At 72.0% G+C, this 112,349-nt stretch carries 98 protein-coding genes and 2 pseudogenes (2 of these 100 running past the window's edge); 50 read left to right on the top strand and 50 right to left on the bottom strand.

What is annotated here, in order from left to right; translation table 11 throughout:
* On the top strand, positions 1 to 128 hold the 3' end of the coding sequence (locus ACIP89_RS24180; RefSeq protein ID WP_401924418.1) for a response regulator. 571 nt of this gene lie to the left of the window's left edge; the window shows 128 of its 699 coding nt (coding positions 572–699); its start codon lies off the left edge, out of view; its stop codon occupies positions 126 to 128.
* Positions 129 to 259: 131 nt separating this feature from the next.
* Positions 260 to 622, top strand: a complete 363-nt coding sequence (locus ACIP89_RS24175; protein ID WP_401924420.1) for a DUF779 domain-containing protein — start codon at positions 260 to 262, stop codon at positions 620 to 622.
* Positions 623 to 647: 25 nt separating this feature from the next.
* On the opposite strand, the gene ACIP89_RS24170 is transcribed toward ACIP89_RS24175, so the two are convergent.
* Both ACIP89_RS24170 and ACIP89_RS24165 read right to left on the bottom strand, forming a co-directional pair.
* Positions 648 to 2,246, bottom strand: a complete 1,599-nt coding sequence (locus ACIP89_RS24170; protein ID WP_401924422.1) for a hypothetical protein — start codon at positions 2,244 to 2,246, stop codon at positions 648 to 650.
* Positions 2,247 to 2,342: 96 nt separating this feature from the next.
* Positions 2,343 to 3,125, bottom strand: a complete 783-nt coding sequence (locus ACIP89_RS24165; RefSeq protein WP_402116651.1) for a hypothetical protein — start codon at positions 3,123 to 3,125, stop codon at positions 2,343 to 2,345.
* A 319-nt stretch (positions 3,126 to 3,444) separates the two neighbouring features.
* Here ACIP89_RS24165 and ACIP89_RS24160 point away from each other — a divergent pair, with 319 nt between their 5' ends.
* Both ACIP89_RS24160 and ACIP89_RS24155 read left to right on the top strand, forming a co-directional pair.
* Complete coding sequence (locus ACIP89_RS24160) at positions 3,445 to 4,143, top strand: SDR family NAD(P)-dependent oxidoreductase (protein ID WP_402116833.1); 699 nt, start codon at positions 3,445 to 3,447, stop codon at positions 4,141 to 4,143.
* 26 nt (positions 4,144 to 4,169) lie between these two features.
* A pseudogene (locus tag ACIP89_RS24155) lies at positions 4,170 to 4,517 on the top strand (MerR family transcriptional regulator); the annotation flags it as partial.
* A 36-nt stretch (positions 4,518 to 4,553) separates the two neighbouring features.
* Here the strand turns inward: ACIP89_RS24155 and ACIP89_RS24150 are convergent.
* The 5 genes from ACIP89_RS24150 to ACIP89_RS24130 form a co-directional block, all read right to left on the bottom strand.
* Positions 4,554 to 4,748, bottom strand: a complete 195-nt coding sequence (locus ACIP89_RS24150; RefSeq protein ID WP_024489726.1) for a hypothetical protein — start codon at positions 4,746 to 4,748, stop codon at positions 4,554 to 4,556.
* Between the two features lie 171 nt (positions 4,749 to 4,919).
* Complete coding sequence (locus ACIP89_RS24145) at positions 4,920 to 6,083, bottom strand: acyl-CoA dehydrogenase family protein (protein WP_402116649.1); 1,164 nt, start codon at positions 6,081 to 6,083, stop codon at positions 4,920 to 4,922.
* Positions 6,080 to 7,267: an acyl-CoA dehydrogenase family protein gene (locus ACIP89_RS24140; protein ID WP_401924433.1), complete on the bottom strand. Its 1,188-nt coding sequence runs from the start codon at positions 7,265 to 7,267 to the stop codon at positions 6,080 to 6,082. The genes ACIP89_RS24145 and ACIP89_RS24140 overlap by 4 nt, the downstream gene beginning before the upstream one ends.
* Positions 7,264 to 8,232 (bottom strand): NADPH:quinone oxidoreductase family protein, encoded by a 969-nt coding sequence (locus tag ACIP89_RS24135; RefSeq protein WP_402116648.1) that lies wholly within the window; start codon positions 8,230 to 8,232, stop codon positions 7,264 to 7,266. Before ACIP89_RS24135 ends, ACIP89_RS24140 begins: the two co-directional genes overlap by 4 nt.
* A gap of 199 nt (positions 8,233 to 8,431) precedes the next feature.
* Positions 8,432 to 11,110 carry a beta-N-acetylglucosaminidase domain-containing protein gene (locus tag ACIP89_RS24130; protein WP_402116645.1) on the bottom strand — a complete coding sequence of 893 codons (2,679 nt, stop codon included), beginning with the start codon at positions 11,108 to 11,110 and terminating at the stop codon, positions 8,432 to 8,434.
* 145 nt (positions 11,111 to 11,255) lie between these two features.
* Between ACIP89_RS24130 and ACIP89_RS24125 the strand changes: the two genes are divergently transcribed.
* Complete coding sequence (locus ACIP89_RS24125) at positions 11,256 to 12,260, top strand: SDR family oxidoreductase (RefSeq protein ID WP_401926346.1); 1,005 nt, start codon at positions 11,256 to 11,258, stop codon at positions 12,258 to 12,260.
* Between the two features lies 1 nt (position 12,261).
* Here ACIP89_RS24125 and ACIP89_RS24120 read toward each other — a convergent pair whose 3' ends face one another.
* Both ACIP89_RS24120 and ACIP89_RS24115 read right to left on the bottom strand, forming a co-directional pair.
* Positions 12,262 to 13,122, bottom strand: a complete 861-nt coding sequence (locus ACIP89_RS24120; protein ID WP_401926348.1) for an enoyl-CoA hydratase/isomerase family protein — start codon at positions 13,120 to 13,122, stop codon at positions 12,262 to 12,264.
* 65 nt (positions 13,123 to 13,187) lie between these two features.
* Positions 13,188 to 13,919, bottom strand: a complete 732-nt coding sequence (locus ACIP89_RS24115; RefSeq protein WP_402116643.1) for a PIG-L deacetylase family protein — start codon at positions 13,917 to 13,919, stop codon at positions 13,188 to 13,190.
* A gap of 117 nt (positions 13,920 to 14,036) precedes the next feature.
* On the opposite strand from ACIP89_RS24115, the gene argG reads away from it, so the two are divergent.
* Both argG and ACIP89_RS24105 read left to right on the top strand, forming a co-directional pair.
* Positions 14,037 to 15,488 carry an argininosuccinate synthase gene (gene argG / locus ACIP89_RS24110; RefSeq protein WP_401924448.1) on the top strand — a complete coding sequence of 484 codons (1,452 nt, stop codon included), beginning with the start codon at positions 14,037 to 14,039 and terminating at the stop codon, positions 15,486 to 15,488.
* A gap of 180 nt (positions 15,489 to 15,668) precedes the next feature.
* Positions 15,669 to 16,241: a rhodanese-like domain-containing protein gene (locus tag ACIP89_RS24105; protein WP_402116642.1), complete on the top strand. Its 573-nt coding sequence runs from the start codon at positions 15,669 to 15,671 to the stop codon at positions 16,239 to 16,241.
* A gap of 74 nt (positions 16,242 to 16,315) precedes the next feature.
* Here the strand turns inward: ACIP89_RS24105 and ACIP89_RS24100 are convergent, their stop codons facing one another.
* Positions 16,316 to 17,611, bottom strand: coding sequence for an alpha/beta fold hydrolase (locus tag ACIP89_RS24100; protein WP_402116640.1), 1,296 nt, complete (start codon positions 17,609 to 17,611; stop codon positions 16,316 to 16,318).
* Positions 17,612 to 17,716: 105 nt separating this feature from the next.
* On the opposite strand from ACIP89_RS24100, the gene ACIP89_RS24095 reads away from it, so the two are divergent.
* Positions 17,717 to 18,880 carry an ABC transporter ATP-binding protein gene (locus tag ACIP89_RS24095; protein WP_402116638.1) on the top strand — a complete coding sequence of 388 codons (1,164 nt, stop codon included), beginning with the start codon at positions 17,717 to 17,719 and terminating at the stop codon, positions 18,878 to 18,880.
* 28 nt (positions 18,881 to 18,908) lie between these two features.
* Here ACIP89_RS24095 and ACIP89_RS24090 read toward each other — a convergent pair whose 3' ends face one another.
* From ACIP89_RS24090 to ACIP89_RS24055, 8 genes are all read right to left on the bottom strand, one after another.
* Entirely contained in the window at positions 18,909 to 19,469 is a 561-nt protein-coding gene (locus tag ACIP89_RS24090; RefSeq protein ID WP_402116637.1) for an SMI1/KNR4 family protein, read from the bottom strand.
* Between the two features lie 63 nt (positions 19,470 to 19,532).
* Positions 19,533 to 20,192, bottom strand: a complete 660-nt coding sequence (locus ACIP89_RS24085) for a class I SAM-dependent methyltransferase (protein ID WP_402116635.1) — start codon at positions 20,190 to 20,192, stop codon at positions 19,533 to 19,535.
* Between the two features lie 10 nt (positions 20,193 to 20,202).
* Positions 20,203 to 21,354 carry a serine hydrolase domain-containing protein gene (locus ACIP89_RS24080; RefSeq protein ID WP_402116633.1) on the bottom strand — a complete coding sequence of 384 codons (1,152 nt, stop codon included), beginning with the start codon at positions 21,352 to 21,354 and terminating at the stop codon, positions 20,203 to 20,205.
* A gap of 117 nt (positions 21,355 to 21,471) precedes the next feature.
* The gene (locus ACIP89_RS24075; RefSeq protein WP_402116631.1) at positions 21,472 to 22,425 is read right to left on the bottom strand and encodes an ABC transporter substrate-binding protein; all 954 of its coding nucleotides are present in this window, start codon (positions 22,423 to 22,425) and stop codon (positions 21,472 to 21,474) included.
* Positions 22,422 to 23,099 carry an ABC transporter permease gene (locus ACIP89_RS24070; RefSeq protein WP_402116630.1) on the bottom strand — a complete coding sequence of 226 codons (678 nt, stop codon included), beginning with the start codon at positions 23,097 to 23,099 and terminating at the stop codon, positions 22,422 to 22,424. The genes ACIP89_RS24075 and ACIP89_RS24070 overlap by 4 nt, the downstream gene beginning before the upstream one ends.
* Positions 23,096 to 23,773, bottom strand: a complete 678-nt coding sequence (locus ACIP89_RS24065) for an ABC transporter permease (protein ID WP_401924471.1) — start codon at positions 23,771 to 23,773, stop codon at positions 23,096 to 23,098. Before ACIP89_RS24065 ends, ACIP89_RS24070 begins: the two co-directional genes overlap by 4 nt.
* Before the next feature lie 104 nt (positions 23,774 to 23,877).
* On the bottom strand, positions 23,878 to 24,582 hold the full coding sequence (locus tag ACIP89_RS24060; protein WP_402116628.1) for an alpha/beta fold hydrolase: 705 nt from the start codon (positions 24,580 to 24,582) through the stop codon (positions 23,878 to 23,880).
* Positions 24,575 to 25,171, bottom strand: a complete 597-nt coding sequence (locus ACIP89_RS24055; protein WP_402116626.1) for a PadR family transcriptional regulator — start codon at positions 25,169 to 25,171, stop codon at positions 24,575 to 24,577. The genes ACIP89_RS24060 and ACIP89_RS24055 overlap by 8 nt, the downstream gene beginning before the upstream one ends.
* Positions 25,172 to 25,241: 70 nt before the next feature.
* Here ACIP89_RS24055 and ACIP89_RS24050 point away from each other — a divergent pair, with 70 nt between their 5' ends.
* The 5 genes from ACIP89_RS24050 (at position 25,242) to ACIP89_RS24030 (ending at position 30,146) form a co-directional block, all read left to right on the top strand.
* Positions 25,242 to 25,634 (top strand): nuclear transport factor 2 family protein, encoded by a 393-nt coding sequence (locus ACIP89_RS24050; RefSeq protein ID WP_402116625.1) that lies wholly within the window; start codon positions 25,242 to 25,244, stop codon positions 25,632 to 25,634.
* 55 nt (positions 25,635 to 25,689) lie between these two features.
* Positions 25,690 to 26,379 carry a formylglycine-generating enzyme family protein gene (locus ACIP89_RS24045; RefSeq protein ID WP_402116623.1) on the top strand — a complete coding sequence of 230 codons (690 nt, stop codon included), beginning with the start codon at positions 25,690 to 25,692 and terminating at the stop codon, positions 26,377 to 26,379.
* A 137-nt stretch (positions 26,380 to 26,516) separates the two neighbouring features.
* Positions 26,517 to 27,809 (top strand): phosphoribosyltransferase family protein, encoded by a 1,293-nt coding sequence (locus tag ACIP89_RS24040; protein ID WP_402116621.1) that lies wholly within the window; start codon positions 26,517 to 26,519, stop codon positions 27,807 to 27,809.
* Positions 27,810 to 28,035: 226 nt separating this feature from the next.
* Positions 28,036 to 29,100 (top strand): tetratricopeptide repeat protein, encoded by a 1,065-nt coding sequence (locus ACIP89_RS24035; protein WP_402116620.1) that lies wholly within the window; start codon positions 28,036 to 28,038, stop codon positions 29,098 to 29,100.
* Positions 29,097 to 30,146 carry a polyprenyl synthetase family protein gene (locus ACIP89_RS24030; RefSeq protein WP_401924487.1) on the top strand — a complete coding sequence of 350 codons (1,050 nt, stop codon included), beginning with the start codon at positions 29,097 to 29,099 and terminating at the stop codon, positions 30,144 to 30,146. The genes ACIP89_RS24035 and ACIP89_RS24030 overlap by 4 nt, the downstream gene beginning before the upstream one ends.
* Positions 30,147 to 30,200: 54 nt before the next feature.
* Here ACIP89_RS24030 and ACIP89_RS24025 read toward each other — a convergent pair whose 3' ends face one another.
* On the bottom strand, positions 30,201 to 30,632 hold the full coding sequence (locus tag ACIP89_RS24025; RefSeq protein ID WP_402116618.1) for a DUF2000 family protein: 432 nt from the start codon (positions 30,630 to 30,632) through the stop codon (positions 30,201 to 30,203).
* 101 nt (positions 30,633 to 30,733) lie between these two features.
* Here ACIP89_RS24025 and ACIP89_RS24020 point away from each other — a divergent pair, with 101 nt between their 5' ends.
* The gene (locus tag ACIP89_RS24020; protein WP_402116617.1) at positions 30,734 to 31,552 is read left to right on the top strand and encodes an AraC family transcriptional regulator; all 819 of its coding nucleotides are present in this window, start codon (positions 30,734 to 30,736) and stop codon (positions 31,550 to 31,552) included.
* A 7-nt stretch (positions 31,553 to 31,559) separates the two neighbouring features.
* Here ACIP89_RS24020 and ACIP89_RS24015 read toward each other — a convergent pair whose 3' ends face one another.
* From ACIP89_RS24015 to ACIP89_RS24000, 4 genes are all read right to left on the bottom strand, one after another.
* On the bottom strand, positions 31,560 to 32,069 hold the full coding sequence (locus ACIP89_RS24015) for a DUF664 domain-containing protein (RefSeq protein ID WP_402116616.1): 510 nt from the start codon (positions 32,067 to 32,069) through the stop codon (positions 31,560 to 31,562).
* A 102-nt stretch (positions 32,070 to 32,171) separates the two neighbouring features.
* On the bottom strand, positions 32,172 to 34,343 hold the full coding sequence (locus tag ACIP89_RS24010; protein ID WP_402116614.1) for a discoidin domain-containing protein: 2,172 nt from the start codon (positions 34,341 to 34,343) through the stop codon (positions 32,172 to 32,174).
* A 145-nt stretch (positions 34,344 to 34,488) separates the two neighbouring features.
* Positions 34,489 to 34,806: a YkvA family protein gene (locus ACIP89_RS24005; RefSeq protein WP_401924500.1), complete on the bottom strand. Its 318-nt coding sequence runs from the start codon at positions 34,804 to 34,806 to the stop codon at positions 34,489 to 34,491.
* 70 nt (positions 34,807 to 34,876) lie between these two features.
* Complete coding sequence (locus tag ACIP89_RS24000; protein WP_401924502.1) at positions 34,877 to 35,131, bottom strand: WhiB family transcriptional regulator; 255 nt, start codon at positions 35,129 to 35,131, stop codon at positions 34,877 to 34,879.
* A gap of 210 nt (positions 35,132 to 35,341) precedes the next feature.
* On the opposite strand from ACIP89_RS24000, the gene ACIP89_RS23995 reads away from it, so the two are divergent.
* Positions 35,342 to 37,399 (top strand): SpoIIE family protein phosphatase, encoded by a 2,058-nt coding sequence (locus ACIP89_RS23995; RefSeq protein ID WP_402116831.1) that lies wholly within the window; start codon positions 35,342 to 35,344, stop codon positions 37,397 to 37,399.
* Positions 37,400 to 37,449: 50 nt separating this feature from the next.
* On the opposite strand, the gene ACIP89_RS23990 is transcribed toward ACIP89_RS23995, so the two are convergent.
* Positions 37,450 to 37,914 carry a hypothetical protein gene (locus tag ACIP89_RS23990; protein WP_401924504.1) on the bottom strand — a complete coding sequence of 155 codons (465 nt, stop codon included), beginning with the start codon at positions 37,912 to 37,914 and terminating at the stop codon, positions 37,450 to 37,452.
* A gap of 169 nt (positions 37,915 to 38,083) precedes the next feature.
* Here ACIP89_RS23990 and ACIP89_RS23985 point away from each other — a divergent pair, with 169 nt between their 5' ends.
* The gene (locus ACIP89_RS23985) at positions 38,084 to 38,980 is read left to right on the top strand and encodes a carbohydrate kinase family protein (protein WP_401925562.1); all 897 of its coding nucleotides are present in this window, start codon (positions 38,084 to 38,086) and stop codon (positions 38,978 to 38,980) included.
* 38 nt (positions 38,981 to 39,018) lie between these two features.
* Here the strand turns inward: ACIP89_RS23985 and ACIP89_RS23980 are convergent, their stop codons facing one another.
* The gene (locus ACIP89_RS23980; protein ID WP_401924506.1) at positions 39,019 to 39,618 is read right to left on the bottom strand and encodes a TetR/AcrR family transcriptional regulator; all 600 of its coding nucleotides are present in this window, start codon (positions 39,616 to 39,618) and stop codon (positions 39,019 to 39,021) included.
* A 178-nt stretch (positions 39,619 to 39,796) separates the two neighbouring features.
* On the opposite strand from ACIP89_RS23980, the gene ACIP89_RS23975 reads away from it, so the two are divergent.
* Positions 39,797 to 42,088: a glycoside hydrolase family 3 N-terminal domain-containing protein gene (locus ACIP89_RS23975; protein ID WP_402116613.1), complete on the top strand. Its 2,292-nt coding sequence runs from the start codon at positions 39,797 to 39,799 to the stop codon at positions 42,086 to 42,088.
* A 130-nt stretch (positions 42,089 to 42,218) separates the two neighbouring features.
* Here ACIP89_RS23975 and ACIP89_RS23970 read toward each other — a convergent pair whose 3' ends face one another.
* Positions 42,219 to 43,874: an MFS transporter gene (locus ACIP89_RS23970; RefSeq protein ID WP_402116612.1), complete on the bottom strand. Its 1,656-nt coding sequence runs from the start codon at positions 43,872 to 43,874 to the stop codon at positions 42,219 to 42,221.
* Positions 43,875 to 44,460: 586 nt separating this feature from the next.
* Between ACIP89_RS23970 and ACIP89_RS23965 the strand changes: the two genes are divergently transcribed.
* On the top strand, positions 44,461 to 45,414 hold the full coding sequence (locus tag ACIP89_RS23965) for a TauD/TfdA dioxygenase family protein (RefSeq protein WP_402116611.1): 954 nt from the start codon (positions 44,461 to 44,463) through the stop codon (positions 45,412 to 45,414).
* A gap of 81 nt (positions 45,415 to 45,495) precedes the next feature.
* Positions 45,496 to 45,726 (top strand): hypothetical protein, encoded by a 231-nt coding sequence (locus ACIP89_RS23960; RefSeq protein WP_073734695.1) that lies wholly within the window; start codon positions 45,496 to 45,498, stop codon positions 45,724 to 45,726.
* Positions 45,727 to 45,777: 51 nt separating this feature from the next.
* Here the strand turns inward: ACIP89_RS23960 and ACIP89_RS23955 are convergent, their stop codons facing one another.
* Positions 45,778 to 47,979 (bottom strand): alpha-galactosidase, encoded by a 2,202-nt coding sequence (locus ACIP89_RS23955; RefSeq protein ID WP_402116610.1) that lies wholly within the window; start codon positions 47,977 to 47,979, stop codon positions 45,778 to 45,780.
* Between the two features lie 232 nt (positions 47,980 to 48,211).
* Here ACIP89_RS23955 and ACIP89_RS23950 point away from each other — a divergent pair, with 232 nt between their 5' ends.
* The gene (locus ACIP89_RS23950; protein WP_402116609.1) at positions 48,212 to 49,396 is read left to right on the top strand and encodes an ROK family protein; all 1,185 of its coding nucleotides are present in this window, start codon (positions 48,212 to 48,214) and stop codon (positions 49,394 to 49,396) included.
* A gap of 24 nt (positions 49,397 to 49,420) precedes the next feature.
* Here the strand turns inward: ACIP89_RS23950 and ACIP89_RS23945 are convergent, their stop codons facing one another.
* Positions 49,421 to 50,161: an NPP1 family protein gene (locus tag ACIP89_RS23945; protein ID WP_402116830.1), complete on the bottom strand. Its 741-nt coding sequence runs from the start codon at positions 50,159 to 50,161 to the stop codon at positions 49,421 to 49,423.
* A gap of 457 nt (positions 50,162 to 50,618) precedes the next feature.
* Between ACIP89_RS23945 and ACIP89_RS23940 the strand changes: the two genes are divergently transcribed.
* The 6 genes from ACIP89_RS23940 (at position 50,619) to ACIP89_RS23915 (ending at position 59,410) form a co-directional block, all read left to right on the top strand.
* Positions 50,619 to 51,806, top strand: coding sequence for an ROK family protein (locus tag ACIP89_RS23940; protein ID WP_402116607.1), 1,188 nt, complete (start codon positions 50,619 to 50,621; stop codon positions 51,804 to 51,806).
* Positions 51,803 to 53,113, top strand: a complete 1,311-nt coding sequence (locus tag ACIP89_RS23935) for an ABC transporter substrate-binding protein (RefSeq protein WP_402116606.1) — start codon at positions 51,803 to 51,805, stop codon at positions 53,111 to 53,113. Before ACIP89_RS23940 ends, ACIP89_RS23935 begins: the two co-directional genes overlap by 4 nt.
* Positions 53,114 to 53,134: 21 nt before the next feature.
* Positions 53,135 to 54,085 carry a carbohydrate ABC transporter permease gene (locus tag ACIP89_RS23930; RefSeq protein ID WP_402116604.1) on the top strand — a complete coding sequence of 317 codons (951 nt, stop codon included), beginning with the start codon at positions 53,135 to 53,137 and terminating at the stop codon, positions 54,083 to 54,085.
* On the top strand, positions 54,082 to 55,005 hold the full coding sequence (locus ACIP89_RS23925) for a carbohydrate ABC transporter permease (RefSeq protein ID WP_402116603.1): 924 nt from the start codon (positions 54,082 to 54,084) through the stop codon (positions 55,003 to 55,005). The genes ACIP89_RS23930 and ACIP89_RS23925 overlap by 4 nt, the downstream gene beginning before the upstream one ends.
* Positions 55,006 to 55,086: 81 nt before the next feature.
* A complete protein-coding gene (locus tag ACIP89_RS23920) occupies positions 55,087 to 56,928 on the top strand; it encodes an alpha-galactosidase D (protein ID WP_402116601.1) in 1,842 nt (613 codons plus the stop codon).
* Positions 56,929 to 56,989: 61 nt separating this feature from the next.
* On the top strand, positions 56,990 to 59,410 hold the full coding sequence (locus tag ACIP89_RS23915) for a glycosyl hydrolase family 95 catalytic domain-containing protein (protein WP_402116600.1): 2,421 nt from the start codon (positions 56,990 to 56,992) through the stop codon (positions 59,408 to 59,410).
* Between the two features lie 75 nt (positions 59,411 to 59,485).
* Here ACIP89_RS23915 and ACIP89_RS23910 read toward each other — a convergent pair whose 3' ends face one another.
* The 3 genes from ACIP89_RS23910 to ACIP89_RS23900 are packed head-to-tail and all read right to left on the bottom strand — an operon-like array spanning position 59,486 to position 63,176.
* A complete protein-coding gene (locus ACIP89_RS23910) occupies positions 59,486 to 61,624 on the bottom strand; it encodes a xanthine dehydrogenase family protein molybdopterin-binding subunit (protein WP_402116599.1) in 2,139 nt (712 codons plus the stop codon).
* On the bottom strand, positions 61,621 to 62,613 hold the full coding sequence (locus tag ACIP89_RS23905) for an FAD binding domain-containing protein (RefSeq protein WP_402116597.1): 993 nt from the start codon (positions 62,611 to 62,613) through the stop codon (positions 61,621 to 61,623). The genes ACIP89_RS23910 and ACIP89_RS23905 overlap by 4 nt, the downstream gene beginning before the upstream one ends.
* Complete coding sequence (locus ACIP89_RS23900) at positions 62,610 to 63,176, bottom strand: (2Fe-2S)-binding protein (protein WP_401924540.1); 567 nt, start codon at positions 63,174 to 63,176, stop codon at positions 62,610 to 62,612. Before ACIP89_RS23900 ends, ACIP89_RS23905 begins: the two co-directional genes overlap by 4 nt.
* Before the next feature lie 199 nt (positions 63,177 to 63,375).
* Between ACIP89_RS23900 and ACIP89_RS23895 the strand changes: the two genes are divergently transcribed.
* Both ACIP89_RS23895 and ACIP89_RS23890 read left to right on the top strand, forming a co-directional pair.
* Complete coding sequence (locus ACIP89_RS23895) at positions 63,376 to 63,987, top strand: TetR/AcrR family transcriptional regulator (protein ID WP_401924542.1); 612 nt, start codon at positions 63,376 to 63,378, stop codon at positions 63,985 to 63,987.
* Between the two features lie 28 nt (positions 63,988 to 64,015).
* Complete coding sequence (locus ACIP89_RS23890) at positions 64,016 to 64,423, top strand: molybdopterin-binding protein (RefSeq protein ID WP_401924544.1); 408 nt, start codon at positions 64,016 to 64,018, stop codon at positions 64,421 to 64,423.
* A gap of 24 nt (positions 64,424 to 64,447) precedes the next feature.
* Here ACIP89_RS23890 and ACIP89_RS23885 read toward each other — a convergent pair whose 3' ends face one another.
* A complete protein-coding gene (locus ACIP89_RS23885) occupies positions 64,448 to 65,968 on the bottom strand; it encodes a PucR family transcriptional regulator (protein WP_402116596.1) in 1,521 nt (506 codons plus the stop codon).
* Between the two features lie 243 nt (positions 65,969 to 66,211).
* Here ACIP89_RS23885 and ACIP89_RS23880 point away from each other — a divergent pair, with 243 nt between their 5' ends.
* The 3 genes from ACIP89_RS23880 (at position 66,212) to ACIP89_RS23870 (ending at position 70,425) form a co-directional block, all read left to right on the top strand.
* A complete protein-coding gene (locus tag ACIP89_RS23880; RefSeq protein WP_402116828.1) occupies positions 66,212 to 67,036 on the top strand; it encodes an FAD binding domain-containing protein in 825 nt (274 codons plus the stop codon).
* The gene (locus ACIP89_RS23875; protein WP_402116594.1) at positions 67,033 to 69,789 is read left to right on the top strand and encodes a molybdopterin-dependent oxidoreductase; all 2,757 of its coding nucleotides are present in this window, start codon (positions 67,033 to 67,035) and stop codon (positions 69,787 to 69,789) included. Before ACIP89_RS23880 ends, ACIP89_RS23875 begins: the two co-directional genes overlap by 4 nt.
* Before the next feature lie 153 nt (positions 69,790 to 69,942).
* A complete protein-coding gene (locus ACIP89_RS23870) occupies positions 69,943 to 70,425 on the top strand; it encodes a molybdopterin-dependent oxidoreductase (protein ID WP_402116593.1) in 483 nt (160 codons plus the stop codon).
* Between the two features lie 96 nt (positions 70,426 to 70,521).
* Here ACIP89_RS23870 and ACIP89_RS23865 read toward each other — a convergent pair whose 3' ends face one another.
* A complete protein-coding gene (locus ACIP89_RS23865; protein ID WP_402116591.1) occupies positions 70,522 to 70,941 on the bottom strand; it encodes a molybdopterin-binding protein in 420 nt (139 codons plus the stop codon).
* Between the two features lie 489 nt (positions 70,942 to 71,430).
* Here ACIP89_RS23865 and modA point away from each other — a divergent pair, with 489 nt between their 5' ends.
* Both modA and ACIP89_RS23855 read left to right on the top strand, forming a co-directional pair.
* Positions 71,431 to 72,237, top strand: a complete 807-nt coding sequence (gene modA / locus ACIP89_RS23860; RefSeq protein WP_401924555.1) for a molybdate ABC transporter substrate-binding protein — start codon at positions 71,431 to 71,433, stop codon at positions 72,235 to 72,237.
* A gap of 90 nt (positions 72,238 to 72,327) precedes the next feature.
* Complete coding sequence (locus tag ACIP89_RS23855; RefSeq protein ID WP_402116589.1) at positions 72,328 to 74,283, top strand: ABC transporter permease; 1,956 nt, start codon at positions 72,328 to 72,330, stop codon at positions 74,281 to 74,283.
* A gap of 551 nt (positions 74,284 to 74,834) precedes the next feature.
* Here ACIP89_RS23855 and ACIP89_RS23850 read toward each other — a convergent pair.
* Together ACIP89_RS23850 and ACIP89_RS23845 are read right to left on the bottom strand one after the other, a co-directional pair.
* Complete coding sequence (locus ACIP89_RS23850) at positions 74,835 to 75,287, bottom strand: flavodoxin family protein (RefSeq protein WP_402116587.1); 453 nt, start codon at positions 75,285 to 75,287, stop codon at positions 74,835 to 74,837.
* Between the two features lie 85 nt (positions 75,288 to 75,372).
* Positions 75,373 to 76,219, bottom strand: a pseudogene (locus ACIP89_RS23845) (class I SAM-dependent methyltransferase).
* Positions 76,220 to 76,421: 202 nt separating this feature from the next.
* Between ACIP89_RS23845 and ACIP89_RS23840 the strand changes: the two are divergent.
* Positions 76,422 to 77,048, top strand: coding sequence for a TetR family transcriptional regulator (locus tag ACIP89_RS23840; protein WP_401924566.1), 627 nt, complete (start codon positions 76,422 to 76,424; stop codon positions 77,046 to 77,048).
* Positions 77,049 to 77,054: 6 nt separating this feature from the next.
* Here the strand turns inward: ACIP89_RS23840 and ACIP89_RS23835 are convergent, their stop codons facing one another.
* Positions 77,055 to 78,416, bottom strand: coding sequence for a histidine-type phosphatase (locus ACIP89_RS23835; protein ID WP_401924568.1), 1,362 nt, complete (start codon positions 78,414 to 78,416; stop codon positions 77,055 to 77,057).
* Positions 78,417 to 78,552: 136 nt separating this feature from the next.
* Positions 78,553 to 78,981, bottom strand: a complete 429-nt coding sequence (locus tag ACIP89_RS23830) for a helix-turn-helix transcriptional regulator (RefSeq protein WP_401924570.1) — start codon at positions 78,979 to 78,981, stop codon at positions 78,553 to 78,555.
* A 377-nt stretch (positions 78,982 to 79,358) separates the two neighbouring features.
* Here ACIP89_RS23830 and ACIP89_RS23825 point away from each other — a divergent pair, with 377 nt between their 5' ends.
* Together ACIP89_RS23825 and ACIP89_RS23820 are read left to right on the top strand one after the other, a co-directional pair.
* Entirely contained in the window at positions 79,359 to 80,318 is a 960-nt protein-coding gene (locus ACIP89_RS23825; RefSeq protein ID WP_402116585.1) for a zinc-binding alcohol dehydrogenase family protein, read from the top strand.
* A gap of 88 nt (positions 80,319 to 80,406) precedes the next feature.
* Positions 80,407 to 80,835, top strand: a complete 429-nt coding sequence (locus ACIP89_RS23820; RefSeq protein ID WP_401924579.1) for a pyridoxamine 5'-phosphate oxidase family protein — start codon at positions 80,407 to 80,409, stop codon at positions 80,833 to 80,835.
* A gap of 36 nt (positions 80,836 to 80,871) precedes the next feature.
* Here the strand turns inward: ACIP89_RS23820 and ACIP89_RS23815 are convergent, their stop codons facing one another.
* A complete protein-coding gene (locus tag ACIP89_RS23815) occupies positions 80,872 to 81,120 on the bottom strand; it encodes a hypothetical protein (protein WP_401924581.1) in 249 nt (82 codons plus the stop codon).
* A gap of 439 nt (positions 81,121 to 81,559) precedes the next feature.
* Here ACIP89_RS23815 and ACIP89_RS23810 point away from each other — a divergent pair, with 439 nt between their 5' ends.
* Entirely contained in the window at positions 81,560 to 82,654 is a 1,095-nt protein-coding gene (locus tag ACIP89_RS23810; RefSeq protein ID WP_401924583.1) for a Rieske 2Fe-2S domain-containing protein, read from the top strand.
* 85 nt (positions 82,655 to 82,739) lie between these two features.
* Here ACIP89_RS23810 and ACIP89_RS23805 read toward each other — a convergent pair whose 3' ends face one another.
* Positions 82,740 to 83,498 carry a TioE family transcriptional regulator gene (locus tag ACIP89_RS23805; RefSeq protein ID WP_402116584.1) on the bottom strand — a complete coding sequence of 253 codons (759 nt, stop codon included), beginning with the start codon at positions 83,496 to 83,498 and terminating at the stop codon, positions 82,740 to 82,742.
* Positions 83,499 to 83,578: 80 nt separating this feature from the next.
* Here ACIP89_RS23805 and ACIP89_RS23800 point away from each other — a divergent pair, with 80 nt between their 5' ends.
* The 4 genes from ACIP89_RS23800 to ACIP89_RS23785 all read left to right on the top strand — a co-directional run bounded on the left by ACIP89_RS23800 (position 83,579) and on the right by ACIP89_RS23785 (position 93,973).
* Positions 83,579 to 84,838 carry an erythromycin esterase family protein gene (locus tag ACIP89_RS23800; protein WP_402116582.1) on the top strand — a complete coding sequence of 420 codons (1,260 nt, stop codon included), beginning with the start codon at positions 83,579 to 83,581 and terminating at the stop codon, positions 84,836 to 84,838.
* Positions 84,839 to 84,969: 131 nt separating this feature from the next.
* Entirely contained in the window at positions 84,970 to 87,531 is a 2,562-nt protein-coding gene (locus ACIP89_RS23795) for a S8 family serine peptidase (RefSeq protein ID WP_402116580.1), read from the top strand.
* Positions 87,531 to 90,476: an FG-GAP repeat domain-containing protein gene (locus tag ACIP89_RS23790; RefSeq protein ID WP_402116579.1), complete on the top strand. Its 2,946-nt coding sequence runs from the start codon at positions 87,531 to 87,533 to the stop codon at positions 90,474 to 90,476. The genes ACIP89_RS23795 and ACIP89_RS23790 overlap by 1 nt, the downstream gene beginning before the upstream one ends.
* A 113-nt stretch (positions 90,477 to 90,589) precedes the next feature.
* Positions 90,590 to 93,973: an ATP-binding protein gene (locus ACIP89_RS23785; RefSeq protein WP_402116577.1), complete on the top strand. Its 3,384-nt coding sequence runs from the start codon at positions 90,590 to 90,592 to the stop codon at positions 93,971 to 93,973.
* Positions 93,974 to 94,086: 113 nt separating this feature from the next.
* Here the strand turns inward: ACIP89_RS23785 and ACIP89_RS23780 are convergent, their stop codons facing one another.
* Together ACIP89_RS23780 and ACIP89_RS23775 are read right to left on the bottom strand one after the other, a co-directional pair.
* On the bottom strand, positions 94,087 to 95,745 hold the full coding sequence (locus ACIP89_RS23780; RefSeq protein WP_402116576.1) for an acyl-CoA dehydrogenase family protein: 1,659 nt from the start codon (positions 95,743 to 95,745) through the stop codon (positions 94,087 to 94,089).
* 63 nt (positions 95,746 to 95,808) lie between these two features.
* The gene (locus ACIP89_RS23775; protein ID WP_401926460.1) at positions 95,809 to 96,429 is read right to left on the bottom strand and encodes a TetR/AcrR family transcriptional regulator; all 621 of its coding nucleotides are present in this window, start codon (positions 96,427 to 96,429) and stop codon (positions 95,809 to 95,811) included.
* A gap of 354 nt (positions 96,430 to 96,783) precedes the next feature.
* Between ACIP89_RS23775 and ACIP89_RS23770 the strand changes: the two genes are divergently transcribed.
* Complete coding sequence (locus tag ACIP89_RS23770; protein ID WP_402116575.1) at positions 96,784 to 97,371, top strand: phosphotransferase; 588 nt, start codon at positions 96,784 to 96,786, stop codon at positions 97,369 to 97,371.
* Here the strand turns inward: ACIP89_RS23770 and ACIP89_RS23765 are convergent.
* Positions 97,358 to 99,229 carry a transketolase gene (locus ACIP89_RS23765; RefSeq protein WP_402116574.1) on the bottom strand — a complete coding sequence of 624 codons (1,872 nt, stop codon included), beginning with the start codon at positions 99,227 to 99,229 and terminating at the stop codon, positions 97,358 to 97,360. The genes ACIP89_RS23770 and ACIP89_RS23765 overlap by 14 nt on opposite strands.
* Before the next feature lie 355 nt (positions 99,230 to 99,584).
* Here ACIP89_RS23765 and ACIP89_RS23760 point away from each other — a divergent pair, with 355 nt between their 5' ends.
* The gene (locus ACIP89_RS23760; RefSeq protein ID WP_401924609.1) at positions 99,585 to 99,830 is read left to right on the top strand and encodes a DUF6343 family protein; all 246 of its coding nucleotides are present in this window, start codon (positions 99,585 to 99,587) and stop codon (positions 99,828 to 99,830) included.
* Positions 99,831 to 100,020: 190 nt separating this feature from the next.
* Here the strand turns inward: ACIP89_RS23760 and ACIP89_RS23755 are convergent, their stop codons facing one another.
* Positions 100,021 to 100,701 (bottom strand): TetR/AcrR family transcriptional regulator, encoded by a 681-nt coding sequence (locus ACIP89_RS23755; protein ID WP_402116572.1) that lies wholly within the window; start codon positions 100,699 to 100,701, stop codon positions 100,021 to 100,023.
* Between the two features lie 113 nt (positions 100,702 to 100,814).
* Between ACIP89_RS23755 and ACIP89_RS23750 the strand changes: the two genes are divergently transcribed.
* The 6 genes from ACIP89_RS23750 to ACIP89_RS23725 all read left to right on the top strand — a co-directional run bounded on the left by ACIP89_RS23750 (position 100,815) and on the right by ACIP89_RS23725 (position 106,462).
* Complete coding sequence (locus ACIP89_RS23750) at positions 100,815 to 101,507, top strand: hypothetical protein (RefSeq protein ID WP_402116570.1); 693 nt, start codon at positions 100,815 to 100,817, stop codon at positions 101,505 to 101,507.
* Between the two features lie 219 nt (positions 101,508 to 101,726).
* Entirely contained in the window at positions 101,727 to 102,443 is a 717-nt protein-coding gene (locus ACIP89_RS23745) for a GntR family transcriptional regulator (protein WP_401926472.1), read from the top strand.
* A gap of 90 nt (positions 102,444 to 102,533) precedes the next feature.
* A complete protein-coding gene (locus ACIP89_RS23740) occupies positions 102,534 to 103,847 on the top strand; it encodes an MFS transporter (protein WP_402116568.1) in 1,314 nt (437 codons plus the stop codon).
* 38 nt (positions 103,848 to 103,885) lie between these two features.
* Entirely contained in the window at positions 103,886 to 105,247 is a 1,362-nt protein-coding gene (locus ACIP89_RS23735) for an acyclic terpene utilization AtuA family protein (protein WP_402116567.1), read from the top strand.
* Positions 105,248 to 105,252: 5 nt separating this feature from the next.
* On the top strand, positions 105,253 to 105,570 hold the full coding sequence (locus ACIP89_RS23730; protein ID WP_402116566.1) for a DUF4387 domain-containing protein: 318 nt from the start codon (positions 105,253 to 105,255) through the stop codon (positions 105,568 to 105,570).
* Between the two features lie 43 nt (positions 105,571 to 105,613).
* Positions 105,614 to 106,462 (top strand): poly(aspartic acid) hydrolase, encoded by an 849-nt coding sequence (locus ACIP89_RS23725; protein ID WP_402116564.1) that lies wholly within the window; start codon positions 105,614 to 105,616, stop codon positions 106,460 to 106,462.
* Positions 106,463 to 106,483: 21 nt separating this feature from the next.
* On the opposite strand, the gene ACIP89_RS23720 is transcribed toward ACIP89_RS23725, so the two are convergent.
* The 3 genes from ACIP89_RS23720 to ACIP89_RS23710 form a co-directional block, all read right to left on the bottom strand.
* Complete coding sequence (locus tag ACIP89_RS23720) at positions 106,484 to 106,960, bottom strand: amidohydrolase family protein (protein WP_402116562.1); 477 nt, start codon at positions 106,958 to 106,960, stop codon at positions 106,484 to 106,486.
* Positions 106,961 to 107,025: 65 nt separating this feature from the next.
* Positions 107,026 to 107,928, bottom strand: coding sequence for a hypothetical protein (locus tag ACIP89_RS23715; protein WP_402116560.1), 903 nt, complete (start codon positions 107,926 to 107,928; stop codon positions 107,026 to 107,028).
* A gap of 49 nt (positions 107,929 to 107,977) precedes the next feature.
* On the bottom strand, positions 107,978 to 108,928 hold the full coding sequence (locus ACIP89_RS23710; protein WP_402116558.1) for an amidohydrolase family protein: 951 nt from the start codon (positions 108,926 to 108,928) through the stop codon (positions 107,978 to 107,980).
* A gap of 77 nt (positions 108,929 to 109,005) precedes the next feature.
* On the opposite strand from ACIP89_RS23710, the gene ACIP89_RS23705 reads away from it, so the two are divergent.
* On the top strand, positions 109,006 to 109,842 hold the full coding sequence (locus ACIP89_RS23705; protein WP_402116556.1) for an IclR family transcriptional regulator: 837 nt from the start codon (positions 109,006 to 109,008) through the stop codon (positions 109,840 to 109,842).
* A gap of 208 nt (positions 109,843 to 110,050) precedes the next feature.
* Here ACIP89_RS23705 and ACIP89_RS23700 read toward each other — a convergent pair whose 3' ends face one another.
* From ACIP89_RS23700 to ACIP89_RS23685, 4 genes are all read right to left on the bottom strand, one after another.
* On the bottom strand, positions 110,051 to 110,275 hold the full coding sequence (locus ACIP89_RS23700; protein ID WP_401924635.1) for a hypothetical protein: 225 nt from the start codon (positions 110,273 to 110,275) through the stop codon (positions 110,051 to 110,053).
* A gap of 380 nt (positions 110,276 to 110,655) precedes the next feature.
* Positions 110,656 to 111,612: a S1 family peptidase gene (locus ACIP89_RS23695; RefSeq protein WP_401924637.1), complete on the bottom strand. Its 957-nt coding sequence runs from the start codon at positions 111,610 to 111,612 to the stop codon at positions 110,656 to 110,658.
* A gap of 164 nt (positions 111,613 to 111,776) precedes the next feature.
* Positions 111,777 to 112,052: a hypothetical protein gene (locus tag ACIP89_RS23690; protein ID WP_401924639.1), complete on the bottom strand. Its 276-nt coding sequence runs from the start codon at positions 112,050 to 112,052 to the stop codon at positions 111,777 to 111,779.
* A 25-nt stretch (positions 112,053 to 112,077) separates the two neighbouring features.
* A protein-coding gene (locus ACIP89_RS23685) for a hypothetical protein (protein WP_402116554.1) crosses the window boundary here: on the bottom strand, positions 112,078 to 112,349 show its 3' portion. Its footprint extends 64 nt past the window's final position; 272 of the gene's 336 nt are visible here — the last part of the coding sequence; the start codon falls outside the window, past its right edge — the gene reads right to left on this strand; the stop codon is at positions 112,078 to 112,080.

Raw genomic sequence — 112,349 nt, 5'->3', positions numbered from 1 at the left:
GTCTGAGCCGCTCGACCGCCCAGCGCTACCTCAAGTACCTGGAGGGCGCGGGCCGGATCAGCCTCACGCTCAAGTACGGGGACACCGGCCGCCCGGAACACCGCTACGCCTGGGCGACGGCGGGCTGAGGGGCCGCGCCCCGGTCCGCGCAACCCCTCTGCAACGTCCGGCCGGGTTGCATGGAGGCCATGCGCGTACCGCGGACGGCGCGGTGCCTGGAGGGAGGCCGATCCGTGAACCGATGCGAGGTGGTGCGGCCATGAGCACGGAGGACGCGCCGCCGGTGGAGCTCACGCCCGCGGCCGCCGACCTGCTGCGGCGGCTGCGCGGGCTGCACGGTCCGTTGATGTTCCACCAGTCGGGCGGCTGCTGCGACGGCAGCGCGCCGATGTGCTACCAGGACGGTGAGTTCCGTACCGGCGGCTCCGACGTACTGCTCGCCTCTCTGGAGGTCGACGGGGTGGCGGAGAGCATTCCGTTCTGGATGTCGAGGAGCCAGTCGGAGGTGTGGGCGCACACCCGGCTGATCGTGGACGTGGTGGAGGGCCGGGGCAGCGGCTTCTCGCTGGAGGCCCCGGAGGGGGTGCGGTTCCTGATCCGGTCGCGGCTGGCGGGCGGCTGACCAGGAACCGGCACCCCCGCGGGGATCAGCCGCTGTCCCGCACCGCCACGATGCCGTTGAACACCCCGACGTAGGCGGTGCCGTCCGGTCCGATCGTGACGGGCGCCCAGTTGTTGTCGTACGAGGGGCCCGTGCCGGTGAGCTTCGTCCAACGGCGCTGTCCGGTGCGGAAGTCGACCGCGGTGAGGTACCAGGCGTCGATGCCGAGGCTGTTGGGCTGCTTCTCGTAGAAGTAGAGCAGGCCGTTCGCGGTGGACAGTTTGGGCACGGTGGAGGGCGAGCGGACGGCGCTCTCCCACACCGTGTCGCAGCCGCTGCCGTCGGGCCGCACGTCGATGCGGGCGGCTCCGCCGACGACGCTGCGGCCGAGCAGGAGCGAGGTGAGGTTCTCGTAGCCGTAGTTGTTCTCGACGACGAGGCTGTTGCCCCAGCTGATCATGGAGTTGTCGGTGGTGGAGGCTCCGGAGCCGAAGACCGGGACCTTGCAGACGAGGCGCCGGCCGTCGGGCACGCCGGGGCCGCGCCGGTAGACGAGGACGTTCATCCGGTCGTCGGCGTTGTCGGTGATGGCCACGTAGTCGTCGCCGTCACCGAACAGGTCCGGGGTGGTGCCCGAGCCCTGGTTCACCGAACCGGGTTTGGTGCCGGTCCCCCGGTCGTACGTCTGCCGCCACTGAACCGCGGGCGTGCCGTCGGCCGAGGCGGCGAAGCTGTAGAGGGCGTGGTCCGTGACGATCGAGACACCGTCCGGTGCTACGGAGAACGAGTTCTGGATCTCCTCCCCCGCGAGCCGCACAGAGCGGATCGCGGAGGTCTGCGGGTCGACCGTGCCGACCCGGCCGAGCCGGGTCACCCACCAGATGCGGCCCTGCCAGTCGGGCATGACGGAGGTGACGGGGTCACACGTTCCGCTGGGGTAGAGGTTGGTCCAGCTGACGCAGTCGTGCGGCACCTGCCCGGTCAGGTCCCAGTCGTCGACGGTCACGAAGCGCCAGCTGCCGTCGGCCGCCTGCTCGTGCGCGATCCGCTGGATGTGCTGGCGCGAGTCGGCGAGGACCACCCGGTCCTGGTTGTCGAGGTAGAAGTAGGCCCCGCCCGAGGTGTCCTTGAAGATCTTCGAGAAGTCGAGCCGGGTGATGGCCTCGACGGTCGAGGACCGCTGCGGCAGCGCGTACTCGGCGAGGGTGTCGAGCGTGCGCGGGTCGAGCAGTTTGAGCAGGAACCCGGTGAACGTGCCGCACACCGTGATCAGCCGGCCCGCCGAGTCGAAGGTGGCGGTGGCGCACTCGCCGCCGAGCGGTGCGATCTGTTCGCTGCTGACCTGGGGGTCGCGGCCGAGCGGGCCGGAGTACGGGTGGGTGCCGCTGCCCGCCGCGTCGGCGTGCATGCCGCTGCGGCCGTTCGGGGCGAGGAAGGGGTGCTGCGGCGGAGCCTGCCCGGGGACGGGCGAAGCCGTGGCGGGCGTGCCCGTGTAGTCGCTCACCAGGCGGTGTCCGGGTGCGCGGGGGATCTCACCCGCCGCGGCCGGTGAGCCCGAGACCATGAGCGCGGTGGCGCAGAGGGCAAGTGTCAGGGCCAGCGCACGGGCGGGCCCACTTCTGGACAACGGGAACAGCGGGGACATCGGACTCCTCGGTCGGGACGGGGGGCGCGCCGCCGCCCGACGCTAGGCCGAGGGTCTTGAGGTGTCCATGGAAATGCACCGGGTTTCATCGACGCTTCACGGCCGTGCAATGTTGCCGGATCCCCCGCCGCCCCGGCGCGCTCCGGCCGATCCGCGCCGCGCGCCGGTCCGGCGGTCGAGCAGCTCGCGCCGGATCTCGGCGGCCGTGCTCCTGGCCCGCTCCGAGGTCGCCCTGCGGTCCGCCTGGGCGGGCACGAACCGGTGCGGCGGCACGCCGCACCGGGGGCACGCGGTGTCGGTGTGGATCAGCCGGCCGTCCTCGCACTGCGGGTCCTCGCAGAACGCCGCACCGAGCAGGTGTCCGGCGATCTCCAGGGGCGGCCAGCGGCGCCCGCCGTCCTCGTCCTTCTCCTGGAGGGTGTGGGCCCAGCGCGCGTTCCACCGGCGCTCCACCCGGTCCAGGAGCTGGTCCGGGCTCCGCCGGCCGAGCTCCCGGTGGATCATCTCGACGAGCTCGGCCGGGTACTGGCCGCCGAACTCCCTCATCAGCGGCTGCGGCAGCGCGTGCAGGAGGTAGCCGACCGGGTCCGCACCCGGCCGCTGCCACTTCCGGCACTGGCAGTCCCCGTCCGGGGTCAGCGGGGTGCGGCAGCGGCTGCACAGGCCCCGGCAGTCGCCGCACAGTCCGTGGTCGAGCCCGTCCAGATGCCGGGCGGGTGCCCGGCCGCACTCCCGGCAGCAGGAGGCGCACAGTCCGCAGAGCCGTTCGAAACCGACGACCGTCGCCCAGGGCCGCTGCTGGCAACGGCAGCAGCGGCTGCTGCGGCAGTGCTCGTGGTGCACGGCGCCCGGTTCACGTCCGAGTGGGGGCAATGACATGGCTGCGCTCTCCGGGTCCCGGCTCGGTGCGGCGCCCGGCAGCTGTTGCCGTGCCGGACGGGGATACGGTACGCGCTGCGGCGCACCTCACCGGACCGTTTCATACCCGAATGCCCGCGGCTCCCGAACGGCCGCACAAGGCGACCAACCGACCGAAAATCATACGTTCCTGTATGTACCGGGACCGTTCGTGCGCGTTTCCGTGACCCTGCTTGACCTTGCCGTTGGCGGCAGGGTTGAACGATTGCCGCATGAACAGCAGCTCAGCACCTTCCGGCTCGTCCGGCTCTTCCGGCGGCCGCGTCGTCGCCATCACCGCATCGGCCGCGCCACCGCCCACGCCTTCGCCGCCGAGGGGGCCACCGTGCTCGTCATCGGGCGGCGGCCCGGCCCGCTCGAAGAGACCGCAGCCGGACACGACCGGATCGTGCCACTGGTGGCCGACATCACCGGCCCCGGTGAGCCCGAGCGGATCGTCCGCACCGCCCGGGAGACGTACGGGCGGCTCGATGTACTGGTCAACAACGCCGCCGTGGTCCGCAGCGCCGCACTCGACGCCGTGACCACCGAGATCATCGAGCCGCAGATCGCCACCAACCTGATCGCGCCCCTCCTGCTCTCCCGGGCCGCGCTGCCCCTGCTGGAGGCCTCCGGCGGCGTCATCGTGAACATCAGCACGTCGATCGGACAGCGGGGGTGGCCGGGCGGATCCGTCTACGCGGCGACCAAGGTGGCCATGGAGCTGTTCACCCGCACCTGGGCGGTCGAGCTCGCGCCGCGCGGCATCCGGGTCGTGGCGGTCGCCCCCGGTGCGATCGGGACCCCGATCGGCAAGCACCAGGGGCTGACGCCCGAGCAGTTGGCGGCGCTGCGGGAATGGCAGCTGGCGCACACGCCGATGCGCCGGCGCGGCACTCCGGAGGAAGTGGCGCGCTCGATCACGTATCTCGCCTCGTCCGACGCCTCGTTCATCACCGGTGCGGTTCTCCCGGTGGACGGCGGTGCGGTGGTCGCGTGATAGGAGTGAACGGGGAGGTGGCGCGCGTGCTGATCGGCGAACTGGCCACGGCCACCGGCGCGACCCCGCGTGCGCTGCGCCACTACGAGCAGGCCGGGCTGATCACTTCGCGGCGGGCCGCCAACGGATACCGCGTGTACGAGGCGCGCACGGCCGTCCGGGTCCGCAACATCCGCCACCTGCTGGCCGCCGGGCTCACGCTGGACGACGTGCGGGCGTTCCTGCCCTGCCTGGACGGCGATGTCGCCGCCTCCCCGCCCTCCCCGCAGGGGCTGCGGATCGCCCGCGAGCGGCTCGCGGTCCTCGAAGCCCGGATCGCCGCCCAGACCGCGGCACGGGACCGGCTGGCCGCGGCGCTCGGGGCACTGTCCGGCGGCCCGGCCGGGCGGAGCCACCGGACCGGCGAGGGGTCAGGGCCTGATGCTGCTCACGACATCGGCGGTGGCCGTCAGGCCCTCCTGGATGGTGGGCGCCATGCTCGTCCCCGCGAGGAAGAACCCCAGCAGGCCGCAGACCAGCGCGTGTGAGATCTTCAGTCCGCCGTTGCGGAGGAAGATCACCGCCAGGATCAGCAGAAGCAGCACCAGTGAGATCGAAATGGCCATGGCCAACCTCCTCCGCCGCGCCTGAATTGCGGCATTCGGCGGCCAGTTTGGCGTAGCGGAGGAGCCATCCGGCGCGCTGGCGTGTCCGCCAAACGGGTACGGCTGGACGGTCACGGACGAGGTCGGGGCGGCCCCCGGTCAGCCGGTCCTGCCGGGGGCCGCCCGACGGTGTCAGGGCGCGGGCAGCTCCATCAGTTCAGCGACGGTCTCGCGGTGGCTGCCCGCCGTGCCGTACGCGATCGAGTCGGCCTTGGCGCGCTTCAGATACAGGTGCGCCGGGTGCTCCCAGGTCATCCCGATGCCGCCGTGCAACTGGACGCATTCCTCCGCCGCGTGGACGGCGGCCCCGGAGCAGTACGCCTGCGCGACGGCCACTGCCAGCGGCGCCTCGGGGCTGCCGGTGGCCAGCGCGTCCGCGGCGTTGCGCGCCGCCGCCCGCGCCGAGACGACCTCCAGCCAGAGCTGCGCCATCCGGTGCTTGAGCGACTGGAACGAGCCGACGGGGCGGTTGAACTGGTGGCGCTCACGGGTGTATCCGACCGTCTCGGTCAGGCACCACTCGGCGATCCCGAGCTGCTCGGAGGCGAGGAGCCCGGCTCCGGACAGCAGTCCCGCGCGCACCGCCTCCCGGGCGGTCCCGGCGTCCGCGAGCCGGGTTCCGGTGGCGCCGGTCAGGGTGACGGTCGCGAGCGGGCGGGTCAGGTCGAGTGCGACGAGCGGCTCGACGGCGACGCCCGGGGCGTCCGCGTCGACCGCGTACAGGCCGTCCGCGGTGGGCACCAGCAGCACGTCGGCGGCGGCCGCGTCCGCGACCGGGCCGAGCCTGCCGTCGAGGGCGGCGAGCGGGGCGCCGGTGTCCGGCGCGGCGTCCTCCGTGGCGGCCGAGAACGCCGCGGTGGTCTCCGGCGCGGCGGCGGAGAACGGCGCCACGAGCACGGCGGTCCTGCGGCCCGTGGCCAGTTCGGTCAGCAGCGCGGCCACCGGCCCGTCCTGGCCGCCGAGCGCCAGCAGTGTCCGGGTGGCGACGACGGAGCTGGTCAGGTACGGCACCGGGGCGACGCGGCGACCGAGTTCCTCCAGGACCACGGCTGCCTCGCGGTGGCCGGCCCCCTGCCCGCCGAGCTTCTCGGGCACCAGGAGTCCGGCGACGCCGATGCCGGTGGCGAGCGCCTTCCACAGCTCCGGGTCGTACGGCGTGGCGGACTCGGTACGGGCGATCACCGCCGGCGCGTCGCACCGGGCATCCAGGAGCGAGCGGACGGCGGCGCGCAGGTCCTCCTCGGTCTCCGAGTACAGCAGATCGGGCGCCTGGCTCTCTTCGGTACTCGCGGTCATCGGGACAGGTCCTTCCAGGCGACGTCCTTGTCGTTGCGTGGTTCGGCGGGCAGGCCGAGCACGCGTTCGGCGACGATGTTCAGCAGTACCTCGCTCGTGCCGCCCTCGATGGAGTTGCCCTTCGAGCGGAGGTAGCGGTAGCCGGCGTCGCGGCCGGTGAAGTCGACGAGTTCGGGCCTGCGCATCGTCCAGTCGCCGTACAGCAGCCCCTCGCCGCCCAGGAGTTCGACTTCGAGTCCGCTGATCTCCTGGTTGAGCCGGGCGAAGGCGAGCTTCATCCCGGAACCCTCGGGGCCCGGTTGTCCGGCGACGAGCTGCTGGCGCAGGCGCGCCCCGGTGAGCCGGGCGACCTCGGCCTCCACCCAGAGGGTGAGCAGCCGCTGGTGCAGATCGTGGGTGCGCAGCTCGGGGCGTTCGCGCCAGGTCGCGGCGACCGGTCCGATCATGCCGCCCTCGCGCGGGATGCGCGCTCCGCCGATGGAGACGCGCTCGTTCATGAGCGTCGTCTGCGCGACCTTCCATCCCTCACCGACCGGGCCGAGCCGGTGGCTGTCGGGGATGCGGACCCCGGTGAGGAAGACCTCGTTGAACTCGGCCTCGCCGGTGATCTGCCGCAGCGGCCGGACCTCGACACCGGGGTCGGTCATATCGCAGATGAAGTAGCTGATGCCGCGGTGCTTGGGCACGTCGGGATCGGTGCGGGCGATGAGGATCGCCCAGCGCGCCAGGTGTGCGCTGGATGTCCAGACCTTCTGCCCGTCGACCACCCAGTCCTCCCCGTCGCGGACGGCTCGGGTGGAGAGGGCGGCCAGGTCGGAGCCGGCGCCCGGCTCGCTGAAGAGCTGGCACCACACCTCCTCGCCGACCCACAGCGGGCGCAGGAAGCGCCGCTTCTGCTCGTCGGTCCCGTAGCCGAGGACGGTGGGGGCGGCCATGCCGAGGCCGATGCCGATGCGGCGCGGATCGTTGTCCGGCGCGTCCGCCGCGGCGAGTTCGGCGTCGACGACGGCCTGGAGGGAGCGCGGCGCGTCCAGGCCGCCGAGTCCGGCCGGGTAGTGCACCCAGGCCAGTCCGGCGTCGAAGCGTGCCTTGAGGAAGTCGGTGCGGCCGGTGGTGGCCGGCGGGTGGGCGGCGAGCAGCTCCCGGGTGAGGCGGCGCAGTCCGGCCGCGTCGGGCGCGGTCATCGGGCGGCTCCCGAGGGGAGGACGACGATGCGGCCGGTGCTGGTGCCGTCGGCGACGCGCTGGACGGCGGCCGCCGCCCCGTCCATCGGGACGCGGTCGCTGATGAGTGGCTTGATGACGCCCTCGGAGGCGAGCCGGGTCAGCTCCCGGTGACAGTCGCGGACCGCCTGCGGGTCCTTCGTGTTGTACAGGCCCCAGTGGAGCCCGAGGACCGAGTAGTTCTTCACGAGCGCGTGGTTGAGCCCCGGGGTGGGGATCACGCCGCTGGCGAAGCCGACGACGACGATCCGTCCCTCGAAGGCGACGCACTTCACGGACTTGGCGTACGCGTCGCCGCCGACCGGGTCGTAGACGACGTCGGCACCGCGTCCGCCGGTCGCGTCCTTGACGGCCGCGATGATGTCATCGGTGCGCCGGTCGATGACCAGGTCGCAGCCGAGCGCGGTGGCGGCCTCGGCCTTCTCCGCGCCGCCGACCACGCCGATGACGGTCGCGCCGGCGGCCTTGCCGAGCTGGACCGCCGCGCTGCCGACGCCGCCGGCCGCCGCGTGGACGAGCAGCGTCTCACCGGCTCGCAGGTGTGCCCGCCGGTGCAGTCCGAACCAGCCGGTCTGGTAGCCGATGTGCAGCGCGGCGGCCTCGGCGTCGTCCAGGGCTTCCGGGGCGGGCAGCAGGGCTGCCTCGTCCGCGACGACGTACTGGGCGAATCCGCCGTACGGCAGTGCGGGGGTGGCCAGCACCCGGCGCCCGTCCCCGGTCCTGCCGCAGATCTCCACGCCGGGCGTGAACGGCAGCGGGGGCCTGACCTGGTACTGGCCGCGGCAGAGCAGCGCGTCGGGGAAGTTGATGTTCGCCGCGAGCACCTCGACGAGCACCTGCCCGTCACCGGGCGTGGGCCGGTCCGTCTCCTCCAGCCGCATCACCTCGCTCGGCTCGCCGTTCCGGTGCACTCGCCATGCCTGCATGAGGGGCCTCCACAACACTGTCGGCATTACCACTGCTCCGGCGCATACTAAGCGGTCGCTTGCCCCTCTGGGAACAACCTGCGGGCGACCGTTTCGACCGGTCCGGGTGGCTGGCCGTGACGGGTGAACCGAGACACGGCTGTGCGCCCGGCCCCGCCCGCGGAGGTGCGGGAGCGCCGGGCGCACTGCGGGCGGGCCGCTACCTGCCCGCCACCACCTCCGCGATCTGCGGCGCCTGGGCACCCTTGCGCCAGGTCAGCCGCACCGCGTCGGCGGTCCGGCCGTGCGTGTCGATGCCGGTGTACGCGCCGCCGAGCCGGCCGACGGTCTGCCAGTCGCCGTCCGCGTTCCGCAGCTGGATGTCCGCCGAGCCCTTGGCACCGTCGGGCCGCAGGACCGTGACCGAGCCGACCGCCCGCGCGCCGCCGAGCCCCACCTCAAGGGACTCACCGCTCTGCGGGGCCCGTGCGGCGCGGTAGACCGTGCCCGGGTCTCCGTCGGCCGCCGAGTCCATGGCGGAGCCGGTGGCGGCGGGCGGGTTGCCGGTGACCGCGCCGTCCGTGGTCGCGACGTGGAACTCGCGGACGACGACCCAGCTGGTCTGGGCCGCGGCCGCCCGCGCCCGTACATAGCGGGCCTTCGTGCCGGCGGGCGCGGTCGCGGCGACGTCCGGCTTGCCGGAGAAGGCGGTGAGCGACTGCCAGCTCTTGCCGTCGGCCGAGTACTCCAGCACTCCGTCGTGCAGGTAGTCGTCGGTGCTGCCGGACTTGCCCATGGCGAGCGTGATGTCGCCGATCTCCCTGGACTCGCCCAGGTCCACGGTGAGCTGATCGTCCACCGCGGGCGCTCCGTCGCTCCAGAAGTACGTGGAGTCGTCGCCGTCGAGCATCCGGGCGGCGGTGTTGCCCTGGTACGTGCCGAGGCTCGTCGACGCGCTGGGCCGGCCGCTCACACCGAGGATCCGGTCGTACTCGGCGGTGGCCCGCTCGACGAACCCGTCCAGCACCCCGTCACCGACGTGGACCGGCACCTTGTCGCCGCCGAGGCCGGTGTACACGAAGGACTTGGCGTGCTCGGCCTGCGCGGGCAGTTGCTGCCGGAGGTCCCAGGCCTGTGCGCCGTTACCGGCACGGGCCGCTTCGACCATGCGCAGGGCGGTACGGGACGCGGTCCCCCAGGCCTCGGTGGCGTCCAGCCAGGGGCCGGAGTCCTCGATGAATCCCCGGTCCGGGAGTGAAGCGCGCAGCCGGGCGGGGGCCGCGCGGAGGTTTCCGAGCACGGTGGTGAGCCGCTTCGAGTCGCCGGACTTCCAGAAGCGCGCGACCTCCGCCGCGAGCTCCGGCGCCTTGTCGGTGTTGAGCGCGGAGCTGTAGTTGACGTCGGCGAAGGCGCGCAGCGCCTGCTCGGTGCGGGCGTCGCCTCCCGCGTACTCCTTGAGCCCCTTGCCCCACGAGGTGCGCGGGTCGTACGCGGCGTCGTTCCAGGAGTAGTCCGCGACGGTGTACAGGGAGAGCTTCGAGGCGTACGGCTGGATCATCGGGTTGGCGGTGATGCCCGCGAGCCTGCCCGGCAGTCCCTTCTCGCGCCCGTTGAACGGGCCGAGGAGCAGCCGGTCGGTCGCGTAGTCGTTCACCGGGTAGTTGTCCCAGGTCAGGATCGGGTGTCCGAACACCTCGCGGGCGGTGTCGGCCTGAGCCACCGTCATGGTCGGCGCGACGACTCCGACGCCGGTCCACTCGACGAGCACGTCCGGATCGAGCTGTTCGGCGAGGGCCGTCTTGTAGGCCGATTCGCTGATGTTGTAGTACTCGGTGGGGACCATCTGGAGCGGCTGCGCACCGGGGTGGGTGGCGATGAACTCCTTGTTGACCCGGTTCAGCAGGTACGCCTGCGCGGCTCCCGCCGCACCGCCGCCGGTCCCCCACTTCTCCTTGTCCGCGTCGCAGTTCCAGTCGGTGTAGCTGATGTCGTCGAGCGGCACCGCGAACGTCCGTACGCCGATGTCCCAGATCGTCTGGAACTTGTCGACGAGGGCCTTGGTGTCCGCGTCCGAGCTGTAGCAGACCGACAGCCCGGGAGAGAGCGCGTAGGTGAACTCGACGTGCCGCTGGGCCGCCCGGCCGGCCAGCTCCTTGATCTGCGCCAGCTGGTCGGCGGGGTAGGCGTCGCGCCACTTCTCGCGGAGGTAGGCGTCGTCCTTGGGCGAGTACACGTAGATGTTCATCTTGTGCTCGCCGTAGTAGTCCAGCTGGTCCAGCCGGGCCTTCTGCGACCAGGGAGTGCCGTAGAACCCCTCGATGACGCCGCGCAGCGCCGTGCCCGGCCAGTCGCGCACCGCGAGTCCGCCGACCCGGGCGCCCGGCCGCCGCTGGTGCGGCAGGATCTGGCGCAGGCTCTGTGCGGCGTAGTACGTGCCGGTGGCGTCCTTGCCCGCGAGGACGATCCGGTCCGCCCCGATGCCGAGGACGTAGCCGTCGGCGGGCAGTCCGCCGGTGCCTTCGAGCTTCTGGGCGGCGAGCGCGCCCGCGTCTCCGACGTGGACGGTGAGCCCGCTCGCGGATGCCCGTGTGCTCCGGACGACGCGCTGCGCACCGGCCCGCTTCAGGGCGGTCTCGACCACGGCGAGCGAGGACTCGTCGGCCGTCTCTCCGGCCACCACGGTGACGGTGGGAGTGATGGTGATCCGGTCGGACCGGTTCTTGACCGACTGCGGGGTCGGCGTGATGACGGGGGTCCCCGGGCTGTCCTGGGCCTTCGTCGGGGTGTCGGTCGCGGTGGGGCCGGCCGCCTGCGCGGACGGCCCGGCGGCCAGCAGGCCACCGACGAGCAGGGCCGCTGCCGCGGCCATGGCGGTGAGACGGGGTGGGCGAGGCGTCACAGATCCTCCATTGATCACTCAAGTCATCAGAGTCGCGCAACACAACTGCACCGAATTCAACATCCTGGCGCTTACATGTCAATGGTCTGGACAACATCACTGCGTGGACCTGGAGTTTTGCCTTCGGACGCGGTACTTATGCGCCATGACAGAGCCCCTGCACACCCCCGGATTCGCCGCTCCTCCCCCGCTGGGCGCCAGCGCGTTACCACCCGGCACCTACGACGGCGTCGTGGTGCTGGTGACCGGCGGCGGCTCGGGGCTCGGCAAGGCGATAGCCGCCGAGTTCGCCCGGCTGGGCGCGGATCTGGTACTGGTCGGCCGCGACGCCGAACGGCTGGCCGCCGCCCGGGACGAGCTGGCCCCGCTGACCGGCGGCCGGGTCATGACCGCACCGGCCGACATCCGCGACCCCGACCGGATCGCGGCGGTGTTCGACGCGGCCGAGGCCCAACTGGGGCCGCCGGACGTACTGATCAACAACGCGGCCGCCAACTTCCCCTCCCCCGCAGAGGACTTGTCGCCGAACGCCTGGCGGGCGGTGCTCGACATCACGCTGACCGGCACCTGGTTCATGACCCGGGAGTTCGGGCGGCGCCACCTCGCGGCCGGCACGGCGGGCTCGATCGTCAGCGTCGGGGCGTCGTACGCCTGGACCGGCGGCCCCGGCTACGCCCACTCGGCCGCCGCCAAGGCCGGGGTCAAGAACCTGGTCGAGACGCTCGCCGTGGAGTGGGGTCCGTACGGGATCCGGATCAACGGACTGGTGCCGGGGCTGATGCCGCACGAGGACATGACCACCGACATCCGCGGCCACCTGGACCGGGCCGGCGAAGCGGGTCCCGGGGACAGGCAGCACAACCGGCCCGCCGAGCCCACCGGGCACAACGAGCCCGGCCGGCCCGCGGAGAACAGCCCGCGTGACGAGCACGACGCGCGGCAGCCCGCGCTCCGGGTCGGCCTGCCGCGCGAACTGGGCTGGGCAGCGACGTTCCTGGCCTCCCCGTACGCCGGTTTCGTATCCGGCCACTCGCTCGTGGTCGACGGCGCGAACTGGCAGCGGCGCTCACTGGTGGCCCCGCCCGTGGTACCGGTGCGTGAGCAGCTGGGCCGTGGCCCGTTCGCCCCGCCCGGCGCCGGCGGGCACTGAGTCAGCCGCCCTCGAAGTGCGGCGGCCGGCGGGCGGCCTTGGCCGCATAGCCCTCGGCACAGTCCTGCGAGGTGAGGGTGAGCGCGGCCGCCAGCGCCGTCCGGTCGAGCGCGGCGGCCATCCCGGCGTCCGCGAAGGCGTCGACCGAGCGCTTGATGTGCCGGACGGCCAAGGGGGCGTTGGCCGCCACCGCGTCGGCGACGGACCGCGCGGCGTCCTCCAGCTCCCCGAGCGGCGTGACCCTCTGGAGCAGCCCGATCCGCTCGGCCGTCGGCGCGTCGATCCGGTTTCCGGTGAGCGCGAGGTACTTCGCCCAGCCCGCACCGGCCTCGCGGGCGATCCGCATGTCGCCTCCCGCGTCCACGGCGACCCCGATACCGGCCTCCGGGAGCGCGAACACGGCGTCGTCGGCGGCGATCCGGATGTCGGCCATGAGCGCCAGCTCGAAACCGAAGCCGAGGCAGTAGCCCTGGACGGCGGCGATCACCGGCTGCGGGAGCCCGGCGAACGCGGCGAAGCGTTCGTGCACCCAGCGGATGCCCTCGTAGTAGTTCTGGGTGCGCTCGGCGGGGGAACGCCCGGTGATGGCGCCACCGGGCGCGGTGACGTCGATCCCGGCGCAGAAGGCCCGGCCCTCGCCGCGCAGCAGAACGGCCCGGACCGAGCCGTCGAACCGGATCCGGTCCGCCATGATGCCGAGCTGCCTGCTGGACTCCCAGCTCCAGCCGTTGAGCCGGTCGGGGCGGCAGAGGGTCAGCACACCGACGCCGTCCTCGATCCGGAGCGTGATCCGCTCCTCGCCCTGCGGAATACCGTGATCGAGGATGTCGAGCACCGCCGCCCCCTCCGTCAACTGACGCATCGTCAGAAAAGGTTGTGCGGCACAGGGTACGGCGGCGCGTCCGGGGCGGCCAGGGTCCGGCCGGCTCAGCGCGGGAACAGCTCGAAGGTGACGGCGGGCCGGCCGCCGAACCGCTCGCCCGAAGCCTCCGCGTTGCCGGCCAGGAAGGCGCGGCAGTACTCCTCCGGGTCCCGGTCGGTGAGCACCTCGATGTACGTGCGGTGGGCGAGCAGCGAGTGCACGGAGCGTTCGAGTCCGGCCGTCACGTCGACGGCGTGCGTCGGCGTGGCCGATCCGGCGACGGCCACCCAGCGCACCCCGTCCCACGGTTCGAGCCCCTGTCCGGCCAGCTCCGGGAAGATCCAGCGGTTGCCCGCGTCGCCCGCCGCGTCCAGGGCCGCCCGGCCGACCGCGCGGTGGTCGGGGGTGTTCCAGGCGACGCCGCCCCAGGTGTCCCGGTGGTTGAGCGTGACGATCAGCTCGGGCCGGTGGCGGCGAACGGCCGCCGCGATGTCGCGGCGCAGCCGCACGCCGTACTCGATCACCCCGTCGCGATGGTCCAGGAACTCCACCCGGGAGACCCCGACGACCGCCGCGCTCGCGCGCTGCTCCCGCTCGCGCAGCGGTGCGCACCTCTCCGGTTCGAGGGTGTCGATGCCGGCCTCGCCCCGGGTGGCCAGCAGATAGCCGACCTCGCGCCCTTCGTCCGTCCACACGGCGACGGCCGCCGCGCAGCCGTACTCCAGGTCGTCGGGGTGTGCCACGACGGCGAGCGCGCGCCGCCAGTCCACGGGCATGGATTCCAGCTGCTCGGTCATACCGGCAGGCTAAGGGCCGCCTCGCGCTCCCTGATGGATCAGCGCGCGGACCCGCCCCCGCGGCGCGTACACAGACCCCACTTTGCATGATCATGCGTAATAGCGCATACTCTTCCTATGTCTAAGGTTCTTACCTCCCTGCCGGCCGGCGAGCGCGTCGGCATCGCCTTCTCCGGTGGTCTCGACACCTCCGTCGCGGTCGCCTGGATGCGCGACAAGGGTGCCGTCCCGTGCACCTACACCGCCGATATCGGCCAGTACGACGAGCCCGACATCGCGTCGGTCCCGGGCCGCGCGTCGGCCTACGGCGCCGAGATCGCGCGTCTGGTCGACTGCCGTGCGGCGCTGGTCGAGGAGGGCCTGGCCGCGCTCACGTGCGGCGCGTTCCACATCCGCTCGGGCGGGCGTGCCTACTTCAACACCACGCCGCTCGGCCGCGCCGTCACCGGCACCCTGCTGGTCCGGGCGATGCTGGAGGACAACGTACAGATCTGGGGCGACGGCTCCACGTTCAAGGGCAACGACATCGAGCGGTTCTACCGCTACGGTCTGCTCGCCAACCCGCACCTGCGGATCTACAAGCCCTGGCTCGACGCGGACTTCGTCCATGAGCTGGGCGGCCGCAAGGAGATGTCGGAGTGGCTGCTCGCCCACGACCTCCCCTACCGCGACAGCACCGAGAAGGCGTACTCCACCGACGCCAACATCTGGGGCGCCACCCACGAGGCCAAGACCCTGGAGCACCTCGACACGGGCGTCGAGACCGTCGACCCGATCATGGGTGTGCGGTTCTGGGACCCGGAGGTCGAGATCGCCACCGAGGACGTCACGATCGGCTTCGACCAGGGCCGTCCGGTGACGATCAACGGCAAGGAGTTCGCCTCCGCCGTCGATCTGGTGATGGAGGCGAACGCCATCGGCGGCCGCCACGGTATGGGCATGTCCGACCAGATCGAGAACCGGGTCATCGAGGCCAAGAGCCGCGGCATCTACGAGGCCCCGGCCCTGGCCCTGCTGCACGCCGCCTACGAGCGGCTGGTCAACGCGATCCACAACGAGGACACCGTCGCGCAGTACCACAACGAGGGCCGGCGACTGGGCCGTCTCATGTACGAGGGCCGCTGGCTCGACCCGCAGGCGCTGATGATCCGCGAGTCCCTCCAGCGCTGGGTCGGCGCGGCGGTCACCGGCGAGGTGACCCTGCGGCTGCGGCGCGGCGAGGACTACTCGATCATGAACACCTCCGGTCCGGCGTTCAGTTACCACCCGGACAAGCTGTCCATGGAGCGCACCGACAACTCCGCGTTCGGTCCGGTGGACCGGATCGGCCAGCTCACCATGCGCAACCTCGACATCGCCGACTCCCGCGCCAAGCTGGAGCAGTACGCCGATCTCGGCATCGTCGGCAACACCCACGAGACGCTCATCGGCGCCGCCCAGGCGGCCTCGACCGGGCTGATCGGCGCGATGCCGCAGGGCGGCGCCGAGGTCATCGCCTCCCGCGACCGCGCGGAGGGCGACGACGACCAGATGCTCGACCGCGCCGCCATGGAGTTCGGCACCGACTGACCGGGGCCCGTACGAACCCGCCCGGCGGGGACGCCGCACCGGCGCCCCCGCCGGGCGGAGCGCGGCCCGCCCGGACTCCGTTCACCACGGCTTCGGATACCCCGACGGGTACCCTGGCCCGTCCGGGGCAGGAGAGGACGAGAACCCGCCCCGCCCGGTGAACGAAAGGAAACACCGCTCGTGACCAGCCCCGTATCGCTCTCCCCCGCCCAGGCCGCGGCCCGCCTCACGGAGTTCACCGTCATCGATGTGCGGGGTCCCGGCGAGTACGCCTCGGGGCACGTTCCCGGCGCCCTGAACATCCCGCTCGACCGCCTCTCCGAGGCCGTCCCCGCGCTCAAGTCCGCCTCCGCACGCGGCGCACTGCTCGTCGTCTGCGCCTCCGGGGTCCGCTCCACCCGGGCCTGCGACATCCTCTCGGCGGCCGACATCGACGCCGCCACTCTGACCGGCGGCACCTCCGCCTGGGAGGGCGAGGGACGCGACCTGGACCGCCCCGCCGGCTCCCGGACCGGCTGGCCGCTGGAGCGGCAGGTGCGGCTCGCCGCCGGTTCGCTGGTGGTGGCCGGACTGCTGGCAGGGGTCAGGTATCCGGCCGCGCGCTGGCTGTCCGCCGGTATCGGCTCCGGTCTCGTGTACTCCGCGGTGACCGACAGGTGCGGCATCACGGCGGTCCTGTCCAGGCTCCCCTACAACCGCGACCCGCGGGCGGTGGCGAGCCTGGACGCGACGCTCGACGCCCTCCAGGGCTGACCCGCCCGGCCCCGTTACCGTCCGGGCTCCGTCGCGGGCCGCACCCCTTCGCGGGCTCAGACCTCGTCGCGGTCTCAGACCTCGTCGCGCACCAGGGCGAGCAGCCGGTCCAGGACCTTCGGGCCGCCCGCGCGCAGCCCGTCGTGCTCGTACTCGTCGGTCACCCAGGTACGCAGCCCCCGGATCGAGGCGGCGGTACGCAGCGCGTGGGCCGTGTCCACGTACATGTCGTCGTGGTAGACGGCGGCGGCCACCGGAACCTCGTTGGCTGCCAGCCGCTCCACGTCGTACAGCGGCTCCCAGCCGCCGCGGGTGGCGAGCAGTTCGGCCGTCTCGCGCAGCGGGCGCAGGGCCGGGTCCACGTCGAAGTGCCAGGGGTGGATGCTCTCGCCGGTGAACAGGACCGGGCCGTCGCCCCGGAGCGCGGCCGCCGCGTCGAACTGCGGGAACTCTGCGCGCACCCGCTCGGCCGCCCAGTCGGTGGGGCGTTCGTCCCGGCCGTAGATCGCCTCGTGCAGGAGCGCGTACAGCGGGTGCCCGGCGAACGAACAGGCCGTGCGCATGGCCTCCTGGAAGGCGTCGGACAGCTCGGTGCCGTGCGCGGTGCGGACGAAGGCGTTCTCCAGCAGGTAGTGGAGCTGGTGGCTGCCGCTGCCACCGCCGAGCATGATGCCGAGGGACTGGAACCCCTCTGGCGTCAGCCGGTGTCCGGCGCTCTCGGGCTGGTGCTCCGCGAGGTGAGCGGTGATCTCGCGGGCGCGCTCGACGTCCTGCGGGTAGCGGGCGTAGTGCGCGGCGTTCTTCCGCTCGATCCTCGGGTACGCCGCCCGGTAGACGTCGTCCGCGTGGCCGTCGAGCGAGGGCAGGCCGCCGGTGATCAGGACGGTGCTGAGCCCCTCGGGCGCGGCGGAGAGATAGCGCACGGCACAGAAGCCGCCGAAGGACTGGCCCAGCACCGTCCAGGGCGCGCCGCCGGTCAGCTGCGGGCGGATCAGCTCGCAGTCCCGCACGATGCTGTCGGACCGGAAGTGCGTCAGGTAGTCGGCCTGCTCCCGCGGGCCGCCGCGCAGCGGCAGTGTCTGCCGGTTGGCCGGGGTGGACAGGCCGGTACCGCGCTGGTCCAGGAGCAGCACCCGGAACTCCCGCACCGCGCGGCCCAGCCAGGCCTCCGTACCGGTGAAGCGGCGGGCGCCGAAGCCGGGCCCGCCCTCCAGGTACAGCAGCCACGGCAGCTCCTCCGCGGCCCTGGAACCGGCCACCACCTCCCGGCCGAAGATCTCGATCCGCTCACCGCCGGGGTCGGTGTGGTCGAGCGGCACGGTGAAGTGGTGGTCGGTGAGGACGACGCCGGGCTGGCGGTAGCTGTTCAAGGGTGCTCCTGAATCCGATGTTTCCCGGACAGTTCAGCACACCCGGGTGACCCGGACAGTCCCGGCCCGTGTGCGGCGGGCCCGGCTGCCTCCTAACGTGCAGTCATGATCCGGTTCGAGCAGGTCGGCAAGGTCTATCCGGACGGCACGACGGCGGTGCGCGAACTGTCCTTCGAAGTCCGCGAGGGTGAACTCGTGACCCTGGTCGGCCCCTCCGGCTGCGGAAAGACCACCACGATGATGATGGTCAACCGGCTGATCGAGCCGACGTCCGGGCGGATCCTGGTGAACGGCGAGGACGTCTCGACGGTCGATCCGGTGAAGCTGCGCCGCGGGATCGGCTACGTCATCCAGCAGGTCGGGCTCTTCCCGCACCGGACGGTCCTCGACAACACCGCCACGGTCCCGGCACTGGTCGGCTGGAAGCGGTCCAGGGCGCGGGAGCGGGCGGCCGAACTGCTGGATCTGGTCGGCCTCGATCCGGCGACGTACGGCTCCCGGTACCCCGCCCAGCTCTCCGGCGGCCAGCGCCAGCGGGTCGGCGTGGCACGCGCGCTGGCCGCCGATCCGCCGGTGCTGCTGATGGACGAACCGTTCGGCGCGGTGGACCCGGTGGTGCGGGAGCGACTGCAGAACGAGTTCCTGAGCCTCCAGGCAACGGTCAGGAAGACGGTCCTGATGGTCACCCATGACATCGAGGAGGCCGTGCGGATGGGTGACCGGATCGCGGTGTACGGGGAGGGCCGCATCGAGCAGTTCGACAGCCCGGGGGCGGTGCTCGGGTCCCCCGCGACCCCGTACGTGGCCCGGTTCGTCGGCGCCGACCGGGGCCTCAAGCGGCTCTCGGTCACCACGATCGAACCGGAGGACCTGGAGGAACCCCCGGTCGCCCGCCTCGACGAGCCGGCCGCGGTGGCGGCGGCCCGGCTCGGCGGCGCGGGCTCACGGTGGGCCGTGGTCCTCAACGGTGAGGGCGAACTGCACGGCTGGGTGGCGGCGGACGCGCTGCGCATCGCCGGGGAGCACGGCACGGTGGGCGAGCTCGCCCGCCGGATGGACGCGTGGGTGCCGGTCGGCGCCCCGTTGAAGCAGGCGTTCAGCGAGATGCTCCAGCACGACGCCGGCTGGGTGGCGGTGCTGGACGGGGCGCGGTTCCTCGGCGTGCTGACTCCGGCGAAGCTGCACGAGGCGCTTCGCCGCTCCGTGGACGCGGACGCGCAGGGCGTGGGGCGCGACGAGGTCGACTTCGACTCGGTGTCGGACGCCTGACGGATACGCGCCCCCGCTCCCGCTGGGTCTACACGCCGGCGGACAGCCGGCTTCCGGCCTGTTCCCACGGCTCGGGTTCGGCCACGTCGTCCCTTTCGCAGGCCTCCTCCTCGAACCAGCCCGTCCCCGCGAGCCAGGTCTCCAGCCACTCCGCCAGGCCGGCTGAGTCGAGGAACCAGCACTGCTCCCAGGATCCGCCGCCGTACGGGTTCGGCTCGAAGAGCAGGACCTGGCCGTCCTCACTGAAACAGTCGACGCCCGCGTACATGCCACAGCCCCAGGTCAGGACGGGCACGACGCCTTCGGGCCACTCCGGGTGCTCCACGCCGACGGATGCCGCACGCCGCTTCAGGTATTCGCCGACGACACCGGCGTCCGGACCGGACAGCAGCGGCAGCAGTCGGTACTCGGGGCCGAAGCCGCCGTCGGCGACCTCTCGGTACAGGCGCGCGAGCAGGGGGTGCAGCGCGAAGCCCAGCCGGGCCCCGGCCTGCGCTATTCGAGCATCGTCGACAGGCGCGGGAAGATCCTCGTTGTCCGACGCGGCCCGGACGGCGACGCGTTGCACGAGGTCATCGATGTCGGTCATGACCGGGATGCTGCCAGAGCCCTCCGACATTCCGGCGATCAGGGCCGCCGGACGGTTGCGGCCTCAGGGCCGCTTCGGCCTGCGGGCGAGGAAGGTCGCGAAGGTCCGTTCGGCCCCTTCGCCGGGTTCCTCCACCAGTCGCGCGGTCAGGACGAGCCCGGCCTGCTTCAGGAGCTCCGCGATCCGCTCGGGCGGCAGCAGGTACGACTCGTAGGAGACGGGGTGACCGCCGTACGCCCGGGTGGGACGCAGGTGCTGGCCGGCCCCCACGTGGCCCGCCAGCATCAGGGAGCCGCCCGGCGCGAGAGTCCGCCGGAACTCACCGAACACCATGGGCAGCAGCGCCGGTGGAGTGTGGTGGGTGGAGTAGTAGGCCAGGATGCCGCCGAGCCCGCCGTCCCGGACCGGGAGCGAGGTCATCGAGCCGACACCGAAACGCAGATCCGGGTGGGCGTCGCGGGCCAGCTCGACCATGGCGGGCGACAGGTCCAGCCCGAATACGTCCACCTGCCGCCCGGCGAGGTAGGCCGCGACTCTGCCGGGCCCGCAGCCCAGATCGGCGACAGGCCCGAGCGCGGCCGTTCGCACCGTCTCCGCGAAGACGTTCAGCATGCCCCGCGACAGCGGATCGAGCTCCTCCGGAGGCTTGACCCGTTCGAAGTAGTCGGAGGCGACGGTGTCGTACGACTCCCGGACGGCGGCGAGGTAGGCGTGCTCAGGCATGCGGGCGACTCTAGTGAGGAGCCGCCGCGTGCTGCCAGAAGTCCCGCATCATGACCGGCGGGGTGGGGCCCGCCATCGCGACCTGGCTGAGCATGACGGCGACCGTGCCGGTGGACGGGATGACGTGCGCCGTCGTGCCGGTACCACCGACCCAGCCGTAGCGCCCCCGCACGTTCCAGGGATCGAGGGTCTCGACGTCGATCGCACCGCCGAACCCCCAGCCCTGCCCCTCGGTGAACAGCCCGCTGGCCGCACGCTGGGCAGGGGTCAGATGGTCGGTCGTCATCTGCCGCACCGATTCGGGCGTCAGCAGGCCGCGGCTGCCGACGGTCCCCTCGTCGAGCAGCATCCGGCCGAACGCGTACCAGTCGTCGACGGTCGAGACGAGTCCGCCTGCCCCGGACGGGAAGTCCGGCATGCTGCTCCACTGCCCGTCAGGGGCGTCCACCAGTTCCGGTGCGCCGTCCGCGCCCGCCCGGTAGTAGCCGGTGAACCGGTCGAGCCGGTCCGCCGGGACGGTGAAGCCGGTGTCGGCCATCCCGAGCGGTTCGAACAGCCGCTCCGCCATGAACTCCGGCAGCGACTGGCCGGAGACCCTGGCGATCAGGACGCCCAGGATGTCCGAGCAGGTGTTGTACAGCCACGCCTCCCCCGGCTGGTGGAGCATCGGAATGCGGGCCAGCGCGGCCATCCACTCGTCCGGGGCGGCGACGCCCGCCGGCTCCGGCGAGCCCTGGTGCAGCTCGCCGAGCAGCGGCGCGAGAGCGGGCAGCGAGAAGTCGGACGGGAATCCGTACCCGGCACGGAAGGTGAGCAGGTCGAACACGGTGATCGGCCGGGCGGCCGGCACCACGTCGTCGACCGGGCTTTCCGGGGTGCGTACGACCTTCGGTGAGGCCAGTTCGGGCAGCCAGGGCCCGACCGGGTCCGAGAGCGCGATCCGGCCGTCCTCGATCAGCATCATGGCCGCCGCCGCGGTGACCGGCTTGGTGATCGAGGCGATCCGGAAGATCGAGTCCCGGGCCATCGGCGCGCTGCCGTCGGTGAGGGCGGAACCGGCGGCCGCCACCTCGACGCGTTCACCGCGGGCCACCAGCCCCACCGCGCCCGGCACAGAGCCGTGACGGACATGCGTTTCGAGTACTTCGCGCAGGGTGCTCATCGCTCCGCCTTCTCAGGTGTGGGGTCCACCAGGATGACTCCACCGGAGGCGCGAACTCATCGGACCGCGCCGACCGGACGCGACCGGACCAGGTGTCCTGACCGGTTCCGGTAGCGCTCAGCCGGCCGGAATGAGGTGCTCGGACCGCAGATAGTTGCGGGCCACGTCCTCCGGGAGCCGTCGCCAGCTGTCCACCTGGGTGTTCATCCGGGCCAGGTCCGCGGTGGTCAGTACGGTGTTGAGCCTACCCAGCGCCTTGCGCACGCCCTCGCTGCCCGCCCGGGACCGGTTGACGACGGGAACGAGGTAGTCGGCGTTCTGCAGGTGCTTGTCGTCCGCGAGCAGGACGAGTCCGAACTCGTCCAGGGTGGCGTCGGTGGTGGTGGTCAGCACCATCTGGTCCCGGCCGCTCTGGACCGCCTGCTTGGCCTGGGTGGTACCGACGCCCTTGGGGTCGACGGCTGTGATGTCGATGCCGTACGTCTTCTTCAGGCCCGGTGCGCAGTACGGGCGCTGCACGCATTCGTCACCTGCCGCCAGCCGGACCGGCAGCCCTGATTCACCCAGGTCGCTCAGCGATTTCAGGTGGTGCTTCTTCTCGTACGCGGAGGTGACCGCGAAGGCGTTCTGGTCAACGGCGCGTCCGGGGTCCAGCACGGTGAGGCCGCGCGGGGCGGCCAGGGCGCGCAGGGCCTTCATGGTGGCGGCGAGGTCCGGGGAGCCGGCGGGGGCGGCGCCGGCGCCGTTCTTCTTGGCGTTCAGCCAGTCGGCGAAGGTGGCGGCGTACTCCGGTACGACGTCGATCTGGCCGCTCTCCAGCGCCGGTTCGTAGATCTCCCGGTTCGTGACGGAGATGATCTTCGTGGAGTATCCGGCCCGGTCGAGCAGCAGGGCGTACATCTGGGCGAGCAGATCGCTCTCGGTGAAGCCCGCGGAGCCGATGGTGAGGTGTCTGCTGTCGCCGGGCGGCGCGGTGACGGCACCCTGGTTCTCCAGCGCCGGTCCGGTGGTGCAGGCGGTCACCGGCAGCGCGAGGAGCAGGATCGCGGGGAGCGTGCGGCGGGCCCTCATCCGGCGTTCCCCTCGCGGACCCAGTCGGGCGCGAACCGCTGCGCCAGCTCGAAGAGCCCTTCGACGATCAGGGCGAACACGGCCACCAGGACCGCTCCCGCGACCACCTGGGCGGTGGAGGCGAGGTTGAAGCCTGCCGTGATGATCCGGCCCAGGCCGCCGCCGCCCGCCAGGGCGGCGATGGTGGCGGTGGCGACGAGCTGCACGGCCGCGATCCGGACACCGGTCAGGATGAGCGGCAGGGCGAGCGGCACCTCGACCTGGAACAGCAGCTGTCTGCCGGTCATCCCCATGCCCCGGGCCGCCCGCACCACGTCCTGGTCGACCCCCCGCATGCCGACGTAGGCGTTGGTGAGCAGCGGCGGTACGGCGAACAGGACGAGGGCGACGATGGTCGGCCCCTCTCCGAACCGGCCGACCGGGGTGAGCAGGAGCAGTACCAGGACGGCGAAGGTGGGGACGGCCCGGCCGACGTTGGAGATGTTGACGGCGAGGGCCCCGCCCCTGCCGAGGTGGCCGAGGACCAGAGCCACCGGCAGCGCGATGAGGCAGCTGATCAGCAGGCAGACGACGGTGAGGTAGAGGTGCTGGCCGAGCCGGGTCCAGATGCCGTCGTCGCCGTACCAGTGCGCGGAGGTCGTGAGCCAGGACCAGGCCTTGGAGAGGGTGTTCACGACTGCCTCCGGGTCCAGGGGGTCAGCAGGCGCTGCACGAGGAGGAGCAGCAGGTCGGCGGCGACGGCGATGACGACGCAGAGGACGGACGCGGTGAGCACCTGGGCCTTGAAGTAGGTGTTCATCCCGGAGTAGATGAGGTTGCCGAGTCCGCCGTAGCCGACGATCGCGCCGATGGTGACCAGGGAGACCGCGGAGACGGTGGCGATGCGCAGGCCCGCCATGGCGGCGGGCAGGGCGAGGGGCAGTTCCACGGCGACGAGCAGCCGTACGGGTCCGTATCCCATGCCGCGGGCCGCCTGCCGGGTCTCCTCCGGTACGGCTCTGAGTCCGGCCAGGATGTTCCGTACGAGGAGGGTGAGGGAGTACAGGACGAGTCCCGCGACGACGAGCGCCGCGGAGAGTCCGTACACCGGCAGCAGCAGCGAGAACATCGCGAGGGACGGCACGGTGTAGAGGATGGTGGTGACCCCGAGCACCGGACCCGCCGCCCAGCGCCAGCGGCGGGCGGCGAGGGCGAGCGGCAGGGCGATCACCAGGCCGATGAGCACAGCGATCACGGTCAGCTGGAGATGCTGGAGCACCGCCTCCCACAGGATGTGCCGACGGCTGCTCAGGTAGGCGCCGCAGATCCATTCGTTGCGCGCGAGGCAGTCGTCCGGGGGCGCGGTCACCCGTCCATTGCAGCCCGGAACAGCGCGGGAGCGCGCGTACTGATCGACTGTTCGTGGCGGGAGCGGCGGGCGTTACCGGGCCACCGGGGCGGCCCGGCGCCCGCTCAGGCCCGCCGCTCGGCCGCCCCGGTGAGGATGCGGACGAGCTCCGCCGGCCGGGAGTACATCGGCCAGTGCCCGGTGTCCAGGGTGACCAGCTCCCAGCTGTCGCCGGTCAGCAGCGCGGCCACGTCGTCGCTCGGCTCCGGCCCGTCGAGCAGGCACTTGAGGTAGGTGGCCGGGAGATCGTCGAGCGGGCGCGCGAGGACGGCGGGATCGCTCAGTGAGGCGCCCGGGTGCGGTGTCGCGTCGGCCACGATCCGCGCGATCTGCTCCTCGGTGAGCCCCTGGCCCTCGAAGTCGGCCGGGGGCGGCGGCGCCCAGAGGCCTCCGTTGCCCGCGAGCTCGGCCTCCAGCGCGGCCGGGCCCTGCCACCAGGCCGAGACGAACGACTCGCCGTCGGCCGGAACGACGGCGTCCACGAAGACGACGCGGGCCAGCCGGTCACCGATGCGGCCGGCGGCCTGGCCGACCGGGATGCCCGAGTAGCTGTGGCCGACCAGGACGACGTCGCGCAGGCCGAGGCGCTCCACCTCGTCGACGATGTCGGCCACATGCGTACCCGGGCCGGCCGGCAGCCCTCTCTTCTCCCCGACGCCGGTCAGGGTCACCGGGTGGGCGCCGTGTCCGGCCGCGCGCAGTCCGGGCACCACCTCGTCCCATGCCGACGCTCCCAGCCAGGCACCCGCCACCAGTACGAATTCAGTCATGGGAAGAACCTAACCGAGGGGTCTGACAACGCCGTTGAGTCGCCCGCTGTTCCAGGATCCGCAGCACACGCTCACCCCAGCGCAGGTTCTCCGCCTCGAAGGACCGTCCGCGCATCAGCGTCAGATAGGGGCCGACGCGGTCGGTCTCCGCCAGGTAGGTCTCCTCGTCGCGGCCGTCCAGCAGGCGGTCCCTGAGCCGTTCGTAGCGGGCGAGCTTGGCGCGCGCCCACTCCATACGCTCCGCGACCGAGGCGCGTACCGCGTCCTGGTCGCCGGCGTCCACCGCCTGGGTCATGACCAGGAGCTCGTCCCGGATGGCGATGGGGCGGGGCGGTTCGGCGGTGAACGCGGCCAGCGAGGCGCGGCCCGCCTCCGTGAGGGTGAACATCCTCTTGTTCGGCCTGCGCTGCTGCTCGACCACCCGTGCCTCGATCAGGCCGCTCCCCGCCAGCCGGTCCAGCTCCCGGTAGAGCTGCTGCGGGGTGGTGGACCAGAAGTCCGCCACCGAGACGTCGAAGACCTTGGCCAGGTCGTAGCCGGAGGCCTCGCCTTCCAGCAGGGCCGCCAGGACGGCGTACTTCAGAGACATCTGGACACGTTAACACCGGTGTGATTAATCTCTTTCACGCCTATTCAACAAATTGACTACGGAGCGCCGCATGCACCCCTTCCGCGAAGCCGTCGAGGCGCGCGATCCCGAGGCGATCGAGGCGATGCTGGCCGAGGACGTCGTCTTCACCAGCCCGGTGGCGTTCAAGCCGTACGCCGGCAGGCCCCTCACCGCCGCGATCCTGCGCGCGGTCACCGAGGTGTTCTCGGACTTCCGGTACGTCCGGGAGATGGCGAGTACAGACGGACGCGACCACGCGCTCGTCTTCGTCGCGAAGGTGGGTGACCGGGAGATCAGCGGCTGCGATTTCCTGCACTTGAACGAGGCCGGCCAGATCGACGACATGACGGTGATGGTCCGGCCGCTGTCCGGGGCGCAGGCGCTGGCGGCGGCCATGGGCGCGCGGTTCGACACGATCACCCGCGAGGCGTCGGCGGGCTGACCCGGCCGCTCCGAACGGGCTCCGCCCTCGGCGGCGTTGATACGATCAGTGCTCCATGGACACAGTCACGGACATCCAGCTGATCACCGTCCCGGCGGGCCGGGTCACCCTCTCCGACCGGCGTACTCAACGCAGTTGGACGGTCGCTCTCGCCCCGTACCGGATCGCCGCGTCCGTGGTCACCCAGGACCTGTACGCCCAGGTCACCGGCGAGCGCCCGGCCGCCGCACAGGGCGGCCGGCTGCCGGTCGAGGGCGTCTCCTGGCTGGACGCGGTCCGGTTCTGCGACGCCCTGTCGGTACGAGCCGGGCTGACCCCCGCCTACCGCGTCCGCCCCGGGGCCGAGGGCGTGGAGTCCGCCGGAGACGTGACCTGGGACAGCGGCGCCGACGGGTACCGGCTGCCCACGGAGGCCGAGTGGGAACACGCCTGCCGCGCCGGCACGACGGGCGCGCGTTACGGGGAGCTCGACGAGATCGCCTGGTACCGCGGCAACTCGCGGGAGCGGATGCACGAGGTGGGCGGCAGAAAGCCCAACGGCTGGGGGCTGTACGACACCTTGGGCAATGTCTGGGAATGGTGCTGGGACGTCTACGACGCCGAGGTGTACGGCAGCTACCGGGTGCTGCGCGGCGGCGGCTGGTTCGACGAGCACTGGAGCTGCCGGGCATCGGTGCGGCGGCGCAGCCACCCGACGTTCCGGATCGACGACACCGGGTTCCGGGTGGCACGCTCCGTCCTGTAACGGGCCACGGCCTCCCAGGAGGCCGTTCCCGGCGGAACGGGCCCCGCCGCCGGCTTGCGGTCCCGTGGTGCACGGTGTCGACTCGAAGCAGGTCTGCGGACGGCTGTCCCTCCTCTCCCGGTCTGGGGTGAGTCCCCGTGCTGTTCTCCGATCGCGCCGACGCGGGAAAGCGGCTCGCGGCGGCTCTGCGCCCGCTGGCGGGAAGCGATCCCGTCGTGCTGGGCCTGCCCCGCGGCGGGGTGCCGGTGGCCTTCCGGGTCGCCCAGGAGCTCGGCGCACCGCTCGATGTGATCGTGGTCCGCAAGCTCGGCGTCCCGCGCCACCCGGAACTGGGCTTCGGCGCCATCGGCGAGGGCGGCGTGCGGGTCATCAGCGAGGACATCCTGCGGCGCAGCGGAGCCTCTTCCGCGGACCTCGCCTCGGTGGAGCGCGCGGAGAGCGCGGAGCTGCGGCGGCGGGCCCGCGCCTTCCGGGGCGACCGGCCGCGCATCCCCTTCGAGGGACGCGTCGCCATCATCGTGGACGACGGCATCGCGACCGGCTCCACCGCCCTGGCCGCGTGCGAGGTGGCCCGTGCGCAGGGTGCGGCGCGCGTCGTGCTGGCCGTGCCGGTGGCGGCGCCGGACGCCGCGGAGCGGGTACGCGGCCGGGTGGACGAGCTGGTGTGCCTGTCCACGCCGCTCCGGTTCGCCGCGGTGGGTGAGTGGTACCGGGACTTCGGCCAGACCCCCGACGAGGAGGTCGTCGCACTGCTGGCGCGGGCCGCGGACCGGGCGTCCGCGCCGACGCCCGTCGGGGTGGACGTGGAGGCGGGCGGCCTCGGGCTGCCGGGTGAGCTGACCGCGGCCGGATCCGCCCGCGCTTTCGTGGTGTTCGCCCACGGCTCGGGCAGCAGCCGGCACAGTCCGCGCAACCGCTCGGTGGCGGCGGCCCTGCACCGGGCGGGGTTCGGCACCCTGCTCTTCGACCTGCTCACACCGGGCGAGGCGGCCGACCGCGCCAACGTCTTCGACATCGGGACCCTGGCGGAACGGCTGGTGAACGCCACCGGCTGGCTGCTGTGTCGCGAGTCCCTGCCGGTGGGTGTCTTCGGGGCGAGCACCGGGGCCGCCGCCGCGCTGCGGGCGGCCGCGGCCGTGGGGGCGGCGCGCGGCACGGGAATCGGGGCGGTCGTCTCCCGAGGCGGCCGGCCCGATCTGGCGGGACCCCGCCTCGGTGACGTCCGGTCTCCGACACTGCTCGTCGTGGGTGGCCGCGACACCCGGGTACTGGAGCTGAACCAGCGGGCGAAGTCGGCGCTGCGCTGCGAGAACCGGCTGGAGGTCGTCGCAGGGGCGACGCACCTGTTCGAGGAGCCGGGCGCCCTGGACAAGGTCGCGGAACTGGCCCGGGAGTGGTTCACCGAGCACCTGGCCGACCGCTCCGGCTGACCCACCGGACGCCGCCGAGCAAAATGCCCGTGCGGATTGACCGAACTCGAAGCAACCGTGAGCGGGCCAGAGCCGTCTTGATCCACAACAACGCGGTACGCCGCACACGACACACCCCTTCCGACCCCCCATGAGCGCACAGGTCGGACCACCGGGTAACTATGCACTGCATGTATACATTAAGCGTATAGTTGACGCGGCCGGCCCGTTCGCGCGAAAGGCTCCCATGCACAGCAAAGCGCTGGCGCCCGAGTACCAGGGCGCCCTCACGAAGATGTCCGTGAACGCCTCCCTCACCGACGTACTGGCCGAGGGGGAACGCCACTTGAGGGCGGCCGAACTCGCCGGCTCCCAGCAGGAGGTGGCCCGCACCGGTCTCGCGGTGGCCGAGGCGCACCGCAGGCTGGGCCATGTGCAGGACGCCGACCGCGCCTGGAAGGCCAGCTACCGCGCGGCCCGGTCGGCCGGGGACACCGGGGCGATGGCCTGGGCGCTGTGGAGCGGCGGCACCCTCGCCCGCCAGCGGGGCGCGCTGCGACTCGCCTTCCGGCTGCTGGGCCTGGCGGCGGACCTCGGCAAGAAGGGCGGCGATGTGGTCGCCCGGGGCTACTCGCTCGCCGGGCTCGCGGAGACCGGGCGGATACAGGGCGACTACCGGACCGTCGCGGCGCTGCACGAGCAGCTCCTCGCGGAGGCGCGGGCCCGGGGCGAGGCGCGGCACACCGTCTGGGCCCTGGAAGGCATCGCGCAGATACACCGCAACACCGGCTCGTTCGACACCGCCCTGGAGATGTTCGAGGAGGCGGCGCAGCTGGCCGGGCACGCCGACGACCGGCGGGGCAGGGCCTGGGCCCTGCGCGGCATGGCCGACATCATCTCGGTACGGGACAACGATCCCGAGCGGGCGCTCGCCCTGCTGTCCGAGGCCGAACTGACCTGTCGCGAAATGAACTTGTCCAGCGCCCTCGCCTACAACCACAAGATGCGCGCCAACGTGCTCTACCGCGCCGGGCGGTACGAGGAGGCCCGGCAGGTCTACGAGGAGGCGCTGGGGGAATTCCGGGCGATGACCGAGCCGCGGGGCGAAGCGCTGGCCCGCCTCGGTCTGGTCAAGTCGCGCGCCCGGCTGGGCCGGGACCGCGCGCAGACCGCCGCGGAGCTGGACGGTCTGCGGGTCACGCTCGACCGCATCGGACTGCTCAACGCCCGTGACATGGTCGACAAGGCCTACACGGAACTCGGCGTGACACCGGCCGGTGACACGGTGGCCGGGGAAGCCGGCCGCCGATGACACCGCCGGTGACCCAGCAGGCCACGGTGCCGGAGATACTCGCCCGCTGCCGCACTCTCGTCCGGCCCGGTCTGGAGCGGGCCGTGCGGCAGCTGCATCCCTGGCACGCCGAGATCACCGCGTTCTCGCTCGGCTGGGACGGACCCGGTGGCCGGACCGTCCCCGGTGCGCAGGGCAAGGGCATCCGGCAGGCCCTCGCCGTGCTCGGCGCGGAGGCCGTCGGCGCGCACGCGCGGAGCGCGGTACGGGGCGCCGTCGCGGTCGAGCTGATCCACACCTTCTCCCTGCTCCACGACGACATCATGGACGGCGACGAGACCCGCAGGCAGCGCGCGACCGCCTGGAAGGCCTACGGGACCGGGCCCGCCGTCCTGGCGGGCGACGCGCAATTCGCACTGGCCGTGCAGACCCTGGCGGACGCCCCCGGCGCGCACTGCGTGCAGGCGGTGCGGCTGCTGTCCGGGACGCTGAACGACCTGGTCCGAGGCCAGGCCGACGACCTGCTCTTCGAGTCCCGGCCCTGGACCGGGCCCGATGCCGTGCGGCCGCACGAGTACCGGCTGATGGCCGAGTACAAGACAGGCTCGCTGCTCGGCTGCGCCGCCGGTCTGGGCGCCGTGCTCGGCGGGGCCGGACGGACGGCTGTCGACGCCCTCACCTCGGCGGGCCGCCATCTCGGGGTCGCCTTCCAGGCCATGGACGACGTGCTCGGCATCTGGGGCGACCCGGAGGTCACGGGCAAGCCGGTGCACGGCGATCTGCGCCGGCAGAAGAAGACGTACCCCGTCCTCACCGCCCTCGCGGCGGGCGGCCGGGCGGCAGAGGAACTGGGCGCGCTGCTGCGTACCGGCGAGCCGCTCGACGACGCGGCGGCCCGGCGCGCGGCCGGTCTGGTCGAAGAGGCCGGCGGGCGGGCTGCCGCCGTGTCCGAGGCCCATCGGCACCTGGACAGTGCCCGCGCCTGCCTGGAGAGCGTCGCGTTGGAGCCGGAGGCGGCCGGGGAGCTCCTCGCGCTGCTTCCCTACTTCGTCGAACGCACCGTGTGACGGGGTCCGGACGCGCCGCCGGCCCCGGCCACGCCGGGCCGGCGGCGACCGCGTTCAGGAGTGCATGGACGCGCCCTTGAGGATCTTGTCCACGGCGTTGCGGGGGCCGTGCACGGCCAGCCCGACCAGGTCCATCCCGTCCCCCCGCACCGCCCGGACGGCTGCCCTGTTGTCCCGGTCGTTGCCCGTCGAGAAGAGGTCGGACGTGAACACCGAGAGCGGCACGCCCCGGCCGATCGCGCGGGTGCGGGCCGCGGTCAGTACCTGCTTCCCGCCTTCGAGGACCAGGACCGGCTGGCGGAACATCGGCAGGTAGGGGGTGCCGTCGGCGTCTGCGTACGGTTCACCGACGAGCTCGGGCACCGCCGTGCCGAGCCCGCTGACCAGGAAGGCCGTGACGTTCAGCCGCTGCCAGGTCAGCAGGTCGTCCCGGAGCAGTACGGCGATCTTGGTGTCGAAGCGGACGGGGGCGGGTTCGTGTGTCATGGCCCCGAGCCTGCCCGCCCCTCCCCCGGGCCGTCTTGTACGAACTTTGCATGCTGCCGGGGAGCGACCGGGCGACATGCCGCCGGGCGTACGATCGGTGCATGACTGCTCGTCCGGACATCACCGCGTGGTGTCCGCCCGTGGAGGGGATCGAAGAGGTCTTCCACGCCCGCTTCATCGATCACTCCTACCCCATGCACACCCATGACGCGTGGACCCTGCTCATCGTGGACGAGGGCATGGTCCGCTACGACCTGGACCACCACGAGCACGGCGTGCTCAGCCATGTGGTGACGCTGCTGCCGCCGCACATTCCGCACAACGGCGGCGCCGCGACCGCCGAGGGCTTCCGCAAACGCGTCCTGTACCTCAACACCGGGCAGGTCGACGAGCAGCTGATCGGGATGGCCGTGGACAGCCCCGTGCTGCACGATCCGGCGCTGCGGCGCCGGATCGCCAGGCTCCACACGACGCTCTCCCGGCCGGGCGACGAACTGGAGGCGGCGAGCCGGCTCGCCCTGGTCGCCGAGCGGCTCGACCAGCATCTGCGCAACCGGCTGGAGCCCGTCCGGTACGTGCACGACCACAGGGTCGCCCACCGGCTGCGCGATCTCCTCGACGAACGGTTCGTGACGGGCATCACGCTCCAGGAGGCGGCGCAGCGCCTGCACGCCCACCACACGCATCTGGTGCGGGCCTTCAGCCGGGAGTTCGGGATGGCGCCGCACCAGTACGTGACCGGGCGCCGGGTCGACCTCGCGCGCCGGCTGCTCCTCCAGGGACTGCCGGGACCCGACGTGGCGACGTCGGCCGGTTTCTACGACCAGTCCCACCTGGCCCGGCATTTCAAGCGCGTCGTGGGCACCAGTCCGGGGCACTACGCCCGCACCCGCGGACCGCTTGCCCCGCACGCCGCCTGACCGGCGTCTACCGGCGCTCCAGCGCTCCCCGGACAAAGGCGGCCTGCCCGGCGTGCTGGAGATCGTCCGACAGCACGCTGACCAGCCGGACGCCCAGGGTGACCGGCGGCGACCAGGCCTCGTCCACGACGCGGTCCAGCGCCTTGCCGTCGAGGCCCTGGAGGAAGCTGACGGTCTGGAGGTGCACCGCGTCGTGGTAGCCGATCAGCAGCTCCGCCGAGTCCACTTTCACCTCCCCGACCTGCTTGCTGCTCTGCCCGTAGCCGGTGGCGTCCTCCGCGAAGGGCAGATCGAAGCGGGCGGACCAGTCCTGGGCCGACCAGACCTGTGCGAGGCCGGCCGCGTCCGCGATGTGGTCGTCCTGGACCCGGGTCAGGTGCCAGACGAGCCAGGCGATCGAGTTCGCCCCCTTGTCGAGGCGGGCGTGGAGGTCGTCGGGTTCGAGGCCCTCGACGGCCGCGTGCACCGTCTCCCGGACGCGGGTGTATCCATCCACCAGAATATCTGCGACGTTCATGTCATCACCATGCCGTTCCCCTGCCCCGGCGGCGCCGACGACACGCCCCGCGGGGGCGCGGCGCCGGTGAGGCGGACTCCCCTCACCGGCGCCGCCGGGTGATCAGCTGTAGATGCCGAACTCCCAGAGCGAGTAGCCCCAGGCCGTGCCCCGCTGCGTGAGGTTGAGCTTCACGTAGCGGGCCGTCTGGGCGATGTCGAGATCGTCGGCATCGCCGTTCCCGCTGGTGGTGGAGTACACCGAGCGCCAGTTGCTGCCGTCGTCCGAGACCAGGACCTCGTACGACTTCGCGTAGGCCGGGTCCCACACCAGCTGGAGGTGGCGGAAGGACTTGCGCTCACCGAGGTCGACCTGGATCGACTGGGGGTCGCTCCAGTCGCTGGCCCACCGGGTGTCGGTCCTGCCGTCGACCGCCATCGCGGGGGTGCAGGGGCAGCCGGTGCTGCCGGCCTGGGCCGAGGTGGCGGTGGCCGGGCGGCCGAGCGCCACATTGGTGCCGGTGACCGGCGGCACCACGACCTTCACCGACTTGGTCTCGATGCCGGCGTTGCCGTGTCCGTCCTCGGCCTGGATGTAGACCTTCCACACCCCGAGCCGCTCCGGCGCCTTCACCGCGAAGGTGCCGTTGCCCGTGGCGCGCCAGTCGGCCTCGACCAGGGCCTTGTCTCCGGTGGCGTAGTTGCCGCTCAGATAGATCTTGTACGTCAGCGCGTCGTTGTCCGGGTCCCGGATGGCGGCGCCGACGGTGAACTCCTTGCCGGCGGGCGCGCCGTTGGCGTTCTGGACCGTCATGTTGCTGATGACGGGCGGGGTGTTGTCCCCGGCGGTGGAGCCCTTGTACGCCTTCTTCAGCGCGTAGTACGAGAGCCGCTTCTTGCCGTCGGGCACCACGTTGAACCAGATGCCGCCGAAGTCGTGCTCCGTTCCGTAGTGGAAGAGCGTGGCGCCCAGGGCGACGCCCCGGTGGGCGGTGACGCAGTTCCAGGCCTTGGTGTAGCCCTCGGCCTTCTGCACGTCGGTGGGCTCGTCCGGGACGCCGTTGGCGTCGTCGGGGACCTCCCACTCACCGGCCGGGCCGCCCTCGGTGATGATGTAGGGCTTGGTGTAGCCGCCGGACTCCCACGCGCCGCGCACCCCGCAGATGTCGCCGTAGGAGTTGACCGAGTACAGGTCCAGGTCGGGGGCGTTGCGCTTGTAGTACGGCCAGGCTCCCGTCCAGGCGTCGGTCGAGGTCACCGGGTGGTTCGGGTCGATCGTGTGGATCTTCTTCGCCACGTCGTTGACGAAGGCGGTGTAGGCGTTGCGCTGCTTCTCCAGTTCGTCACCGCTGTAGCAGTTCTGGAGACCGAGCACCGACTCGTTGCCGACGTTCCACATGAGCACGCCGGGGTGGTTCTTGTACGTGTCCACCCACTTGGCGAACTCGGTGAGCGAGGACGCCTTGTACGCGTCGTCGGTCAGGTAGTTGACGCAGCCGCCGCTGCCGGGACCGCCGCCCGGCTGGAGCCAGAAGCCGCTGACGACCCGGATGCCGTTGGCCGCGGCCTCGTCCAGCAGCGGCTTGGAGGAGGCGTCGGTGCCCCAGGTGCGGATGGTGTTGACGCCCATCGACTTCAGGTCGGGCAGGTAGCGTGCCGCGTCGGCGACGGACGGTCCCCAGGTCAGTCCCTTGACCTGGTAGGGCTTGCCGTCGACGGTCAGCTGCCAGTTGCCCTGCGGGCCGGTGACCCGGACCGCTCCGCCGGTGGCGGGCGGGGTGCCGTCGGCGCTGCCGTACACCTGGAACTCCCAGAGGGAGTAGCCGTATCCGCCGGCGCGGGCGGTGCCGTACATCCTGACGTACCGCCCGGATCCGGAGACGGCCAGTTCGTCGGTGCCGCCGTCGCCGTCGGTGACGGTCTTGAGCGTGCGCCAGTCCGATCCGTTGTCGGACGCCTCGATCCGGTACGCCTTGCCGTAGGCGGACTCCCAGGTCAGGACGACCCTGCTCAGGTCCGCGGTGGCGCCCAGGTCCACCTGGATCCACTGCGGGTCGCTCCATTCACTGGCCCAGCGGGTGCCGCTCGTGTTCCCGTCCACGGCCGCCGACGCCGGGTAGCCGTCCCCCTCGTGGGAGGAGGCGGTGGCGGTCTTCCCCTGGGAGAGCAGGGATTCGGCGGCTCGGGCGGAGGTCGCCGTGAGCATCACGAGCGACGACGCGAGAAGCGCGAGAAGAGTGATCAACAGCGTGCCTGTGCGCGGTCTCGCGGGCAGGGCTGCGCTAGGTCTGTGCACATTCTCTCCTGGCAGAAGAGTGCGGGACGGTGTCCCGTAACCGGATGGGAGAGCGCTCTCCCAGGAGAGTGACGTGTAGCTGTTCAGCTGTCAACGAGCTTGACGTGACGGGTTCCGCGAACGTGGCCGCAGCGCGGTCTGCGGGCTACGGCGCGAGCCGGGTGGACTCGGCCGGCCCCTCGGTGCGGCCGCCGACCCCGGCAGCCCGCGCCGCCGCGTGCAGGGAGCGCAGCGCCAGCATCAGGAAGCCGATGTCGTCGAGGTACACGGGGTCGGGCAGCAGGTCGACAGGTGACACGGTGTAGATCACCGCCGCCCAGACCAGCGCCTTGTTCTGCAGCGGTATACCGGCGTCGACCAGCAGCTTCCTGGCCCGGAACACCCGCACCAGAAGGACGCCGGCGATACCCACGGTGAGCAGCACGAGAACCGCGCCGATGATGAGCCAGGCCGTGGTGTCCATGACTCACCGTGTACCCGGTGGCGGCGCAATCATCACCGGGGACGGCAACCGGGGTACGAGAGCCCCCGCGTCAGCCGTACTCCTTGGCCCGCCGGCGGCTGCGCCGCTTCAGCGCGCGCCGCTCGTCCTCGCCCAGACCGCCCCACACGCCGGTGTCCTGGCCGTTCTCCAGGGCCCACCGCAGGCACTCGGCCCGCACCGGGCAGCCGCGGCACACCGCCTTGGCGTCCTCGGTCTGTACGAGCGCCGGGCCGGTGGTCCCGATGGGGAAGAACAGGTCCGGGTCCTCTTCGCGGCATGCCGCCCGCTCGCGCCAGTTCTGCATGGGTCTCACTCCAGACTGTCGTGTTCGTGTGCAGGGGTCAGTACGCTGCGGATGACCGTCGTGCGGCCTCCGAAACCTCCTGAGCCAGTTCTTCTCGGTTCACAGGAGCTGCGGTGGCGACGGGTCCGGGGCGACCATGGGAAACAGCGAACCTTGTGTCCGGGCACGGCGACGGCTTGGGAAGGATGGTCCGTGGACGGCACCGAAGACATGCGGACCGGCTCGGGCGACGCCCGCCGGGCAGCGGTGCGCCGCTCCTCCACGACCGGTCTGGTGGACGTCCTCGGGACGGCCGCGATGATGCTCGACACCGAGGGCCGCATCGTGCTGTGGAGCCCGCAGGCCGAGCGGCTGCTGGGCTACACACCGCAGGAGGCGCTGGGCCGGTTCGCCGCCCGCATCCTGGTCGACGAGGAACACTTCGAGCTGGTGCTGAGGCTGTTCGCCGAGGTGATGAACAGCGGCGAGACCTGGGCGGGAAGCTTCCCCGTACGGTGCAAGGACGGCACCAGCCGGCTGCTGGAGTTCCGCAACATGCGGCTCCAGGACGACCGCGGTGACTTCTTCGCGCTGGGGCTGGCCACGGACGGGGCCACGCTGCGGCAGGTGGAGCGCGATCTGGCGCTGTCCGTGCGCCTGGTCGACCAGTCCCCGATCGGCCTGGCGGTCCTGGGCGGCGATCTGCGGTATCTGGCGGCCAACCCCGCGCTGGAGCGGATGAACGGTCTGAGCGCGGCCGAGCACCTCGGGCGCCGGGTCGGGGAGGCGCTGCCCTTCCTCGACGTCGAAGTGGTCGAGACGGCGATGCGCGAGGTCCTGAAGAGCGGTGTGCCGCAGGTGGGCCATCAGGTGGAGGGCCGTACCGCGGCCGATCCGGAGACCGACCGCGCCTGGTCGATGTCGCTGTACCGGCTGGAGGACTCCGGTGGCCAGGTGCTGGGACTGGCCGTCTCGCTGATCGACATGACCGACCACCACCGCGCGGAGGCCGAGGCGGAACGGGCCCGGCACCGGCTGGCGCTGGTCGCGGACGCCTCCGTGCGCATCGGGACCACCCTGGACCTGGAGCAGACCGCGCGGGAGCTGGCCGAGGTCACGGTTCCCGAGCTCGCCGACGTGGCGGCGGTCGATGTCCTGGACAGTGTGCTGAAGGGCCGCCCCAGCCGGACCGAGGGCCCGGCCCTCATCCAGGCGCTGGCCGTCGTCGCCGCCCGGCCGACGCCGGTCGTGGAGGCGGCCGATCCACCGGGGCACGCGGCCCACTACGGAGCGGACCGGCTGATCACGCGCTGCGTGCGTACGGCCGAACCGGTGCGGGTGCCGTACCTCGACACGGAGGCGCTGTTCCGCGTCGCCCGCGACAGCCGCTCCGCGGGGCTGCTGGCCGAGGCCGGCGCGCACTCCTACCTGGCGGTGCCGCTGATCGCCCGGGGCGAGGTCCTGGGCGCGATCGACCTCATACGGACGGACAACCCGCTGCCGTTCACCGAGGAGGACGAGGTGCTTGCCTGCGAGCTGGCCACCCGCGCGGCGGTCTGCATCGACAACGCCCGGCTGTTCCGGCAGCAGCGGGAGACCGCCCTCACCCTCCAGCGCAGCATGCTGCCGCACAACCACCACGCTCCGGACGGGCTGGAGGTGGCGTCCCGATACCGGCCGGCCGCCTCGCGGTACGAGGTCGGCGGAGACTGGTTCGACGTCATCCCGCTGCGGGAGGGCGGGACCGCCCTGGTGGTCGGTGATGTCATGGGCAGCGGTATCAACGCGGCCACCACGATGGGGCGGCTGCGGACCGCCACCCAGACGCTCTCCAGGATCGGTCTGCGCCCCGCGGAGGTGCTCGGGCACCTCGACGAGATCACGGCCGATCTGGACCCGTGCTTCGCCACCTGCGTCTACGTCGTGTACGACCCGGTCCACGACAGCTGCCGGGTGAGCACCGCCGGGCACCTGCCACCGGTGCTGATCCCGGCCGGGGGCCCGCCCCGGCTGCTCGATCCGCCGGCCGGGGCGCCGCTGGGCGTGGGCGGTGTGCCGTTCAGCGACGTCACGTTCGACCTGGGACCGGGCGACCGGCTCGTCCTGTACACGGACGGCCTGGTCGAGACCCGCGATCAGGACATAGACACCCGGCTGGCCGCCCTGCGGGAGCTGCTCCGCGAGCCGGACGCGTCGCTGGAGGACTCCTGCGACCGGCTGCTGCGCGAGCTCCGGGACCCCAGCCACCACGACGACGTGGCGTTGCTGATGGCCCGGGTACGCGACTGACACCCGGGCGGTGGCGGGGGGACGCGGGCCACCGCCCGCTGCCGGGTGGTTCAGCGGCCGCACCCGCGGTGCCGGCGGCAACGGCGGCGCGGCGTGCCGCAGCGGTGGGCGCCCGCACCGAGGAAGCCCAGCCCGATGCCGAACATCCAGGCGTCCTTGGCCAGCGGCACACCGGCCTGGCTGGGGCGCAGGCTGCCCGGCTCGCGCATTCCGGGGACCCGCAGGTACAGGCCGAGCAGTCCGCCGGAGAACCCGGCCAGCGCCAGTCCGGCGAGCCGGGTCGGCACCACGGGGACCAGCAGCGTGCTACCCACCGCGATCTCGGACCAGGCGAGCAGCCGGGTGAACCGCCCGGCCTCGATCCGGTCGAGGAAGGGGTAGGCGGTGCGGGCCATGCCGTGCAGGGTCTGCGCGGTCTCCTCGTCGGCCTTGAGCTTGCCCAGGCCGGAGTTCAGGATGAACGCGCCAGTGGCGAGGCGCGGAGGAATGTCACGCGGTTCGAGCACCGACAGCATCGAAAAGCCTCCACAGATCAGGTCCAAGGCCCCCGGTCGATCATAGGCAGCGGTCCGCCGGACCGCGCGCAGAGAACGGCCGCGGTGACGCCGGCCGGTCCGCGATACTGGGCCGCGGCGGGACATGAGAGGCGGCACGGTGATCCAGCGACAACCCGGTTACGACGTTGTGGTGGTAGGCGGCAGCGGGGTGGACACGATCGTCCGCGTCGACGCCCTGCCGGTCCCGCTCGCCGATTCCGTCATGGTGGGTCCGATCGAGGAGTGGGCCGGGCAGACCGGGGGCAATGTGGCCCTCGGCGCGCGGGCGCTCGGTCTGGACGTGGCCCTGCTCGACTGCATCGGCGACGATCCGACCGGCGCCCTGGTACGCGAGCGGCTGGCCGAGGGGGATGTGGAGTTCCATCCGCTGATCTCGGCGGCGGGCACCCGCCGCGCGGTCAACCTGGTGGACGCGAAGGGCCGCAGGATGTCGTTCTACGACGCCAGGGACCCTGCGGAGCTGCGGATGCCGCGGGACTTCTACCTGCCCCGGCTGCGGCGTACCCGCCATGTCCATCTGTCCATCACGGGCTTCAGCCGCTTCCTCTACGACGACATCGAGGCCCTCGGTGTCCCCGTCTCCACCGATCTGCACGACTGGGACGGACTCGCCGAGCACCAGCGGGAGTTCGCCCTGCGCTCCGATCTCGTCTTCTTCAGCGCCGCCTCCGCGGGCGACCGTGCCCCCGCGCTGATGCGGCGGATCCTGCGCGAGGGCCGCGCGCGGACCGTGGTCGCCACGGCGGGGGCCGGGGGCTCCTGGTTCCTCACCCGCGACGGCGGCCCGGACCCGTACCACGTACCGGCGACCGTGCCGCCCGCCCCGGTGGTGGACACCAACGGGGCGGGCGACGCGTTCGTCACCGGCTTCCTGTACGGGAGGCTCGACGGCAGGGACGTCCACGACTGCGCGCGGCTGGGCGCGGTGGCGGGTGCCTACGCCTGCACGGGGCCCGGCTCGACCGCTCTCATCGGCCGGGACGCCCTGCTCGCGGCGGACCCCAGCGGTTCGCGCGGAGCCTGATCCCGCCCGTGCCGCCCACCGGCGGCACGGGCCCGGCCTCACAGCGCCACGGTCAACTGCGCCTGCACATGGGCCCGCAGCACACCGGCCATGTCCGTCACGCAGCCGCTGATGAGCCACTGCACCTGGAGCCCGTCCATCAGCGCGATCAGCTGCTGCGCCGCCTCGTCGGGGTCGATCCCGGCACGCAGCCCGCCCCCGTCCAGCGCCTCCCGGTAGGAGACGGCCGTGCTCAGTACCGAGGTCCGGTAGCGCTCCACGAAGTACGCGTGGGCCGGGTGGTCGGCGGAGGTCGCCTCTGCGGCGAGTACGGAGAACAGCTCGACGATGCCCCGGCGTTCGGCGTTCAGCGCGGCGAGGTCGACCAGCCTGCGCAGCCGGCCGACGCCCTTCGGACTGCCGAGGGCGAGCCATTCGGAGTCCACCTCGTCGCGGTGTTCCAGCACCGCGAGCAGCAACGACTGCTTGGTCGGGAAGTGGTGCAGCAGACCGGGATGCGAGATCCCGCAGCGGGTGGCAATCACCCGCAACGACGCGCCCCGGTAACCGGCCTCACCGAAGATGGCCATCGCCTGGTCGAGGATCTCCCCGCGTTTGGCCCGGCCCTTGGCGTAGCCACGCCGTGTATCGCCGGTCATGTGCCACTCTCCCCGGCCGTCCCTGACGGCGTCAATGAGTACAGCTGCATACCCACATACTTACCACCCGGTCGGGATTCGGCGTACGGTGGGAGCGGGTGGCCTGGTCGGACCGGTCCTTCCACCACCCAGGCATCCGCCCGAAGAGAACGTCACCGACGTTGTGAAAGGAACTCCTGTGGGCTCCTCACTGCCCTATCTCGACCCCGCGCTGTCCGTCTCGGAGCGCGTCGCCGATCTGGCCGGGCGGATGACGCTGCCCGAGAAGGTCGGCCAGATGCTGCAGTTGAACGCGAAGGACGGTGTGCGGCACCTCATCGAGGGCATGCACGCGGGCTCGATCCTGCACGCCTCGCCAGACCGCGTCCTGGAGGCGGCCGCGCTCACCGAACGGACCAGGCTGCGGATTCCGTTGCTCGTCGCGGAGGACTGCATCCACGGCCACTCGTTCTGGGAAGGGGCCACGATCTACCCCACTCAGCTCGGCATGGCCGCGAGTTGGGACCCCGAGCTCGTCGAGCGCATCGCGCGGGCGACGGCCGTCGAGGTCGCCGCGACCGGCGTGCACTGGACGTTCTCCCCGGTCCTGTGCATCACCCGGGACCTGCGCTGGGGCCGGGTGAGCGAGACGTTCGGCGAGGACCCCTTCCTCATCGGTGAGCTCGCCTCCGCCATGGTGCGCGGGTACCAGGGGGACGGACTCGACGACCCGACGGCGATCCTGGCATGCGCCAAGCACTTCGCCGGTTACTCGGAGACCCAGGGCGGCCGGGACGCGAGCGAGGCCGACATCTCGCGCCGCAAGCTCCGTTCGTGGTTCCTGCCGCCGTTCGAGCGGGTCGCCAAGGAGGGCTGCCGGACGTTCATGCTGGGGTACCAGTCGATGGACGGGGTCCCGATCACGGTCAACAACTGGCTGCTGAACGAGGTGCTGCGCGGCGAGTGGGGCTACACCGGAACGCTGGTGACCGACTGGGACAACGTCGGCCGCATGGTGTGGGAGCAGCGGGTCTACGCCGACCACGCGCAGGCGGCCGCCGCCGCGGTCCGCGCGGGCAACGACATGGTGATGACGACGCCGGACTTCTTCGAGGGCGCCCAGGAGGCGGTCGCCGCCGGCACGCTCGACGAGGCGGAGATCGACGCGGCGGTCCGCCGGATCCTCACGCTCAAGTTCGAGCTGGGCCTGTTCGAGAACCCCCGCCACCCGGACCGCGAGCGGCAGGCCGCGGTCATCGGAAGCGCCGGGCACGCCGGACTGAACCTGGAAGCGGCCCGCTGCTCGCTGGTGCTCCTCACCAACGACGGCACCCTTCCGCTGGCCGGCGGTCTCACGGCGGGGCCGGACGGCCGCGCGCTCGCCGGCACCGGCTCGGAGCCGCGTACGGTCGCGGTCATCGGGCCCAACGCCGACGACGCGCAGACCCAGCTCGGTGACTGGGCGGGTTCCTCCGGGCAGGCGGACTGGCTGCCCGACGGCCATCCGCGCGACATGATCCGCACCGTGCTGGACGGCTTCCGGGAGCACGTGCCGGACGGCTGGGCAGTCACCCACGCACGCGGGGCCGACATCCTCACCGTGGGGCCCGACCCGCTGGGCGCGTTCTTCCCCGACGGGCAGCCCCGGCCGGAGGTCGTCGTCCCCGCGGAGCCCTCCGAGGCGCTGATCGGCGAGGCCGTCGCCGCGGCGCGGGCCGCCGACTACGTCGTCGCGGTCGTCGGTGACCGTATCGAGCTGATCGGCGAGGGGCGCTCGACCGCGACCCTGGAACTGATCGGCGGCCAGGTCGCGCTGCTGGACGCGCTCGCCGCGACGGGCAAGCCGCTGGTGGTGGTCGTCATCAGCTCCAAGCCGCTGGTGCTGCCGCCCTCCGCGCACAGCGCGGCGGCGATCGTGCACGCCTTCAACCCGGGCATGCTCGGCGGGCGTGCGATTGCCGAACTGGCGCTCGGCCTCATCGAGCCGTCCGGCCGGCTGCCGGTCTCCTTCGCCCGCCACTCGGGTCAGCAGCCGACGTACTACAACCAGGTGCGCGGCCAGCACGGCTCCCGCTACGCCGATCTGACGCAGAGTCCGGCGTTCGTCTTCGGTGAGGGCCTGAGCTACACGAACGTCTCGTACACCGAGCTGGAGGTACTCACCGAGGACCTCGGCGCGGACGACACGCTGCGCGCACGCGTCCTCGTCAGCAACACCGGTGACCGGCCGGTGCGGGAGACCGTGCAGGCGTACGTGAGCGACACCGTGACGTCGGTGACGTGGGCCGAGAAGGAGCTCAAGGCCTACCGCCAGGTGACGCTCGAACCCGGCGAGTCGCGCGAGGTGGTCATCGAACTGCCGGTCACCGAGTGCAGTCTGGTGGACGCCGCGGGCAACCGCATCGTCGAGCCGGGCGCGTTCGAACTGCTCGTCGGCCCGTCCTCGCGCGACGAGGCCCTGCTGCGGGCGGGCTTCACCGTCAAGAGCTGAAGGCCGCGCCCCCGGCCGCCCGGTACGGTGCCGGGCGGCCGGGGGCCGTCGCACCCCGGCGCCGGGCAGCCCGGCCGGGGCCCGGCAGCCGCCCTCCGGCAGGTCGCGGGGATGCCGCGCGGGCCGTGAGTCATCGTTCCGGACCGGGGGGATCCTGGCCGCCCGGCCGCGGCGGCTGCCGGGCCGGCTCGTCCGCGGCACCCGCCGCCGCTCCCCCCGGAGCGTCAGCGGCCTCCGCCGCCGCGGGCGGCACGGCGCCGCCGCCCCGCAGCCGCTCGATGTCCGAGGGGCGCACCTTGACGATGACGAGCGCGATCAGCGCGGCCACCACCGCGAACACGACGGCGGTGACGAAAGCCCTGGAGATGCCCGTCACCAGCACCTGCTCGCCCCACTGCCCCGGGAGCTGGCCGGTCCTGCGGAACTGCGCCACCTCCGCGGGGGTCGCCTGCGAAAGGAAGCGCGGGACCTGCTGGGTGGCCTCGTTGCGGCTGGCCGTGCCGAAGACCGTGACCAGGATGGACAGCCCCAGCGAACCGCCCACCTGCTGCATGGTGTTGAGGATTCCGGAAGCCGCTCCCGCCTCCCGCGACGCCACCCCGGACACGGCCATCAGCGTCAGCGACACGAACTGCAGCCCCATGCCGAGCCCGAACACCAGCACCGGACCGAGCAGACTGCCCAGGTACGTACTGTCCGCGTCCACCTGCGTCAGCCACCCGAGCCCCAGGGCGCACAGGAGCGAGCCCGTCACCATGAAGGGTTTCGGCCCCCACCTGGGCAGCAGCCGCGAAGTGAAGCCGGCCCCCACGGCGATGATCGCGCTGACCGGCAGAAAGGCGAGGCCGGCCCGGAGCGGGCTGAAACTCAGGATGTTCTGCACGAAGAGGGTCAGGAAGAAGAACATTCCGAACATCGCGGCGGACAGGCACAGCATCATCCCGTACACGCCCGCGCGATTTCGGTCGCGGAACATCCACAGTGGCGTGATGGGCTGCCTCGACCGGCCCTCGATGGCGATGAACAGGGCGAGCAGTACGACGGCGGCGGCGAAGGCTCCCAGGGTGAGGCCGTCGCTCCAGCCGTCCTCGGAGGCGCGGATGAAGCCGTAGACGAGCAGCACCATGCCCAGCGTGGCCGTGAGTGCCCCCGTCACGTCGAAGTGGCCCGGGTGGCGTTCGGACTCCCGGATGAAGCGGGGCGTGGCCAGCACGATCAGCAGCGCGATGGGGACGTTGACGAAGAAGATCCACCGCCAGTCGAGCCACTCCACCAGCAGCCCGCCGGCCAGCAGCCCGATGGCGCTGCCGCCGGCCGAGACGGCGGCGAAGACACCGAACGCCCTGTTGCGGTCGGGCCCCTCACGGAAGGTCGTGGTGATCAGGGAGAGCGCGGTCGGCGAGGCGATGGCACCGCCGACGCCCTGGAGGGAACGCGCCGCCAGCAACTGCCAGGACTCCTGCGAGAGCCCGCCGAGCAGCGAGGCGAGGGCGAAGAGCACGACGCCGAACATGAAGACTCTGCGGCGGCCGAGGATGTCACCGAGCCGCCCGCCCAGCAGCAGCAGTCCGCCGAACGTCAGCGTGTAGGCGTTGACCACCCAGGAGAGGTTCTCGGTGGAGAAGCCCAGCGCGGTCTGGATGTGCGGAAGGGCGATGTTCACGATGGTGATGTCGAGGACCACCATCAACTGGCACGAGCAGATGACGAGTAGGGCGATCCCGCTGCCGCGTCCCCGCTTCGGGGACTCGGCAGACTGCCGGGGTGTCGCGTGGGATTCCGTCATGGGATCGCTTGCAGACTCAAGCCGTTGAGTGAACGCATCCGTTCACTCACACGAGATTAGTCCCGCCCGCCCGCCCCCGCCAATCGATGGAGTTCCCGGGCGGCCGGCCCGCGGGCGCGGGCGCGGCATTACGGCGGCGTGAAATCGCGCGGGGCCTCGCACCGGGTCCGCGGGCACCGCCCGCGGATGGCCGGTCGCGGACCGCGAAGCCCTGGTCGGGGGCGGTTTTCCGGTATCCCCAGGGACAGGTCGCGGAGCACGCCCGGGCACCCTGCGGGGTGCGGGTACGTGGTTGACGTACCCGGCGGGGCGCTGCGAGTCTCCGGAACATGTTCGCGACGGTCACTCCCGAGGTGCGGCCCGCCCCGCGCGCCGGCCGCACCGCACCGCTGCCCGGGTGTCCGGGCCGCTGTAGCGCCGCCTGACCTCCCCTGTCGCACCGCGTCTCCGCTTCCCGCGCCACCGCCACGTCCCGACATCCCCACGTCTCCGCGCGACCGCGTCTCCACGTGACCGCGACCGGACCCTCCGCGTCCGGCGGCGGTCCGCCGCCCCGCGGAGCGTGCTCCTCGAAAGGATTCCCGCAATGTCCTCGGCAACCACCGCTCCCGCCTCCACCGTGACCGTCCAGAAGGTCGGCGGCCGCATCGGCGCCGTCGTCTCCGGGGTACGTCTCGGCGGCGACCTCGACCCGGGGACCGTCGCGGCCGTCCGGGCCGCCCTGCTGGCCAGCAAGGTCGTCTTCTTCCGCGGCCAGGACCACCTGGACGAGGACAGCCACGAGGCGTTCGGCAGGCTGCTCGGCACCCCGGTCGCCCACCCGACCGTCCCGTCCGCCGACGGCCGCTACTCGCTGGGCATCGACTCCGACCACGGCGGCCGGGCCAACCAGTGGCACACCGACGTCACCTTCGTACCCGCCTATCCGGCCTTCTCCATCCTGCGCGCGGTCACCGTCCCGCCCTACGGCGGCAACACCCTGTGGTCCAACACCGCCGCCGCGTACGCCGGGCTGCCGGAACCGCTGCGCACCCTGGCCGACGGCCTGCGGGCCGTCCACTCCAACGACTACGACTACGTGGCGCTGCGCCCCGACGCCCTGCCGGAGGCGCTCGCCCAGTACCAGAAGGTGTTCACGTCGACGAAGTTCCTCACCGAGCACCCGGTGGTCCGCGTCCACCCCGAGACGGGCGAGCGCGTGCTGCTCCTGGGCAACTTCGTCCAGCGCATCAGCGGACTCACCGGCCGCGACTCCCGGGCACTCATCGATCTGTTCCAGTCCCACATCGAGCGCCCGGAGAACACCGTGCGCTGGCAGTGGCAGGCCGGCGACGTCGCCATCTGGGACAACCGCGCCACCCAGCACTACGGGGTGGACGACTCGGACGCGCACGAGCGCAAGCTGCGCCGCGTCACCGTCGACGGGGATGTCCCCGTCGGCACGGACGGCCGGCCCTCCACCCTCATCAGCCCCGCGCAGGTGCCCGAGCCCGCCTTCGGTATCGCGTCCGGCGCCTCGGCGGCCCCGGCCGGCGCCTGAGGGGTCGGTACCCGAGAGGAGTGGTGCCTCAAGGAGCGGAGGCACATACTCCTTTCATTGCGCAACCTTTAAAGTATGTGCATGGATACCGATTGCACGACACGCGAGGAGCACGCGGTGCTCGTCGGGGGCCCCGCCCACGGCCTGCGCCTGCGCGTCACCGACCGGCCCACGGTCGTACAGGTCACCCGCCCCTGCGAGGTGGAGGCCGCGCCGGGCGGCGTCCGGGCCGAGGCCCTGTACGTGTACCGGCTCGGCCTGCCCCCGGGCGACGGCCCGCTGCGCTACGGCTACGACGCGGCGAGCCCGTGACCCCGGCCGGCGGCGCACCGGTCCGGCACGGGCCGGCCGGTGCGCCGCCGGTCAGCCCGCGGCCACCTGCGCCGCGACCTCGATCAGCAGGGCCTGCCCCGGGTTGAGCGTCGGCATCGGCAGCCCGGCACCGGTCAGCACGGCGCCCGGCACCGGGACCCAGCCGTCGAGCGCCGCCGTGCACCAGAGGGGGCCGGCGACCTGGTGGAGGGCGGGCAGCCCGGCCTCCGTACGGATGCGGACCCGGTAGGACCGGCCGGGCGTGAGACCGGGCAGCCGGACCCGGCCGGACTGCCCCGGCACCGAGGTCTCCGTGCGCGCCCAGCAGTACAGCGCGGAGCCGGCGTCCGGTGCGACCACGCCGTGCAGCTGGGTCGCCTCGTCGTCGAGGTCCGCCCTGACGACCCGTCCGCCGTGCAGGAGTCCCCGCAGCTCCTTGTACAGCGCCGCCCACCGGCCCAGCGCCGCGCGTTGCTCCGGGGAGCGCGCGGTCAGGTCGTCCTCGATGCCCGCGTGGCCGAACAACGCGGTGACCAGCCGGAAGGAGTCATCGGTGACCCGCCCCGTCGTATGGCTGCGCGGGCCGCCGACATGGGCGCCGATCAGCTCGGGCGGCAGCAGCTGCGCCGTCCAGCGCTGGATCGACTGGCGCTCCACCGGGTCGTTGCAGTCGGAGGCCCAGACCCGGTCCGTCCGCGCGAGGACGCCGAGGTCCACGCGTCCGCCGCCGCTGGAGCAGGACTCGATCTCCAGCGCGGGGTGGCGCGCCCTGAGCTCGTCCATCAGCCGGTACAGGGCCGCCGTCTGGGCGTGCACGCCGGGCCGGTCGGCGCCGTGCGCGCCGCGCCGGACCGCTTCGTGCAGGTCCCGGTTGTGGTCCCATTTGAGATAGTCGACGCCGTACTCGGTGACGAGCGCGTCCAGCCGCTCCAGCAGGTGGGCGAAGGCGTGCCCGTCGGCGACGTTCACCACGTACTGGTGGCGGGAGCTCGGGCCCACCCCGGCGGACGGGCCGAGAATCCACTCGGGGTGCTCGCGGGCCATCCGGGAGTCGAGGTTCAGCATCTCCGGCTCCACCCAGAGTCCGAACTGCATCCCGTGGGCGTGCACCCGGTCCGCCAGCGGGGCCAGCCCCTCGGGCCACACCCGCGGGTCCACCGTCCAGTCACCGAGTCCCGCCGTGTCGTCCCGGCGGCCGAGGAACCAGCCGTCGTCCAGGACCAGGCGCTCCACCCCGACGGCGGCCGCGGCGTCGGCCAGCGCCAGCAGCCGTTCGGGGCGGTGGTCGAAGTAGACCGCCTCCCAGGTGTTCAGGGTCAGCGGACGCGGCGACGACGGATGGCCGGGGCGGGCGCGGATCATCGTGTGGAAGCGCCCGGCCAGCCCGTCCAGGCCCTCTCCGGACCAGGCGAAGAAGGCCTCGGGCGAGGTGTACCGGTCACCCGGGGCCAGCCGGATCTCGCCGGGAGCCAGCAGTTCGCCGCCGCCGAGGACTCCCCCGTGGACGCCGGCACCCTCGGGCAGCCGCTCGGCGAGCCAGCGCTGGTTGCCGCTCCACCCCACGTGCAGCGCCCAGACCTCGCCGGTACGGAACCCGAATCCGGGTACCCCGACCGCCAGGAGGTGCGGCGAGTCCAGTCCGGGCTTGCCCCGGCGCACCTCACGGACATGGCCGGCGAACGCCAGCCGGCCGCGCTGGGGGGAGCGTTCGCGGCACCACTTCCCGGTGAAGTCCAGGATCTCCTGGGCCCGGTTGGGCAGCGGGAGCAGCGCGGTGGTGGCGGCGAGGTCGTAGGGAACGGAGCCGCCGGTGCCGGATCCGGCGTGGTCCGGGCACGACACGCTGGTGCGCACACCCAGGACACCGGACGGGTCCAGCCGGTAGGTGAGGGTGATGTCGAGGGCGGCGTCGGCGTCATGGAGGTCGATGACCAGTTCGCCGGGGCGTTCCTCGGCGTTGGTCATCGCGACCCGGGGTGCGGTCGCCGTGCCGGCCCGGTGGCCCTGCTGGGCCGGGGTGCCCAGCCAGCCGTCGGCCTCGGTGGGCCAGACCGTGAACTGCCTCGGTTCGTCGGGGGCGTTGTTGAGCGTGGCGGCGTCCGCCGTCAGTCCGAGGGCCGCGAGGCCGTCGCCGGTCAGCTCGCCGAGGTCCTCTCCCCAGTGCAGGACACGGGGCAGCGGAGCGCGGAGTTCGACGACGAAACTCACCCCGGACGCGCGCAGGTGCACGATCCGGGTGGTGGTGCGGGTCATGGCATGTCCTCTCGAAACCACTGGGCGGGGGCGGGGCTCCGCGTCGGCACCCCCGTACGACCGGCCCCCTGCCGTGGCCCGCCGCCATCGGTGAGAGCGCGGCGACTGTAGCGATAGTTTCCTTCCGTCGTCAATATATTCAGCGTCGTTCCAGGATCGCTCCCCGACTTCTGCGCGCTCCGGCATTTCCGGCCCGCCCCCCTGGTTTCGGCCAGAAGGTAATCTCCACGGGGTGAACCTCTCCCGGCAGCCGCCGTCCGCGGCCCTCGTCCTCCAGGCCCTGCTGACCCAGGGCCCGTTGACCCGGGCGGAGCTCGGACGCCGCACCGGGCTCTCCTCCGGGGCCGTCACCAAGGTGTCGGCACCCCTGCTCGACGACGGCTGGATCACCGAGCTCGGCCCGTCCGGTGACCGGCAGCCCGGCCGCCCGGCCACGTTGGTGGCGGTGCGGCCCGAGCGGGCCGGCTTCATCGGGATCAAGATCACGTCGGACGAGCTGATCGGGATGCTCGTCGACCTCACGGCAGCGCCGCTGACCACCCACCGCACCCCGCTCCGCTCGCGAGACGTCGGCACGGTGGTCAGAGCCGTCGCCCGGCTGGTCGGCACCCTCTCCGGACGGGCCGGACAAGGCGGGGGCGGGTCCGGCCCGGCGGTGCACAGCATCGGCGTGACGGTCTCCGGCGATGTGGACGGCCCGAGCGGCACGGTCCGCTACTCCCCCTTCCTCGACTGGCACGGGGTGCGGCTCGCCGCCCTGGTCGAGGAGGCCACCGGCATCGCGACGGTGATCGACAACGACGTACGGGCCCTCACCGTCGCCGAGCAGTGGTTCGGCGCCGGGGTCGGGCTCTCCTCGTTCGCCCTGGTCACGGTCGGCGCGGGGGTGGGCTGCGGAATGTCCGTCCACGGCCGGGTGGTCTCGGGGGCGTTCGGGGTCTCGGGCGAGCTGGGACACCTGCCCGTCGGCAGCAGCGACCGGGTCTGCACCTGCGGCAACACCGGCTGCGTCGAGGCCGTCGCGTCGACGCAGGCCATCGTCGACCAGGTGCAGGAGCAGACGGGGGACGCGGATCTGTCCCTCGCCGACGCCGTGCGCCTGGCACGGTCCGGGGACGCCACGGCACGCGGCGTCTTCACCCGGGCCGGGCGGGCGCTGGGACTGGGAATCGCCTCGGTGGCCAACCTCATCGGCCCGGAGCGCATCATCATCTCCGGCGAAGGAGTGGCGGCGTACGACCTGTTCTCCGACGAGATCCGCCGGACCTTCGCCGACCAGGCCTTCGGCGCGGCCGCCCGGTGCGAACTCGTGGTGCGGCCACTGCCGTTCGAGACGTGGGCGCGCGGCGGCGCGGCGATGGCGGCCCACCGCGTCTTCGCCCCGCTTCCCGCCCGGTCCGGGGCAGCGGGGCACTGACCGGCGCCCGCCGCCCCGTCCCCGTCAGGCGTTGGGGTCGAAGGCGATGCCCGCGGGCATCGCCTTTTCCAGGTGGCCGGCGAAGTTTCCGTCCTTCAGGCCGAAGACGGCGCTGCCGAAGTCGGCCTGCACCAGCTTGTCCCGGATGCCTTCGGGGTAGCCGTTCCAGCCGACGAGGTCGGGGAACTGCCACTGGTGGTAGTGGTTCTCGGGCGGCTCGTCGCCGGTGGTCGCGGGACGGAAGCAGTGCGTACCGATCCCGTCCTTGTGATAGACCGCCTTGGGGTGGGTCCCGTCCCACTGGATCCGGTCGCGGCCGTAGACGCTGAAGCCGCCGTGGGCCGAGGTGGAGACGTACTTCGCCTCGTTGTCCTGCACCCAGACCACGACGTGCTCCCAGTCGTGGCGGTGCCCGCCGAGACCGCTCCCGGCCACGGCCTGGTCCTTCTCGAAGTAGAGGCCGTAGATGATGGCGCACCAGCCGTTGTTGCACTTGGAGCGTGCGTAGCCGTTGGTGTTGTCCAGGTCCCAGGAGTCGTGGCAGCTGCCGTTGACGGCGCCGGTGGTCTTCAGCCCGGGGGCGACGGTGCCGTCGGGACCGATGGCGGGGGTCGGATAGCAGCCGTCACCGTCGTAGTCGTAGGCCGGCTGGAAGGTCTGTTCCAGTCCGTCCGCGTTCGCGGGCAGAGCACCCGGCACGTCCGCGAAGGCGCTGCCCGGCGAGGCCAGGACCAGCATCCCTGCCGCGGCCAGCACGAGTGACATCTTGCGGATCCGTCGTCTGTTCTTCACTGCTTCCTCCTGGTCGAAGCGTGTCGGGCCATGCCATGCGATGACATGCCCATGCCCACACTCGGGGAACCCCGGAGCCCTGTCGGGTACGACGGATTTCGCAGCGGTGAAGACTCGGTCAACAGCCGGGCGACGCAACGGAAAGGCGCGCCCGGCCTACCGGGACACGGCCGGGAACCTGCCCAACACGGCTGCTCCGCACACGCTTTGGTGCCGGGTCACACGCGAACCGGTGGCGTCGCGGCAGCCGCGAGCGCCGCGGAACAACGCGCCGGGCGACCGGGCGGCAGACAGACAACCGCCCCGCCCGTCCCCCTGTCAACCCCTCTCCGCCCGCCCGTCCCCGGCGGTTCCGGCCCCTCTGCACGAGGTCCCGTCGGCCTTGTTTTTTTTCTTGACAGAGGAAATTAACTCCCCTACGTTTCCGGCCATGTCATCGACCAACCTCGTCGAGACGTTCCCGGCGCCGACGCCGGCCGCCTCTCTGGTGTTCACCACAGCCCTGTCCCAAGGGCCGCTCTCCCGGGTGGAGATCGCCCGCAGGACCGGGCTGTCCTCGGCCGCTGTGACCAAGGCCGTGCGCCCGCTCATGGAGACCGGGTACTTCGTCGAGGACACCGACGGCAGCACGCCTCCCACGGTCGGCCGGCCGGCCAACCCGGTGCGGGTCAACGGGGGGCGCGCCCTGTTCATCGGCGTCAAGGTGACCGCGGACGAGGTCATCGCCGTACTCGCGGACCTCTGCTGCCGGGTCAGGGCGGCCCGTCATGTGCCGCTGGCCGAGCGGTCGCCCGGCGCGGTGATCTCCGTGATCGCCGCGCTCACCGGCGAACTGGTCACGCGGGCGCGGCCGTTCGGCGTCGGAGTGCGCGGCCTGGCCGTCGCGGTGTCCGGCGATGTCGACCGGGCCGCGGGGGTGGTCCGCTACTCACCGTTCCTCGGCTGGCGGAACGTCGCGCTGGCCGGGCTCGCGGAGACGGCCACCGGTCTGCCGGCCACGGTGGACAACGACGTGCGGGCGCTGACCGTGGCGGAGCAGTGGTTCGGCGCCGGGGTCGGGCGGTCCGACTTCGCGCTGGTCACCGTCGGGGCCGGCATCGGCTGCGGACTCGTCGTCCACGGCCGGGTGGTGGCCGGGGCGCACGGGGTGGCCGGTGAGATCGGCCATCTCTCCATCGACCCGCACGGGCCGCTCTGCCACTGCGGCAACCGGGGCTGTGTCGAGGCGATCGCCTCGGACTCGGCCATCGTGCGCCGCATCCAGGAGGAGACGGGTCAGCCGGTCGGCGGCCCGGCGCACGCGCTGGAACTGGCCAGGTCGGGCGAGCCGATGGCCCGCGAGGCCTTCGCGCGGGCAGGGGCAGCGATCGGCCGGGCCATCGGGGCGGTCGCCAATCTGCTCGGCCCCGAGTGCGTGGTCATCTCCGGCGAGGGGCTGGCCGCGTACGACCTGTTCGCCGCGCAGATCCGCGACGCGTTCGCCGCCACCGTTTTCAGTACAGCCGCGCGGTGTGACGTGATCACACGCCCGCTGCCGTTCGAGGAGTGGGCGCGCGGGGCCGCGGCCACCGCCATCCAGACCTTCATCGGGTCCGACACCATCCAGGAGAATCGATGACCGAGCAGAGCCGCATACCGGTACCGGGCGGTCCGGGCCGCCGGCGCGTCGTGGGCGGGCTGATGGGGGTGGGCGCCGCGGTTCTGGCGGCCCCCGCGCTCACGGCCTGCGGGTCCGGGGCCGCCGCCGACCCCAAGACGGTGACCTTCGGGTCCAACGGGGCCGACGCCACACCCAAGAAGGCGTACGAAGCCCTGACCAAGGCCTTCGCGAAGGACAGCGGACTCACGGTCAAGACCAACACCGTCGACCACGACACCTTCCAGAAGGGCATCTCCAGCTACCTCCAGGGCACTCCGGACGACGTCTTCACCTGGTTCGCGGGCTACCGCATGCAGTACTTCGCCAAGAAGAAGCTGTGTGCTCCCCTTGACGACGTGTGGGAGAAGATCGGCGGCGGCTTCAGCGAGGCCGCGAAGCAGCTCTCCCGGGGCGAGGACGGGAAGTACTACTTCGTCCCGCTGTACAACTACCCGTGGGCCGTCTTCTACCGCAAGAGCCTCTTCAAGGAACGCGGCTACCGGGCGCCCGCCACCTGGGACGACTTCGTCGCACTGGCCAAGCGGATGAAGAAGGACGGCCTCTCGCCGATCGCCGCCGGGTACGGGGGCGGGGACACCTGGAGCATCCTCGGCGCCTTCGACTACCTGAACCTGCGGACGAACGGCTACGAGTTCCACACCTCGCTGCTGCGCGGCGACATCAGCTGGACCGACCGGCGGGTGCGCGGCACGATCGACCGGTGGCGCGAGCTCAGCCCGTACTACCAGGAGCGGGCCGGCGGCCGTTCCTGGCAGGACGCCGCCCAGTCACTGCTGGACAAGAAGTCGGGCATGGCCGTCATCGGCCTCTTCCTCGGACAGCAGATCAGCGACCCGGAACTCCGGGACGACATCGACTTCTTCGCGTTCCCGGAGATCGATCCGTCGTACGGCCAGGACACCGTAGAGGCGCCGACCGACGGGTTCATGCTCAGCCGCCGGCCCAAGAACGAGAAGAAGGCGCAGCAGTTCCTGGAGTTCCTCGGCAGCGCCCGCGCGGAGGGCCTGTACATGGGCGTCGACCCCAGCAACGTCGCCGTGCACAGCGAGGCCGACACCAGCGGCTACAACGCGCTGCAGAAGAAGTCCGCCGCACTCATCTCCCAGGCCGAGCACATCACCCAGTTCGGTGACCGCGACAGCGACCCGGGCTTCATCTCCACCGTCGTGCTGCCCGGACTCTCGCAGTGGCTGAGCAGCCCGGACGACGGCGTGGCCATGCTCAAGAAGATCGAGTCGCAGCGTTCGCGCTTCTTCACCGCCTGACCGACCCAGGGAAGCCCGCCCATGTCTTCCGTACCCTCCGCGCCGCCCGGCACCCGGCGGACGCGACAGCCACGACGCCCGCGCCGGCTCGGCCTGTCCGACCGGCTCTTCCTCGCCGTCATCGTCGGTGTGCCGCTGCTCGCCCTGCTCGTCTTCGTCTGGCTGCCCGCGCTGGCCTCGCTCGCCCTGTCCTTCACCCAGTGGGACGGCCTCGAACTCTCCGGCATCCAGTGGACCGGTCTGGACAACTACCGTGAGATCTTCACGAATTACCCGCCGTTCTGGCCCGCTGTCCAGCACAACGTCATCTGGCTGCTCTTCACCGCCCTGCTGCCCACCCCGTTCGGGATCTTCCTGGCCTACCAGCTCGACCGGAAGATCCGCTTCACCCGGATCTACCAGACCGCCATCTTCCTGCCCATGGTGCTGTCACTGGCCGTGGTCGGCCTGATCTGGGAGATCATCTACAACCCGGACAACGGACTGCTGAACGGCATCCTCGACACGGCGGCGCCGGGACACCACATCGACTGGCTGGGCGACCCGGACCTCAATCTGTGGATGGTCCTCATCGCCTCGGCGTGGCGGCACACCGGCTACATCATGATCCTCTACCTCGCCGGGCTGAAGGGCTTCGACCCGGCCCTCAAGGAGGCGGCCGCCCTCGACGGCGCCAACGGCCGGCAGACGTTCCTGCGCGTGGTCTTCCCCGCCCTCAAGCCCGTCAACGTCATCATCCTGGTCGTGACGGCCATGGAGTCGCTGCGCGCCTTCGACATCGTGTACGTGCTCGGCGGCGGTGTGGGCAGCAAGCCCGGGATGGAGCTGCTGTCCCTGCTGATCACCGACAACATCATCGGCGAGTCCAGCCACATCGGCTACGGCTCCGCGCTCGCCATGATCATGCTGGTGATCTCCCTGGCGGCGATCGGCACCTTCCTCGTACAGAACTTCCGCAAGGAGGACCAGTGACCGTCACCGCACCACCGCCGGGCGTCCGCCGTTCACCGACCCCCCGGCCGCCGTCCGGGCCGGCGACGTCGCGGCGGCGGAGTCAGACCGGACGCCATGTGATGCTGGCCGGCATCTCGCTGCTCTGGCTGGTGCCGCTGCTCTGGGCCGTCTACACCTCCCTGCGGCCCTACGAGGACACCAGCAAGCACGGCTACCTCTCCTGGCCCCGGAGCCTGAGCCTGGACAACTTCACTGCCGCGTGGGGGCAGTCGGGCATGTCGCACTACTTCTGGAACTCGGTCCTGGTGACCGTTCCGGCGGTGCTCGGCACCCTGTTCTTCTCGGCGGCGGTGGCGTTCTACGTGTCACGGTTCGACTTCCGGTGGAACGTCGCCCTGCTGATGCTCTTCACGGCGGGCAACCTGCTGCCGGCCCAGGTCCTGATCACCCCGCTCTACCGGCTGTACCTGCAGATCGCGCTGCCGGCCTGGATGAGCGATTCGCTGCTCCTGTACAACTCCTACTGGGGCATCATCGCCATCCACATCGCCTACCAGTGCGGCTTCTGCACCTTCGTCCTCAGCAACTACATGAAGACGATCCCGAAGGAGATCACGGAGGCGGCCCTGGTCGACGGCGCCCCCGTGTGGCGCCAGTTCCTCCAGATCGTGCTGCCGCTGTGCCGTCCCGCGTTCGCCGCGCTGGCCACGCTGGAGTCGATCTGGATCTACAACGACTTCTTCTGGCCGCTCGTCCTGATCGAGACCGGCGACAAGCGGCCGGTCACCTCCGCGCTCGCGAGTCTCCAGGGCCAGTACTTCACCAACCCGAACCTCATCGCGGCCGGTGCGCTGATGACGGCCGTGCCCACCCTCCTCGTGTACTTCGCGCTCCAGCGCCAGTTCATCAGCGGCCTCACCATCGGCGCGGGCAAGTAGCGGTCCGGCCGCGCCCCGCACGCCCAGCACCGCCCTGTCCCCCCGCACCGCCCCACCCGACCAGAGCAGGAGACCACCCGCATGCCCTCCCCCGCCCGCACCACGAGACGAGCCGCGCGCACCGCGCTGGTCCTCGCCGTCACGGCCGCCGTGGCCGTCACCGTACCTCCGGCGCAGGCCGCACCCGGCACCGCACCGGCCACGGCTGCCATGGCCGCCGCCCCGACGGCGGCCGCCGGACACGGCCTGGCCCGGAAGCCGTTCATGGGGTGGAGCAGCTGGTCGATGCAGACCAGCTCGTACCCCGGCCTCAACCCCACGGGCCAGTACAGCTATCTCACCGAGGCGAACGTCCTCAAGCAGGCCGACGCGATGGCCACCAAGCTGAAGAAGTACGGCTACGAGTACATCAACATCGACGCCGGCTGGTGGCGCGACCAGGACTGGACGCCCGAGTTCGACGGCTACGGGCGCCAGCAGGCCGACCCGGTGCGCTTCCCGCGCGGAATGAAGCCGGTCGCCGACGACCTCCACCGCAAGGGGCTCAAGGCCGGCATCTACCTGCCGGTCGGCCTGGAGAAGGAGGGGTACGGCGGCGGCAGGCTGCCGGTCTGGAACGCCCCGGGCTGCACCACCGGGGACATCGTCTACGGCGATCTGCGCACCACGAACGGCTGGGACAGTTCGTACAAGATCGACTTCTCGCGGCCGTGCGCCCAGAAGTACGTCGACTCACAGGCTCAGCTGATCGCCGACTGGGGATACGACTTCCTCAAGCTCGACGGGGTCGGCCCGGGGTCCTTCAAGAGCGGCGACAACTACGACAACCGGGCGGACGTCGCCGCCTGGAAGAAGGCCATCGAACGTGCCGGACGCCCGGTCCATCTGGAGATCTCCTGGTCGCTGGATGTCGACTACGCCGACAGCTGGAAGGAGAACTCCGACGGCTGGCGGGTGGACACCGACGTCGAGTGCTACTGCGAGACGCTGGTGACGTGGGACAGCTCGGTGAAGGCCCGCTGGCGCGACACCCCCGCGTGGACCCGGCACGCCGGTCCGGGCGGCTGGAACGACCTGGACGCGATCGACGTCGGCAACGGCGAGATGGACGGGCTGACGAAGGCCGAGCGGCAGAGCTACATGACGCTGTGGTCGATCGCCAAGTCGCCGCTCTACTCGGGTGACGACCTCACCAGGCTGGACGCCTACGGCGTCTCGCTGCTGACCAACCGCGAAGTGCTCCAGGTCAACCAGCGGCCTGGCGCCCTGGCCCACCCCGTCACCACGGCGGGTGACGAACAGGTGTGGGCCGCCAGGAACCCCGACGGCAGCTACACCGTGGCCCTGTTCAACCTCGGTTCCTCGCCCGCTCCGGTGACGGCCCGCTGGTCGGCCCTCGGCTTCGAGGGCAAGGCCGCCGTGCGCGACCTGTGGAACAAGGAGAACCTCGGACAGCACAAGGACTCCATCACCGAGGCACTGCCCGCACACGGATCGCGGCTGTTCACCGTCACCCCGCACGGCTCCCGGCTGCGCACCACGGCGTACGAGGCCGAGTCCCCCGCCAACACGCTGTCCGGCAACGCCTCGGTCTCCGACTGCGACGAGTGCTCCGGCGGCAAGAAGGTCGGCAACCTCTACGAGGGCGGCTCGGTGCGCTTCGGACACGTGGAGGCCGCGCGGGCCGGAACGTACTACATCAACGTGGCCTACACCTCGGGTGACGAACGGTCCGTCGGGATCTCGGCCAACGGGAAGCCGGCCACGAAGAGGATCTTCCCGTCCAGCGGGGGCTGGGGCGCGGCCGCGACGATCAGTGTCCCCGTCACGCTCAAGGCCGGCCGCAACACCCTCACCTTCGACAGCGGCGCCTCGGGCTACTCACCCGACATCGACCGGATCGACGTACCGAAGCGGAGCTGACGCCCGGCGCTCCGCGGCACCGTCTCTCCCCGCCCGTCATCCGCACCGGAATGGAGTCACCGTGAACGACCAGCACCCGCAGCCGCCCGCGCGGCCGGAGCCCGGTCACCCGAGCCGCCGCCGGCTGCTCACGCTCGCCGCGGCCGTGGGTTCGGCCACCGCACTCGGCGCGCTGCCCGCCTTCGCCGCCACACCCGCACCGCGGCGGCCCGCCGCGGCCCCGCCGCGCGCCCCCGGCCGGGGCACCGAGATGTGGTACCGGACGCCCGCCGCCGCCGGCTCGATGATCGAGCAGGCCCTCCCGGTGGGCAACGGCCGGCTCGGTGCGCTCGTCGGCAACGACCCCGCGCACGAACTGCTGCACATCACCGACGCCACCCTGTGGACCGGCGGGATCAACGACCGGCTGGACGCGGACGGCCAGTTCCCTTACGGCCGGGAGGACTTCGGCAGCTTCACCCTGCTGGGCAACGTGACCGTCGACATCCCGGACCACGAGCTCTCCGAGGTGTCCGGCTACCGCCGCGGTCTCGACCTCGCCCAGGGCGTCGTCACCTCCCGCTACACCCGCTCCGGTGCGACGTACGAACGCAGCGTCCTGGCCAGCCGGCCGGACGATGTCGTGGTCATCCGGTTCACCCAGCGCGGCGGCGGCCACTACACCGGCACGCTCGCGCTGGACGGCACCCACGGCGAGGCCACCTCGGCGGACGGGCGCAGGGCGGAACTCTCCCTGGCGGGCTCGTTCGGCAACGGGCTCCGCTACGGAGCGGTCGTCCTGGCGCACAGCCGCGGCGGCAAGGTGTCCACGGACGGCGGCCGGATCACCTTCACCCGGTGCGCGGAGCTCACCGTGGTGATCAGCGGCGGGACCGACTACGCCCCCGACCCGGCCAAGGGCTACCGCGCCCCGGGGCTCGACCCGCTCGCCCTCGCGCGCACCAAGGCCCGTGACGCCGCCGCCGTCTCCGCCACCGATCTGCTGCACACCCATGTGGCCGATCACCGGAGCCTGTTCGACCGTATGACGCTGGATCTGGGCGCCTCCACACCGCAGCAGCGCTCCCTGGACACCTGGGACCGGCTGCGGGCCCGTACGGCGGAGGGCGAGCCCGATCCGGAACTGGAGTCCCTGTACCTCCAGTTCGGCCGCTATCTGATGATCTCCGGTTCGCGGGGCGGGCTGCCGGTCGCCCTTCAGGGCCTGTGGCTGGACGGCAACGACCCGGACTGGATGGGCGATTACCACACCGACATCAACATCCAGATGAACTACTGGATGGCCGACCGCGCGGGGCTGTCCCCCTGCTTCGACGCGCTGACGGACTACTGCCTCGCCCAGCTCCCGTCCTGGACCGAGCTGACCGGCAGTCATTTCAACGACCCCGCCAACCGCTTCCGCAACTCCAGCGGCAAGGTCGCCGGCTGGACCGTGGCGTTCTCCACCAACATCCACGGCGGCCTCGGCTGGTGGTGGCATCCCGCAGGCAACGCCTGGCTGTGCAACTCCCTATGGGAGCACTACGAGTTCACCCAGGACCTGGCCCATGTGGCACGGATCTTCCCGATGCTGAAGGGCGCCTGCGAGTTCTGGGAGGCGCGGCTGCTGACCACGACCGTCACCGATGCCGCGACGGGCGAGCGGCGCGAGGTCCTGATCGCGGACAGCGACTGGTCCCCCGAGCACGGACCGCAGGACGCGAAGGGCAACACCTACGCCCAGGAGGTGGTACGCGACCTCTTCCTGCACTTCGAGGAGGCGTGCGCGCTGCTCGGCCGCGACGCGCGGTACGGCGCGGCCGTGGCGAAGATGCGGAAGCGGCTGTACCTGCCGGAGGTCAGCCCCGAGACCGGCTGGCTCCAGGAGTGGATGTCCCCGGAGAACCTCGGCGAGACGGAGCACCGGCATCTGTCACCGCTGATCGGCCTCTTCCCCGGGGACCGGATCAGGGCGGGCGCGGTCTCCGACGAGCTGCTGGCCGGGGCCACCGCGCTGCTTACGGCGCGCGGCATGGAGAACTTCGGCTGGGCCAACGCCTGGCGTGCGATGTGCTGGGCACGGCTGAAGAACGCCGACAACGCCTACCAGCTCGTGGTCAACAACCTGCGGCCCTCGGTCAGCAGCAGCAACGGCACCTCGGCGAACCTGTTCGACATCTACCAGACCGAGCCGGGCCGCGGGATCTTCCAGATCGACGCCAACTTCGGTACCCCGACGGCCATGATCGAGATGCTCCTCTACTCCCGGCCGGGCCGCATCGAACTGCTGCCCGCCCTGCCGGCGGCATGGGCGGGCTCGGGGTCCGTCACCGGACTGGGCGCGCGTGGCGGCTTCGTGGTGGATCTGAGCTGGCGCGACGGGAAGGTGCGCGAGGCGCGCGTACGCAGTGTCGGCGGCCGCACCACAGAGGTGAGCTGGAAGGGCGTGACGCGGCGGGTGGAACTGCGGCCCGGCGGCTCGGTCACGCTGCGGAAGTTCTGACTCCGGTTTCCTGTCCCCCGGCGGCGGCGTGGCCCTCGCGGGTCACGCAGCCGCCGGGGGACCGGCGTCCGCCGCTCAGGCGCCCCTGGCGTCCCGTGCCGCGCGCAGGACGCGGTCGGGGCGGATCGGCAGCTCCCGGTGACGGACGCCGGTGGCGTGCCACACCGCGTTGGCGATCGCGGCGGCGACACCGACGACACCGATCTCGCCTATGCCCTTGATCCCGATGGGATCGCCGGGAACGTGGTCGTCCACCCAGTCCGCCTCGATGACCGGCACGTCGGCGTGCGAGGCGAAGTGGTAGCCGGCGAGGTCGGCGCCGACATGGCCGCCGGAGGCCTGGTCCCTGACCGCCTCCTCGTGCAGGGCCATCGACAGTCCCCAGGTCATTCCGCCGATGAACTGGCTGCGTGCGGTGAGCGGGTTGACGATGGCGCCCGCGGCGTAGATACCGAGCAGCCTTCGCACCCGCACCTCGCCGGTGGTGACATCCACCGCCGCCTCCGCGAACTGCGCCCCGAAGGAGTGCCGTTCCAGCTGCGCAAGGGTGCCGATGACGTCCGCGGTGTTCGACCTGGCGGTGATTCCCTCCGGCGGGATGCCGCCGCCCAGTGCCAGGCGCTCGCGCACCTCGCCCGCCGCCAGCATGACCGCCCAGGCCCAGGAGCGGGTGCCCATGGAGCCGCCGGCGATCATCGCCTGGCCCAGGTCACTGTCCCCGATCCGGACCCGGACGCGGTCCGGGTCCACCTCCAGGGCGTCCGCGGCGACCAGCGTCATCGCGGTCCTGGCACCGGTACCGACGTCTGCCGCGTTGATCCGTACGGTGAACCCGCCGTCCGGCTCCGCGGTGACGGCCGCGGTGGACGGGCTCACTCCCGAGGGGTAGGTGGCCGCGGCCGTTCCGGTCCCGATCAGCCAGCGCCCCTCGCGGCGCACGCCGGGGCGCGGATCCCGGTCCGCCCAGCCGAACCTGCGGGCCCCCTCCTCGAAGCAGGCGACCACGTTGCGGCTGCTGAACGGCAGCCCGGAGACGGGCCCGACCGAGGTCTCGTTGCGGACGCGCAGCGCGATCGGGTCCACCCCGCACTTCTCGGCCAGTTCGTCGAGCGCCGATTCGACGGCGAAGGACCCCGGCGCCTCGCCGGGTGCGCGCATCCAGGTCGGGGACGGCACGTCGAGCCGTACCAGCGTGTGCAGGGTGTGGTGCGCGTCCGCGTCGTACAGGACCCGCCCCAGCACGGCGCTGGTCTCGACGAACTCGTGCACGGTCGATGTCAGGCTCTGCGACCGGTGGTCGAACACGCGCAGCCGGCCGTCCGCGTCGGCCGCGAGCCTGACCCGCTGTGCCGTGGGGCTGCGGTACCCCGCCAGCGAGAACATCTGGCGCCTGGTCAGCACGACGCGCACGGGGCGCTGGAGTACGGTCGCCCCCATCACGGCGGCCACCTGGTGGGGGCTCAGCCCCTTGGAGCCGAAGGCGCCTCCGACGTGCTCGGACCGCACCCGTACGGCCGACGGGTCGAGGGAGAAGACCAGCGCGAGCTCGGTGGCGACCCACGTGCTGCCCTGGTTGGAGTCGACGACGTCGAGCCGGCCGTCGTCCCAGCGGGCGGTCGCCGCGTGCGGCTCCATCGAGCTGTGGTGCTCCTCCGGGGTGGAGTACGCCTCGTCCACGACGAAGGCGGCCGCCGCCAGTTCGGCCTCCAGATCGCCCTTCGCCGTCTCGGCCTCGTCCATCACACCGCTCGGCGGCGGGTACGCGCCGGGGTGACCGGCGAAGAACGCCACGTCGTGCGGCTCCTCGTCGTAGCGGACGACCAGCGCCTCGGCCGCCTCTCTGGCCTGCTCGGACGTCTCGGCCACGACCATCGCCACCGGCCAGCCCACGAACGGCACCCGGTCGTGCTGGAAGAGCCCGACGACCGGGTTGGGCCGTCCCAGCATGCCGACGTAGTCGGTCTCGACGCGCGGCGCGTTCCCGTGGTGCAGCACCGCGAGGACTCCGGGCATGGCCAGCACGTCGGCTTCCCGCACTTCGCGGACCCGGCCGCGGGCCACGGTCGAGAGCACCAGCCAGCCGTGGGCGAGGTCCGCGAAGGGGATCTCGCCTGCGTAGCGGGCCGCTCCGGTGACCTTGTCGCGGCCCTCCACCCTGGTACGGCCGGAGCCGACGGCCCCGGTGAACGCCGCGCTGTCTGCCGTCGTGGTCATCGGGCTGCCTCCTCGGCGAGTTCGCTCAGCACGGACACCACCAGGTTGCGGGTCAGGGTCACCTTGTATCCGTTCTCCGGGAGTGCCTCCGCCGCTGCCAGTTCGGCGTCCGCGGCGGCGGCGTACGCCTCGGCGCTCGCCGGTCCGCCGGTCAGCGCCCGCTCGGCGACGCGGGCCCGCCACGGCCGGGACGCGACCGCCCCGAACGCGAGGCGCACCTCGGCGACCTCCCCGTCCCTGACGTCGAGCGCGGCGGCGACGGAACCGACCGCGAAGGCGAAGGAGGCGCGCTCGCGCACCTTCCGGTACCGGGAGTGCGCGGCGACGGCGGCCGGCGGCAGGGTGACACCGGTGATGAGGGCGCCGGGCGGCAGGGCGGTCTCGATGTGCGGGGTGTCTCCCACCGGCGGGTAGAAGTCGGCGATCGGCAGCTCACCGGGCCCGCCGGCCGTCTCGTACGAGATGACGGCGTCGAACGCCGCGAGCGCGACCGCCATGTCCGAGGGGTGGGTGGCCACACAGTGCCCGGAGGCGCCGAGGATCGCGTGGTTGTGGTGCTCGCCCGCGATGGCCGGGCAACCGCTGCCGGGGACACGCTTGTTGCACGGCTTGGCCAGGTCGCTGAAGTAGCCGCAGCGGGTGCGCTGGAGCAGATTCCCGCCGACCGTGGCCATGTTGCGCAGCTGTCCGGAGGCTCCGGCCAGGAGTGCCTGCGCCAGTGCCGGGTAGTGACGCCGCACCTCGGGGTGGGCGGCGAGATCGCTGTTGGTGACGGTCGCGCCGACGCGAAGGCCGCCGCCCGCCGTGAACTCCACGGTGTCCAGCGGCAGTTCCTGCACATCGACGAGGAGGGCGGGGCGCTCCACGCCGGCCTTCATCAGGTCCACCAGATTGGTGCCGCCGCCGAGGAAGCGGGCCTCCGGGTCCGTGCCGAGCAGCGCGAGCGCTCCGGAGACGTCGTGGACGCGCTCGTAGCCGAATTCCCTCATGCGAGCGGCTCCCTGACCTCGTCGGCGGAGGCTGCGGAGGCTTCCGCGGCCCGTTCGACCGCCCGCACGATCGACACGTAGGCGCCGCAGCGGCACAGGTTGCCGCTCATCCGCTCGCGTATCTCCTCCGGGGTGAGCGCGGGAACCCCGGCCTCGGGCCGGACATCGTCGGTCACGGCGCTCGGCCAGCCCGCCGCGTGTTCCTCGATCACCGCGAGGGCGGAGCAGATCTGCCCCGGGGTGCAGTAGCCGCACTGGTAGCCGTCGAGGTCGAGGAAGGCCTGCTGGACGGGGTGCAGCCGGTCGCCGTCGGCTACCCCTTCGATGGTGGTGACCGCGCGCCCCTCGGCGGCGACCGCCAGTTGCAGACAGGCCACGGCTCTGCGCCCGTCGAGCAGCACCGTGCAGGCGCCGCACTGGCCCTGGTCGCAGCCCTTCTTGGTGCCGGTCAGATCGAGACGCTCGCGCAGGGCGTCGAGGAGGGTGGTGCGGTGATCGACGGGCAGCGTGTGCTTTTCGCCGTTGATGTTCAGGGTGATCGCACTGGACGTCGATGGGGCCATGATCAGCCTTCTTTCGCGTTGCTGATGCGCGTCGTCGAACGAGACCGGTCCCGGGTGGACGGTCCGGGAGGGGCAGGAGTGGCCTGAACTGCCGCTAAGGTGAGGCTAAGCGGACAGCTGTCCGCCAGTGATCGAACCTAGTGGACAGCTGTCCGGTTATCAAGGGCGGCCCACGGCCGCGGGCCCGGAAGGAGGACGTGTGCGGGAGCGGAAGAGCACCCCTCTGCGTCCGGACGCACAGCGCAATCGCGAACGCATCCTGGAAGTCGCGCTGGCCGAGCTGACCCGGGCGGCGGACGCTCCGGTGAGCGTGATCGCCAGGAAAGCCTGCGTCGGGCAGGGGACGTTCTACCGGAACTTCCCCGACCGGGAGGCGCTCGTCCTGGAGGTCTACCGCTACGAGATGCAGCAGGTGGCCGACTCCGCCGCCCAGTTGCTCCTCACCCGCGATCCCGACCGGGCTCTGCGGGAGTGGATGGACCGGCTCGCGCAGTTCGCCATGGCCAAGGCGGGTCTGGCCGAGGCGCTGCGTACGACGGTCAGCCGGCAGGGCGGCCTGGCCCGGCTGGGCCACGGTCCGGTGACCGGGGCCGTCACGCTCCTGCTGGACGCCAACGAGAAGGCCGGCACCATCCGTCCGGGGCTGACCGCGGAGGACTTCCTGCTCGCCATCGCCGGGCTCTGGCAGATCGACCCGCACAGCGACTGGCCACCGCGCGCGGCCCGGCTGCTGGACCTCGTGATGGACGGGCTGCGGGCGGGCGCTTCCGGCGGGCCGCGCACGGCGCCGGACCCCGCGGGCCCGGCCTGATCCGGACCGGAGGCACTAGAGTGCGCGAGTGCCCTCGTACAGCATTGGCCAGGCCGCTGAGCTGCTGGCCGTGAGTTCCGAGACCGTTCGCCGCTGGGCCGACGGCGGTCATCTCGCGATGGACCGGGGCGGTTCGGGAAACCGGGTCATCGACGGCGTCAGCCTCGCGCGCTTCGCCACGGAGCGTGCCGCCGGGCTGCATCCGGTGCCCGGGGAGGTCCTGACCTCGGTACGGAACTCGTTCGCCGGGATCGTCGTCGCGGTGACGGCCGACGACGTGGTGGCGCAGGTGGAGATCCAGTCGGGGCCGCACCGGCTGGTGTCGCTGATCAGCCGCGAGTCCGTCGATGAACTCGGTCTGGCGGTGGGGGTCTTGGCCACGGCCCGGGTGAAGTCGACGAACGTGCACATCGACCGGCCGGCCGGCCGGGTCTGATCCCCCGGCCCGGGTCGATTCCGGTCAGCGGCACATCAGCGCGGCCTGCAGGTCGAGCCGGTGGTCGAGGCGCGACAGATCCCGGCCGGTGAGCTGCTCGATCCGCCGGACGCGGTAGTGGACCGTGTTGACGTGGAGGTGAAGCGCCTCGGCGGCGCGGGCCCAGGAGCAGTTGTGCGCGAGGAAGACTTCGAGGGTGTGCAGCATCATGCGCTGGGAGGCGCCGTCCCCCTCGGTCAGCGGGCCCAGGGTCCGGGCGCTGAAGACCTCGCGGACCTCGCCGGGGAGCCCCGCGAGCAGCGTGCCCAGGGTGGTGAGTTCGTCCACCGAGGTCAGCCCGGCCGCCGCGGGTGCGGTGGTGCGGGACGCCGTGAGGGCGTAGCGCGCCTGCACGAGGCTGCCGTGCAGCTCCTCGGGGCTCGCGGCCACGGCGCCGAGCCCGCCGTGGAGCGGCGCGCCGGGGCGGCAGGCGTCCAGTGCGGGCCACAGGGCGTGCAGCCGGCCCTGGCGGTCGTCCGGTTCGCCCTGGACGACGGCCACGGCCGTGCCTCCCGTGAGCCTGCCCACGGCGAAGGGGCGCTCCGCGTCGTGGTGCAGTGCCTCGGTCAGGGCGTCCGCCGCCGCGTCCGCGTCGTCCTCGTGGGCCGGCCGGGCCGTGAGGACCTGGTAGGGCCCCCGGCCGGAGAGGCCGCAGCCGTGGAGGGCGGTGCGCAGTGATGTCCCGTCGGTGTGCGGGGCGTCGACCAGTGAGACGAGTTCGTCACCCTTGCGGCGCGCCGCGTTCTCCGCGGGGGCGGCGCGGTGCCGGTGCTGGGCGAGCACGTCGGCTATCTCGTGCAGCACGCGGGGCGGCGCCCCGGCCGTGTCGGGGACGTACAGGTGCCAGACGTCGTAGGGGGATCCGTCCGACTCGACGCGCAGGGTGACTCCGGCGGGCCCGTGCAGGCATTCCGCGCCCCGTCGCGCGGTCAGCGGCGGGGCGGACGGCGTGCGGGCGAGGGTGCGCCCGGTCGCGCTGAGGAGGTAGGCGGGCGGGGTGCCCAGGTGGGCGAAGGCCCGGTCGAGCAGCGTGTCCGGGTGCGCGCCGGCCGCGAGCAGGGCGCTGAGCTCGTTGCGCACGTTCTCCGGGGTGGCGTAGTGGTGGGTGGGGCGGCGGCTGAGATCGCCCCACTGCCGGAGGTAGACCGCCTCGGTGATGGCCCGGAAGCTGGTGCGGGCGGGGACGGCGACGAGGGTGACCCCCTGGGTCCGGCAGGCGTCGACCAGGGCATCGGGCACGGCCCCGTGCGTCTCCTCGCCCGCGAGCAGGGCCACGGCTCCGGCCGTCCGCAGCGCGGTGACGAACCGCTCCGCCTTCTCGGGCTCGTCCTCGGGGCGCCACCACACCAGGCCGCTGAGCACGATCTCCCCCTGCTGGAGGAAGCGGGCCGGGTCCTCCAGGTCGGTGGCGGTGACCCCGCTGATCTCCCGGACCGGCAGGGGCTCTTCGCCCCACAGCAGGGTGAGGCCGAGCGATTCGAGCTGCAGAAGGTGTTCGACGTGCATGGTGTGGCTCCTTGCGCGACTGCCGGGTCCGGGTCCCGACACCTCACATTCACGAGGCGACTGCGAGTCCCGCCATCGTAAATGCAAGGTGAAGTGATAGATACACCTCTTGGTGAATCCTCCAGGACGCGGCCCGGGGGCTGGTGTTTTTCCGTGTGGTGCACCAGTCGTGCGCGGGGCGGCGGCATTGCTTCACTGATCTTCTCGGTGGCCGACGACGCAGCGGCCGGAGTGGAGAACGACATGGATCTCAACACCGTGCGGGACGTGCGGGACGCCCGTTCCCACGAGCCCTGGCGGCCCGGTGACGCCTGGCTCGGCGGGGGCACCTACCTGTTCTCCGAGCCCCAGCCCCAGCTGCGGCGGCTGGTGGACCTGAGCCGGATGGGCTGGGAGCCGGTCACCCACCACGACGACGGTTCCGTGGAGTTCGCCGCGACCTGCACCATCGCCCAGCTCTCCCGCCACGGGAAGCGGAGCCGGGTCCGGGCCGCACCGCTGTTCGAGCAGTGCTGCCGGGCCTTCCTCGCCTCCTTCAAGATCTGGAACATGGCCACCATCGGCGGGAATCTCTGCAACGCCCTGCCGGCCGGGCCGATGATCTCCCTCACCGCGGCCCTCGACGGGGAGTGCCTCCTCCAGGCGCAGGACGGCTCGCTGCGCCGGGTGCGGGTGGCCGATTTCGTCACCGGAGCCGGGCGCAAGGACCTCGGCGAGGGCGAGCTGCTGCGCTCCGTCACCCTGCCCGCCCGGACGCTGGCCGCGCGCACCGCATTCCGGCAGGCCTCGCTCTACGGACTGGGCAGGTCCGGCGCCTTGGTCATCGGGGTGCTCGACGAGCAGGACGGCTCGCTGGCCGTGACGGTCACCGCGGCGACCGTGCGCCCCTTCCGGTTCTGGTTCCCGCTGCCACCGGACCGGGCGGGCCTGCGCGGCGCGTTGGAGGCGGCCATCGACGACTCCGACTGGTTCGACGACATCCACGGGCTGCCCGCCTGGCGACGGCACATGGCCTTCCACCTGGCCGAGGAGGTCCGGCGCGAGCTGACCACGGAAGGTACGCGATGAGTTTCGGGATCCATGTCAACGAGCAGCCCTTCGACGCCGAACCGCGGCCGGGACAGTGCCTGCGCACCTATCTGCGCGAACGCGGCTGGTTCGGCGTGAAGAAGGGCTGCGACGCCGGTGACTGCGGGGCCTGCACCGTCCATGTCGACGGGGAGCCGGTGCACAGCTGTATCTACCCGGCGGTGCGGGCGGCGGGCCGCTCCGTGACCACCGTGGAAGGCCTGGCCACGGACGGCGAACTCCACCCCGTGCAGCAGAGGTTCCTGGACGCGCAGGGTTTCCAGTGCGGCTTCTGCACCGCCGGGTACCTGATGACCACGGCCGCTCTCGACGAGGAGCAGCTCGCGGACCTGCCGCGCGCGTTCAAGGGGAACCTCTGCCGCTGCACCGGGTACCGCGCCATCGAGGACGCGGTGCGCGGCGTGAAGCACGTCGAGGCGCCGTGCGCGGGCGCGGCGGTCGGCCGCAACCTGCCTGCCCCGGCGGGCCCCCAGGTGGTGACCGGGACCGCCCGCTACACCTTCGACATCGACGTCCCGGGCCTCCTGCACATGAAACTGCTGCGCTCACCCCACGCGCACGCCAGGATCACCGGCATCGACACGTCCGCCGCGCTGCGCGTCCCGGGGGTGCGTCTGGTGCTCACCCACCACGACGCCCCCGAACGCCACTACTCCACCGCCCGGCACGAGCACCCCACGGAGGATCCCGACGACACCCGGGTGCTCGACGACATCGTGCGCTTCGCCGGCCAGCGGGTGGCGGCGGTCGTCGCCGACAGCGAGGCGGCGGCCGAGGAGGGCTGCCGGCGCGTCGAGGTGACGTACGAGGTGCTGCCGGCGGTCCTCGATCCGGAGGAGGCGATGCTGCCGGGCGCGCCGGTCGTGCACGCGAAGGACGCCGAGGCGGCCCGGATCGCCCGGCCGCTCGACAACGTCGTGGGCGAGTCGCACGGCGAGATCGGCTCGGTCGAGGAGGGGTTCGCCGCCGCCGACGTGGTGTACGAGGAGACGTTCCGTACCCAGCGGGTCCAGCACGCGAGCCTGGAGACGCACGGTGCGGTCGCCTGGTTCGAGCGGCCGGAGGAGGGGCCGGAGCGCGTCGTGGTGCGCTCCAGCACCCAGACCCCCTTCCTCACCCGGCGGGCACTCTGCGCCCTGTTCGACCTGCCGCTGGAGAAGGTGCGGGTGCTGGCCGGGCGGGTGGGCGGCGGGTTCGGCGGCAAGCAGGAGATGATCGTCGAGGACATCGTCGTACTCGCCGCGATGCGTCTGCGCCGTCCGGTGAAGCTTGAGTACACCCGCGCCGAGCAGTTCTTCGGGGCCACCACCCGGCACCCGTTCACCGTCCGGGTCAAGGCAGGGGCCCGCCGCGACGGGACGCTGACCGCGCTGCAGCTGCGGGTGGTGTCCAACACCGGTGCGTACGGCAACCACGGGCCGGCCGTGATGTTCCACAGCGTCGGTGAGTCGATGGCCGTCTACCGCGCCCCGCACAAGAAGGCGGACGCCTACGCCGTCTACACCCACGCCGTGCCGGCGGGCGCGTTCCGCGGCTACGGGCTCGGGCAGGTCGTCTTCGCCACGGAGTCGGTCATGGACGAACTGGCCCGACTGCTCTCCATGGACCCGCTGGAGTTCCGGGAACGCAACATCATCGGCCCGGGGGAACCCATGATCAGCCCGGGTGGCGAGGAGGAGGACCTGCACATCGCCAGTTACGGGCTCGACCAGTGCCTGGGCATCGTACGGACCGCTCGGGCCGAGCCGGCCGGCGCGGCGCCCGAGGGGTGGCTCGTGGGGGAAGGGTCCGCGCTGTCCATGATCGCGACCGGCCCGCCCGGCGGGCACATCGCCGACGCCCGGATCAGTCTGCTGGCCGACGGGACCCTCGATCTGGCCGTGGGGACCGCGGAGTTCGGCAACGGCACCACGACGGTCCACCGGCAGATCGCGGCCGGTGAACTGGGCACCACCGTCGACCGGATCACCGTGCGCCAGTCGGACACCGATGTCGTGAAGCACGACACCGGGGCCTTTGGATCGACCGGGACCGTGGTGGCCGGCAAGGCGACGCTCCGGGCCTCCCAGGCCCTGGCGGAGACCCTCCTCACCTTCGCGGCCCGGCACCTCGGGGTGCACCGCGACGAGTGCCGCCTGCTGGAGGACGCCGTCGAGTACCGGAACACCCGCGTCCTGCTGAAGGAGCTGTACGCCGCGGCGCACTCGGCCGGCCGGGAGCTCGCGGCGGACGGCCACTTCGGCGGGACGCCGCGCTCCGTCGCCTTCAACGCCCAGTGGTTCAGGCTCGCCGTCGACCCGGGAACCGGTGAGATCAGGATCCTGCGCAGTGTGCACGCGGCGGACGCGGGCAAGGTCATGAACCCGATGCAGTGCCGGGGCCAGGTCGAGGGCGGCATCGCCCAGGCGCTGGGGGCCACGCTCTTCGAGAACGTCCGGCTGGACGAGCGGGGCAGGGTCACCACCGCCGCGTTCCGCCAGTACCGGCTGCCTCAGTACGCGGACATCCCCCGTACTGAGGTCCACTTCATGGAGACCGAGGACTCGATCGGCCCGCTGGGGGCGAAGTCGATGAGCGAGAGCCCCTTCAATCCGGTCGCGCCCGCGTTCCTGAACGCGGTGCGGGATGCCACCGGGGTCCGGTTCACCGAACTGCCCCTCACCAGGGACCGCGTCTGGCTGGGCCTGGACGAACAGGCCGGGGCCCGCTCCGGCAGGCCGGACGGCCGGTGATCCGGATGCGGCAGAAACGCTTGATATCACTGGTACCGGTTCACAAACGCCAGGCTTTTGGCGGACATCGCCTCGTACGCGCGATTTCGCGGGGTGGCTGCTGGGCATACCTTCTGACAGCCGCCCTGCGGGCCGTCCGATTTGGGGATCCCCATGAGCAGACTCAGCGCGCAACCCCGCACACCCGCCCCGCTGTTCACGCCCTTCGCCCTGCGCGGGGACGTGGCGTGCCCGGCCACGCTGACCGTCGCGGACCTGCGCGGCGGCTGGGAGCAGCACCGGGCGGAGGTCGTCTTCGACTGCGCCACCAACGGCCCGCAGCACCACAGCTTCGAGGGCCCCCTGCTCCGCGAGGTGGTGCTCGACGCCCACCCGGTGTTCGACGCGCGCAAGCGCAAGGACCGGTCCCGCTACCTGGTGGCGGTCACCGGCGGGGACGGGCACCACACCGTGCTGTCGTGGGCGGAGCTGGACGCCGATTTCGGCGATGTCCCGGTCCTCCTGGCCACCAGGATGGACGGCCGGGGACTGGACGCGGCGGGGAGCCAGCTGGTGGTGCCCGCCGACCGGTGCGGCGCGCGCTACATCAGTGCCATCACGCGTGTGTGGGTCGGGGCGTGGCCGGTCTCCGTATGACCGGCATGTCCGCCCGCCGGCCCGGTGCGGACCGTCCGCACGGTCCGCGCCACCTGCCCGGTCCGCACAGTCCGCGCGGTCTGCCCGGTCCGCGGCTCAGGCCGCCGCGAGGGAGACCTCGGTGGACTTGATCAGCGCGGTGACGGACGTACCCGGAGCCAGCCGCAGGTCGGTCACGGCGTCCCTGGTGATCGCCGCGGTCAGTTCGCCGCCCTCGACGGAGACCTTGACGCTCGCCATGGCGCCCCCCATGGCGACACCGGTGACGGTTCCGGAAATCCGGTTGCGGATGCTCAGTCCCTCGACGGCGCCGGTCGCCAGCGACACCTCGGTGGACTTGACCAGGGTGCGGACCGGGCTTCCTTCGCCGAGCCGGAGCTCCTTCACCGCTTCGAGCGTGATCGCGGCCGTGGTCTCCTGACCGCCCGCCAGGCGGACCCTGACGGTCGCCATCACTTCGCCCGTGGTGACGGCGGTGACCGTGCCGGCGATCTGGTTGCGGATACTCAGACTCATGGTGAAGTGCCTCGAATTCGGAGCGAAATGCCGGGTATTTCCCGGTCTGCATTCCTCACCCCAAACATCTCCGGTGCCGCCGGACGAACGGCCGCCGCGGACGCCAGGGCGTTCCGGCACTTCGATCGGCAAAAGAGAGAAAGCAGCGGCACGGACCGCCCCCTCACCTGGGCACATCCCCGCGGAGGCGGCTTCGGAGTTTCCTCCGAACGGCACCGCATCTGCTATGGAGCTTCGCATTACGCATTGTAAATGCAAGCCGAAAACACCTATTGTGTGGCACATGCAGTCCCCCGCCTTGGACGATGTCGCAGCCCGGGTGGCCACCACCCGCTGTACGTCGCCCGGCGTGCACACCGACCGCACCTGAGCCCACGACCCCACAGACCCCCACAGCTCCACCAAGCGGCGTCGCCCGTCCCCGGCGCGGCTCACACCATCCGCTCGGGCGGCACCAGCCGACCGCGTTCCCAAGGAGTCCCGACCCTCATGTCCCTCGCCTTCACCAGACGCCGTACCGCAGCCGCGATCCTCACGGCGGCTCTCCTCGTCCCGCTGGCAGCCTGCGGCAGCGACAACGACAAGAAGGACTCGGGCGCCGACGCGAGCGCCTCCGCCACCGGAGTCCCGAAGGCGGATCTGACGGTGCTGGCCGCCTCGTCCCTCACCGACGTCTTCAAGACGGCCGGCGCGGCGTACGAGAAGGAGCACCCCGGCACCAAGGTGAAGTTCTCCTTCGCCGGTTCGCAGGAACTCGCCGCCCAGGTCAAGCAGGGCGCGCCCGCCGACGCCCTGGTCACCGCGGACACCAAGACGATGGACGGCCTCAAGTCCGACACCGGCACGCCGGCCGTCATCGCGAAGAACCGCCTGGTGATCGCCACCGGGAAGGGCAATCCGGAGAAGATCGACAACCTCAAGGACCTCTCCGACACCAAGCTCAAGGTGGTGCTCGCCGCCCCCGAGGTGCCGGTGGGCCGCTACAGCAAGCAGATCCTGGACGCCCAGAAGATCGCCGTGAAGCCGGTCTCGCAGGAGCCCAACGTCCGCGCGGTCCTCAGCAAGGTCGAGCTGGGTGAGGCGGATGCCGGTCTCGTCTACAAGACGGACGCCGCGACGGCCACCGACAAGGTCGAGGCCATCGACATCCCCGATGCCCAGAACGCCGTCGCCTCGTACCCGGCCGCGACGCTGAAGACCACGAAGAACAGCGAAGCCGCGGACGCGTTCGTGAAGTGGCTCTCCACCCCGGAGGCCCAGAAGATCCTCGCCGACGCGGGCTTCCAGCAGCCGTAGGGTGACCACCCCGTGCGGGCGGCCGGACTCCGGTCCCGGCCGCCCGCACGGCATTTCCAGCTTCAGGGACTTCCAGCTCCAGGGACTTCGATGAGACGCCTTCGCAGCCGCACCACCGGCCCCCGCGCACCGATCGCGCTGGCGGTCCCCGCACTGCTGGCCATCGCCTTCCTGTTGCTGCCGCTGATCGGGATCCTGGCCCGCACCTCCTGGGGCGACCTGGGCGACCACCTCACCAGCCCCCCGACGACCGAGGCGCTGAGGCTGTCGCTGCTCGTCTCCTTCTGGGCGCTCGGGCTCTCGCTCGTACTCGGTGTGCCGCTGGCCTGGCTGCTGGCCCGTACCGAGTTCCCCGGCAAGACCTTCGTCCGCTCGCTCGTACTCCTGCCGATGGTGCTGCCGCCCACGGTGGGCGGGGTGGCCCTGCTGCTCGCCTTCGGTAGGCGCGGGCTGCTCGGGCCGTGGCTGGAGGACACGTTCGGCATCACGCTGCCCTTCCACACCTCCGGCGCCGTCCTGGCGGCGACCTTCGTCGCGATGCCGTTCCTCGTCATCAGCCTCGAAGGGGCGCTCGGCGGGCTGCGTCCCCGCTACGAGGAGACGGCGTCCTCCCTCGGGGCCTCGCCGGTACGGGTGTTCTTCACCGTGACCCTGCCCATGGTCGCCCCCGGCCTCGCCGCCGGAGCCGCCCTCACCTGGGCGCGGGCACTCGGTGAGTTCGGCGCCACCATCACCTTCGCCGGGAACCTTCCCGGGACCACCCAGACCCTGCCGCTCCAGGTCTACCTGCTCCTCCAGGACAACCCGGAGGCCGCCACCTCGGTCTCGCTGCTCCTGCTCGCGATCGCCATGCTCGTCCTCATCGGGCTGCGCGGCCGGTGGACCGGAACCCCGAGCGCGGCGGCCGCGGGCCCGCGCGGACCGGCCGACGAGCCGGCCTCCGTCCCGTCGCAGGACGACCGGCCCGCCCCGCCGGATCACGTCGAGGCCAAGGCCGAAGCCGCCCGGGACAGCTGGCCGCTGCACGCCGAGGTAACCGGCTTCAACCAGCTCACGCTCGACGCCGGCGCCGGGACCACCATCGCCGTCGTCGGACCCAACGGGGCGGGCAAGACGACCCTGCTGCGCGCCCTGCTCGGACTCACCCCGCGCGCCCACGCCGCGCTGCGGCTCGGGGAACTGGACGTCAGCACCCAGCCCACGCACCGTCGCGGCGTCGCCTGGGTGCCCCAGGACGGTGCGCTCTTCCCCCACCTCAGCGCACTCGCGAACACCGCCTACGGACTGCGTGCCCAGGGCATGGCGCGCGCCGAGGCCCGCCGCCGGGCCCAGGAATGGCTCGACCGGCTCGGGGTGGGGCACCTGAGCGCCCGCAAGCCGTCCCAGGTCTCCGGCGGCCAGGCCCAGCGCATCGCGCTGGCCAGGGCGCTCGCCACCCGGCCCCGGCTGCTGCTGCTCGACGAGCCGCTGGCCGCGCTCGACCAGACCACCCGGGCGCATGTCCGGCACACTCTGCGCACCCACCTCAACGGCTTCGGCGGCGTCTGTCTGATCGTCACCCACGACCCGGTGGAGGCCGTCTCCCTCGCGGACCGGGTCCTCGTCCTGGAGGACGGCCACGTCCTCCAGGACGCCCCGCCCGGCGACGTCACCCGGCACCCCCACTCCCCCTGGGTGGCCCGCATGCTCGGCCGGAACGCGTGGCCCGGCACCGCGACCGCCGAGGGACTCCGGCTCCACGACGGCGGCCTCCTGGTCATCGCCGACCCGCTGCCGGCCGGCACCGCGGCACTCGCGGTCATCGCCCCCGAAGCGGTCTCCGTGCACCGCACCGAGCCCGGCGGCAGCCCGCGCAACATCTGGCCGGGCACCGTCCGGGAGATCACCACCAGCGGCAGCCGGCTGCGCGTACTCATCACGTCGCCGCAGGCGCCGGATCTCGTCGCGGAGATCACCCCCCAGGCCGCGGCCGAACTCGGCCTCGCCGACGGGGTCGCGGTGTGGACCAGCGTCAAGGCGACCGAGACCACGGTCGTGACCCTGTAGACGGCGGGGACAGTCCCTGGAGCGCCAGGCGGCCCGGTAACCGGTGTCAGCAGCCCGGCCGGAACCTCCTCGCCGCTGCCGCCGGTGACGGTGGTGGGCGTCAGGGACTTGGGGACGTCCTCGCCCTGGGCGAGCGCGACCGTCATCTCGGCGGCGAGGCTGCCGTACGCCACGGCCTTCACGCCCGCGGCCCGCGCCTTCTGTACGGACGACTGGATCGACCTCTCGTCCACGGCGTCCAGGATGAGGACCTTGTCGCCCTTGGCGAGGGCGGTGTTCACCCGCTGCTGGGTGGTGGCGCTCTCCGCGGCGTCGCAGGAGTCGATCCGGGCGCCCGGTGCCAGCTCCTTGATCTTGTTCTCGATGCAGGGCCGGTCGAACCTCTCGTACCGGGTTGTCGTGCTCTCCGGCAGCAGCGGACCGGTCTTGACGTCGTCCGCCGCCGCTCTGCCCGCTCCCGGCCGCGCCGCCGGTCGCCACCGCTATCGACGTGAGCGGCAGCCACTGGACCGGCGAGCGGGTGACGTCGCCGCAGTCGGGCGGCCCCGCAGTCAGTCCATGAGACCGCTCGCGAGCGTCGCTCCCAGCTCCCAGCACGCCTCCGTATCGACCTTGCCCGGCTCTCCCGTCACCGTCACGGCGTCCGCCGCCCGGCGCCATCCCAGGCCCGTGGTGATCGATTCGATGGCGCGGACGGCCCCGGTGACGTCGTTGCCGCCGTGCACGTAGTACCCGAAGGGGCGGCCGGCCGTCGCGTCCAGACAGGGGTAGTAGACCTGGTCGAAGAAGTGCTTGAGGGCGCCTGACATGTAGCCGAGGTTGGCCGGGGTACCGAGCAGCAGCCCGTCCGCGTCGAGCACGTCGGACGCCGTGGCGGCGAGCGCCGCGCGCCGCACGACCCGGACGCCTTCGATCCCCTCCGTCGTCGCACCGGAGACGGCGGCTTCGAACAGCGCCTGGCAGTTCGGTGAGGGCGTGTGATGGACGATCAGCAAGGTGGCCACACCCCCGAACCCTGCCGCTCCCGCTGCCCGGCCGCAAGCCAGGCACGTCTCACGCACCGGCCGGGCCCGATCGCATGAGGCTCCATCACGCCGGGCGGTCCGCGGTGACCAGCCAGCCGGTGCCGCGCAGCCGGACGGCGCCGCGCTCCTCGTGGCCGCGCAGCCGGTTCACCAGCGACTCGCGGGCGCGGTCGCGGGTCCCCCGGTCCACCTGACCGGTCAGATGGCGTCCGGGACCGCTGTCCAGCAGGAAGTCCGCCGCGTCCTCGGCGTCGCGCCCCCAGTCCCCGTACGCCTCCACCCCCGCGACGCCGATGTCCACGAACCCGGCGGCGGCCAGCACGGCGCGGATGCGGTCCGGATCGGCCAGGGAGAACATGCCCGGACCGCCCGACGTCCCGAACCCCCCGAAGGGGAGGTGGTCGCGCAGCGCGGCCATGGCCGTGATCCACTCATTGCCCCCGGCCTCGGCGGCACAGATGAACGCGAGGCGGCCGCCGGGGCGCAGGGCCCGGCCGATGTTGGTGAAGGCCTCGACGGGGTCGCCGAAGAACATCACCCCGAACCGGCTGACCGCCACGTCGAAGGCGGCGGGCCCGAAGGGGTGGACCTGGGCGTCCGCGTGGTCGAACGTCGCGTTGCCGACGCCCTCCCGGGCCGCCGTCAGCCGGGCACGCTCCAGCATGGGGAGCGACAGATCGACCCCGAGCACCCTCCCGTACGGGGGCTCGCTCCGCGGCGAGCCGTGCCGTCTTCCCTGCTCCGCAGCCGACATCGAGCACCCGGTCCCGGTCGCCTATCGCGGCGGCGGTGAGCAGCGGTTCGTCGAAGCCCCCGTTCACCGCGTCCCAGCGGTCTTGATTCCGGGCCCAGTAGGTGCCTTCGTAGCCGTTCCATGCCTGCGCCTGCTCGCTGTTGGCGATGTTGGCGATGTCGGACATCGGGTGCCTCCTGCTGGGTGCGGGAACGCCTGAACTAAGATGGGCGAGTGCCCATCACGGTATGGGCGCGCGCCCATACTGGCAACCCGTCCTTGGCCGCGGGCCGCGACACCGACTCGGAAACCGGGAACAGGCAATCAGCGACCGGGGGCCGGAACTCAGCGACCGGGAATCAGGAATCGGAAGGAGCCTCATGTCACCGCGTGGAGTAGCGATGCCGGACGTTCGGGAGCGGTTGTTCGCCGCGGCGGAGCGCGTACTGGCCCGCGAGGGGCCGGGCGCGCTGACCAGCAGGGCGATCACCGCGGAGGCGGGCTGCGCCAAGGGGGTACTGCACGCCCACTTCGCCGGGCTGGACGAGTTCGTCGCGGACCTGGTGCTGGACAGGTTCGCGCACACCGCACGGGCGGCCGAGGAACTCGCCGGACGGGCGGGCGCCGGCACCGTGGCCGGGAACCTCCGCGGTGTCGCGCTCGCGCTGCTGGACTCCGCCGGTCCGACGATCGCCGGTCTGGCCATGACACGCCCCGCCGCCTCCCTGCGGCTGCGCCAGGCACTGGAGTCGGGGGCGCCGGGCTTCTCCGCGGTCCAGGAGTCGATCACCCGGTACCTGGACGCCGAACAGCAACTGGGCCGTGTCGCGGCAGGCGCCGACACGGCCGCGGTCGCGCTCGCCGCGGTCGGAACCACCCATCACCTGCTGATGACGGGCTGGTCCGGCGCCGCCGACCCCCGGGAGCAGGTGCGGGGGCTGATCGCCATGCTCGCGGCGGCGGCCGGGGCCGCCGCCGCTTCCGGCGGGCTCCCGGCCGGCGAGTAGGCGCCGTCAGGACCGGGCGCGGCCGAAGCAGCGCTTCAGCTCGTCGGCGTCGTAGAAGTAACTGCCCTTCGACACCGGGCGGCAGCCCTGCTTGAACGCGGTCTGCTTCTCGTTGTAGAGCATCCGCACCAGGTACTTGCTCCCCCGGCTCCCCTTGCCCGTCTTCCGGTACAGATCCCACTGGATGTTGGCGGCCATGGGAGCCACCGACGCGCCGCGCCAGGCGTTGTCGGCGTACGTGTACGGCTCGGCGGGCGATGCCGGTTCCGTACTGCCGGGCAGGCCCATGAGCGCGGCCAGCGGGATGATCTCCTCCGCGTGCGTGAACCGCAGCTCGGCGCCCAGGTTCCCGGTCCCGGCCCGCTTGGCGTCGATCTTCTCGAAGAAGTCGTCGAGCAGGACGTTCGCCATCCTGTAGGTGATGTCGCTGTCGGAGAAGCCCGGACCCTTCTCGTAGAAGTCCTCGGCATCACTGAGATAGGCGAACCAGCGTGCCTCACGCGGTGCGATGTAGCGCCCCATGTTCCAACTGCCCTCGTCGGACATGGTCGGAGCGATGCTGTAGAGGGCGTAGACCGCCTGCGCGGCTTCCGTCTCGGTGCCGATGCCGGAGAACTCCCCGGCCGAGATCCGCTTCACGAAGGCCGGCTCGAAGATCTTCTTCAGGACGTTGCGGGCGGCCGTGCGGGTGGCCGGCTGGTCGGTGATTCCTTCGAGCGTGGCGGCGAGCCGCTTGTCGTTCTCGACGTAGTCCCGGTACTCCTCGCCGCCGGCCGACTTGTGGAAGTAGAGCAGGTCGGCGTCGGTCCTGGCCGGATTGATGAGCGGCCCGAGGCCGGGGTCGCCGTCGGCCAGGGCCGCCGCGAACAGATTGCCGCTGTCGACGGCCCGGTCCTTGCCGGAGTTGACGACGTCGATCCGTTCGGAGTTCCTGGCGATCCCCTCGAAGAGCGTGGGAAGCCGCTTCCGCAGCCGGCCGGCGGTGTCCGCGAGCTCGCGCTCGCCGCGGCCGCTGAGCTGTCCGTACCCGACCTTGTCCATCGCCGCGAGGAGCGACTTCACGTCGTCGCCGAAGCGCCGGCCGGCGTGGGTGAGCTGCCCCGCGGCCGCAGCCTCCGCCCACAGCGCCAGGATCAGGTCGCCGTCCTCGCTGTCGGACGCCGCACGGGATCCGTGGCGGGAGACGTTCTCGGTGAACACCGGGACGAAGCCCTTGGGGGCCTGCTGGTACGCCCGCAGGTCCTGCTGCGGCGCGTAAGGAGTCTTGGTGGCGTAGGTGCCGGGGGAGGTCGCCCCGGCCGGCAGCACCGTGGACAGCAGGGCGGAGGCGGTGAGCGTCAGGGCGACGGCGACGGTTCGTTTCTGCATGGGTCCACCGGTTCGGGTCGAGATGCTTCGGACGCTCGCATCATGATCGTCCGAGGTGAACCCGGTGCGTCCGGAACATGACATGCACGTGCACCGGTGCCGTGACGAGTGTGCCGCGGGGGGCCGCGACCGCGTGTCAGGCCGATGCCCCACCGATCCTGGCCGGCTGGTCCCTGACCGGCCGGGTGTGCGCCTTCGCCAGACAGGCGGGCAGCGCCAGCACGGCGCTGTGGTCCCCGGCCCGGTACGCGCTCGGCGTCATGCCCACCAGTTCGGTGAACCGTGAGCTGAACGAGCCGAGGGAGGTACAGCCGACCGTCATGCACGCGTCGGTCACGCTCATGCCCGCGCGCAGCAGCGCCATCGCCCGCTCGACCCGCCGGGTCATCAGGTAGCTGTACGGCGTCTCGCCGTAGGCCTCCCGGAACGCCCGGGAGAAGTGCCCCGGTGACATCAGCGCGCGGCTCGCCATGGCCGCCACGTCGAGCGGTCGCGCGTACTCCCGGTCGACGAGATCCCGCGCCCGGCGCAGGTGCGCGAGGTTGGCGAGGCGCTGATCGTCCATGCGGAGAGGGTACCTCCGCCCGCACGGCCGCCCCGTGGTTTCGCAGCCCTTCTCAGCTGGTCCGCTCCGGAGTGCCGGACCCGCCCGCCCGAGCCAGGAGCTGTGCGGCGGGCCCGGTGGGCCGGGCATGCCCTTCGGCGGGCAGCTCGTCGGTGAGCGTGTTCACCCGGTGGCCGGTCTCGTCCGCGCACTGCCCGGCGGGCCGCCTGCCGTCGGGGGCCAGGGTGACGAGGACGGCGCGGCCGCCGTACGGGGAGGGGCGCGCCCGACCAGGCCGCGCTTCTCCGCGCGGCCGGCCGCGGCACAAACTACTTTCGAATTCAGTACGTGCCGCAAAGCAGATGGTCGCGGCAGCCACAGCGGAACGGGAGAACCCCATGCACGCCGCAGTAGTACGGTCCTTCGGCTCGCCGCCCCGCTTCGAGAGCTTCCCGGCCCCCAGCGCCTCCGGGGACCACGAGGTGCTGGTCGACGTCCTGGCCGCCGGCCTGCACCCCCGGGTCCGCTCGGCCGCGAACGGCAGCCACTACACCTCCGACGGCACTCTGCCCCTGATCCCCGGGTTCGACGCGGTCGGCCGGACCCAGGAGGGCGAACTGCTCTACTTCGTCGCCTCCGACACGGCCCCGGGCACCATGGCGGAGAAGGCGGTGGCCGACCGCCGCCGGGCCGTCGTGCTGCCGTCCGGAACCGACCCGGCCGACGTGGCCGCGGCGATGAACCCCGGCATGTCCTCGTGGGTGGCGCTGCGCTCCCGCGTCTCGCTGCGGCCCGGCAGCTCCGTCCTGGTCCTGGGTGCCACCGGCAACGCCGGCCGGCTGGCCGTCCAGATCGCCCGGCACCTCGGGGCCGGCCGGGTGATCGGCGCGGGCCGCTCCCCGGAACGGCTCCAGCTGCTGGAGGGCATCGGAGCCGACGAGACGGTGAGCCTGACCGGCGACGACGAGACCGTGGCGGAGCGGCTCGGGCAGGCGGCCGCGGACGTCGACGTCGTCATCGACTACCTGTGGGGCCACGTCACCCAGCAGGCCATGCCCGCACTGCTGACGGCCCGAGCGGACCGCGCGAAGGCACTGACCTGGATCCAGATCGGGTCCATGGCCGGCCAGAACATCAACCTTCCCTCGTCCCTGCTGCGCGCGGCGAACCTGAACGTCATGGGCAGCGGACAGGGCTCGGTGACCACCGCCGGGATCGTCGCCGAGCTGCCGTCCCTGGCCGAGCGGATCGTCTCCGGAGAACTCGCCGTGGACCCTCTGCTCATCCCGCTCAGCCAGGTCGAGGAGGCGTGGAACACCTGGACCGCCCCCGGCCAGCGCATCGTCCTGACGCCCTGACGCCGGGCCGGCGCGCCAGGACGGAACGGCACCAACGTTGCATAATTCAGCACCGGAAGCTCACGACACCCACCACGAAGGAGTCCCCGTGGCTTTGACCCGTGAAGAGCGCGAGCAGTTTCTGGCGGAGCCCCACGTCGCGGCGCTGGCCGTGAACGCGACCGAGCAGGACCGGTCGCCGCTGACGGTTCCGATCTGGTACCAGTACCGGCCGGGCGGCGATGTCTGGATCATGACGGGGCGCGACTCCCGCAAGGGGAAGGCCATCGCGGCGGCGGACCGGTTCTGCCTGATGGTCGACCGCGTCTCACCGACCGTCCGGTACGTATCGGTCGAAGGCCCCGTCGTCTCGACCGTCCCGGCCACCCGCGAACAACTGGTGGAGATGTCGTCGCGCTACCTCCCCGCGGAGAAGGTCGAGGGTTACGTCGACTTCGCCTGGAAGGAGCACGGCGAGCAGGTGGTCATCCACATGCGGCCGCAGCACTGGCTCTCCTCCGACCTCGGAGAGGTCTGAGCGGAGCGGTACCCACCACCCGTACCGGAACCGGGATCAGCCGGACGGTTCGTCGGGCACGGGGTGGTCGCGATGAGGGTGCCGGCCGGCGGCCGGAGCGCCGCGTCGGCCGGTGCCCGCCTCGTCCGGGTCGGGTATCTCCGGATCCGGCCGCTCGGCCGTCAGCCGTTTCGTGCCACCGACCACGTCCAGGGGGTCTTCGTCGGCCCCGGCCTGCTGATCGGGCGGGTCACGCGGAATCGGGTCCGTGCTGTTCCCGCGGCCGTTCGAGTGAAAGCCGTTCACGGTGTGCTCACTTCCTCCAGTAGACATCCCCCACGCTGCAGGTACCCGGGTGACCGGCACCAATGCACTGGCGGCCCTCCTCAACCGATGTCCTCGGCCGCCCCGGCTCCGCCGGCACACGGACCGCTTCCGCGTGGGGCACTCCATTCGTCCCACACGAGCGGGGATCACGCTCACCGAGAACCCGGCCTCACCGGCCACGCGACGGAACTGCCGGTCCGGCGGCGGTGGGAACCGATGGGCGCCGGGCCGGGAGCGGGGCGACGGGCGGGCCGGGCGAGTGTGCAGGGTCCGAGACCGGGAACGTCCCCCCCCCTCGTCAACTCGTGTCCCTCCGCATCCCGTTCGGGTGGCGTGCGCCGTGTTGAGGGAATCGCGCGGAGGTCTGGGCAGTCTCCCGGCGAATGACCGTGAAAGGGAAGTCGTCGAAGGGGAAGTCTTGGAAGTGTCACCCGAGTACGGGCGCACCATCAGCGAGGGTCCGACCCCGGCGGACGCCGCCGGCGCACCGGCCCTGCCCTACCCGAGCGGCTGGTCCGCACTGGCCTTCTCGCACGAGCTGCGTCCTGGCACCGTCCTGACCCGCCCGCTGGCCGGTCAGGACGTCGTGCTGTACCGGCTGGGCAGCGGGGCGCTGCGGGCCGTCCACCCGTACTGTCCGCACCTCGGTGCCCATCTCGGGCTGGCGAAGGTCGAGGGGGACGAGCTCACGTGTCCCTTCCACTTCTTCGCGTTCGGCCCCGACGGCGCGTGCGTGCGCACGGGGTACGGCACGCCGCCGCCGCGTTCCCCGCTGACGCAACTGCCCGTGGACGAGGTCAACGGGGCTGTCTTCGTCTGGCGCCACCACGACGGCCGCGCCCCGGACTGGACGGTCCCCCGCTGGCACGAGATCGGCCACCGGCCCGCCCGCACGGCAGCCTGGGAGCTGGCCGGAAACGTCCAGGAGGTCATCGAGAACTCGGTGGACCTCGGGCACTTCGCCACCCTGCACGGCTGGTCCAAGGCCGAGATCGGCGGGCCGGTGGCGTACGACGACGCCTCGTTCCACGTATCCATGCGGGCCCACGAGACGGCTCCGCTCGTGGGCAGCTTCACCGTCGATGTCGAGGTGGACGGATACGGGCTCGGCTGCCTGCACGCCGACGTGTACACGGCGCGCTTCGGGCTGCGGATGTGCACGATGGTGATGCCGACGGCGATCGCGCCCAACCGGATGCAGTTCCGGCAGTTGAACCGCGTCGCCTTCGCCGAGCCGGGCCGGCTGCCGGCCCCGCTCGCGCGGGCGGTGAGCCGTACCGCCGCCCGGCTGCTCGACCGCGTCATCTTCCGGTCCAGTTGCGAGTTCACCGCGGCCGACTTCCCGATCTGGCACCACAAGCAGTACCAGCAGCCGCCCCGGCTGGCCTCAGGTGACGGCCCGATCGGCCCGTTCCGGCGCTGGGCCCGCCGGTTCTACCCGCCGCCGGCCGGCAACGGTGCCGTCCCGCGGCCCAGCCACAGCGAGGGAGGCGACAAAGCCGTGCTCCCCTGACTCCGGGAGCACGGAAGGCCGCTCCGGGAGCCCGGAAGGCGACTCCCTTCGCCCGCCGCTCTCTTCGGCCGTCGGCCCGCAGGGCTCAGCCGCGCGCGCGAAGGTATCCGTCCAGCTCCGCGGCCCCGGTCAGCATCGCCCGGCCGCGGGCGGACAGCCGGGCACGCCAGTCGCCCAGCGCTGCCTCCAGCGGCTCCGGTCCGCCGGCCGCCCGCACCTGGGCGATCAGCGGGGCGATCTGCTCCAGCAGGTATCCGCCCCGCCTCAGTTGGTGGATCAGCCGGGCGTCCCGCACGTCGGCCGCGTCGTAGACGCGGTAGCCGGTCAGCGGGTCACGGTCCGGGCTCAGCAGTCCGGCACCCTCCCATTTCCGCAGCGTCGCGGGCCGGATCCCGAGCTTCCCGGCGAGCGGCCCGATGAACGTGCCGCCGCCGGCGCCGGTGACCGGACCGGACGGGCCACCGGAGCCGGCACCGGGCTCGGACCCCGGAGCCGGCTCCAGATCGCGGAGCGCGCCCTCCACGGCCTGGAGGGTCCGGCGGTCGTCGAGGAGCTGGACGTGGCTCTCATCGATGAGGTGGAACGCGTCATCGGCCGCGCCCTCGTTGACCGCCCGCATGATCAGCGTCGCCGTCCGGTGGCCGTGGCCGGGCACCAGGGCGAGAAAGGCGCGCAGGGCGACCGCGTGCAGCGGTGTGTAGGCGCGATAGCCGTTGGGGGTGCGGCCGGCCGGCGGAAGGATGCCGGCCTCCTCGTAGTTCCGCACCGCCTGGGTGGACAGACCGTGCCCGCGCGCCAGATCAACCGGCCTGAGCCGCTCACGGCTTTGAAGGTTTCGGCTCACTGCCCACTCCAATCTCCGCAGTTGCGCTGCCGGTTGTGAGCAAAGGTTTCCACCGTAGGTTCAACGATAGCGTTTAGCACATGGCTACCGACATCAAGGACATCACGCATGCCGTAGAGGCCTGTGCCGTCATGAATCTGCTTCCGGGCCGGCCACGGCTGCTCGCTCTGGGCGAGCCCACCCACGGCGCGGGCACGGTGCTCGACACCCGCAACGAGCTGTTCCGTCAGCTGGTCGAGCAGGAGGGCTACCGCACGATCTCGATCGAGAGCGACTGCCTGATGGGCCTGCTCGTGGACGACTACGTCACCTCGGGCGCGGGCACGCTCGACGAGGTCATGGAGCGCGGATTCAGCCACGCATGGGGCGCCTTCGCGGGCAACCGCGAACTCGTGCGCTGGATGCGGGAGCACAACGAGAGCCGGCCGGCGTCCGAACAGGTCCGCTTCGCCGGTTTCGACGGGCCGCTGGAGATCACCGGCGCCGCGAGCCCCCGGCAGGCCCTCACCGCGCTCCACGGCCACCTCTCGTCCCACGTGGAAGCGGAGCTGCTCCCCTGCACCGCGCAGACCCTCGACCGGCTGCTCGGCCCCGACGACCGGTGGACCGACCCCGCCGCGATGACGGATCCGGCACGGTCGTTCGGGCAGTCGGCAGAGGCCGCCCGGCTGCGGCTGCTCACCGACGATCTCGTGGCACTGCTCGATGCCCGGACACCTCAGCTCATCGCGTCGGACTCGCGGGAGGGCTGGCACCGGGCGCGCCTGTACGGGCGCACCGCCGTCGGGCTGCTCCGGTACCACTTCTGGATGGCCGACGCGTCACCGAGCCGCTTCTCCTGGCTGATGGGCCTGCGGGACTCGATGATGGCCGCCAACCTGCTCGCCCTCGCCGAGCGGGGTCCGGTACTGGTGAACGCCCACAACGGGCACCTCCAGCGGGACAGGAGCACGACACGGATGGCCGGCCGGCCGCTGGAGTGGTGGAGCGCCGGCGCACTCGTGAGCGCCCGCCTGGGCGAGGGGTACGCCTTCCTGGCCACGGCCCTCGGCACGATCCGGCACCAGGGCGTGGACGCCCCGCCGCCGGCCAGCGTCGAGGGGCTGCTGTACGCGCTGCGGGAGGACCGCTGCCTGGTCGACGCGGCGGGACTGGCCGCCCGCCTCGGTGACCGGCGGCCCGCCCCCAGGGTGTCCCCGTACTACGGCTACTCACCGCTCGACCCGGCCCACCTGGAGCGGATCGACGGGATCGTGTTCGTCAAGGACGTCCCGCGGAGCCGGGGCCCGAGCACCGGTCGGCCCGCACCTGCGTACGGGGGCCCGGCGTCACGCGGGTGACGGTGCGCGCGACAGCTCCTGAACCAGGCGAAGACCCTGGGCCAACGTCCCTGCCGGGCCTTGTAATGCCCGAGTAACGGTGCCCTTCTAGCGTCCGGACTCCCCCGTACCGTTCCTGGAGGAGCATCCCGATGCACCTGTCCCGATCGCCCCGGCGCAGAACCGCCGCATGGGCGGCCGCAGCGCTCACCCTCACGGGCCTGCTGATCGGCCCACCGTCCGCGGCCGCCGCTTCCGGGCCGACCGCCCAGGTCGACGCCGCCCTGCTCGCCGCCGTGGACGGCGGCGGCGACGCCTCGTTCTTCGTCGTCCTCAAGGACAGGGCCAACCTGTCGCCGGCCAGGAGCAAGCGCGCCCACGCCGCGAAGGCGAGGTCGGCGTTCAACGAGCTCAGGACGGAGGCGCGGACCAGCCAGCGCTCGCTCAACTCCTTCCTCGACAAGAGGAAGGTCGGCCACCAGGACTACTGGATCGCCAACACCGTCAAGGTCACCGGTGACGCGGACCTCGTCGCGGAACTCTCGAAGCGCTCCGACGTCGCGCGGATCGTCAAGGAGCAGCACTACAAGCTCGACGACATCGAGAGCAAGCCCTCCAAGGCGGCGGCCGAGGCGAGGGGCGACGCCTCCTCGAAGGCCGCGGCCACCGACGAGGACGGCACGCCCGAGTGGGGCGTCAAGGACATCAAGGCCGACCGGGTCTGGGACGAGTACCGGGACCGGGGTGAGGGCATCGTCATCGCCAATGTCGACTCGGGCGTCCAGTTCGACCACCCGGATCTGGTGGGCAACTACCGCGGCAACAACGGCGACGGCTCCTTCACGCACGACTACAACTGGTTCGACGCCAGCGGCCAGTGCCCGACCGGCGCCCCCTGCGACAACAACGGCCACGGCACCCACACCATGGGCACGATGGCGGGCAAGGGCGGCATCGGCGTCGCCCCCGGCGCGACCTGGATCGCCGCGAAGGGCTGCGAGTCGAGGAGCTGCTCGGACGGGGCGCTGCTCGCGGCCGGCCAGTGGATTCTCGCGCCAACCGACCACAACGGTGAGAACCCGCGTCCCGACCTCGCGCCGAACATCGTCAACAACTCCTGGGGCGGCGGCAACACGACGTTCTACCAGGACACCGTCGAGGCCTGGAACGCGGCGGGCATCTTCGAGGCGTTCGCGGCCGGCAACGCCGGTGACGGCACCACCTGCTCGACCACGGAGGCACCCGGCGCGCAGGCCCCGGCCTACGGCGTCGGCGCGTACGACTCGGCCGGGAAGATCGCGGATTTCTCCGGCTTCGGCCCGTCGCTGGTCGACGGCTCGATGAAGCCGGACATCTCGGCCCCGGGCGTCGACGTCCGCTCCACCTGGCCGGGCGACTCGTACAACACGATCTCCGGTACGTCGATGGCGACTCCGCACGTCGCCGGCGCGGTGGCCCTGCTGTGGTCGGCGGCTCCGTCGCTCATCGGTGACATCGACACCACCCGCACCCTGCTCAACGAGGGCGCCACCGACGTCGACGACACGCACTGCGGCGGCACCGCGGCCGCCAACAACGTCTGGGGCGAGGGCAGGCTCGACGTCTACTCCTCCGTCGAGAAGGCTCCGCACAGCGCCGGAACCGTGACCGGCAAGGTCACCGACAAGGCCTCCGGCGCCGCGCTGTCCGGCCTCTCCATCCGGGCCACCGACGCCGCGGGCACCTCGCGCACCGTGCACACCACCGCGAGCGGCGGCTACCGGCTGACCCTGTCGGCCGGCACGTACGACTTCACGGTGAGCGGGTACGGCTACGCGACGTCCACCGTCTCCGGCGTCGAGGTCACCAAGAGCGGCGACCTCACCCGGGACTTCGCACTCGACGCCGTCGCCTCGCACCAGGTCTCCGGCACCGTCAAGGATGTCCAGGGCCGCCCGCTGGGCAAGGCCACCGTCGAGGTCTCCGGTACTCCGGTGAAGCCGGTCACCACCGGCACCGACGGCACGTTCACCCTGTCCGGGGTGGCCGAGGGCAGCTACACCCTGACCGTGACGCCCGCCGCCCCGGTGCTCTGCAACGGTGTGTACACCGAGTCCCTCGTGGTGGCCGGTGACATGTCGGAGCAGGTCAGGCTCCCCCTGCGCACCGACTCCTACGGCCACACCTGCTCCCCGGCCACGTACTCCTGGGTCAAGGGCAGCGACAAGGTGACGCTCAGCGGTGACGAGGACGCCACGACGATCCCGCTGCCGTTCCCCGTGGAGCTGTACGGCGTCTCCTACACCAGCGCCTCGGTCACCACCAACGGTCTGATCAACTTCATGGAGCCGCGCCTCGGCGACTTCGACAACGTCGCGCTGCCGTCCGTCACCGAGCCCAACGGCACCGTCGCCGCCCTCTGGGACGACCTGGTCCTGGACAAGAAGTCCAGCGTGCAGACGGCCACCAAGGGCGATGTCGGCCACCGTACGTTCGCCGTCGTGTGGAACAAGGCCGCGTACGCGGACGGCTCGGACGGCCGCGCCACCTTCGAGGCCGTCTTCGACGAGGCCACCGGTGCGGTCACGCTGCAGTACAAGACGGTCGACGACCGAGGCGCCGGCGCGACGGTCGGCATCGAGGACCAGGCCGGCGTCGACGCACTCCAGTACTCGTACAACCAGCCGGTGCTGACCGCCGGTTCCGCCGTTCGTATCGCGCCGGAAGGCAAGTAATGAGAACCCACACTCCGCGGCGGGCCATGCGGCTCGCCTCCACCCTCGTCGCGGCCGGTCTCGCGCTGACCGCGGCCCCGCACGCGCTGGCCGCCGACAGCTCCCCCACGGCGATGCGGCTCACCGCCGAGCAGGCGAAGCAGCTGGCCGCGAACGCCCAAGTCGATGTGTACGGCGACGGCACAGCCGAGGACGGCGCGTCGGACGGCGCCGCCACCCCCGCCGATCGCGGCACATCGCTCCAGGACCCGTCCGGCGGGAGCGCAGCGAAGCCCAAGGCATCCGGCACCGCCGCGGCGGGCACGCCCGTCACCTTCACCAAGAAGTCCGCGCTGTACGGCGTCAACGGACTGGGCGCCACCGTGCAGGCGGGCTCCCACGGCTACTTCACCGTGCACGGCCTCGCCACCATCCAGCTCCACAAGGCCGACGGCTCCACCACCTGGTCCCGGAGCAGCGACTCGCTGTACGCGGACTGGGGGATCACGCCCCTGCGGCCCTGGGACACCGAGTTCTACCCGGCACGGGTCATGATGGGCTACAACGCGGTCAGCCCGTTCTCGCCCAACTCCGAACAGGGGTACGACACGGGCGACCTGACCGGTGACGGCGTTCCCGACCTGGTCTTCTCCGCGAGCGTGGGGATGAACCCGCCGACCGGCGTCACCATCCCCGGGTCCAAGCTGACGTCCGGCACGATGGTGACCGTCCTGGACGGCAAGTCCGGGAAGACGCTCTGGTCGAAGGTGTACGCCTACGCCAGAATGGTCAAGATCGTCGACGGGACGCTGCTGGCCGCCGACTCGCCGCAGCTCAACAACAGATCCGCGGCCGACACGACGGGCGCCCTGTACGGCACCCGCTTCTCGTACGCCGACGGGGCCCTGACGCCCTCCTCGACCTGGACCTACGACACCGGGGAGGCGGGGACGGGCGCCTGGGGCGCGCTGGAGGACGCGGGCGACGGGAAGATCGCCGCCTCCTGGAACCTCAGCAGGACGGCGACGACCGCCGCGCGCGGGCGCACCCTGGTCCTGGACACCGCCGACGGTTCCGTCGTCTGGCAGACGGACAGCGAGCTGTACGGGCGCCAGCTGCACCTGGACGCGGCCCGTGGCCGGATCGTGGCCCTGGAGCAGGCGGACCCCTCGGACGCGGTCAAGTACCAGATCGCCTCCTACGACTTGGGCAGCGGCAGGCGCATCACGCTGGACACCCGGGTCAACGCCTTCCCGACGGCCATGACGATCGGTGACGTGACGCCCGGCGGCGGGTCCGAGTACGCGGTCAGCGAGTCGACCCTCGACTCGTCCCTGTTCCTGAACTCCAGTACCGTCCGTGTCCTGAGCGGCTCGGACGGCGCCACGGTCCAGTGGACGCACACGACCAAGCGCGCGCCCGGCAACGACCGCAACGCTCCGGCCACCTGGCACCTGGACGTCGTCGGCGGCAAGCTGATCGCCGCGGCCCAGGACGACACGGACAGCGCGCTGGCGCAGAACACCAGCAGCCTGCGGTACGGCTCGCTGACGGCCTTCAACGCCAAGGGGAAGATCGCCTGGCGGCAGGCCGGTCTGAACGCCTCGCCCATGTTCCAGCAGGCGTACCGCTCCGGTGGCAGCGACTACGTGCGGACCATCGACGCGCAGCAGAACATCCACGAGTACAAGCTGGGCAACGGCAGGCAGCAGAGCCTGACTCCGCTCCAGGGCGACCTCAGCTACGCGCAGGCCGCAGACCTGAACGGCGACAAGAAGCCGGACGTGGTCGCCGGCGGCACCTCGAACGGTGTGTGGGCGTGGTCGGGCCCGTCGCTGGTCGAGGGCGCGCCCGAGGAGCTGTGGAAGACCACCGTGCCCGGCGCCGTGCACAGCGTCCAGACCGGTGACGTGACCGGAGACAAGAAGCCAGAGGTGATCGTCGCCGCCGAGACAGCGGTGGTGGTCCTCGACGGCACCACCGGCAAGGTACTGGCGACCATCGACGGCGGCGGGCAGTACGTGCGCTCCGTCACGGTCGCCGACATCGACGGCAAGGGCAAGTCCGAGATCCTGGTGCCGACCGACGCGCTGCGCGCCTACAAGGGCAACGGCAAGGCGCTGTGGACGTATTCGGCTCCCGCCTCCGACGGCGACGTGGTCTTCTCCGACACCGTGACCGGTGACGGCCAGGTGTACACGCAGTACTCCTCCAAGGGCGCGCTGGACCTGCCCGACGCCGCCGAGAACGGTGTCGCGCTCGACGGTGCGAAGGGCACCGTGCGCTGGACCGCCGATCCCACGGCCCCCGCCGAGGCGGCCGACGGCAGACTGCACGGCGCACTCCTGGACCACGCGGTCTTCGCATCGCCGAAGATCCCGTACGCGGACGGGCACGCGGTCGTCTACACCTGGCTGGCGCTGACCGACCCGGCCACGGCCGGCGACATCTCCAGCGCATTCCCGCACGTTGTGGTCGAGATCCGCGACGGGCGCACGGGGGAACTGCTGCACCGCACCGTGAACGGCGGCCCGTGGTCGCACGGGAACTTCTTCATCGACGGCGAGGGCGGCCCGCTCTACGACCTGAGCTTCGGTACGTTCCGCGGCTACGGCGCCGACGGCCAGGACACCAGCAGTTCGGTGGTGGCGCCGCTGCGAACCGCCCAGTTCATCACCGGGCCGGGTGGCCGCGAACTGGTGGCCGGCGGTCTGGAGGGCGGCGTGGGCGTCTGGGATCCGTCGGTGCTCACGTCGGGCTGGTCCTTCCAGTCCGGCCTCGGCAGCGCGACCGTCCTGGGCGGCCGCAACTACCTCGCCGCCGACCTGGACGGCGACGGAGTCGACGACATGGTCTCGCTGAACTTCGACGACCACGGCGTCAACCGGATGGCGGAGGAACTGGGCGGCGGCGTGCTGTCCCTGAACGACGCCGCCCGCCAACTGGCGGTGTACACCCTGTCCTGACGCCCCGCCGGTCCGAGCGGCGCGGCGCCGTGACGACCCGGTGAGGGCCGACCACTGAGGACCCCCGGCGGCGGCCGGGGGTCCTCAGTGTGCTCGGTTACAGTGGCGCCCTCATGAACGCGCGACGTACCACCGGCACCGATCCCCTGGCGCCACGCCTGGACCTGCACCTTTTCGGCGGTTTTCGGGTCACCCGCGAATCCGGCCCGGCACCTGCGGAGCGCTGGCCGAGAATGACCGCGCAGGCCCTGGTGAAGCTGCTCGCCGTGGTGCCGGAACACCGTCTGCACCGCGAGCAGGTCATCGACGTCTGCTGGCCCGGCGCAGAGCCGCACGCGGCGCAGGGCAGCCTGCGCGTCGCGCTCCATTCCGCGCGCCGGATCCTGGAGCCCGAACTCGCCTCGCGCGCCACGTCCGCCTACCTGGTCTCGGAGGGTGCGCTGCTGTTCCTGAACCCGGCGACGGTGTGGATCGACGCGGACCAGGCCGAACGGGACGCGCGGGACGCGCTGGCGAGCGGCGGCGTGGCGGAGCTGGCGCGGGCCCTGGAGTGGTTCTCCGGCGAGCTGCTGCCCGAGGACCGTTACGCCGACTGGGCGCAGGGGCGCCGTTCGCAGCTCGCGGAGCTCAAGGAGCGGGTGCTGCTCGGCCTCGCCTCCGCGCGTCTGGAGGCGGGCGCGCTGCGGGAGGCGGCGGCCACCGCCGAGCGGGTGCTCGAATCGAGTCCCGCGGAGGAGCTGGCGCACCGCATCCTCATCGACGTGTACACCCGGCAGGGGCTGCGGCGTCGCGCGGTGCGGCAGTACCACGTGTGCCGGGCCGCGCTGGACGCGGAGCTGGGGGTGCGGCCGGGTACGGAGACCGAGCGCCTGCACCGGGTCGCGCTGGCGGCGGACCTTCCGCTCGTGCCGTCCGCGCCGTCCCTGCCGGCCGTCCTGCGGGTCCCGGTGGCGACCCCGCTGCGCGGACGCGGGGCCGTACTCGAACGGCTGCTCGCGGCGGACGGCCCCGCTGTCGTCAGCCTGCTGACCGGCGAGGCCGGGGTGGGCAAGACCCGGCTGGTGGGCGAGGTGGCGCGACGGGCCGCCGCGTCCGGCACCGCCGTGCTGTGGGGCGGCGGGCACGACGCGGAGGGGCACACGCCGTACGGGGCGTTCGCGGAGGCGCTCGACGGGTGGCTGGCCGAACGCGAACCGGACCAGCGGGCCGGGGTCGGCGCGGAGTACCCGGAGCTGGCCGCGTTCCTCCCGGCGCTGGGCCGGGTGCGTGCGGACGAGGAGCGGAGCCCCGAGGAGGAACGGGACCGGCTGTTCCGCGCCACCGCCGGGCTGCTCGGCGAACTGTCCTCCGTGCAGCCGGTACTGATCGTCCTGGACGACCTGCACACGGCGGACGAGGGCTCGTTCCAGCTGCTCAGCCACTTGGCGCGGCGGGCGGCGCAGACGGGCGGCCCCCGGTTCCTGGTGACGTGCCGCGAGGAGGAGATACCCGACGGCGACCCACGCGGGACCGGGCTGACGTCACTGCTGCGCCAGGGGCTGGCCACGCGCGAGGAGGTGCCGCGGCTGAGCCAGGAGGCCTGTCTCGCGGTGGTACGGGACACGGTGCCGCCGCCCGCCGCACGGCAGCCGGCGCCGGGACCCGACGGCCCGGCCGGTGGCGTCGCGGCGGACGAACGGCTGAACCGGGTGTGGGAACTCTCCCTCGGCAACCCGCTGTTCGCCGTCGAGCTGGCCCACGGGCTGGCAGAGGACGTACCCGGTGTGCCGGCGCCGGACGGCATCCGGCAGCTGGTCGGGGAACGGCTCGGCCGGCTCGACCACGACACGCGGCGCATCGTCGAGGCGCTCTCCGTCGCCGGCCCCGAGACCGCCCTGTCCGAACTGCTCGACGTAGCCGCGCACGGACTGCACCCTCCGGTCTCCGGCGGCGCCGCGACCGACGCGCTGGAGCACGCCATCGGCGCCTCCCTCGTCGAGGAGCGCGAGATCGTGCTGGCGGGCCGGCACGAGGCCGGGCTGATCTTCCGGCACCCCCTGGTCCGTCTCACCTGCTACGAGGAGCTCTCCGCCGTCCGCCGCAGGCAGCTGCACGGCGCGTTCGCCCAGGCGGTGCTGCGACGCCGCCCCGACGCCGTCGACACCCTCGCCTCGCACTTCGCGCACGCCGACGATCCGCGCGCCGCCGAGTACCTGCGCAGGGCCGCCGCACGGGCCGCGGCGCTCTTCGCCAACGACACGGCGGACCGCTACTACCGGGATCTGGTGGCGCGGCTCGACGTGGACGCGGCCCGTGCCCGCCTCGCGCACAGCCAGGTGCTGTGCCGGATGGGCAGCTTCGGGGAGGCGGCCGGGGCGCTGCGGCTCGCGCTGGACGAGTTCGCCCGCCGCGGCGACCACGAGGACGTGGTACTCACCGCCGCCCGGCTGGCCGACGCCCTGGCGCGGGCGGGCCGCCCGGACTCCGGCAGACAGGTGCTGGCCGAGCATCAGGTGACCGGGGACACCGCGGCGGAGCCGGCCGCCGGGCACTACCTCGCGCTGTCCATGATCTGCAAGATCCAGGGGCGGTACGAGGAGGGCCACCTGGCCGCCCAGCAGGCGCTCGCGGTCGCGCTGCGGGTGTCCGGAAAGCAGGGGCAGGGGCTCGTGGCCCGCTCGTACGCCCTGCAAGCCAGCAATCTGGGCCTCAACGGGCGGCTGGACGAGGCGCGTACGGCGGCCGGCCGGGCGCTCGCTCCGGCCGAGGAGTACGGCGATCCGACCCTGCTCGGCTCGGTCCTGTCCACCTTGCGGGAGAACCGCCGGCGGGGCGGCCGGCTCCGCGAGGCGGTGGCCATGGGAGAGCGCGCCCTCGACCTCGCGGAGCAGTCGGGAGATCCGATCGCGGCCGCGTTCGAGCGGGCCAACCTCGCCGAACTGTTCCTGCTGCTCGAAGAGTTCACCGCCGCGCGGACGCTCGCGGAGGCCGCGGTGGCGAGTGCGGAGCCGGACGACGCGTGGTGTCTGCCGTACACCCTGGCGACGCTGGCCCTGGTGCGGATTCGCACCGGGGAGCCTTCGGAAGCGGCGGCCCTGCTGGACCGGGCCGAGCGGTCCGCCGTGGGCATGGTGGACCGGCAGGCCGGCCGCGAGGTACGCACGGCCCGTGCCGAACTCGCCCTGCTCGCCGGACTTCCGGTCGAGGCGCTGCGCGCGGTGGACGGCTTCGCGCAGGAGGCCCCGGTGCTGGCCGCCTGGGGGCGACTGCGTGCGGGGCATGCAGGACCGGCGCGGCTGATCGCGCACGCGGAGGTCGAGCGGGCGGCGGGGACCGGTGAGCGGATCGCCGAGGCGGACGCCCGGATCGCCCTGGCCGTGGCCCTGTTCCGGCTCGCGCAGCACGAGGCCGCGCGGGAGGCCCTGGACAGGGCAGAGGAGCTGGTACGGGCGCTGCCGTATCCGGCGGGGATCCGTCATGCGGCCGATGCGCGCCGCCTGATGGACGAGGTCGCCTGAGACGGGGGCGCGCCCGTCCCCACCTCCGTCTCCCCCGTGTCCGCTGCGTCCTCTGCGTCCCCCGGTGTCCGCAGTGTCCGCTGCGTCCTCTGGCTCCCCCGTCTCCCCCGGTCTCAGGCGGGGAGCCGCTCCAGCAGCCCGGCGAGGTCCGTACCCGGCGCGAGGGTGCCGAACGCCAGGCCCCGGTCCCCGTCCAGCCGGGACGCGCAGAAGGCGTCGGCGACCGGGGCCGGCGCGTGCCGGACGAGGAGGGAGCCCTGGAGCACGAGCGCGGCGCGTTCGATGAGACGGCGGGCGCGCAGCGGGGCGTCCTCGGTGAGGACGAGTTCGCCGCGCAGGTCCTGCCAGGCGGCGTCCAGTCGCCGGTCGGCGCCGGAGGCGGCGTCGATCTCGGCGTGGAAGGCCTCGAAGGACTCGGGCTCACGCGCCAGCGCCCGCAGCAGGTCGAGGGCGTTCACATTGCCGGAGCCCTCCCAGATGCCGTTGAGCGGGGCCTCCCGGTAGAGGCGCGGCATCCCCGACTCCTCGACGTATCCGTTGCCGCCGAGGCATTCCAGCGCCTCGGCCACCGCGACGGGCTGGCGCTTGCAGACCCAGTACTTGCTGACGGCCGTGGCGAGCCGCAGGAACGCGCGCTCCCCGGTATCGCCCCGCTGCGCCCGGTCGGCGGCGCCCGCCAGCCGCAGCGCCATCGTCGTCGCGGCCTCCGACTCCACGGAGAGGTCACCGAGCACGTTGCGCATCAGGGGCTGGTCGATCAGCTCGGCACCGAACACCGAGCGGTGGCGGGCGTGGTGGGCGGCCTGGGCGAGGGCGGCGCGGGTGCCGGCGGCGGAGCCCAGGACGCAGTCCAGGCGCGTCATGGTGACCATGTCGATGATGGTGCGCACGCCCTTGCCCTCGGTGCCGACGAGCCAGGCCACCGTGTCGTCGAACTCGGGCTCGCCGCTGGCGTTGGCGCGGTTGCCGAGCTTGTCCTTGAGCCGCTGGATGCGGAAGGTGTTGCGGCTGCCGTCCGGCAGCACGCGCGGCACGAGGAAGCAGGAGAGTCCGCCGGGCGACTGGGCGAGCACCAGGAAGAGGTCGTTCATCGGTGCGCTGGTGAACCACTTGTGTCCGCGCAGCCGCCACGTCCCGTCGGCCGCTTCGGTGGCCGCGGTGGTGTTGGCCCGTACGTCGGTGCCGCCCTGCTTCTCCGTCATGCCCATCCCGGCGAGCAGGCCGGGCTTCTCGGCCGGGGTGCGCAGGCCGGGCTCGTAGACCCGGCTCGTGAGCAGCGGCTCGTACGTCTTGGCCAGGTCGGGTGACCGGCGCAGCGCCGGGACCACCGCGTATGTCATGGAGACCGGGCACAGGTGTCCCGGTTCCAGGGTCGTCATCAGCATGAAGCCCGCGGCGCGGGCCACGTGCGCGCCCGGACGCTCGTCGGCCCAGGCGGCTCCGGCCAGGCCCGCGCCCACCGAGGTGTCCATCAGGTGGTGGTAGGCGGGGTGGAACTCGACCTCGTCGACGCGGTGTCCGTAGCGGTCGTGGGTGCGCAGGACGGGTTCGTGGTCATTGGCCTGGTCGGCCCAGCGCTGCGCCTCCTCGCTGCCGACGAGGCGGCCGAGCCGGTGCAGTTCCTCGGTGTGCCACTCGGCGCCCTCGCGACGAACGCCCTCCAGCAGTACCGCGTCGTCCGCGACGTCATGGCCGGTCAACGGCGGTGTCTGGTTGGTGACTTCGTGGGTCAGGGCGGTGGGGTGGCTGCGCGGGGTGTCGGTCGTGGGCACGGGTTTCCTCCGGGTGGGATTGACGGGACGCGGACGGGAGGCAGAGGGTTCACGCGGGTCCGGTCAGGGCTGTGGGGGGCCGGGCGTGGCGCCCGCGCAGCGCAACGCCATGGCGACGAGTTCGGCGAGGAGCGCCTCCGAGGCCTTCTCGTCGCGGGTGCCGAGCGGGTCGACGAGCACTTCGGCGATCGCCCCGGTGAGCGCGGCCGCGGTGATCTCGCCGTTCTGGGCGGGCAGCAGGCCGGAGTCGATGCCCTCGTGCACGACCTGGGCGAACAGGGCGCGGTAGCGGCGGCGGAATTCGAGGCGCTCGGCGCCGACCGCCGGTTCGGCGGGGGCCGCGAGCAGTGCGTAGGCCAGTCCGCGGTTCTCCAGGGCACGGCGGGCGAAGACCTCGACGCCGCGGCCGATCCGCCCGACGGGGTCTCCCGGTCCCTGGAGCACCTCGCCCAGTACGTCGAGCTCACGCCCGGCGGCGCGCCGGAACACCTCGACGGCCAGGGCGGTCTTGGACGCGAAGTGCTGGTAGACCGATCCGGCCGCGATGCCCGCCGAGTCGGCGACGGCGGTCACGGACGCCTGTGACCAGCCCACTTCCGTGATCACCGAGGCGGCACAGGTGATCAGGTGCTCTCTGGCGGCTTCGAGCCGACTGATCTCGGCCGGGGTCTTGCGGTAGGCCATAAAAGAAGTGAACCACCATTCAGACTTTCCCGCCACGATCGGTTCCGCCTGCCCGGCCCGCAAGGCGGACGCGATCGCGCCTGAGCACCCTCCTGGACAGCGCGGACCGCTCGGCCGGCGGCAGCGAAGCGCTGGTCCGCCGTGAGCGGCGCTGACCTACCGCGGGTTCGCCGAAGCGCAACGTGGCTTGGTCTCCCGTGCCGTCGGCCTGACCGGCGGTCGGAGGTGCGCTCTGCCGCCGTCGGCATCCGACGGCGGACCACCGACGTACCCAGGAGATCTCACCATGACAAGCCGCCTGCCCGCCCGAACCGGGAGAGGCGCCGCTCTCGCTGTCCTCGCGGCGAGAGCCGGGTGACCGCGGACTCGGCGCTGTCGCTCGTCGGCGTTCTGGAAATGCACGCGGGTCTCGATCCCGGCCCCGAGCGGCGCTGGTCGCAGTTCGTCACAGATCAGATGACCGGCCATCGTGACGAGGACTCTCAGCGGCCGGCCGGCCGAGACCGGCGCGACGGGCGGAAACCGGCCCAGGCCTGCGAGCGGCTTCCGGCGGCCCACGGGCCCGTCACCCTTCCTTCGGGAGACCTGGTTCACGGAGATTTCCGCCCCGGCAACATCCTCTGCCACGCAGACCGGATCAGCGGGGTCATCGACATCGAGGCACTGGGCAGCGGCACCCGCGTCTTCGACTACGCCACGCTGCTGAGCGCCCACGGCATCACACCGGAAGCGATGGACATCCTCGGCACCGCCGGCGAGCGGGTAGCCGGAGCCGGCGCCCTTGCCCACCGCTTCACCCACCTCGTCCTCGGACTCACCGCCTTCGTCCGCCAACGGGAGCTTGCACCCGGCATTCAGAACGTGCGCAAGCTCCTCGGTCGCGTGGTGATCCCGCTGAACCGCGCCGACGGGACCGAGCTCAAAGCTGTCAGTGGCCCCTGACCAGGCTGCGGGCCGAGTCGGCGATGTGGGAGCGGGAGATCCCGGCCGCGTCGAGGAGCTCGTCCGCGGTGCCCGATCCCGGCAGTCCGATGACGGCGAGGTGGGCGAAGCGCGGGTTGCCGCCGGACGTCGCGAGGGCCGAGAGGACCGCTTCTCCGATACCGCCTTCGGGGTGGTGGTCCTCGACCACGACCAGGGCTCCGGTGTCCGAGGCCGCGCGGACCAGGGTGCCGGCGTCGACGGGCTTGACCGAGTACAGATCGATCACGCGGGCCGAGATGCCCTCGGCGGCGAGTTCGTCGGCGGCGGCCAGGCACTCGTGCAGGGTCACACCGGCGCCGATCAGCGTGACCTGGTCGGCGTCACTCCCGCGCAGGGTCTTGGAGCCCCCCGGCTGGAAGGTCTCGTCCCCGCCGTAGAGGACCGGATAGGCCCCGCGGGTGGTGCGCAGGTACGAGATGCCGTCGATATCGGCCATGGCGGCCGTCAGGGCGGCGGCCGAGGTCGCGTCGGACGGATAGAGGACGGTGGATCCGAGGACGGCACGCATCATCGCGAGATCCTCGACACCCATCTGGGAGGGGCCGTCGGCCCCGATCTCCACGCCGCTGTGGGTCCCGCACAGGGCCATGGTGACCCCGGAGACGGCGGCCATCCGGATGAAGTCGTGGGCCCGGGTGAGGAAGGCGGCGAAGGTGGTGGCGTAGGGGCGGTAGCCGCGCACGGCCATGCCGACGGCGGTGGCGATCATCTGCTGTTCGGCGATGTACGTCTGGAAGTACCGCTCCGGGTGGGCCTTCTTGAAGTCCTCGGCGTGCGTCGAGTTGCCGACCTCGGCGTCCAGGGCGACCACGTCGGGACGGGCCCCGAGGGCAACCAGTGCCTTGCCGAAGGCGACCCGGGTGGCGACTTCGTCCCCCACCTCGTAGCGGGGCAGCTCCACCGGGGTCGCTGCCGGGGCCGGAACGGGGGCTGCCTCCGGCGGCCGGGGGCCGCGCACCCTGAGATCGCGGATGCCGCCCAGCTCCGCCACGGCCCGCTCGGCCAGGTCCTCGGGGAGCGGTTTGCCGTGCCAGCCTTCCTGGTCGGCGACCTCGCTGACGCCCTGGCCCTTCACGGTCCGGGCGACGATGACGGTGGGCGCCTGCCCGTCGGCGGCTGTGGTCAGGGCCCGGTCGACCGCTTCGAGGTCGTGGCCGTCGACCACGATCGCCCGGCAGCCGAAGGCCTCGGCGCGCCGCGCGTAGGCAGCCGTGTCCCACTGGAGCTCGGTCGGTCCGCTCTGGCCGAGCCTGTTCACGTCGACGATCGCGGTGAAGTTGGCCAGCTGGTGCCGCCCGGCCTTGTCGAGCGCCTCCCAGACGGAACCCTCGCTCATCTCGCTGTCCCCGCAGAGCACCCATACCCGGTACGGCTGCTTCTCCAGGTCCCGGCCCGCCAGCGCGATGCCGACGCCGTACGCGATGCCCTGGCCCAGAGAGCCGGTAGCCAGGTCCACCCAGGGCAGCACCGGGGTGGGGTGGCCCTGGAGGCGTTGGCCGAATCGGCGGTACGTGGTCATCAGCTCCTCGTCACTGACGACTCCTGCGGCCTTGAACATGGCATAGAGGAGAGGTGACGCGTGCCCCTTGGAGAAGATCAGGTGGTCACCGGCGGGATTGTCCGGCGCCGACCAGTCGTAGTGCAGATGGCGGGCGAGCAGGACGGCCATCAGATCGGCCGCCGAGAGGCTGGAGGTGGGGTGCCCGGAACCCGCGGACGTGCTGGACCGCACGGAGTCCACGCGCAGTTGCTGGGCAAGCTCGAAGATCTGAGGCAGGTCACTGCTGGAATCGAGCGTGGTCGGTCGGGTGGACATGGCCGGGCCTTCCGTACGGGTGCGGGGGAAGAGGAAGAGTGACGGTGGGACGGGAGACGAGTTCCCTGATCCGGGCGATCCATCACATCTCCGGTCCGCTTGACCTCATTCGGCCGTGGAGTGCGTGCGGGGCAGCGGCGGCCGCGCAACCGCGACACGCGCGATGCCGAACCGTCCACGCACCGCCGGTGTCACCCCAATGCACGAGGCCGCCCGCTGTTCCCGGTCCCCGGGCAGCAGCGGGGCCACTGCGCCTTCCGGCGTTCGATGAGGCCGCCGGCACGGTCCGGGCGGGCCCCTGACCGCTACGGTGGCCAGGGGCTGACACGGCACGCCGGAGGAGGGCGGGATTCGGATGAGACGAGGCACGGAACCCGCGAACGCCCGCAGTGCGCTGCGCCTCAGGAGAATTCTTGCCACGTCGGCCCTGTTGCTCTTCGTCGTGGCCGCGCTGCTGCTCGCCCTCGGGGCGGCTGCCGCCGACCCCGGCGACACACCGACCCGCACGGAACTGGCCGTCCTCGCAGGAGTGTGCGCACTCCTCGCCGCGACCGCCGGCATCGACCTCCTGGTGCTCCGGCGGAGGCTGAGACGCCGGTGACGGCGTGCCTGCCCGTCTCATCCTGGCAGGCAGCAGCCCCGAGCCACCCCTCCACGGCCGCTCACCGGCAGGCGACGACGCCCCGCGGGGTGTCAGCCGTCGCCACGAGAACGCGCGCATCCGGCGCCGGGCGAATCCGGTGCAGGCGCACTCCGGGCCGCGAAGGATTTCCGCCGGGGCGGACGGCGTCTCAGGGCTGCGGCCGAGCGCGCACCGTCAATGGAGAACGAGCGGTGCGGTCCCGGTCGGGAGTGAGGAGGTACGCGGTCGCCATGTCGCCGAGTTCGTCCGCGTACCGGCGCAGGGCGACCTCGCCGGTGGCGGGGTCGGGGCGCACCGAGTTGTGGAAGCAGGCACCGAGGAGGGCGCGGGCCACGGTGTCCAGCGCCGCCTGCGGGTCGGAGCGCCGGATCTCGTCGGTGTAGCGGGTTGCGGCTTCGACCAGGAGGCGGTGGATCTCGGTGATGGCATGGGCCCCTCGGTCCACCGCCTTGACGCCCCGTGCGCGCAGCAGCTCGGGGAAGAGCTTGTTGCCTTCGGCGAAGGACTGCAGCAGGGCGTGCGCGTAAGCGTCCATGACGCCGGAGAGTGACGGCTCGGCCGCACGCAGCCGCTCGGCGACGTAGGCCTCGCGGCGCTCCAGCATCCGCTCGGCCAGGGCGGTGACCAGCTGCTCCTTGTCGTCGAAGCGGCGGTAGATCGTGCCGACCGAGACGCCGGCGCGTTCCGCGACACCGGTGATCGTCATCTCCTCCAGGCCGGCCGAGGAGGCGATCTCCTCGGCCGCCCGCAGTACGCGAGCCAAGGTCGCGGCGCTGCGCGCCTGCCGGGGCTCTCGGTAGAGCGGTGCGGGATCTGGCTCCTCGGTCATGTCACGCATGGTATCGGCGGCGGTCTCGGCCGGTTCTCTTGACAAGTCGCTCGCTCCTGCGCGTAACCTAACGCGAACGAGAATTCGCATTCACATTTCGTGGAGGTTCGAGAATGACAGACACCCGGACGTCATCACCCGTGACCGTGGCGCTCGCGTCAGGACCCACCGGTGGGAGCATCGACGACTTCGAGCTGTTCTACGCCCGCCGCGCCCTTGAGCGCTTCAGGACACGGCTGGGCCGCCAGGGGCTGCTCGACCTGCTGGCCGAGGACATCGAGGAGGGCAATGCCTTCCTGCGCGAGAACGCCCGCGCCTCCGAGGGCGTCTTCAAGTCGGGCACGACGGTGCTCACGACGCGGGGCATCGGCTCGGGCGCGTTCCTGGACTGGATGGACCAGGCGTTCGCGGGCGACGAGGGCCCCCTCCTCGCGGCGCACCCCGAGCACTACATGATGGGTACCGATTCCATCGGAGCGCGCGTGGTGGAGAACATCGGCCCCCACGTCGCCGACTTCTACATGGGCGGCTGGGGAACGGAAGCCCTGGCCTGGGCCAAGGACGCGGCGGAACTCCTCCCCGAGTCCGAGTTCCCGCGCAAGATGTCCTCGAACCTCTTCCTGGCCGACGGCACGGTCGTCGGGCGGGCGCTGATCCAGTTCGGTGACACCACCGACGGCTTCACGGCGAACCTGACGGTGTACTTCCCCGTCACGTGCCCGGACGAGGTCCTGGAGCACCACCTTCGGCACTACGCCGTCGAGTTCAGGAACTGGATCGTCGCCGCAGCGGCTGCCCGCGCCTGAGGAAGCACGTTCCGGACGCGCATCAGGACGAGGAACGCCGACGAGCCTCTCGCCGAACGCAACGACGGGGCGGACATTCGATCGGCGTCGACCGGGGGGGCGTCTTCGTCATCCCGGCAATCCCGGCACTCGTGACGATGGGCTCGACGGACACGGTCACGACGGTCACACCCAGACCACCTATTGACTATTTGCTATAGCGGAGTCAATCTTGCGGGCATGAGTTCCGATGCCCTCAGCCCCATGGAGACGACGTCGCTGGCCGACCAGGCCTATCGGCGGCTTCGTGCCGCGGTCCGCGAGGGGGCGTTGCAGCCGGGCGAGAAGATCACCGAACGCGATCTCGCGGCCCGTCTGGGCGTCAGCCCCACGCCCGTGCGCGAGGCGCTGCGTCAGCTGGTGCACGAGAAGGTGGTGGAGCGGGTCGGGACCCGGGCGCTGCGGATCGCGGATCACTCGGCTTCCGCACGCTCGGAGATCGTGGAGGCCGAGGTACGGCTGTCGGCCCTCATGGCACGCCTCGCCGCTCGGAACGCCACCGATGCCCAGCTCGCGGAGCTGGCCGGCGTGCTGGAGCAGGCCGACTCCCTGGCCGGACAGATCGAACGGGACCTGGCCGAACACGGGGCGCACACCGACACCACCGACAAGCTGGTGGCCATCCACCGCCTCATGCGCCGCTTCCACCACCACGTGGAAGCGGCGGTCGGCAACCCGGTGCTCGCGGGCCTGCTCCAGCAGGCCCGCGCGTTCAGTGACGAGGAACGCCTCGATCTGACGATCAAGCTCGCCCCGGAACGTGCCGAGGCTTTCCGCCGGCGGTTCCGCGAACATCGCAGTCTGCTCGACGCTCTTGTCGACCGGGACGAGGAGCGGGCCGAGCTACTGGCCGCACGTCACCACCGCGAGGCCCTGAATCAGCTCTCCAGCAGCTGACCGGACACCCCGGAGTGCCCGTCCGTCGGACCATGGACGTGGTCGGGATACGCACACCCCTGTTGCTATAGCATATGGCAAGGAGCCGCCATGCTGCATGACCACTCCGGCGCGACCGCGTCGGAAGGGACTCCCGCCCTCGCGTCACCGGCACCGGAACCCGCCCCCCGAAAGCGGATGAGCGCGAGCGCGGTGCTGTGGGTCACCCTGGCGGTCTTCGCCCAGGAATCGGTCTGGAACTTCTACGACGCCCAAGTCCCTGAGCAGCTGCGCCATTACGTTGCCTCCGCCGGCGTCGTCGGTCTGATCATGGGTCTCGACCACTCCTTGGGGATCTTCACCCAGCCGTCCGTGGGCTTCCTCTCCGACAGGCTCGTACGCCGCCGAGCGGGACGGTGGCCGATCGTGCTGGCCGGTGCCGTGATCGCCGCGGTCCCGTTCGTCCTCATACCCTGGGCGGGCAGTCTTCCCGTGCTGATGGTGTGCGTCGTCGGGTTCGCCCTGGTCGCCAACGCCTTCAAGGGCGTGACCGAGACACTGATATCCGACTACGTACCGGCCGGGAGCCGCAGCAGGGCGCAGGGGTTCATCAAGGCCGGTGTCAGCCTCACCATCATCGTCTCGTCCCTGATCAGCCTGCTGGTCGTGGACCGCAGCCTGCACCTGGCGTTCGCGATCCCCCCGGCCCTGATGCTGATCATGCTCGGGCTGTCCTGGGTCTTCCTCGGCCGCCGGCACGAGCAGACCGTCCTGCCCGAGCAGCCCGTCGACGGTCAGGAGGACGTACCGGAGTTCACCTCTCCCTGGGCGGTCCTGAAGGATGCGGTACGCAGCCCCTCCAGCCCGACCGTGCTGCTGATGATCGGCATCTTCTGTTTCTCGGGCATGTGGACCGCGCTGCGCTCGCTGAACACGCCGTACGGCACCGAAGTGCTCGGGCTGACCCGCGGTGAGGCCGGCGGGCTCGCGCTGCCGGGCGCCGTCGCCTTCCTGGTCTGCGTGCTGCCGCTCGCCTACGGCTCCGACCGGCTCGGACAACTGCGCGCCATGCGCTACGGCGTCGGCCTGTTCATCATCGGCCTCCTGGTCGGCTTCGCCGTCCCGACTGTCCCGGGAACGGTCGTCTCGACGGTCCTGTCCGCCATCGGCTACGCCTCGTTCGCGGTCAACGCGCTGGTCGCGCTCTGGGACCTGGCCCCGACCCAGAAGGTGCTCGGCACCTACACCGCCCTGTACACCATCGCCTCCTCCGCCGGCATGGCTCTGGGCCCGGCGATCCTCGGCATCACCGTGGACCTCACCAGCTGGCGCTTCATGATGCTGAACGCCGCCGCCTTCGCCGCGGTCACCTTCGCCGTCTTCACCCTGCTGGCCCGCCGGGCTCCGGACCGGAACCCGGCGTGAAGAACCGTTCCACCAGCACAACGAAAGGTCCTGACCCCATGGAACTCCGCATCCTCGCCCCCACCGGGGCGCTGGGCGCCGGCTTCGACGCGGACGCGTTCCGTCGTGGCGTCGAAGCCCGGCCCCATGTGATCGGCTGCGACGCCGGGTCCACCGACTCCGGCCCCGCGGCCCTCGGCTCCGGCACGCCCAAGCTCTCGGCCCAGGCCGTGGCGCGCGACCTGCGGCTCCTGCTGAAGGCCCGCGACGAGCTGAAGGTGCCGCTCATCATCGGCTCGTGCGGCACATCCGGCCGCGACGTCGGAGTCGACGAGGTGGCGGCCCTCACCCGCCGTATCGCCGCAGAGGAGAACCTGCACCTCAAGCTCGCGCTGATCTACTCCGACCAGCCCGCCGAACGCCTCCAGGACCTCTACGACGCCGGCCGCATCCGGCCACTCGCCCACGCACCCGAGATCGACCGCGAGCTGTTCGGGCGCAGCCACACGGTGGCGATGATGGGCGTCGAACCCATCCAGGAGGCTCTGGTCGGGGGCTGCGACGTCATCCTCGCCGGCCGCGCCTCCGACACCGCCCTGTTCGCCGCCCTCCCCCACCTGCGCGGCGCCGATCCGGGTCTCGCCTGGCACCTGGCCAAGACCATCGAGTGCGGCGCCGCCTGCGCCGTCCCGCCCTCCGCCAACGGCCTGCTCGCGACGTTGCGCGACGACCACTTCGACGTCACCACCCTCGCCGACGGCACCCGTCTCACCCCCCGCTCGGTCGCCGCCCATACCCTGTACGAGAACGCCGACCCGTTCCACATCGCCGAGCCCTCAGGCGTCCTGGACACCACCGACGCCACCTACGAGGCCGTGGACGAGCGGACCGTCCGCGTCCGGGGAGCCCGCTATCTCCCGTCCGACGGCTACACCAACAAACTCGAAGGCGCCGAACTCGTCGGCTACCAGACCGTCATCATCGGCGGCGTCCGCGACCGCGTCGTCATCGACGCCCTGCCCGAGCTCCTGCCGTTCGCCAAGCAGTACTTCGACGCGAAGATCCTCGACGTCTTCGAAGGCTCGGTGGATCCGGCGTCCGTCGACATCGACTTCCGCCTCTACGGCGGCGGGGCCGTGCTCAACGGCACGGAGCCCGAGCCCCTCCAGCCCCGCGAACTCGGGGTACTGATCACCGTGACCGCCCACGAGCAGGCCACCGCCCACGCGATCGCCACCTTCGTCGCGCACGCCAGCAGCCACCTGCCCATCGCCGAGTACGACGGGCTCGTCTCCACCCTCGCCTATCCCTGCTCGCCCCCGGAGACGGACCGCGGACCGCTCTACCGCTTCACCCTCAACCACGTCGCCACCGGCATCACGCCCACCGAACTGTTCCGCACCACCACAGAGGAGCTGTGAAGCCCGTGGCCACCCTGCTCGACTACTGCTCGCTGGTCCGCTCCAAGAACGCCGGACCCTTCAGCCTCACCTTCGACTTCATGTGCCACGACCAAGCCGCCTACGACGCACTGGTGGCGACCGGATTCCTCGACAAGCACCTCTTCGCGTCCCTCTACGGCACCGACCCGGACCAGATCCTCGTCGTCAACCACCCCGGCGCACTCGCCGTCAAGGTGTCCCTGCCCCGCCCCACCGTGCAGGGCGACCTCCACGACACCGACTGCTACGCCGGCCAGCAGTACGCCCCGCTGATGGACATGGAGCTGCCTCCGGCCCGCTGACCCGCGCCCGCCCCTCGTCCCCACGCACTCCGGAGCCGCACCCATGCCCGTGTCCGACGAACGTCCCCTGTCCCCCTGGCACTTGCCTCCCGGCCACCCCGCACAGCTTTTCCTCACCGGAGCCACACCGCTGTTCGCGCTCACCGGCGACCCACGCGTCTCCTACTGCCTGTACGTTCCCCGCGGGCACAGCAACACCGGTGAGCCCCGCCCCCTCGTCGTGGCCGTCCACGGAAGCCACCGAAACGTCGGTCAGGCCCGCGACCACTTCGCCGACTTCGCCGAAGAGCACGACTGCGTCGTACTCGCGCCGCTGTTCCCGGCCGGCATGACCGGCCCCAACGACCTCGACAGCTACAAATTCCTGACCGCGCCGGGCTTCCGGGCCGACCTTCTCCTGCTCGACATGATCAAGGAAGCGGCCGGCCGCTGGCACATCCGAACCGACCGCTTCCATCTCCACGGCTTCTCCGGTGGCGGCCAGTTCGCCCACCGCTTCTTCTACCTCCACCCTCATCGCCTCGCCTCCCTCTCCGTCGGCGCCCCGGGCCGGACCACCCTCCTGGACACCCGAACCCGGTGGTGGCGGGGTACCGCTGACAGCGCGGAGCTTTTCGCGACCGCTCCGGACACCGCGGCCATGGCTGACGTACCCGTGCAGCTCGTCATCGGGGAGAACGACACCCACGTCGAGGTCTGGGAAGGCGCCGAGCAACCGGGCAGCCGTATGGACCGCATGAGGGAACTGCGCGAGAACTGGGACCGGCACGGCATCGCCACACGTCTGGACATCGTGAGCGGCGCCGGACACAGCGACCTCGCCGTCATCCCGGCCGTACTCTCCTTCCTGACCGACCAGGTCGCGGATCGGGCGGCCCTACGGCACACGTGAGCAGCCGGACAGCGACCACGCTCAGTGGGCACCGGGCTTGGCGGCGACCCGCTCCACAACGGCGTCCAGGTCGGCGCGGGACCACCAGGAACCGTCCCTCATCACCCCCGCGATCGCCCGGAGGGCGGTGTGGCTCCTCAGCGGATCCTCGTCGAGAAGCACCAGATCGGCGGGCATACCCGGCGCGACCCGGCCGGATTCGCCTTCCTCCCCGAGGAACCGGGCCGGCTCGGTCGTTGTCATCCGAAGGATGGTGAGCGGGTCGAGTCCGGCTTCGGCGAGATGGCCGAACTCGTCGTGGAGGGCGAAGCCCGGGATGATCCCGGCGGCCCCGCACGCATCTGTTCCCGCGACCATCGGCACGCCGGCATCGGCGAAGGTCCTGGTCATCCGCAGCTGCGCGGCCCAGTGGTTGTGCAGGGCGTTGCGGGTGACGCCGGGGAGCCTGGCGAACTTCTTCGCCGACTTGTCCCACGTGCGCAGCTCCTCCGGCGCCATGTACCGGCGCCTCGGGTCCTCGGTGTGTTCCGGCGAGTCGCCGAACTGCTGGGTGTGGACCCGGATCAGGGTCGGACACTGCCAGGTGGTGTGTTCGACGAACAGGGCGGCCAGCTCCTCCGCCTTCTGCTGGTCGTAGGAGCCGTCGGCCAGTCCGTAGGCGTGCGCTTCCCCTTCGGACGTGCTGGTCGCGGGTTCGTGACCATTCCCTTGATCAGCTTCATCGCCAGCCTGTCCGCGCCTGGGATCCTGACCCTGGGGATCGGCGGGAGCTTGCGGGCGGGGCTGCCCGCGCGGATCTCGCTCTCCTTGGAGGACGCCGCGGCGAACACCGTGACACCCGGGCCGAGGTGCTCGATCGACCACACCCCGGCGCGTGCGGCCTCCCGGGGGTCGAGGTCGGCGGGCAGGTGGCCGCCGAGACGGATTCCGAGGCGGTTCGCCTCCCGGAGAGCTGCCAGGAAGGTCTCACGGGTCGTCATGCCCGCCTTGACGAAGTCGGCGCCGTCCCGGTGCTGTTCCCGTACGGCCCGCACCGCGCCCTCGGCGGTGCTCGCGTTCAGCGGGGTCAGCAGGTCACCGGCCGTCGCCTTGAGCACCGGCGCACCCGTCGGCCTGGGCAGCGTGCCCTGGCTCCGGGACTTCAGCAGCGCCCTGTTCCCCGACATCTGCCGGAAGCCGACGACGCCGTTGGCGAGCATCAGGGCGTAGGTGCCGTCGACGTCCTCCGGAGTGTTCAGGGCGTGTGTGTGCATGTCCATGAGCCCCGGGACGACGCACCGGCCCCGCCCCTCCACCACGTGCGCGCCCGCGGCCGGCGCGCCGGTCGCCGTCACCGACGTGATCCGGTTCCCTTCGACCACCACGTCCTGACCGGGGGTGCCGCGCCCGTCCAGCGGATCGACCACGGTGACATCCCTGACCAGCACCCGCCCGTTGACCATGGACGGCTCGACGTACCTGCTCATGTCTCTCCTTGGTGCCATACGGCTTCGGGCTACGGTCTTCGGGCGGCCGTCACTCCGCGAACAGCCGGCGGGCGTTGCGGGTGGTGAGGTCGCGCCAGGTGTCGGTGGCGGACGGCTGCGCCGCCGCGTCGACGGACGCGACCTGGACGAGCGCACCTTCGGCGGGTGTCCAGCAGTAGTCGCTGCCGTACAGGAGGCGGTCGGTGCCGAACGCGGCGTCCAGGGCCGGAATCTGGCGGGGGAAGGGCGTCCCGGCCATGTCGTACCAGACGCGGCCGAGCTCCTCCAGGGCGCTGGGCGCGTCCTTGGAGCCGTCACGGAACACGGCGCTGAACATGTCGATGCGGTCGGCGAGCAGCGGCAGCGCTCCCCCGCCGTGGGTCAGCACCCAGCGAATCCGCGGGAAGCGGGTGAACACTCCGCGCAGGAGCAGGTCGCTCGCGGTGCGGGCGGTGTCGAAGAGGAATTCCAGCATCGGCCGCGGCCGGCCCAGCGAGACGTCATCGGCGTGGGGCGGGGAGGTGGGGTGGACGAAGACGAGGGCTCCGCGGCGGTCGAGGTCCTCCCACAGCGGTTCGAAGCGCGGGTCGCCGAGGTAGACGCCGTGGTGGTTGGTCTCCACGGCGACCCCGTCCGCACCGAGTACGCCGAGGGCATGGCCGGCTTCGGCGAGCGAGCCCTCGACGTCGGGCAGCGGCAGGGAGGCGAAGTGGCCGAACCGCCGCGGATGCTCGTGGCGGACCCCGGCGGCGAACTCGTTGACCTCCCGTGCCAGGGCGCGGGCCGCGACGTCGTCCCCGAAGTGCACGCCCGGAGAGGAGACCGATACGTAGGACTTCTCGATTCCCGAGCGGTCCATCAGGTCGAGGTGCTGTCCGACGCTCCACACGGGCCAGCCGGGCATTCCGTCGGGACGGTCGATCCCGGCGGACCGGGCCGCCGCGACGTAGCTGTCGGTGACGAAGTGGGCGTGGACGTCGATGAGGCCGGTCGGGGTCATGTGGGGCTCCCTGGATGTGCGGGTCCGTTCCTGAGCCAGCGTAGGAAGGCGGCCGTAAGATGGAATGAGTGATGCCAATGAATGGAACGCGGGATTCGGACGGCGGCGCCGCGCCCCGCCGCGGCAGGAAGCCGGCCGAGGGCCGGCCGGTCGTCGACCGGGCGTTCGCCCTGCTCAACACGTTCGACAGCGACCACCGCGCGCTGTCCCTCGCCGGACTCGCCCAGCGGAGCGGCATCCCCCGCAGCAGTGCCCTGCGACTCGCCCGCACCCTCGTCCGCCTGGGTGCGCTGGAACGTCTCGATGACGGGCGCTACGTCGTGGGTCTGCGATTGCTGGAGACCGCCTCCCTGGCACCGCGCGGCCACGGCCTGCGGTCCGTGGCCATGCCCTTCATGGAAGACCTCTTCCATGTCACGCGGCAGCACGTACTGCTCGCCGTGCGCGAGCAGCAGGAGGCGCTGCTCGTCGAACGGCTCTCGGCCCTCGACGCAAGTCCCGTGCAGTACCGCGTGGGAGGCCGGCTTCCGCTCACGTCCACCGGCGCCGGGCTCGTGCTCCTGGCGCACGCCCCGGCGGCCGTCCAGGACCACGCCGTCGCCGCCTACGAGCCGGGAGAGGGCCACGACGACATCGTCACCTCAGCCGACCTGCGCCGCATGCTCGCGGAGGTACGGCGTGGTGACCACGCCTACGGCCGGCAGAGTCGTCCCTGGCCGCTGAGTACCGTGGCCGCGCCGGTACGGGACGGCCACGAGGTGGTGGCGGCGTTGTCGGTGGTCGCCCCCAGTACCGGCTTCGCGGAGGCGGGCTACGGCCCGGCCGTACGGGCGACCGCCCGTGCGATCTCCCGACGCCTGGCGGAGGAAGGACGGCGGGCAGCGCGTCCCGGCGGCACTCACGCCGCTCCGTGACGGAAGCGTGCGGGACCGCCCCACCGAGCCGCGGAGCCGGGTGCGCGTGCATGACCACGACCGCATAGGCCCCGCAGCCGCCCGAGGCGTCCACCACCACACCGCTGAAGGTCGTCGAGGAGCAGGACGCGGGCGAGCGCGTTCGTCACCTCAGGTCGGGGGGTGACGGTCCCGGCCGCGTTCCAGGCGGACGGTCAGTCCGGCGCCATCAGGGTGCGGTGTACTCGTGGGCGGGGGCGCCCTGCCACTCGACGAGGGACGCGCTGTCGAGGGCCCGCTCAGGGTTGGCCATTCCGGCGTCGGCGAGGAACACGATGACGTCGTGGTCGCTGTGGGCGAGCCCGAGCCGTTCTTCGCGGCCGGCGAGGTGCACGGTGACGAGCCTCGCACCGGAGGGTGCCGGCCGGTGGATCACGATCGGAGGCGTAGCCATGACTCCAGCGTGACCCGGACCTCTGCCGCGCGCATCCGCGCCGGACGCGGCGGCCCCGCGCGGCATGCGGAGCGGAGCGGAGGCGGTGGGCCGGCTGCCCCTGGCCCCGGCCGCCCTCGCGAAGAAGGTCTCCGGCCGGCCGGGCTTCACCGGATTCTTCGACGCCCGCGTTCACGGCAGCCGTCCCGGAACGGAGGTACCTCTCCCCGGGGAAGCCCGGGCCGCCTTCGTTGGCCTACGGCTCCGGGCAAGAGTCCGGTTCCCCGCTCCCGGCGGAGGGAACCTCTGGCGGGCCCGACCGCTCGTCCAGACACCAGGAGGCCGCGGTGCCCGGGGGACGGGATCGCACGTGAGCCGCCCCCGGGCCGCGTCGGTTCCGCTCAGGCGGCGCGGCGGGCCTTGCGTCGTACGACGAAAGCGGTACCGCCACCGGCGACGACCAGCGCGACAGCCGCGGCGGTGATCGCCGCGGTGTTGTCGTTGGTACCGGTCTCGGCGAGGCCGGCGCCCCCGGCCGGCCGGGCGCTGTTGGTCTTCATGGTCTTGTCGATCCAGGCCGCGTAGGCGGGGGCGCTGGTGTAGAGGCCGGGGCCCTGCGAGCACGGCACCTTCGGGGCGCCAGGTCCCGAGGTCACCCCGATCAGCTCCCAGCGGCCGTCCCGGCCCTTCTTGACCTGCGGTCCGCCGGAGTCTCCGAAGCACGCCATGGCCTTGGGCACGGTGGTGACGGTGCACAGCCTGGTCCGGCCCGCGTAGCCGGGCGCGCACTCGGACTCGGCGCCCCTGCGGGTGTTCAGCTCCTGCAGCCGGTCGGGAAATTTGAGTTCGGTGTCGACGGTGGTGCCGAAGCCCAGCAGCCGGGTCGGTGTGCCGGGCTGTCCGGCCTGCCCGGCGATCCTGACGGGCTGCTGGGCGACCGGACGGTCCAGGCGTATCAGCGCGAGGTCGTTCTTGTTGGCGGCCTTGCCGTCGCCGTTCACATAGCCGGGGTGGATGAAGGTCCGGTCTATCTTCCGGACGGTGCCACCGGACTTGCGGTGGTCGCTGCCGACGCGCACGGTGCCGTCCAGTTCGAGGCCGTCCCCCTTCACGCAGTGTCCCGCTGTCAGCACCCACTGCTGATCGATCAGCGACGCCCCGCATGTCCCGTCGTTGAGACCCAGCTTGGGGGCCGACTCCGGGATGGTCGCCATGAACGGGTACGTCTCGGTGGAGTCCGACCCGTTGACGATGGCGCCCGCGCTGCCGGCCATGAGGGTGGCGCAGGCTGCGGCGGCGAGAGCGCTGACGGCGATGGTTCGGGTGGTACGGCGACGCGGCGGTTCGAAGCTGAACACAGGACGTTCCTTTTCTTGCACGGTGGATCTGTATGTGTTCAGCCTCGTTGTCCGACCCGTGCCGGGCCATCCGGGCAACGGGCCGGTTGATGGTGTGGCTAGCCCCCGCTGTGCACTGGGGGAAACTCGCGGCTTCGACCAGGAGCGAGCCCCGTGCAGGGCCGCTAGGCGTCGGCGAACGGGTCACCCTGTACGACGGCGAGTCGAATGAGTCCGAGGCTGTCACCGTCACCGTCTTGGGTTGAGACGTAGACGGTGTAAGCCCGACCACGCTCGGCCGCGTATGCCGAAGTCCAGGGCAGAACGTCGTCGATGTCGACATCGTCCACTACCTCATACTCGTGCGCGGTGACGGCTGACCGGTCCCAGAAGTACACGCGGTACCGGGCATGGTCCTGTTCCCAGGCGGTGCCCCTGGGATCGATGGCGCGGATGTCCATGTGCCGAGCGTAGGGGGAGAGATCGCTACTCCAGTGCGACGGTCTTGCTGTGCCCCTCGTCGAGACTGCCCGGAACGGGTGCGGTGATCTGTTTGTTGACGAATCCGGTGTACTCGCCTGGAGTGGAGATCTGTTCCCTCCGGCTGAGCGGTGTGGAGCAGGTGGCCGTCTGGCCGGAGTTGGTCACCTGGGACTGGGTGGAGGCTGCCACGACCGTCTTGGGGCCGATGTGGGGGCCGCGCTGGAGGCTGCCGCTGGTGACGGAGGGGTAGATGCCCTTGCAGCTGACGCGTGTCC

It is taken from the genome of Streptomyces sp. NPDC088730 (genome assembly GCF_044751215.1).
Lineage (GTDB): Bacteria > Actinomycetota > Actinomycetes > Streptomycetales > Streptomycetaceae > Streptomyces.
This window is presented reverse-complemented; position numbering and strand designations above follow the sequence as displayed.

What these genes read in the sequence shown, in the direction of transcription:
- ACIP89_RS24140 (WP_401924433.1), bottom strand. Translation starts at nt 7,267, where the DNA reads ATGACCGCGCCCGACGCGGCCGGACTGCGCCGCCTCACCCGGGAGCTG.
- ACIP89_RS23965 (WP_402116611.1), top strand. Translation starts at nt 44,461, where the DNA reads ATGTCCTCGGCAACCACCGCTCCCGCCTCCACCGTGACCGTCCAGAAG.
- ACIP89_RS23940 (WP_402116607.1), top strand. Translation starts at nt 50,619, where the DNA reads ATGTCATCGACCAACCTCGTCGAGACGTTCCCGGCGCCGACGCCGGCC.
- ACIP89_RS24165 (WP_402116651.1), bottom strand. Translation starts at nt 3,125, where the DNA reads ATGTCATTGCCCCCACTCGGACGTGAACCGGGCGCCGTGCACCACGAG.
- ACIP89_RS23960 (WP_073734695.1), top strand. Translation starts at nt 45,496, where the DNA reads ATGGATACCGATTGCACGACACGCGAGGAGCACGCGGTGCTCGTCGGG.
- ACIP89_RS23735 (WP_402116567.1), top strand. Translation starts at nt 103,886, where the DNA reads ATGGAACTCCGCATCCTCGCCCCCACCGGGGCGCTGGGCGCCGGCTTC.
- ACIP89_RS23745 (WP_401926472.1), top strand. Translation starts at nt 101,727, where the DNA reads ATGAGTTCCGATGCCCTCAGCCCCATGGAGACGACGTCGCTGGCCGAC.
- ACIP89_RS23755 (WP_402116572.1), bottom strand. Translation starts at nt 100,701, where the DNA reads ATGACCGAGGAGCCAGATCCCGCACCGCTCTACCGAGAGCCCCGGCAG.
- ACIP89_RS23790 (WP_402116579.1), top strand. Translation starts at nt 87,531, where the DNA reads ATGAGAACCCACACTCCGCGGCGGGCCATGCGGCTCGCCTCCACCCTC.
- ACIP89_RS24005 (WP_401924500.1), bottom strand. Translation starts at nt 34,806, where the DNA reads ATGGACACCACGGCCTGGCTCATCATCGGCGCGGTTCTCGTGCTGCTC.
- ACIP89_RS24075 (WP_402116631.1), bottom strand. Translation starts at nt 22,425, where the DNA reads ATGAGGGCCCGCCGCACGCTCCCCGCGATCCTGCTCCTCGCGCTGCCG.
- ACIP89_RS23885 (WP_402116596.1), bottom strand. Translation starts at nt 65,968, where the DNA reads ATGCACGTCGAACACCTTCTGCAGCTCGAATCGCTCGGCCTCACCCTG.
- ACIP89_RS24050 (WP_402116625.1), top strand. Translation starts at nt 25,242, where the DNA reads ATGCACCCCTTCCGCGAAGCCGTCGAGGCGCGCGATCCCGAGGCGATC.
- ACIP89_RS24030 (WP_401924487.1), top strand. Translation starts at nt 29,097, where the DNA reads ATGACACCGCCGGTGACCCAGCAGGCCACGGTGCCGGAGATACTCGCC.
- ACIP89_RS23760 (WP_401924609.1), top strand. Translation starts at nt 99,585, where the DNA reads ATGAGACGAGGCACGGAACCCGCGAACGCCCGCAGTGCGCTGCGCCTC.
- ACIP89_RS23775 (WP_401926460.1), bottom strand. Translation starts at nt 96,429, where the DNA reads ATGGCCTACCGCAAGACCCCGGCCGAGATCAGTCGGCTCGAAGCCGCC.
- ACIP89_RS23725 (WP_402116564.1), top strand. Translation starts at nt 105,614, where the DNA reads ATGCCCGTGTCCGACGAACGTCCCCTGTCCCCCTGGCACTTGCCTCCC.
- ACIP89_RS23855 (WP_402116589.1), top strand. Translation starts at nt 72,328, where the DNA reads ATGAGACGCCTTCGCAGCCGCACCACCGGCCCCCGCGCACCGATCGCG.
- ACIP89_RS23880 (WP_402116828.1), top strand. Translation starts at nt 66,212, where the DNA reads ATGGATCTCAACACCGTGCGGGACGTGCGGGACGCCCGTTCCCACGAG.
- ACIP89_RS23830 (WP_401924570.1), bottom strand. Translation starts at nt 78,981, where the DNA reads ATGGACGATCAGCGCCTCGCCAACCTCGCGCACCTGCGCCGGGCGCGG.
- ACIP89_RS23910 (WP_402116599.1), bottom strand. Translation starts at nt 61,624, where the DNA reads ATGACCACGACGGCAGACAGCGCGGCGTTCACCGGGGCCGTCGGCTCC.
- ACIP89_RS23970 (WP_402116612.1), bottom strand. Translation starts at nt 43,874, where the DNA reads ATGACGGAATCCCACGCGACACCCCGGCAGTCTGCCGAGTCCCCGAAG.
- ACIP89_RS24060 (WP_402116628.1), bottom strand. Translation starts at nt 24,582, where the DNA reads ATGACTGAATTCGTACTGGTGGCGGGTGCCTGGCTGGGAGCGTCGGCA.
- ACIP89_RS24120 (WP_401926348.1), bottom strand. Translation starts at nt 13,122, where the DNA reads ATGCGTCAGTTGACGGAGGGGGCGGCGGTGCTCGACATCCTCGATCAC.
- ACIP89_RS23800 (WP_402116582.1), top strand. Translation starts at nt 83,579, where the DNA reads ATGGCTACCGACATCAAGGACATCACGCATGCCGTAGAGGCCTGTGCC.
- ACIP89_RS23930 (WP_402116604.1), top strand. Translation starts at nt 53,135, where the DNA reads ATGTCTTCCGTACCCTCCGCGCCGCCCGGCACCCGGCGGACGCGACAG.
- ACIP89_RS24145 (WP_402116649.1), bottom strand. Translation starts at nt 6,083, where the DNA reads ATGACCGCGAGTACCGAAGAGAGCCAGGCGCCCGATCTGCTGTACTCG.
- ACIP89_RS23785 (WP_402116577.1), top strand. Translation starts at nt 90,590, where the DNA reads ATGAACGCGCGACGTACCACCGGCACCGATCCCCTGGCGCCACGCCTG.
- ACIP89_RS23710 (WP_402116558.1), bottom strand. Translation starts at nt 108,928, where the DNA reads ATGACCCCGACCGGCCTCATCGACGTCCACGCCCACTTCGTCACCGAC.
- ACIP89_RS24000 (WP_401924502.1), bottom strand. Translation starts at nt 35,131, where the DNA reads ATGCAGAACTGGCGCGAGCGGGCGGCATGCCGCGAAGAGGACCCGGAC.
- argG (WP_401924448.1), top strand. Translation starts at nt 14,037, where the DNA reads ATGTCTAAGGTTCTTACCTCCCTGCCGGCCGGCGAGCGCGTCGGCATC.
- ACIP89_RS24150 (WP_024489726.1), bottom strand. Translation starts at nt 4,748, where the DNA reads ATGGCCATTTCGATCTCACTGGTGCTGCTTCTGCTGATCCTGGCGGTG.
- ACIP89_RS24090 (WP_402116637.1), bottom strand. Translation starts at nt 19,469, where the DNA reads ATGACCGACATCGATGACCTCGTGCAACGCGTCGCCGTCCGGGCCGCG.
- ACIP89_RS23900 (WP_401924540.1), bottom strand. Translation starts at nt 63,176, where the DNA reads ATGGCCCCATCGACGTCCAGTGCGATCACCCTGAACATCAACGGCGAA.
- ACIP89_RS23740 (WP_402116568.1), top strand. Translation starts at nt 102,534, where the DNA reads ATGCTGCATGACCACTCCGGCGCGACCGCGTCGGAAGGGACTCCCGCC.
- ACIP89_RS24085 (WP_402116635.1), bottom strand. Translation starts at nt 20,192, where the DNA reads ATGCCTGAGCACGCCTACCTCGCCGCCGTCCGGGAGTCGTACGACACC.
- ACIP89_RS23715 (WP_402116560.1), bottom strand. Translation starts at nt 107,928, where the DNA reads ATGAGCAGGTACGTCGAGCCGTCCATGGTCAACGGGCGGGTGCTGGTC.
- ACIP89_RS23765 (WP_402116574.1), bottom strand. Translation starts at nt 99,229, where the DNA reads ATGTCCACCCGACCGACCACGCTCGATTCCAGCAGTGACCTGCCTCAG.
- ACIP89_RS23690 (WP_401924639.1), bottom strand. Translation starts at nt 112,052, where the DNA reads ATGGACATCCGCGCCATCGATCCCAGGGGCACCGCCTGGGAACAGGAC.
- ACIP89_RS24035 (WP_402116620.1), top strand. Translation starts at nt 28,036, where the DNA reads ATGCACAGCAAAGCGCTGGCGCCCGAGTACCAGGGCGCCCTCACGAAG.
- ACIP89_RS24080 (WP_402116633.1), bottom strand. Translation starts at nt 21,354, where the DNA reads ATGAGCACCCTGCGCGAAGTACTCGAAACGCATGTCCGTCACGGCTCT.
- ACIP89_RS23955 (WP_402116610.1), bottom strand. Translation starts at nt 47,979, where the DNA reads ATGACCCGCACCACCACCCGGATCGTGCACCTGCGCGCGTCCGGGGTG.
- ACIP89_RS24170 (WP_401924422.1), bottom strand. Translation starts at nt 2,246, where the DNA reads ATGTCCCCGCTGTTCCCGTTGTCCAGAAGTGGGCCCGCCCGTGCGCTG.
- ACIP89_RS24135 (WP_402116648.1), bottom strand. Translation starts at nt 8,232, where the DNA reads ATGCAGGCATGGCGAGTGCACCGGAACGGCGAGCCGAGCGAGGTGATG.
- ACIP89_RS23835 (WP_401924568.1), bottom strand. Translation starts at nt 78,416, where the DNA reads ATGCAGAAACGAACCGTCGCCGTCGCCCTGACGCTCACCGCCTCCGCC.
- ACIP89_RS23750 (WP_402116570.1), top strand. Translation starts at nt 100,815, where the DNA reads ATGACAGACACCCGGACGTCATCACCCGTGACCGTGGCGCTCGCGTCA.
- ACIP89_RS23705 (WP_402116556.1), top strand. Translation starts at nt 109,006, where the DNA reads ATGAATGGAACGCGGGATTCGGACGGCGGCGCCGCGCCCCGCCGCGGC.
- ACIP89_RS24125 (WP_401926346.1), top strand. Translation starts at nt 11,256, where the DNA reads ATGACAGAGCCCCTGCACACCCCCGGATTCGCCGCTCCTCCCCCGCTG.
- ACIP89_RS23945 (WP_402116830.1), bottom strand. Translation starts at nt 50,161, where the DNA reads ATGTCACTCGTGCTGGCCGCGGCAGGGATGCTGGTCCTGGCCTCGCCG.
- ACIP89_RS23840 (WP_401924566.1), top strand. Translation starts at nt 76,422, where the DNA reads ATGTCACCGCGTGGAGTAGCGATGCCGGACGTTCGGGAGCGGTTGTTC.
- ACIP89_RS23995 (WP_402116831.1), top strand. Translation starts at nt 35,342, where the DNA reads ATGCGGACCGGCTCGGGCGACGCCCGCCGGGCAGCGGTGCGCCGCTCC.
- ACIP89_RS23990 (WP_401924504.1), bottom strand. Translation starts at nt 37,914, where the DNA reads ATGCTGTCGGTGCTCGAACCGCGTGACATTCCTCCGCGCCTCGCCACT.
- ACIP89_RS24055 (WP_402116626.1), bottom strand. Translation starts at nt 25,171, where the DNA reads ATGTCTCTGAAGTACGCCGTCCTGGCGGCCCTGCTGGAAGGCGAGGCC.
- ACIP89_RS24025 (WP_402116618.1), bottom strand. Translation starts at nt 30,632, where the DNA reads ATGACACACGAACCCGCCCCCGTCCGCTTCGACACCAAGATCGCCGTA.
- ACIP89_RS23935 (WP_402116606.1), top strand. Translation starts at nt 51,803, where the DNA reads ATGACCGAGCAGAGCCGCATACCGGTACCGGGCGGTCCGGGCCGCCGG.
- ACIP89_RS23865 (WP_402116591.1), bottom strand. Translation starts at nt 70,941, where the DNA reads ATGAGTCTGAGTATCCGCAACCAGATCGCCGGCACGGTCACCGCCGTC.
- ACIP89_RS24095 (WP_402116638.1), top strand. Translation starts at nt 17,717, where the DNA reads ATGATCCGGTTCGAGCAGGTCGGCAAGGTCTATCCGGACGGCACGACG.
- ACIP89_RS23825 (WP_402116585.1), top strand. Translation starts at nt 79,359, where the DNA reads ATGCACGCCGCAGTAGTACGGTCCTTCGGCTCGCCGCCCCGCTTCGAG.
- ACIP89_RS24045 (WP_402116623.1), top strand. Translation starts at nt 25,690, where the DNA reads ATGGACACAGTCACGGACATCCAGCTGATCACCGTCCCGGCGGGCCGG.
- ACIP89_RS23870 (WP_402116593.1), top strand. Translation starts at nt 69,943, where the DNA reads ATGAGCAGACTCAGCGCGCAACCCCGCACACCCGCCCCGCTGTTCACG.
- ACIP89_RS23795 (WP_402116580.1), top strand. Translation starts at nt 84,970, where the DNA reads ATGCACCTGTCCCGATCGCCCCGGCGCAGAACCGCCGCATGGGCGGCC.
- ACIP89_RS24015 (WP_402116616.1), bottom strand. Translation starts at nt 32,069, where the DNA reads ATGAACGTCGCAGATATTCTGGTGGATGGATACACCCGCGTCCGGGAG.
- ACIP89_RS24175 (WP_401924420.1), top strand. Translation starts at nt 260, where the DNA reads ATGAGCACGGAGGACGCGCCGCCGGTGGAGCTCACGCCCGCGGCCGCC.
- ACIP89_RS23905 (WP_402116597.1), bottom strand. Translation starts at nt 62,613, where the DNA reads ATGAGGGAATTCGGCTACGAGCGCGTCCACGACGTCTCCGGAGCGCTC.
- ACIP89_RS23875 (WP_402116594.1), top strand. Translation starts at nt 67,033, where the DNA reads ATGAGTTTCGGGATCCATGTCAACGAGCAGCCCTTCGACGCCGAACCG.
- modA (WP_401924555.1), top strand. Translation starts at nt 71,431, where the DNA reads ATGTCCCTCGCCTTCACCAGACGCCGTACCGCAGCCGCGATCCTCACG.
- ACIP89_RS23920 (WP_402116601.1), top strand. Translation starts at nt 55,087, where the DNA reads ATGCCCTCCCCCGCCCGCACCACGAGACGAGCCGCGCGCACCGCGCTG.
- ACIP89_RS23980 (WP_401924506.1), bottom strand. Translation starts at nt 39,618, where the DNA reads ATGACCGGCGATACACGGCGTGGCTACGCCAAGGGCCGGGCCAAACGC.
- ACIP89_RS24115 (WP_402116643.1), bottom strand. Translation starts at nt 13,919, where the DNA reads ATGACCGAGCAGCTGGAATCCATGCCCGTGGACTGGCGGCGCGCGCTC.
- ACIP89_RS24020 (WP_402116617.1), top strand. Translation starts at nt 30,734, where the DNA reads ATGACTGCTCGTCCGGACATCACCGCGTGGTGTCCGCCCGTGGAGGGG.
- ACIP89_RS23720 (WP_402116562.1), bottom strand. Translation starts at nt 106,960, where the DNA reads ATGGCGCCGGAGGAGCTGCGCACGTGGGACAAGTCGGCGAAGAAGTTC.
- ACIP89_RS23700 (WP_401924635.1), bottom strand. Translation starts at nt 110,275, where the DNA reads ATGGCTACGCCTCCGATCGTGATCCACCGGCCGGCACCCTCCGGTGCG.